Origin of the sequence: Streptomyces sp. NPDC059002, from assembly GCF_042740435.1 — a bacterium.
Lineage (GTDB): Bacteria > Actinomycetota > Actinomycetes > Streptomycetales > Streptomycetaceae > Streptomyces.
Genome location: NZ_JBHYJI010000013.1, coordinates 1 through 111858, shown reverse-complemented (window position 1 = coordinate 111858; position 111858 = coordinate 1). Strand labels below are relative to the sequence as shown.

The 111858-nt window shown below is 72.0% G+C and carries 106 protein-coding genes (1 of these 106 only partly in view); 56 read left to right on the top strand and 50 right to left on the bottom strand.

The window, feature by feature from the left end; genetic code table 11:
- Positions 1–1550, bottom strand: partial view of a serine hydrolase domain-containing protein gene (locus tag ACFWZ2_RS15025; protein WP_384545584.1) — the 5' portion only. The gene continues 73 nt to the left of window position 1, outside the view; only the first 1550 of its 1623 coding nucleotides appear in the window; its start codon is at positions 1548–1550; the stop codon falls past the left edge of the window.
- 65 nt (positions 1551–1615) lie between these two features.
- Here ACFWZ2_RS15025 and ACFWZ2_RS15020 point away from each other — a divergent pair, with 65 nt between their 5' ends.
- A complete protein-coding gene (locus tag ACFWZ2_RS15020) occupies positions 1616–2272 on the top strand; it encodes a TetR/AcrR family transcriptional regulator (protein ID WP_384545582.1) in 657 nt (218 codons plus the stop codon).
- A gap of 40 nt (positions 2273–2312) precedes the next feature.
- Here ACFWZ2_RS15020 and ACFWZ2_RS15015 read toward each other — a convergent pair whose 3' ends face one another.
- Positions 2313–3353: a LacI family DNA-binding transcriptional regulator gene (locus ACFWZ2_RS15015; RefSeq protein WP_384545580.1), complete on the bottom strand. Its 1041-nt coding sequence runs from the start codon at positions 3351–3353 to the stop codon at positions 2313–2315.
- A gap of 418 nt (positions 3354–3771) precedes the next feature.
- Here ACFWZ2_RS15015 and ACFWZ2_RS15010 point away from each other — a divergent pair, with 418 nt between their 5' ends.
- From ACFWZ2_RS15010 to ACFWZ2_RS15000, 3 genes are all read left to right on the top strand, one after another.
- Positions 3772–5073 (top strand): ABC transporter substrate-binding protein, encoded by a 1302-nt coding sequence (locus tag ACFWZ2_RS15010; RefSeq protein WP_384545578.1) that lies wholly within the window; start codon positions 3772–3774, stop codon positions 5071–5073.
- A 164-nt stretch (positions 5074–5237) separates the two neighbouring features.
- Complete coding sequence (locus ACFWZ2_RS15005) at positions 5238–6200, top strand: carbohydrate ABC transporter permease (RefSeq protein WP_384545576.1); 963 nt, start codon at positions 5238–5240, stop codon at positions 6198–6200.
- A complete protein-coding gene (locus ACFWZ2_RS15000) occupies positions 6197–7078 on the top strand; it encodes a carbohydrate ABC transporter permease (protein WP_384545574.1) in 882 nt (293 codons plus the stop codon). The genes ACFWZ2_RS15005 and ACFWZ2_RS15000 overlap by 4 nt, the downstream gene beginning before the upstream one ends.
- A 48-nt stretch (positions 7079–7126) precedes the next feature.
- Here ACFWZ2_RS15000 and ACFWZ2_RS14995 read toward each other — a convergent pair whose 3' ends face one another.
- Complete coding sequence (locus ACFWZ2_RS14995) at positions 7127–7963, bottom strand: ketose-bisphosphate aldolase (protein ID WP_384545572.1); 837 nt, start codon at positions 7961–7963, stop codon at positions 7127–7129.
- A gap of 48 nt (positions 7964–8011) precedes the next feature.
- Positions 8012–8959 carry an SIS domain-containing protein gene (locus ACFWZ2_RS14990; RefSeq protein WP_384545570.1) on the bottom strand — a complete coding sequence of 316 codons (948 nt, stop codon included), beginning with the start codon at positions 8957–8959 and terminating at the stop codon, positions 8012–8014.
- 295 nt (positions 8960–9254) lie between these two features.
- Here ACFWZ2_RS14990 and ACFWZ2_RS14985 point away from each other — a divergent pair, with 295 nt between their 5' ends.
- The 3 genes from ACFWZ2_RS14985 to ACFWZ2_RS14975 all read left to right on the top strand — a co-directional run bounded on the left by ACFWZ2_RS14985 (position 9255) and on the right by ACFWZ2_RS14975 (position 11749).
- On the top strand, positions 9255–10058 hold the full coding sequence (locus ACFWZ2_RS14985) for a DeoR/GlpR family DNA-binding transcription regulator (protein WP_384545568.1): 804 nt from the start codon (positions 9255–9257) through the stop codon (positions 10056–10058).
- A gap of 165 nt (positions 10059–10223) precedes the next feature.
- Entirely contained in the window at positions 10224–11141 is a 918-nt protein-coding gene (locus ACFWZ2_RS14980; protein WP_384545566.1) for a GNAT family N-acetyltransferase, read from the top strand.
- A gap of 74 nt (positions 11142–11215) precedes the next feature.
- Entirely contained in the window at positions 11216–11749 is a 534-nt protein-coding gene (locus ACFWZ2_RS14975) for a GNAT family N-acetyltransferase (protein WP_384545564.1), read from the top strand.
- A gap of 24 nt (positions 11750–11773) precedes the next feature.
- On the opposite strand, the gene ACFWZ2_RS14970 is transcribed toward ACFWZ2_RS14975, so the two are convergent.
- From ACFWZ2_RS14970 to ACFWZ2_RS14950, 5 genes are all read right to left on the bottom strand, one after another.
- The gene (locus ACFWZ2_RS14970; RefSeq protein ID WP_384545563.1) at positions 11774–12685 is read right to left on the bottom strand and encodes a LysR family transcriptional regulator; all 912 of its coding nucleotides are present in this window, start codon (positions 12683–12685) and stop codon (positions 11774–11776) included.
- A 37-nt stretch (positions 12686–12722) separates the two neighbouring features.
- Positions 12723–13937: an MFS transporter gene (locus ACFWZ2_RS14965; RefSeq protein ID WP_384545561.1), complete on the bottom strand. Its 1215-nt coding sequence runs from the start codon at positions 13935–13937 to the stop codon at positions 12723–12725.
- A 386-nt stretch (positions 13938–14323) separates the two neighbouring features.
- Entirely contained in the window at positions 14324–15286 is a 963-nt protein-coding gene (locus tag ACFWZ2_RS14960) for a hypothetical protein (protein ID WP_384545559.1), read from the bottom strand.
- Positions 15287–15513: 227 nt separating this feature from the next.
- A complete protein-coding gene (locus ACFWZ2_RS14955; protein WP_384545557.1) occupies positions 15514–16029 on the bottom strand; it encodes a putative immunity protein in 516 nt (171 codons plus the stop codon).
- 103 nt (positions 16030–16132) lie between these two features.
- Complete coding sequence (locus ACFWZ2_RS14950; RefSeq protein ID WP_384545555.1) at positions 16133–16657, bottom strand: AAA family ATPase; 525 nt, start codon at positions 16655–16657, stop codon at positions 16133–16135.
- Between the two features lie 188 nt (positions 16658–16845).
- On the opposite strand from ACFWZ2_RS14950, the gene ACFWZ2_RS14945 reads away from it, so the two are divergent.
- On the top strand, positions 16846–17220 hold the full coding sequence (locus tag ACFWZ2_RS14945; protein WP_384545554.1) for a DUF6191 domain-containing protein: 375 nt from the start codon (positions 16846–16848) through the stop codon (positions 17218–17220).
- Positions 17221–17497: 277 nt separating this feature from the next.
- Here the strand turns inward: ACFWZ2_RS14945 and ACFWZ2_RS14940 are convergent, their stop codons facing one another.
- Both ACFWZ2_RS14940 and ACFWZ2_RS14935 read right to left on the bottom strand, forming a co-directional pair.
- Entirely contained in the window at positions 17498–19795 is a 2298-nt protein-coding gene (locus ACFWZ2_RS14940) for a glycosyl hydrolase family 18 protein (RefSeq protein WP_384545552.1), read from the bottom strand.
- Between the two features lie 436 nt (positions 19796–20231).
- Entirely contained in the window at positions 20232–20615 is a 384-nt protein-coding gene (locus tag ACFWZ2_RS14935; RefSeq protein ID WP_384545550.1) for a winged helix-turn-helix transcriptional regulator, read from the bottom strand.
- 233 nt (positions 20616–20848) lie between these two features.
- Between ACFWZ2_RS14935 and ACFWZ2_RS14930 the strand changes: the two genes are divergently transcribed.
- On the top strand, positions 20849–21775 hold the full coding sequence (locus ACFWZ2_RS14930; RefSeq protein ID WP_384545548.1) for an LLM class F420-dependent oxidoreductase: 927 nt from the start codon (positions 20849–20851) through the stop codon (positions 21773–21775).
- 38 nt (positions 21776–21813) lie between these two features.
- Here the strand turns inward: ACFWZ2_RS14930 and ACFWZ2_RS14925 are convergent, their stop codons facing one another.
- Positions 21814–23013 carry a hypothetical protein gene (locus ACFWZ2_RS14925; RefSeq protein ID WP_384545546.1) on the bottom strand — a complete coding sequence of 400 codons (1200 nt, stop codon included), beginning with the start codon at positions 23011–23013 and terminating at the stop codon, positions 21814–21816.
- A gap of 178 nt (positions 23014–23191) precedes the next feature.
- On the opposite strand from ACFWZ2_RS14925, the gene ACFWZ2_RS14920 reads away from it, so the two are divergent.
- A complete protein-coding gene (locus tag ACFWZ2_RS14920; RefSeq protein WP_384545544.1) occupies positions 23192–23944 on the top strand; it encodes a helix-turn-helix domain-containing protein in 753 nt (250 codons plus the stop codon).
- Positions 23945–24057: 113 nt separating this feature from the next.
- Positions 24058–25440 (top strand): bifunctional folylpolyglutamate synthase/dihydrofolate synthase, encoded by a 1383-nt coding sequence (locus tag ACFWZ2_RS14915; RefSeq protein ID WP_384545542.1) that lies wholly within the window; start codon positions 24058–24060, stop codon positions 25438–25440.
- 29 nt (positions 25441–25469) lie between these two features.
- Here the strand turns inward: ACFWZ2_RS14915 and ACFWZ2_RS14910 are convergent, their stop codons facing one another.
- Positions 25470–25670 carry a hypothetical protein gene (locus ACFWZ2_RS14910; protein ID WP_384545540.1) on the bottom strand — a complete coding sequence of 67 codons (201 nt, stop codon included), beginning with the start codon at positions 25668–25670 and terminating at the stop codon, positions 25470–25472.
- 283 nt (positions 25671–25953) lie between these two features.
- On the opposite strand from ACFWZ2_RS14910, the gene ACFWZ2_RS14905 reads away from it, so the two are divergent.
- Positions 25954–27459 carry an FUSC family protein gene (locus ACFWZ2_RS14905; RefSeq protein ID WP_384545538.1) on the top strand — a complete coding sequence of 502 codons (1506 nt, stop codon included), beginning with the start codon at positions 25954–25956 and terminating at the stop codon, positions 27457–27459.
- Between the two features lie 139 nt (positions 27460–27598).
- Positions 27599–28645, top strand: coding sequence for a lactonase family protein (locus ACFWZ2_RS14900; RefSeq protein WP_384545536.1), 1047 nt, complete (start codon positions 27599–27601; stop codon positions 28643–28645).
- 92 nt (positions 28646–28737) lie between these two features.
- On the opposite strand, the gene ACFWZ2_RS14895 is transcribed toward ACFWZ2_RS14900, so the two are convergent.
- From ACFWZ2_RS14895 to ACFWZ2_RS14855, 9 genes are all read right to left on the bottom strand, one after another.
- The gene (locus ACFWZ2_RS14895) at positions 28738–29682 is read right to left on the bottom strand and encodes a sirohydrochlorin chelatase (protein WP_384545534.1); all 945 of its coding nucleotides are present in this window, start codon (positions 29680–29682) and stop codon (positions 28738–28740) included.
- A gap of 95 nt (positions 29683–29777) precedes the next feature.
- Complete coding sequence (locus ACFWZ2_RS14890) at positions 29778–30806, bottom strand: N-acetylglucosamine kinase (RefSeq protein ID WP_384545532.1); 1029 nt, start codon at positions 30804–30806, stop codon at positions 29778–29780.
- Positions 30803–31480 (bottom strand): uracil-DNA glycosylase, encoded by a 678-nt coding sequence (locus ACFWZ2_RS14885; RefSeq protein ID WP_384545530.1) that lies wholly within the window; start codon positions 31478–31480, stop codon positions 30803–30805. Before ACFWZ2_RS14885 ends, ACFWZ2_RS14890 begins: the two co-directional genes overlap by 4 nt.
- A gap of 33 nt (positions 31481–31513) precedes the next feature.
- The gene (locus tag ACFWZ2_RS14880; RefSeq protein WP_384545529.1) at positions 31514–32599 is read right to left on the bottom strand and encodes a WD40/YVTN/BNR-like repeat-containing protein; all 1086 of its coding nucleotides are present in this window, start codon (positions 32597–32599) and stop codon (positions 31514–31516) included.
- Between the two features lie 63 nt (positions 32600–32662).
- Positions 32663–33646 (bottom strand): homocysteine S-methyltransferase, encoded by a 984-nt coding sequence (mmuM, locus tag ACFWZ2_RS14875; RefSeq protein ID WP_384545527.1) that lies wholly within the window; start codon positions 33644–33646, stop codon positions 32663–32665.
- A complete protein-coding gene (locus ACFWZ2_RS14870; protein ID WP_384545525.1) occupies positions 33643–35697 on the bottom strand; it encodes a dipeptide ABC transporter ATP-binding protein in 2055 nt (684 codons plus the stop codon). The genes mmuM and ACFWZ2_RS14870 overlap by 4 nt, the downstream gene beginning before the upstream one ends.
- Positions 35698–35713: 16 nt before the next feature.
- Positions 35714–36619, bottom strand: a complete 906-nt coding sequence (locus tag ACFWZ2_RS14865; protein ID WP_384545523.1) for an ABC transporter permease — start codon at positions 36617–36619, stop codon at positions 35714–35716.
- A complete protein-coding gene (locus tag ACFWZ2_RS14860) occupies positions 36616–37575 on the bottom strand; it encodes an ABC transporter permease (RefSeq protein ID WP_384545522.1) in 960 nt (319 codons plus the stop codon). Before ACFWZ2_RS14860 ends, ACFWZ2_RS14865 begins: the two co-directional genes overlap by 4 nt.
- Positions 37572–39413, bottom strand: coding sequence for a peptide ABC transporter substrate-binding protein (locus ACFWZ2_RS14855; protein WP_384545520.1), 1842 nt, complete (start codon positions 39411–39413; stop codon positions 37572–37574). Before ACFWZ2_RS14855 ends, ACFWZ2_RS14860 begins: the two co-directional genes overlap by 4 nt.
- A gap of 216 nt (positions 39414–39629) precedes the next feature.
- On the opposite strand from ACFWZ2_RS14855, the gene ACFWZ2_RS14850 reads away from it, so the two are divergent.
- The 3 genes from ACFWZ2_RS14850 to ACFWZ2_RS14840 are packed head-to-tail and all read left to right on the top strand — an operon-like array spanning position 39630 to position 43317.
- Positions 39630–40841, top strand: coding sequence for an ROK family protein (locus ACFWZ2_RS14850; RefSeq protein ID WP_384545518.1), 1212 nt, complete (start codon positions 39630–39632; stop codon positions 40839–40841).
- The gene (locus tag ACFWZ2_RS14845) at positions 40838–42412 is read left to right on the top strand and encodes a M81 family metallopeptidase (RefSeq protein ID WP_384545516.1); all 1575 of its coding nucleotides are present in this window, start codon (positions 40838–40840) and stop codon (positions 42410–42412) included. The genes ACFWZ2_RS14850 and ACFWZ2_RS14845 overlap by 4 nt, the downstream gene beginning before the upstream one ends.
- A gap of 35 nt (positions 42413–42447) precedes the next feature.
- Positions 42448–43317, top strand: coding sequence for a transporter substrate-binding domain-containing protein (locus ACFWZ2_RS14840; protein WP_384545515.1), 870 nt, complete (start codon positions 42448–42450; stop codon positions 43315–43317).
- Between the two features lie 22 nt (positions 43318–43339).
- On the opposite strand, the gene ACFWZ2_RS14835 is transcribed toward ACFWZ2_RS14840, so the two are convergent.
- A complete protein-coding gene (locus tag ACFWZ2_RS14835) occupies positions 43340–44395 on the bottom strand; it encodes a DUF4132 domain-containing protein (protein WP_384545695.1) in 1056 nt (351 codons plus the stop codon).
- 148 nt (positions 44396–44543) lie between these two features.
- Here ACFWZ2_RS14835 and ACFWZ2_RS14830 point away from each other — a divergent pair, with 148 nt between their 5' ends.
- Together ACFWZ2_RS14830 and ACFWZ2_RS14825 are read left to right on the top strand one after the other, a co-directional pair.
- Positions 44544–44792, top strand: coding sequence for a hypothetical protein (locus ACFWZ2_RS14830; protein ID WP_384545513.1), 249 nt, complete (start codon positions 44544–44546; stop codon positions 44790–44792).
- A gap of 53 nt (positions 44793–44845) precedes the next feature.
- Positions 44846–45229: a VOC family protein gene (locus tag ACFWZ2_RS14825; protein WP_384545511.1), complete on the top strand. Its 384-nt coding sequence runs from the start codon at positions 44846–44848 to the stop codon at positions 45227–45229.
- A 36-nt stretch (positions 45230–45265) separates the two neighbouring features.
- On the opposite strand, the gene ACFWZ2_RS14820 is transcribed toward ACFWZ2_RS14825, so the two are convergent.
- Entirely contained in the window at positions 45266–46345 is a 1080-nt protein-coding gene (locus tag ACFWZ2_RS14820) for an NADH:flavin oxidoreductase/NADH oxidase (RefSeq protein WP_384545510.1), read from the bottom strand.
- Between the two features lie 237 nt (positions 46346–46582).
- Between ACFWZ2_RS14820 and ACFWZ2_RS14815 the strand changes: the two genes are divergently transcribed.
- Complete coding sequence (locus tag ACFWZ2_RS14815; RefSeq protein ID WP_384545508.1) at positions 46583–46945, top strand: ArsR/SmtB family transcription factor; 363 nt, start codon at positions 46583–46585, stop codon at positions 46943–46945.
- Between the two features lie 102 nt (positions 46946–47047).
- Here the strand turns inward: ACFWZ2_RS14815 and ACFWZ2_RS14810 are convergent, their stop codons facing one another.
- Positions 47048–48412 (bottom strand): FAD-dependent oxidoreductase, encoded by a 1365-nt coding sequence (locus tag ACFWZ2_RS14810; RefSeq protein WP_384545506.1) that lies wholly within the window; start codon positions 48410–48412, stop codon positions 47048–47050.
- Positions 48413–48784: 372 nt separating this feature from the next.
- Here ACFWZ2_RS14810 and ACFWZ2_RS14805 point away from each other — a divergent pair, with 372 nt between their 5' ends.
- A complete protein-coding gene (locus ACFWZ2_RS14805) occupies positions 48785–49255 on the top strand; it encodes a DUF6214 family protein (protein ID WP_384545693.1) in 471 nt (156 codons plus the stop codon).
- 100 nt (positions 49256–49355) lie between these two features.
- Here the strand turns inward: ACFWZ2_RS14805 and ACFWZ2_RS14800 are convergent, their stop codons facing one another.
- Positions 49356–50015: a TetR/AcrR family transcriptional regulator gene (locus tag ACFWZ2_RS14800; RefSeq protein ID WP_384545504.1), complete on the bottom strand. Its 660-nt coding sequence runs from the start codon at positions 50013–50015 to the stop codon at positions 49356–49358.
- 224 nt (positions 50016–50239) lie between these two features.
- Between ACFWZ2_RS14800 and ACFWZ2_RS14795 the strand changes: the two genes are divergently transcribed.
- A complete protein-coding gene (locus ACFWZ2_RS14795; RefSeq protein ID WP_384545502.1) occupies positions 50240–50485 on the top strand; it encodes a DUF2630 family protein in 246 nt (81 codons plus the stop codon).
- Positions 50482–50922 carry a (4Fe-4S)-binding protein gene (locus ACFWZ2_RS14790; RefSeq protein ID WP_384545500.1) on the top strand — a complete coding sequence of 147 codons (441 nt, stop codon included), beginning with the start codon at positions 50482–50484 and terminating at the stop codon, positions 50920–50922. Before ACFWZ2_RS14795 ends, ACFWZ2_RS14790 begins: the two co-directional genes overlap by 4 nt.
- A 4-nt stretch (positions 50923–50926) precedes the next feature.
- On the opposite strand, the gene ACFWZ2_RS14785 is transcribed toward ACFWZ2_RS14790, so the two are convergent.
- From ACFWZ2_RS14785 to ACFWZ2_RS14775, 3 genes are all read right to left on the bottom strand, one after another.
- Complete coding sequence (locus tag ACFWZ2_RS14785; protein WP_384545499.1) at positions 50927–51616, bottom strand: HAD family hydrolase; 690 nt, start codon at positions 51614–51616, stop codon at positions 50927–50929.
- A gap of 10 nt (positions 51617–51626) precedes the next feature.
- Positions 51627–52331 carry a phosphatase PAP2 family protein gene (locus ACFWZ2_RS14780; RefSeq protein WP_384545497.1) on the bottom strand — a complete coding sequence of 235 codons (705 nt, stop codon included), beginning with the start codon at positions 52329–52331 and terminating at the stop codon, positions 51627–51629.
- 265 nt (positions 52332–52596) lie between these two features.
- Entirely contained in the window at positions 52597–53532 is a 936-nt protein-coding gene (locus ACFWZ2_RS14775) for a M56 family metallopeptidase (RefSeq protein ID WP_384545495.1), read from the bottom strand.
- Positions 53533–53778: 246 nt separating this feature from the next.
- Here ACFWZ2_RS14775 and ACFWZ2_RS14770 point away from each other — a divergent pair, with 246 nt between their 5' ends.
- Positions 53779–54420, top strand: coding sequence for an HAD family hydrolase (locus ACFWZ2_RS14770; protein WP_384545494.1), 642 nt, complete (start codon positions 53779–53781; stop codon positions 54418–54420).
- Between the two features lie 31 nt (positions 54421–54451).
- Here the strand turns inward: ACFWZ2_RS14770 and ACFWZ2_RS14765 are convergent, their stop codons facing one another.
- Positions 54452–55012 (bottom strand): DUF5134 domain-containing protein, encoded by a 561-nt coding sequence (locus tag ACFWZ2_RS14765; RefSeq protein WP_384545493.1) that lies wholly within the window; start codon positions 55010–55012, stop codon positions 54452–54454.
- A gap of 191 nt (positions 55013–55203) precedes the next feature.
- On the opposite strand from ACFWZ2_RS14765, the gene ACFWZ2_RS14760 reads away from it, so the two are divergent.
- A complete protein-coding gene (locus ACFWZ2_RS14760; protein ID WP_384545491.1) occupies positions 55204–56913 on the top strand; it encodes an FUSC family protein in 1710 nt (569 codons plus the stop codon).
- On the top strand, positions 56910–57446 hold the full coding sequence (locus ACFWZ2_RS14755; RefSeq protein ID WP_384545489.1) for a MarR family winged helix-turn-helix transcriptional regulator: 537 nt from the start codon (positions 56910–56912) through the stop codon (positions 57444–57446). Before ACFWZ2_RS14760 ends, ACFWZ2_RS14755 begins: the two co-directional genes overlap by 4 nt.
- Positions 57447–57473: 27 nt before the next feature.
- Here the strand turns inward: ACFWZ2_RS14755 and ACFWZ2_RS14750 are convergent, their stop codons facing one another.
- Positions 57474–58103: a FadR/GntR family transcriptional regulator gene (locus ACFWZ2_RS14750; protein ID WP_384545488.1), complete on the bottom strand. Its 630-nt coding sequence runs from the start codon at positions 58101–58103 to the stop codon at positions 57474–57476.
- 174 nt (positions 58104–58277) lie between these two features.
- On the opposite strand from ACFWZ2_RS14750, the gene ACFWZ2_RS14745 reads away from it, so the two are divergent.
- Genes ACFWZ2_RS14745 through ACFWZ2_RS14730 form a run of 4 tightly spaced genes read left to right on the top strand, consistent with a single transcriptional unit; the run spans position 58278 to position 64182 of the window.
- Positions 58278–59492, top strand: coding sequence for a M20 family metallopeptidase (locus ACFWZ2_RS14745; RefSeq protein ID WP_384545486.1), 1215 nt, complete (start codon positions 58278–58280; stop codon positions 59490–59492).
- Positions 59489–60922 carry an aldehyde dehydrogenase family protein gene (locus ACFWZ2_RS14740; RefSeq protein ID WP_384545484.1) on the top strand — a complete coding sequence of 478 codons (1434 nt, stop codon included), beginning with the start codon at positions 59489–59491 and terminating at the stop codon, positions 60920–60922. Before ACFWZ2_RS14745 ends, ACFWZ2_RS14740 begins: the two co-directional genes overlap by 4 nt.
- A gap of 41 nt (positions 60923–60963) precedes the next feature.
- Complete coding sequence (locus ACFWZ2_RS14735) at positions 60964–61794, top strand: SDR family NAD(P)-dependent oxidoreductase (RefSeq protein WP_384545482.1); 831 nt, start codon at positions 60964–60966, stop codon at positions 61792–61794.
- Positions 61795–61833: 39 nt separating this feature from the next.
- Positions 61834–64182, top strand: a complete 2349-nt coding sequence (locus ACFWZ2_RS14730) for a penicillin acylase family protein (RefSeq protein WP_384545480.1) — start codon at positions 61834–61836, stop codon at positions 64180–64182.
- Here the strand turns inward: ACFWZ2_RS14730 and ACFWZ2_RS14725 are convergent.
- The 3 genes from ACFWZ2_RS14725 to ACFWZ2_RS14715 all read right to left on the bottom strand — a co-directional run bounded on the left by ACFWZ2_RS14725 (position 64157) and on the right by ACFWZ2_RS14715 (position 66785).
- Positions 64157–65503: an NAD(P)/FAD-dependent oxidoreductase gene (locus ACFWZ2_RS14725; RefSeq protein WP_384545478.1), complete on the bottom strand. Its 1347-nt coding sequence runs from the start codon at positions 65501–65503 to the stop codon at positions 64157–64159. The two genes, ACFWZ2_RS14730 and ACFWZ2_RS14725, sit on opposite strands and share 26 nt — an antisense overlap.
- Before the next feature lie 134 nt (positions 65504–65637).
- Positions 65638–66288 (bottom strand): class I SAM-dependent methyltransferase, encoded by a 651-nt coding sequence (locus ACFWZ2_RS14720; RefSeq protein ID WP_384545476.1) that lies wholly within the window; start codon positions 66286–66288, stop codon positions 65638–65640.
- 104 nt (positions 66289–66392) lie between these two features.
- Complete coding sequence (locus tag ACFWZ2_RS14715; RefSeq protein ID WP_384545474.1) at positions 66393–66785, bottom strand: VOC family protein; 393 nt, start codon at positions 66783–66785, stop codon at positions 66393–66395.
- 92 nt (positions 66786–66877) lie between these two features.
- Between ACFWZ2_RS14715 and ACFWZ2_RS14710 the strand changes: the two genes are divergently transcribed.
- A complete protein-coding gene (locus tag ACFWZ2_RS14710; RefSeq protein WP_384545472.1) occupies positions 66878–67426 on the top strand; it encodes a GNAT family N-acetyltransferase in 549 nt (182 codons plus the stop codon).
- 18 nt (positions 67427–67444) lie between these two features.
- On the opposite strand, the gene ACFWZ2_RS14705 is transcribed toward ACFWZ2_RS14710, so the two are convergent.
- The 6 genes from ACFWZ2_RS14705 to ACFWZ2_RS14680 all read right to left on the bottom strand — a co-directional run bounded on the left by ACFWZ2_RS14705 (position 67445) and on the right by ACFWZ2_RS14680 (position 74193).
- Entirely contained in the window at positions 67445–68128 is a 684-nt protein-coding gene (locus ACFWZ2_RS14705) for a glycerophosphodiester phosphodiesterase (protein WP_384545470.1), read from the bottom strand.
- 73 nt (positions 68129–68201) lie between these two features.
- Entirely contained in the window at positions 68202–68327 is a 126-nt protein-coding gene (locus ACFWZ2_RS14700; RefSeq protein ID WP_384545469.1) for a hypothetical protein, read from the bottom strand.
- 77 nt (positions 68328–68404) lie between these two features.
- Positions 68405–69034 (bottom strand): PadR family transcriptional regulator, encoded by a 630-nt coding sequence (locus ACFWZ2_RS14695; protein ID WP_384545467.1) that lies wholly within the window; start codon positions 69032–69034, stop codon positions 68405–68407.
- A gap of 56 nt (positions 69035–69090) precedes the next feature.
- A complete protein-coding gene (gene aceE, locus ACFWZ2_RS14690) occupies positions 69091–71772 on the bottom strand; it encodes a pyruvate dehydrogenase (acetyl-transferring), homodimeric type (RefSeq protein ID WP_384545465.1) in 2682 nt (893 codons plus the stop codon).
- 123 nt (positions 71773–71895) lie between these two features.
- Positions 71896–72573, bottom strand: coding sequence for a GntR family transcriptional regulator (locus ACFWZ2_RS14685; RefSeq protein WP_384545463.1), 678 nt, complete (start codon positions 72571–72573; stop codon positions 71896–71898).
- Between the two features lie 69 nt (positions 72574–72642).
- The gene (locus tag ACFWZ2_RS14680) at positions 72643–74193 is read right to left on the bottom strand and encodes a bifunctional phosphatase PAP2/diacylglycerol kinase family protein (RefSeq protein WP_384545462.1); all 1551 of its coding nucleotides are present in this window, start codon (positions 74191–74193) and stop codon (positions 72643–72645) included.
- A 164-nt stretch (positions 74194–74357) separates the two neighbouring features.
- On the opposite strand from ACFWZ2_RS14680, the gene ACFWZ2_RS14675 reads away from it, so the two are divergent.
- From ACFWZ2_RS14675 to ACFWZ2_RS14665, 3 genes are all read left to right on the top strand, one after another.
- Positions 74358–74735, top strand: a complete 378-nt coding sequence (locus ACFWZ2_RS14675; RefSeq protein WP_384545460.1) for a DUF488 domain-containing protein — start codon at positions 74358–74360, stop codon at positions 74733–74735.
- Between the two features lie 60 nt (positions 74736–74795).
- Positions 74796–75590, top strand: coding sequence for an SDR family NAD(P)-dependent oxidoreductase (locus ACFWZ2_RS14670; RefSeq protein ID WP_384545458.1), 795 nt, complete (start codon positions 74796–74798; stop codon positions 75588–75590).
- Between the two features lie 155 nt (positions 75591–75745).
- Positions 75746–76738, top strand: coding sequence for an alpha/beta fold hydrolase (locus ACFWZ2_RS14665; RefSeq protein ID WP_384545457.1), 993 nt, complete (start codon positions 75746–75748; stop codon positions 76736–76738).
- A gap of 67 nt (positions 76739–76805) precedes the next feature.
- On the opposite strand, the gene ACFWZ2_RS14660 is transcribed toward ACFWZ2_RS14665, so the two are convergent.
- Positions 76806–77537, bottom strand: a complete 732-nt coding sequence (locus ACFWZ2_RS14660) for an ANTAR domain-containing protein (protein WP_384545456.1) — start codon at positions 77535–77537, stop codon at positions 76806–76808.
- Between the two features lie 273 nt (positions 77538–77810).
- On the opposite strand from ACFWZ2_RS14660, the gene ACFWZ2_RS14655 reads away from it, so the two are divergent.
- Entirely contained in the window at positions 77811–78371 is a 561-nt protein-coding gene (locus ACFWZ2_RS14655) for a GNAT family N-acetyltransferase (RefSeq protein WP_384545455.1), read from the top strand.
- A gap of 4 nt (positions 78372–78375) precedes the next feature.
- Here ACFWZ2_RS14655 and ACFWZ2_RS14650 read toward each other — a convergent pair whose 3' ends face one another.
- Positions 78376–79833, bottom strand: coding sequence for an MFS transporter (locus tag ACFWZ2_RS14650; protein ID WP_384545454.1), 1458 nt, complete (start codon positions 79831–79833; stop codon positions 78376–78378).
- A 152-nt stretch (positions 79834–79985) separates the two neighbouring features.
- On the opposite strand from ACFWZ2_RS14650, the gene ACFWZ2_RS14645 reads away from it, so the two are divergent.
- Positions 79986–80732, top strand: a complete 747-nt coding sequence (locus ACFWZ2_RS14645) for a TetR/AcrR family transcriptional regulator (protein ID WP_384545453.1) — start codon at positions 79986–79988, stop codon at positions 80730–80732.
- Positions 80725–83004, top strand: a complete 2280-nt coding sequence (locus ACFWZ2_RS14640) for a sulfatase-like hydrolase/transferase (protein ID WP_384545452.1) — start codon at positions 80725–80727, stop codon at positions 83002–83004. Before ACFWZ2_RS14645 ends, ACFWZ2_RS14640 begins: the two co-directional genes overlap by 8 nt.
- A 16-nt stretch (positions 83005–83020) precedes the next feature.
- Here the strand turns inward: ACFWZ2_RS14640 and ACFWZ2_RS14635 are convergent, their stop codons facing one another.
- Together ACFWZ2_RS14635 and ACFWZ2_RS14630 are read right to left on the bottom strand one after the other, a co-directional pair.
- Complete coding sequence (locus ACFWZ2_RS14635) at positions 83021–84376, bottom strand: uracil-xanthine permease family protein (RefSeq protein WP_384545451.1); 1356 nt, start codon at positions 84374–84376, stop codon at positions 83021–83023.
- Positions 84373–85506, bottom strand: a complete 1134-nt coding sequence (locus ACFWZ2_RS14630; protein WP_384545450.1) for an aryl-sulfate sulfotransferase — start codon at positions 85504–85506, stop codon at positions 84373–84375. Before ACFWZ2_RS14630 ends, ACFWZ2_RS14635 begins: the two co-directional genes overlap by 4 nt.
- 182 nt (positions 85507–85688) lie before the next feature.
- Here ACFWZ2_RS14630 and ACFWZ2_RS14625 point away from each other — a divergent pair, with 182 nt between their 5' ends.
- The 4 genes from ACFWZ2_RS14625 to ACFWZ2_RS14610 all read left to right on the top strand — a co-directional run bounded on the left by ACFWZ2_RS14625 (position 85689) and on the right by ACFWZ2_RS14610 (position 89315).
- A complete protein-coding gene (locus ACFWZ2_RS14625) occupies positions 85689–86285 on the top strand; it encodes a helix-turn-helix domain-containing protein (protein WP_384545692.1) in 597 nt (198 codons plus the stop codon).
- Positions 86286–86747: 462 nt separating this feature from the next.
- Positions 86748–87368, top strand: coding sequence for a TetR family transcriptional regulator (locus ACFWZ2_RS14620; RefSeq protein ID WP_384545449.1), 621 nt, complete (start codon positions 86748–86750; stop codon positions 87366–87368).
- Positions 87369–87388: 20 nt separating this feature from the next.
- Entirely contained in the window at positions 87389–88186 is a 798-nt protein-coding gene (locus ACFWZ2_RS14615) for an SDR family NAD(P)-dependent oxidoreductase (RefSeq protein ID WP_384545448.1), read from the top strand.
- Positions 88187–88274: 88 nt separating this feature from the next.
- Positions 88275–89315: an NAD(P)-dependent alcohol dehydrogenase gene (locus ACFWZ2_RS14610; RefSeq protein ID WP_384545690.1), complete on the top strand. Its 1041-nt coding sequence runs from the start codon at positions 88275–88277 to the stop codon at positions 89313–89315.
- 16 nt (positions 89316–89331) lie between these two features.
- Here the strand turns inward: ACFWZ2_RS14610 and ACFWZ2_RS14605 are convergent, their stop codons facing one another.
- Positions 89332–90063, bottom strand: a complete 732-nt coding sequence (locus ACFWZ2_RS14605; protein WP_384545447.1) for a chitinase — start codon at positions 90061–90063, stop codon at positions 89332–89334.
- A gap of 251 nt (positions 90064–90314) precedes the next feature.
- Positions 90315–90833: a lytic polysaccharide monooxygenase auxiliary activity family 9 protein gene (locus ACFWZ2_RS14600; RefSeq protein ID WP_384545446.1), complete on the bottom strand. Its 519-nt coding sequence runs from the start codon at positions 90831–90833 to the stop codon at positions 90315–90317.
- 446 nt (positions 90834–91279) lie between these two features.
- On the opposite strand from ACFWZ2_RS14600, the gene ACFWZ2_RS14595 reads away from it, so the two are divergent.
- The 4 genes from ACFWZ2_RS14595 (at position 91280) to dctA (ending at position 96327) form a co-directional block, all read left to right on the top strand.
- Entirely contained in the window at positions 91280–92707 is a 1428-nt protein-coding gene (locus ACFWZ2_RS14595; RefSeq protein WP_384545445.1) for a hypothetical protein, read from the top strand.
- A 120-nt stretch (positions 92708–92827) separates the two neighbouring features.
- Complete coding sequence (locus ACFWZ2_RS14590; protein WP_384545444.1) at positions 92828–93715, top strand: LysR family transcriptional regulator; 888 nt, start codon at positions 92828–92830, stop codon at positions 93713–93715.
- Between the two features lie 69 nt (positions 93716–93784).
- Positions 93785–94840 (top strand): tartrate dehydrogenase, encoded by a 1056-nt coding sequence (locus ACFWZ2_RS14585; protein WP_384545443.1) that lies wholly within the window; start codon positions 93785–93787, stop codon positions 94838–94840.
- A gap of 71 nt (positions 94841–94911) precedes the next feature.
- Positions 94912–96327 carry a C4-dicarboxylate transporter DctA gene (gene dctA / locus ACFWZ2_RS14580; RefSeq protein ID WP_384545442.1) on the top strand — a complete coding sequence of 472 codons (1416 nt, stop codon included), beginning with the start codon at positions 94912–94914 and terminating at the stop codon, positions 96325–96327.
- Positions 96328–96355: 28 nt separating this feature from the next.
- Here dctA and ACFWZ2_RS14575 read toward each other — a convergent pair whose 3' ends face one another.
- The 3 genes from ACFWZ2_RS14575 to ACFWZ2_RS14565 form a co-directional block, all read right to left on the bottom strand.
- Positions 96356–96655, bottom strand: coding sequence for a hypothetical protein (locus tag ACFWZ2_RS14575; RefSeq protein ID WP_384545441.1), 300 nt, complete (start codon positions 96653–96655; stop codon positions 96356–96358).
- Positions 96652–97119, bottom strand: a complete 468-nt coding sequence (locus ACFWZ2_RS14570; RefSeq protein WP_384545440.1) for a hypothetical protein — start codon at positions 97117–97119, stop codon at positions 96652–96654. Before ACFWZ2_RS14570 ends, ACFWZ2_RS14575 begins: the two co-directional genes overlap by 4 nt.
- A 120-nt stretch (positions 97120–97239) precedes the next feature.
- Positions 97240–99672 carry an NB-ARC domain-containing protein gene (locus ACFWZ2_RS14565; RefSeq protein ID WP_384545439.1) on the bottom strand — a complete coding sequence of 811 codons (2433 nt, stop codon included), beginning with the start codon at positions 99670–99672 and terminating at the stop codon, positions 97240–97242.
- 236 nt (positions 99673–99908) lie between these two features.
- On the opposite strand from ACFWZ2_RS14565, the gene ACFWZ2_RS14560 reads away from it, so the two are divergent.
- The 8 genes from ACFWZ2_RS14560 to ACFWZ2_RS14525 all read left to right on the top strand — a co-directional run bounded on the left by ACFWZ2_RS14560 (position 99909) and on the right by ACFWZ2_RS14525 (position 107664).
- On the top strand, positions 99909–100445 hold the full coding sequence (locus ACFWZ2_RS14560) for an AAA family ATPase (protein ID WP_384545438.1): 537 nt from the start codon (positions 99909–99911) through the stop codon (positions 100443–100445).
- 217 nt (positions 100446–100662) lie between these two features.
- Positions 100663–101844, top strand: coding sequence for an LLM class flavin-dependent oxidoreductase (locus tag ACFWZ2_RS14555; RefSeq protein ID WP_384545437.1), 1182 nt, complete (start codon positions 100663–100665; stop codon positions 101842–101844).
- A complete protein-coding gene (locus tag ACFWZ2_RS14550) occupies positions 101844–102905 on the top strand; it encodes an alpha/beta hydrolase (protein ID WP_384545436.1) in 1062 nt (353 codons plus the stop codon). The genes ACFWZ2_RS14555 and ACFWZ2_RS14550 overlap by 1 nt, the downstream gene beginning before the upstream one ends.
- Positions 102906–102986: 81 nt before the next feature.
- Positions 102987–104390, top strand: coding sequence for a DUF6421 family protein (locus ACFWZ2_RS14545; protein ID WP_384545435.1), 1404 nt, complete (start codon positions 102987–102989; stop codon positions 104388–104390).
- A 26-nt stretch (positions 104391–104416) separates the two neighbouring features.
- Positions 104417–105157 (top strand): SDR family NAD(P)-dependent oxidoreductase, encoded by a 741-nt coding sequence (locus tag ACFWZ2_RS14540; RefSeq protein WP_384545434.1) that lies wholly within the window; start codon positions 104417–104419, stop codon positions 105155–105157.
- A gap of 20 nt (positions 105158–105177) precedes the next feature.
- On the top strand, positions 105178–106248 hold the full coding sequence (locus ACFWZ2_RS14535; protein ID WP_384545433.1) for a threonine aldolase family protein: 1071 nt from the start codon (positions 105178–105180) through the stop codon (positions 106246–106248).
- A gap of 90 nt (positions 106249–106338) precedes the next feature.
- Positions 106339–106932: a transglutaminase domain-containing protein gene (locus ACFWZ2_RS14530; RefSeq protein WP_384545432.1), complete on the top strand. Its 594-nt coding sequence runs from the start codon at positions 106339–106341 to the stop codon at positions 106930–106932.
- Positions 106933–106959: 27 nt separating this feature from the next.
- Positions 106960–107664, top strand: coding sequence for a B3/4 domain-containing protein (locus ACFWZ2_RS14525; protein ID WP_384545431.1), 705 nt, complete (start codon positions 106960–106962; stop codon positions 107662–107664).
- A gap of 13 nt (positions 107665–107677) precedes the next feature.
- Here ACFWZ2_RS14525 and ACFWZ2_RS14520 read toward each other — a convergent pair whose 3' ends face one another.
- Positions 107678–108406: a lysophospholipid acyltransferase family protein gene (locus tag ACFWZ2_RS14520; RefSeq protein ID WP_384545430.1), complete on the bottom strand. Its 729-nt coding sequence runs from the start codon at positions 108404–108406 to the stop codon at positions 107678–107680.
- 200 nt (positions 108407–108606) lie between these two features.
- On the opposite strand from ACFWZ2_RS14520, the gene ACFWZ2_RS14515 reads away from it, so the two are divergent.
- The 4 genes from ACFWZ2_RS14515 (at position 108607) to ACFWZ2_RS14500 (ending at position 111747) form a co-directional block, all read left to right on the top strand.
- Positions 108607–108966, top strand: a complete 360-nt coding sequence (locus ACFWZ2_RS14515; protein ID WP_384545688.1) for a thioredoxin family protein — start codon at positions 108607–108609, stop codon at positions 108964–108966.
- Between the two features lie 234 nt (positions 108967–109200).
- The gene (locus ACFWZ2_RS14510) at positions 109201–109710 is read left to right on the top strand and encodes a flavin reductase family protein (protein WP_384545429.1); all 510 of its coding nucleotides are present in this window, start codon (positions 109201–109203) and stop codon (positions 109708–109710) included.
- A 231-nt stretch (positions 109711–109941) separates the two neighbouring features.
- On the top strand, positions 109942–110727 hold the full coding sequence (locus tag ACFWZ2_RS14505) for an electron transfer flavoprotein subunit beta/FixA family protein (RefSeq protein ID WP_384545428.1): 786 nt from the start codon (positions 109942–109944) through the stop codon (positions 110725–110727).
- A gap of 57 nt (positions 110728–110784) precedes the next feature.
- Entirely contained in the window at positions 110785–111747 is a 963-nt protein-coding gene (locus ACFWZ2_RS14500) for an electron transfer flavoprotein subunit alpha/FixB family protein (RefSeq protein ID WP_384545427.1), read from the top strand.
- Positions 111748–111858 lie beyond the last annotated feature (111 nt).

Below are 111858 nucleotides of genomic sequence, written 5' to 3'. Positions count from 1 at the left end.
GCCCGCAGCGCCCGCACGGTCAGGGCGCAGCGCACCGCGGCGAGCGCCGTGGCGAGCGCGCCGACCGCGATGAGGAGCCGCCCCGAATCGGGCACGAACAGCAGGATCTCGGACAGGTCCACCGTCACCTGCCGCGGCAGGATGTAGACGGCCGTGGCCGCGAGGGCCAGCAGACCCACGACCGCGACGACACCGCCGACGACGATCCTGCGCCTGCCGCGCGCACGCCTCCGCGACGGCCGGAAGAGCCGGAACAGCGACCAGAGCAGCCCGAGCGCGAGGACGGCCGTCGTGGCGGTCACCGTGATCAGCAGGGCGTCGAGCATCGGGTCGGTGGACGCGGCAGGCGGGCGGCCGCCGAGCAGGATGTGCATCGCGCCGAGGGCGGTGGCGTTGAGGAGTTCGTCGCGCTGCGGACTGTAGGCGTTGTCCTGGACGACGACCGCGAGTCCCCGTTCGGGGGCGAGGACGACGGTGCCGTGGTAGCCGGGGGTCGCGCCGCCGTGCCACACGACGCGCTCGCCCTCGAAGGAGTCGTCGCGCCAGCCCAGGCCGTAGCGATGGGACGTGCCCACCGGAATGGTGCCCTTGTGCATCTCCCGCAGCCCTGCCGGAGAGACCACGGCGCGCGCGGCCGCGTCCCCGCCGCCGAGATGGGCGACGGCGAACTTGCTCAAGTCGTCGATGTCGGCGCCGACATAGCCGTAGGGCACCCCCGATGCGTCGTACGGCGGGTCGAAGGACTCCGGGTGGCCGAAGAAGTAGCGGTGACCCGGGGCGAGTTGACGCCGCTCGGCGTCGCGCTCGGTCACGAGGGCGCCGTCCATGCCCAGCGGGCGCAGGACCGTGCGCTTGAGGTAGGTGCCGAACGGCTGCCCGGTGACCTTCTCCACCACGGCGCCGAGGAGCATGTAGTTGGCGTTGCTGTACTCGTGGCGCTTGCCGGGCGGTGCGCTCGTGCGGGCGTCGGCGAGGGCGCGGGCCGTCCGCTCGACGCCTCCCGGCGCGTTGTCGAACCGGTCCGCGTGCGCGATGCCGTCCTGCTCCGAGAGGCCGCTGGTCTGGTTGAGCAGATTGCGGAGGGTGATGCGCCCGGCCGAAGGGCCCGACGGGTGGAACCACGGCAGATAGCGGCGCACCGGCGCGTCGAGGGACAGGGTCCCCGCCTCGGCCAGGTGCAGCACCGCGGTAGCCGTGATCGGCTTGGCCAACGAGCCCACCAGGAACGGGGTATGACGGGTGATCGGTTTCCCGTCGCCGTCCTTCCCCCAGGTCCGCCGGTGCACGACCTCATCGTCCCTGACGACCGCGAGAGCCATGCCCGGCACGCGCAGACGGTCGCGCTGTTCCTCGGCGTAGGCGTCAATGCGCTTGAGCTGTGCGGGAGTCGGCCCTTCGGACGCGTCTTTCGATGCCGGTGTCGACGTGGGCGTAGACGTAGACGCTGATGTCGATGCCCATGCGCCGGGAGTCGCCGTCCCCACCGCGGCCGCCGCCGCTAACCACGCCGCGCCAAGCCGCCGGGCCCACGCATGCCGTCTTCTGTCCATGACGCCTCCTCATAACCATATGCTCGTACGGTTTTGACGTTACCGTACGCCTGTATGGTTAAGCCATGCCTCGTGTTTCCGATCACCAAGAGCGCCGTCAGCAAGTAGCCGCCGCGGTGGAACGGATCATCACCGCCGACGGCCTGAACGCCGTGACGGTCGCCAAGACCGCGGCGGAGGCCGGGATTTCGGTGGGTCTCGTCCAGCACTACTTCCGCAGCAAGGACGAGATGCTCCTGTTCGCCTACGGGCACACGCTGGAGCGGTTCGAGCAGCGGGTGACCGCTCTCGTCGGCCGCGCCGAGGCCGTCGGCACCCGGATCGAGCACATCGTCCTCGACGCCCTCGCCGAGAGCATGCCGCTGGACGCCGACCGCAGACGGGAGTGGCGCATCGCCCTCGCCTTCACGGGACGCGCGGCCGACGACCCGCGCCTCGGCGAGCTGAAGGTCGCCGCGCTCAACCGCACCCGCGCCCTGATCGCCCAGGCACTCATCAACGCCAAGGAGTGCGGCGAAGTCGCCCCCGAGGTCGACGAGCACGTCGCGGCGGCCCGTATCGCCGCGTACGCCGAGGGGTTGACGTCCCACCTCTACGCCGACCCGGCAGGCCTGACGCCCGACGCCGCGCTCGCCGCGCTCGGCGACCATCTGGCCGGGGTGTTCACCGGACCCTGCGAACTGCGCCACCGGAGGCCGGGTGAGCGCCCCGCGGGCGGGTAGGGGTGGCGGCGGCCTGCGCGGCCGTGCCGCTCGGCGTGAGCTAGGGCATCGCGTCCGGAGCCGTGCTGGTGCTGGTCCGTACGATCAACTCCGGCTGTACGGACGCCGGTTCGGGCTCCGCGTCCGGATGCTCGATGAGGCGCAGCAGATGACCGAACGCCAGCGCGCCCATCTCGGTGAACGGCTGGGCCACGGTCGTCAGCGACGGCGAGCAGTACTCGGCGAGTTCGATGTTGTCGACGCCCACCACGGAGATGTCCTGCGGCACGCGGCGGCCCAGTTCGTGCAGGGCGCGGATCACGCCGAACGCCATCTCGTCGCTCGCGGCGAATACCGCGGTGACCTCCGGGATGCGGCCGAGCAGCAGGCCGTTGCGGTAGCCGGACGAGGGGGACCAGTCGCCTTCGAGCACCGGCGGGACCATGCGCCCCTCGGACTCCAGGGTCTGCCGCCAGCCCTGCAGCCGGCTCGCCGCGTCGAGCCACTCGCCGGGCCCCGACACGTGCCAGACTGTCCGGTGGCCGAGGTCGAGCAGATGGCGGGTCGCCAGCTCGGCGGCCCGCACCTGGTCCACCGCGACGACCTCGGAGGCCGCCGTGCGCGAACCGTCGACGGTCACCGTGGGCAGGGAACCCGTCAACTGCTCGATGCGGGGGCTCACATGGATGAGCGGAATGGCGAGGATGATCCCCTCGACGCGCTGGTCCGCGAGCCGGGACAGGGCCGCCTCGACCGCGGAGGTGTCGAGTGAGGCGGTCGACGCGGTGGAGACCGAGTAGCCCGCCTCGTACGCGGCGCTCTCCACACCGAAGGTGAAGGTCAGCCGGGAGTAGAACGTCGTCTGCAGCGTGACCACGCCGATCGTCCTGCTGCGGCCCGACGACAGGATCCTGGCCGCGCTGTTCTTCCGGTAGCCGAGCCGGTCCACGGCGGCGAGCACCTTGGCCCGGGTCTCCTCGCGGACGTTCGGATGGTCGGAGAGGACGCGCGAGACCGTCTGTGCGGAGACTCCCGCGACCCGGGCCACATCGGCCATGCCGGGCAGGCGTCCGCCGCCTTCGTCACCGTTCGCTGTCTGCATGCGCCCTCTCTCGGACCTTTCTCCGTGGATCGCCCGCCTGGCCGGATCGCCCGCGCCGACCTGCAGGACGCGCAGCCCCGCAAGCCGACCTGCCGGACGTGCCGCCCCGCAAGCCGATCCGGCGGACGCGCCGCCCCGCAGGCAGCCCCGTCCCGTAGGCCGACCCATCCCGCAGGCGGACCCGCCCCGCGGCCCTGCCACCCAGTCTTCCCGCCGGATGATACCGGCCTCATCCCCGTCTCGGCGGGCCGGACGAGGCATTCGAGAGAGGTATTGGCATCGATAACATTCTCTGCCATAGTTCCGGCCATCGGTGCGGCGGGCGACGCCCCACGCGGCTCACCGCGCACCGGTCCCACAGCAGGCCCCGCCCTTCGTGTCCGGGTCTGATCCCTGCCCACGTACACAAGGAGGGGCCGTGCAGAAGACTCGTCTGCGTACGGCGGGAGTCGTCGGAGCGCTCGCGCTGACGTTGGTGCTCGGCGGATGCGCGTCGTCCGACTCGGACTCCGAAGGGGGCGGCGGCGGATCCGCCACCATGAAGTTCTGGGGCTGGTCACCGGGGTACGCGGACGCGGTCAAGGCGTTCAACCAGTCGCACCCCGACATCAAGGTCGAGTACCAGGAAGTGCAGCCCGGCGCCAAGGGCGGCTACCAGAAGATGCTCAACGCCGTGCAGGCCGACAACGCGCCGTGCCTGGCCCAGGTCGGCTACGAGACGCTGCCGAGCTTCGCCGCGCAAGGGGCGCTCGAAGACGTCGCCAAGTATGCGGAAGGTGACAAGGGCGACTTCCAGAAGGCCGCATGGAGCTCGGTCTCGCTGGGCGGCGCCGTCTACGGGGCGCCCGTCGACACCGGGCCGATGGCGCTCTTCTACAACAAGAAGGTCTACGACGAACTGGGCCTCAAGCCCCCGAAGACCTGGGACGAATACGCGCAGCAGGCGAAGAAGATCCACGCCTCCGACTCCAAGCGCTACATCTCGTCGCCCTACCTGAACTACGACTACGCGGGCCTGTCCTGGCAGGCCGGTGCCAGCTGGTTCGGCATCAAGGGCGACGCCTGGCGGGTCGACCTCGCGTCCGCCGCCAACAAGAAGGTCGCCGACTACTGGCAGGGCCTGGCCGACGACGGCCTGATCAGCAAGGCGCCGATGTACGACCAGGCGTGGTACAGCGGTCTTGGCAGCGGTAACATCGCCACCGTCGTGGGCGCCGTCTGGCAGGCCGGAGTGATCAAGGGCGGGGCGAAGGACGGCTCGGGCGACTGGGCCGTGGCGCCCATGCCGCAGTGGTCGGCGGGCGACACCCCCGTCGGCAACGCGGGCGGCTCCGCCACCGCCGTACTCAAGGGCTGCGATTCCACCGAGGCCGCCTGGACCTTCGCCCACTGGCTGAGCACCGACCGCAAGGCCTATGGCGACCTGGTCAGCAAGGCGTCGCTCTACCCGGCCGCCCCCGCCCTGCTCGACCTGCCCCAACTCAAGGCCAAGGACCCGTACTTCGGCGGCCAGAAGATCTACGACGTCTTCGCGGCCGCGGCACCGAAGGTCAGCTCCGACTGGACCTGGGGCCCCGTCATGACCAAGACCTCAGCGGATCTGGACGACGCGCTGAGCAAGGCCTGGGCGGGCAAGGGAACCATCGGCGACGCGCTGCGCGGCACCCAGGACAAGACGGTGCGTGAACTCAAGAACCAGGGCCTCGCGGTGGCGGACTAAGCGCTCCGCTGGAAGTGCGGTTCACATCTGCGGGTGCGTCGTGGCTGGTCGCGCAGTTCCCCGCGCCCCTTCGGGGCGCACCCGAACCGTACCGGACTTGCGCAAGGCCGCTTGGGGCGCACACCCCCCGCCCGTCCGCCCGGCGTCGAACCGGAAGTGAGCTCGTGACGACAACACTCAGCGCGGCGGAGCCCGCCGCGCCACCGAGTCAGCACCCCAGGCCGGCGCGGCGCGGACGGCGGCAGAGCGCGGTCAGCAAGCGCACCCTGCTGCTGTTCGGCGGGCCGTTCGTGGTCCTGTTCGCGGCGATGTACATCGCGCCCATCGTGTACGCGACGGTGAGCAGCCTCTACGTCGTCAAGCGCTCCGGGCTCGGACTCACCGCGCCGACCAAGGAGTTCGACCCGCTGCACAACTTCGCGCAGGCCTTCGGCGACCACGACTTCCTCGCCGCGCTCGGCCGGGTCGGGCTCTTCGCCGTCGTGCAGGTGCCCCTGATGCTGGGCGCCGCCCTGGGGCTCGCGCTCCTCATCGACGCCAAGTCCGCGCGCGGCAAAGGACTTTTCCGCCTCGGCGCCTTCCTGCCCTATGCGATCCCCGGCGTCAGCGCGGCGCTGGTGTGGTCGTTCATGTACTCCGCCGACTCCAGCCCCATCAACCATCTGCTCGAACCGCTGGGCATCCAGATCCCGTTCTTCTCCAGCGGCTCGGTCCTGTGGTCCGTGGCGAACATCGTCACGTGGAGCTGGACCGGCTACAACATGATCATTATCTACAGTGCGCTGCAGACGATCCCCGGTGAGGTCCTGGAGGCCGCCCGGATGGACGGCGCGTCCGCCCTGCGGATCGCGTGGAGCATCAAGATCCCGGCCGTGCGCAGCTCGTTGGTGCTCACGACGGTGTTCTCCATCATCGGCTCCGCCCAGCTGTTCAACGAGCCCTCGGTGCTCCAGCCCATCTCCAGCGGCTCCATCTCCTCGACGTTCACGCCGATCATGTCCGCCCAGGCCGCGGTCGCCGCGGGCAACTACCACTACGCCGCGGCCCAGTCGGTGATCCTCGCGCTCGCCGTCGGCGCGCTGTCCTTCGTCTTCTTCAAGCTGATCAACCGGAGTGAGAACGCATGAGTGCCGCCGTGACGCGAGCGAACTCCACGGCCGGGGCGAAGCGCGAGACGACCGCCGCGAGCCGCGTCGTCGTCCTGTCCCTCCTGCTGATCTCCACCGTCTACTTCCTGTTCCCGCTGTGGTGGCTCCTGGTGTCCGTCACCAAGCCGTTCGGGCGGCAGTTCAGCGGCAACGGCCTCTGGTTCGACGGGTTCGGGCTCTTCGACAACCTCAGCAGGCTGACCGCCCAGAACGACGGCATCTTCTGGCGCTGGATGCTCAACAGCGTGCTCTACTGCGGAGTCGGCGCGCTCGCGGGCACCCTGCTCTCCGCGATGGCGGGCTATCTGCTCGCGAAGTACGAATTCCGGGGCAAGGGCGCCCTGTTCGGCGCGGTGCTCGCGGCCGTACTCGTACCGAAGATCCTCTTCACGCTCCCGCTGTACCTGATGTTCTCCGGCGTCGGACTGATCAACAATCCGCTGGCCGTGCTGCTCCCGAGCATCGTCAGCCCGTTCGGCGTCTATCTGGCGAGGATCTTCGCGGCCCAGTCGGTGCCCGACGAGGTGATCGAGGCCGGACGGCTCGACGGGGCGGGGGAGTTCAGGATCTTCCGGACCATCGCGGTGCCGATGATGCTGCCCGCGCTCGTGACGATCTTCCTCTTCCAGTTCGTCGACATCTGGAACAACTACCTGCTGCCCGCCATGGTGCTCGGCGACGACGAGCTGCAGCCGGTGACCGTAGGACTCGTCGGCTGGAACGCCAGCCACGGCGTCGCCGTGCCCGCGCCGCTCGTCGTCATCGGCTCGCTGGTCTCCGTGATCCCCCTGATCATCGCCTTCGTCGCGCTGCAGCGCTTCTGGCGGGCGGGGATGACCGCGGGAGCGGTCAAGTAGGGCGCGAAAGGCGGTTGTTGAGACCGGCGCCCCACGGGGCCACCGGTCTCAGTCGCGGTGCAGCACACCGATGAGGCGCGCCACCTCGGCCTCGACCGCGGCACGCGCGGGACCCAGGTACTTGCGCGGGTCCGCGACCTCCGGCGCCGCCGCGAGCTGCTCGCGCACCGTCCGCGTGAAGAGCTTGTTCAGATGGGTGGATATGTTCACCTTCGTCATCCCGGCCGCGACCGCCTTCGCCAGGTCGGTGTCGCCCACGCCCGACGAGCCGTGCAGTACGAGCGGGACGTCGACCGCCGCCCGCAGGCGCTCGATGAGCGCGAAGTCGAGGACGGCGTCCCGGGTGAGCATGGCGTGCGAACTGCCCACGGCGACGGCCAGCGCGTCCACCCCGGTGGCCGCGGTGAACGCGCGCGCCTCGGCCGGGTCCGTGCGCACCCCCGGGGCGTGCGCCCCGTCCTTGCCGCCGACCTCGCCGAGTTCGGCCTCGACCCAGACGCCCGCCCGGTGGCAGTACTCCGTGACGGCCCGGGTGGCGGCCACGTTCTCCTCGTACGGCAGCTTCGAGGCGTCGAACATCACGGAGGTGAAGCCGAGTTCGACCGCCTCGTGGACGAGGTCCGCCTCCTCGGCGTGATCGAGGTGGACCGCCACGGGCACGCGCGCCGCCCGGGCGAGCGCGAGCGACGCGAGCCCGACGGGCGCGAGCCCCCCGTGATAGCGCGCGGTGTTCTCGCTGATCTGGAGGACGACCGGCAGTCCCGCGCGGTCCGCGCCCGCGACGATCGCTTCGGCGTGCTCGATCTGTACGACGTTGAAGGCGCCGACGCCGGACCGCCGCGCGCGGGCGGCGCCGGTGATGTCGCCGGTGGGGGACAGGGGCATGGCTGCTCTCCAGGGAGTGGTGGGTGACCTGGTGGAACGGGGTGCCCGTCAGCCCTGGCCGTGGTCGAGGATCACGGACCGGGTGAGGTTGCGCGGGCGGTCCGGGTCGTAGCCGCGGCCCTGCGCGATCACCACCGCGAGGCGCTGGGCGAGGATCAGGTCGGCCAGCGGGTCGAGCCCTGCCGCGTCCCCGGAACCGGCGACGAACGTGCCGCCGACCCGGGCGACATCGTCGGCGAGGCCCTGCGGCGCGGCGCCGAACAGCCACGCGACCCGGCCGGGCCCGGTGATGCTGATGGGCCCGTGCCGGTACTCCATCGCCGGGTACGACTCGGTCCAGGCGCCCGCCGCCTCGCGCATCTTGAGCCCGGCCTCCAGGGCGAGGCCGTAGGTCCAGCCGGTGCCGAGGAAGGTGAACTGCTCGGCGGCGCACACCTCGGGGGCCGGCTGAGCGGCGATCGCGCGCTCGGCGTCCTCGATGGCCCTGGCCATCGGAAGGACCCCGTCCGGCAGGGCGCCCTCCGCCTCCAGATGGGCGCGCAGCAGGGCGAGGACGGTGGTCGCGAAGCGCGTCTGGACCACCGAATCCTCGTCGGCGAAGTCCAGGACGGCGACCGCGTCGGCGAGGTCCATCACCGCGGTGGCCGGGTCCGCGGTGATCGCGGAGGTCGGCACGGTGCCCTTCACCGCGGCGAGCAGGTCGAGCACCTCCGTCGTCGTCCCTGACCGGGTGATCGCGAGGACCCGGTCGTACGTACGCCCGGCGGGGAACTCGGAGGCGGCGAACGCGTCCGTCTCGCCGTGCCCGCCGCTCTCGCGGAGCTGGGCGTAGGCGAGGGCCATGAACCAGGAGGTGCCGCAGCCGACGACGGCGACGCGCTCGCCGCGCCGGGGCAGCGCGGCGGCGAACCCGCCGACGGATGCGGCGGCCCTGCGCCAGGTGTCCGGTTGGGAGTCGATCTCCAGCGTCGTACGGCAGGCGTCAGGGGCGGGCATGGCGGAGCTCCTCGGTGCGGGGGCGGGTGGGGCGTCTCGTGCGCTGCGCGCGCTTCATGCGCTGAGAACGCTGTCGTACCGACACTCTGGATGTCAAGATGTGCTTGTAACCGCGATCAATATTGCAGAATCACGCATTCACCGTGCAGTCGCGATGCATTCGCTGCGCGTGCACCGCACCGAAAGGGAGTCACGGGAGCGGCCCCGCGGGAGGCAAAGCCCCTGGTGGTGGCCGACTACGATCGGTGAGTGGCCGGTCCGGAGGGGCGCGGCCCGAGACGAGGAGAGCCCGACGATGTCCAAACGCGAGCGCTGGAGCGCGCTGCTCGAACTGCTTGCGGCCGAGGGGCGCATCGACGTGGAGGAGGCCGCGGGCACCCTGGAGGTCTCCAGCGCCACCATCCGCAGGGACCTCGACGAACTGGCCGAACAGCAGATGCTGGTCCGCACGCGCGGCGGCGCGATCGCCCACGGCGTCTCCTACGAACTCCCCTTGCGCTACAAGTCGTCCCGGCGCGCCCCCGAGAAGCAGCGCATCGCCGCCGCCGTCGCCGACCTCGTCGGGGACCGTGAGGTCGTGGGCCTCAACGGCGGTACGACGACGACCGAGGTCGCCCGGGTCCTCGCGCTGCGCTTCGGCGGCGGCCCCCGCGAGGACGGCGAGGCGGCCGCCGCCGCGCCCACGCTCACCGTCGTCACCAATGCCCTGAACATCGCGGCCGAGCTCGCGGTCCGCCCGCAGATCAAGACCGTGTCCACCGGAGGCGTGGCGCGCCCGACGACGTACGAACTGGTCGGCCCGCTGACCAGCGGCGTCCTCAATGAAGTCGTGCTCGATGCCGCGGTCCTCGGCGTGGACGGCGTGGACGCGCAGCTCGGCGTCATGGCGCACCACGAGGACGAGGCCGGGGTCAGCAGGCGCCTCGCCGAGCGGGCGAACCGCGTCATCGTGGCGACGGACTCCAGCAAGCTGGGCAGGCGCGCCTTCGCCAGGATCTGCGGCCTCGACCGCGTCGACATCCTGGTGACCGACGTCAACATCTCCGCGGAGACCTCGGCCGAGCTGGCCGACGCGGGGGTCAAGGTGATCGCGGTCTGACCGCACCGGCCGCCCCCGCCCGGGCCCGGGAAAAGTCCGTTGCGGGCCGGGCGTGCGGCAGCGGACAGTGGGGCCATGACCCCGCTCCCGGACCGTGGCCCAGCGACGTCAACTCCCTTCGGAAGCCCCGTAGTTGGGTGCAGCCTGCTGCCGCGGGGCCGGACCGTGCGCCCGGCGACCATCGGTGACGCCGCGGCGATCTGCGCCCTGCTCAACGAGGTCGACCTGCTGGAGATCGGCCGCGCCGGCACCGAACTCGCCGAGATCCAGACGGACTTGAAGCATCACGAGGTCGACCTGGAGCGCGACTCCTGGCTGCTCTTCGACGGCGAACGGCTCGTCGGGTACGCCCTGCTGTGGGACGAGTCCGGCGGCGAGCGCATCGACGCCGACCACTACGTCCTGCCCGGCCAACTCCCGGGCGCCCTGCACCTGTTCGACCTCCTGGAGGCCCGGGCGGCAGAGCGCGCCGCGGCCAACGGTGCGACGCGCGCCGTGCTCCACCTGCACCTCAACACCACCCCCACCCTCGACCTGGACGCACTGCGCGAGCGCGGCTGGCGCCAGGTGCGCCGCTACCACGTCCTGGCCCGCGCCCTCTCCGCCACCGCCGACCCGCCGCCGCAGCCCCCGCCCGGCGTCACCCTGCGCCCCTGCCTCGCGGAAGAGGACCGCCGCATCGCCCACGCGCTGCTCCAGGAAGCCATGACCGACCACTTCGACTTCCAGCCCCGTACGTACGAGCAGTGGGTCGACGACATCGGCGCCGCGGCCGTCGACTGGTCGCTGATCTGGGTCGCGTACGTCGAGGGCCTCGGCGACGCGGCGGTCCTGCGCACCCACAATGACCGCGCATCGATGGCCTGGATCAGCACCGTCGCCGTGCTGCGCAAGGCCCGCCGCCGCGGCCTCGGCGGCCACCTGCTGCACCACGCCTTCGGGCACTACGCGGCGCTGGGCCGCGACAGGATCGGCCTCGGCGTGGACACCGACAACAGCAGCGGGGCGCTCGGCCTGTACGAGCGGCACGGGATGAGCCTCGACTACGCGGTCGACACCTGGGAACTGGTCCGCCCGGTCTGAACCGGGCCCCGGCGCGGTACGGCGCGACGGGGCCCGATTACCGGTCCGGCCGCCGCCTTCGGCAGGATGAGGGCATGACCGAGATCCGCACCCCCCGCCTCCTCCTGCGCCGCTGGCACGACGACGACCTCGCACCCATGGCGGACATCAACGCGGACCCGAGGGTCATGCGCTGGGCCGACGAAGGCCCGGTGCACGACCTGGACAGGACCGCGGAGGCCATCGAGCGGTGGGAGGAGGAGTGGGACGACGAGGGCTTCGGGCTCTTCGCCGTCGAACTCCTCGCCTCGGGCGAGCTGGCCGGATTCACCGGTCTCTCCGTGCCCGAGTTCCTGCCGGAGGTGCTGCCCGCCGTGGCGATCAGCTGGCGGCTCGGCGCACAGTTCTGGGGCCAGGGATACGCCTCCGAAGCCGCCCAGGCCACGCTGGAGTTCGCCCTCCAGGACCGCGGCCTCGACCGTGTGATCAGCATCGACCGGGTGGGCAACGAGGCCTCCGCGAACGTCATTCGCAAACTCGGCATGGTGCCGGAACGCGAGACGGTGCACCCGGTCTCCGGCCACCCGCTGCACGTACACAGCATCGACCTCACCGAATACCAGGCCTGAACCGGCCGGGGCCCCCGGCTCTCCTTACGCCTCCGCCGCCGCCCTCGGCTTCGGACCCCGCTGCGCGCCCTGCCGGAGGGCGGACCGTTCACCGGCGCCGCCCTGCCGCAGGGCGCGGCCGAACGTCGCGGCACACGGGTGCGGGTTGGAGCGGGGGAAGGCGTAGGTGAGGACCGCGGGCGGGGCGCCCGTGAGCGGCACGTACAGGATGTCCGGGTCCGGATGCTGCGCGGCCACCGACACCGGCAGGACACCCACCCCGCGCCGGGCCGCGACGGCGTGCAGATACTCCTCGATGTTGGAGGTTTCCGCGCCGATCTCGGGGGTCGCGTCGGCCGGCCAGTCCTGCGGGGTGAGCGTGCAGCTGACGGTGTTGACGACGAGACAGCGCCGCCCGAGATCGCGCCAGGTCACACGCTCGCGCCCGGCCAGGGTGGAGCTCCGCGCGATCGCCGCGATCCGCGGCTCCCGCAGGACCTCCAGGGCCACGAGCCGCGGATCGCGGACGGTCCCCCAGAGCAGCGCCGCGTCGACGGAGCCGTCCTGCAGCCCGGCGGTGCGGTCGTCCCTGCGCATGATCTGTACGAGGACGTGGTGCTGCTCCTCCAGCGTGGCCTGCGCCTGACGGCCACGCTGGAGAGGGAAGCCCCACGCGTAACCGAGCCGCAGCGAAGGCTGCGGCTCGGTGGGCTGGAGCGCCATTTCCAGCTTGGGCAGCAGCACTTGGAGATCGGCCTGCAGTCGGTGCCCCTCCGCGGTGAGGCGGGGGTGGCGGGTGCTGCGGTCCAGCAGCGGCTGGCCCAGCACGCCCTCCAGCCGCTGGATGTGCCGGCTGAGCGTGGGCTGCGAGATGCCGAGACGGTCGGCGGCCCAGGTGAAGTGCTCTTCCTCGGCCAGGGTGAGAAAGCATCTCAAGTGCTGCAAACCGATGTCCATGTCGTCAATGCTAGTCAGCTGCTGCTGTCTTCCCAGCTCAGGGGGTTGCGGCGGCGTTCTCGCCGCGCCGGACGGCGCCGCGGACCACGGTCAGATGCAGGATGAGCGCGACCATGGTGAGCGCCCCCGTGCAGTACGGCAGCGCGGACGGGGAGACGCCGAGGCCCAGCACGAGGCCGCCGAGTGCGGACCCGAGACCGCTGCCCAGGTAGACGGCCGAGCTGTTGAGCGAGACGGCGACCGTGGGCTGTTCGGGCTGGGCCGCGATGAGCTGGTGCTGCTGCGGCACCTGCACGGCCCAGCCGGCCGCGCCCCAGATCACCAGCGGGACGATCGCGAGGGCCGCGGCGGTGCGGGCGGCGGCGGGCAGGACGAACTGGGCGGCCACGATGAGGGCCAGGATGCAGGTGACCGCGGCGAACGGCCGCCGGGTCCGGTCCACGATCGGACCGATGAGGAGGCTGCCGATGATGCCGCCCGCGCCCCAGGCCCACATGGCCCAGACCGTGTTGTCGGTGTGGGCGGCGTCGACGAGGAACTCGGCGAGATAGGTGTACAGGCCAAGGCTGGCGATGCCGCCGAGCAGCGAGACGGAGACGATGCCCGCGACCCGGCCACCGGCGAGGGCACGCACCCGTCGGCCCAGCGGCGGCGGGGGACTGACCTCGATCTTCGGCAGCCGCACGATGCCGATCAGGGCGACCGCACCGAGCGCGGTGATCAGCCACAGCGTGCCGCGCCACCCCACGTGGTCCGCGAGGAGCATGCCGACCGGGACACCGATGACGGTGCCGATGCTCAGTCCGCCCATGACGGTGGCGAGGGCGCGGCCACGCCGTTCCGGAGTGGTCAGGCCCGCCGCCGTCGCGGCGGCTATCGGCGAGTACACGCCCGCGCCGACGCCTGCCACCGCGCGGGCGACGAGCAGGACCGCGAGGGTGGGGGCGAGGGCGGTCAGCGCGTTGCCGACGGTGAAGACCACCAGCGCCACGCCGAGCACCACCTTCGCCGACCGCTTGGCCAGCAGGGTGGCGAAGACCGGCCCGCCCAGCGCGTAGCAGAGCGTGAAGACGGTGACCATCTGCCCGGCCGACGACGCCGAGACGTGCAGGTCCTTCGACACGTGGGGCAGCAGCCCCGCCATCACGTAGGCGTCCACGCCGAGCGCGAACGTGCCCAGTGCGAGGAGCGGGATGAACTTGCCACGACCGTCCTGGGTCTTGGGCGGGGCTGTTGTCTGTGTGGCGCTCATCCGAGGCGCTCCAAGTCTGTCTTTTCCGTGCTGATGTGGCGACCGCGGGCGGCCGTTCCCGCGCATTGCCGACCGCTGGGCGGCGAGTGCCTCTTCCAGATGGGCCACGTTGTCGTGGCGGAATATCGCGCGGTCCGCTGTGGTGTCACGAATGCCCGGTGCATTCCATCCCCCCCGTAACTGACATGCGCTTAAGCGCACTTGAGCTGCAATCGAGGGAATGAATTACATACAGCGGGCTCCGCGGCGGCAAACCGGTTGCCTGCATCTCTGATGCATTTTCTGTATGGCAGCAGGTCTTCGCGGCGGGCGGCGGCCTTTGAGATGCCGGTCACACGACGGTCGTCGGCTCGTGCTCGGCACCGGGGACGCGGCCGAGGGTGCTCTCAGGCGGTGCAGTGCTTCTGCGAGTCCAGGCGCACCTTGCGGCCGGTGAATTCCTCCAGGACGGCGATGTTCTCCGGCGCGTAGTTGGTCGCGGTGATCTTGTCGGCGTCCTTGCTGCCCAGTTTGCCGGTGTAGGGCGCGGACTTCTCCAACCAGTAGGCCGTGCGCAGGAATTGGGTCAGGACCAGGTCGCGCAGCTTGGGCTCGGCCTTGATCTGGGCCCAGTAGGTGGGGTGCTTGTCCTTGGCGACGCGCAGATAGAGCAGCAGGTAGCGCAGGTTGGTGGCGGCGATGTCACGCGCGTTGCTGGCGCCGACCCCCTTGATGTACTCCTGGAGCACCGTCACCGCGGGCAGTCCGGTCAGCCCGGCGTTCTGCTCCGCCACCACTCCCTGGAGGCGGTACGACCCCTGGGTGCTGTCCCGCAGGTAGATGTCGTCCATGGAGGAGCTGAGGCTGTCCTTGATCAGCGGCAGGATCTCCTTGCGCGGGAAGCCGCCGTGCAGGGGCACCTCCAGTGCCTGCTGACCGGCGTTGATCCATGACGCCGTGTGGACGTCCCACTCCGTCCGGGACGCGTCGAGGTCCCACATGTGGGTCTCCTCGTGGATGGCCACCATCATCGACTCGGCGAACCCGTCGAAGCTCCGCTTGTCCACGAACTGGTCCCAGTACTGGTCGTTGGCCTGGGCGATCGCCAGTGCCTCCCCGCTGGGCCAGCGCCGTTTGTACATGGCCTGGAGGGTCCGCATCCAGTTCGAGGAGTTGAAGGCGGCCTTCAGATCGCTCAGATCGGCGTTCGGCTGCCACGGTTCGTCGTAGCAGTAGGGGTCGGGGACACGGTGCTGTCCGGTGACCCCGGAGGGGCTGGCCGACGCGGGACCGGTGGCGAGTGCGGTGCCCGCGCCCAGGGCCATGACGAGGCAGGCGGTCAGTAGCCGGGCGGAACGTCTGCGGTTCACCAGGACCTCATCTCGAAGGCATCGCGTGGAGGCACGGCGGCGGTACGCGACGGGAGGTGCACCCATCCGTCGCCCGCCAAGCACCGTACGGCCGCGCACGCCCCACGCCTACCTGTCATGTACCCATAACATCCACGTGTGGGTCGGCCGCCCGTGCCATCCCCGTGTGGGTCGGCCGCCCACGACATCCGCCTGCGGGTCGGCCGCCCACGACATCCGCCTGCGGGTCAGCAGTCGAACACCGACCAGCAGATGTCGTTGCGCAACCGCTGGTCGTCGAGGACGAGTTCACGGATCGCCTCCGGGAGCTGATCGCGCTGCCACCGGCACTCGATCCGCCCCGCGGCCCCGCCCTCGCCGTCCGGCGCCGCCGCACGTACGGCCTTGATCGCGTAGGCGGCCGCGCCGAGCTCGTGCGCGGCGACATGGGCGACGGCCCCGGCCTGGCCCGCGGCATACGCGGCATGCCGCGCCGCCCCGCGCAGCTCCCTGGCCGCCCCCATCGCGTGGCCGCCCGCCGCGCGCGCCTGCATCATCCCGACCTCGCCGCGCACCCAGGCCCGGGCATGCTCGATCGCCTGTCGCGGTCGCGGGTCGTCGGGCTCGGCCGACTCGAAGAGGCCGAGGACGTGCTCCGCGCACGAGGCGGCCCACAGGGCGAGGAGGTGGTGGTCCGCGTCCGTGAGGGTCCCGCCCCGCCGGATCGTCACGAACCGGGGGTCCCGGACCTTCGGAAGGATCATGATGGAGCCTCCGGAAGGGGCATGATCCGCACTCCGTCCTGCGCACACGCGCATAGATGCCACTGGAAGCCGGTCAAGTAGCGGCCGGTCACGCAACAGCCGGTCACGCGAACGACGGCCACCGCCCGGCGGCCCACTCCCGCCAGCCGGCCCAGCCGGGCGGCGGCCCCGCGATCCCGTGGCCACCCAGCTCCGCGGCGTCGGGCTCCTCGAAGTGTGCCCGCCCGTGCAGGATGTCGGCCTCGGTCATCGGGAACGTCTCCTCGGGGGCGTTCGCCAGGCGGCGGGCGATCCGGGCGCGCTGGGTCTCGTCGTCCACCGGCAGGTAGACCATGCGAAAGCACGCGTCCTCGCCCTCGGTCAACGAACGGATCGCGGAGCGTTCGTCCCGTGACCAGCAGCCGTAGTCCACCACGACGTTGGTGCCCAGCCTGACCGCCTCCAGGGCGAGCCAGAGCAGGCGCCCCTCCAGCACGTCGCGCTTGCCGTCCGCCTCCGCCATGCCGAACAGGGGGATCATCCAGTCGTCGGGCGTCAGGCGCAGCGCACCGTACTCCGCGGCGAGCTGCCGGGCCTTCGTGGTCTTCCCGGCCCCCGGCAGGCCGACCATCAGGAACAACGTGGTCACCCCCGGATCGTGTCAGGAAGGTCGACCAGACAACCACCGCTTTATCCGCTCGCCCGCCCGCAGCCCCAGCCATGGGCCGGCACTCCGCCGTGCGGCGGAGTGCCACGGGGGGTGCCTCCGCCGCGCGGGGGAGACGGATCATGCGCCGGTCCGATCCCTGCGCGCGGCGGATCCACGACGCTGATCCCATGTCGATCTGGCTCCTGTCGTTCCCGGCGTTCGTCTGCCAACTGGTCCTGTTCGCCCTGGTGGAGAGCGTGTGGCGCTGGTTCACGGGCCTCGGCCTGATCCCCTGGCTGCGCAGGCGCACGGGGCGGTCGCTTTCGAGCACGGCCTTCGACGAATTCACGGCCGTCGTGAACGGAAACAAGACGGCGGAAATGGAGCAGCGCCGGGTGGAACTGCTGCGGCGCGACGACGAGGGCGACGGTGCCCCGCCCCGCTCCAGCGTCGACCTGACCCAGGGCACCGCGTTCATCGCGCTGCCGAAGGACCTCGCGCTGCCGAGGGAAGCGGATGGTGCCTCCACAGGGAGCGCCGCGGAGTCGCGGATCAACGGGTGAATGACGATTCTGTAAATGAATCGAAGGTCATTGGTCGAATCGACCTTTACTTACTCTTGACGTGAGCTCCGTGGGGCGATAGCGTCACCGACGTCCACGCCAATGGTCCAGACCATCTCGGCGCGCCCGGCCTTCGTGCGGGGCGCCCGTAGTCGCCCTGGGGTGGAAGCGCCGGGGACCGACTGGGGGCCCGGGCGCCGCTGTGGCCCCGTCCTCTGCTTTAAGGGGGGAGGGGACGGGGCCACAGGTCGTACGCGCGGGGATGGGCGGGCGATGGTTACTTCAGGCCGCGGTCCAGCGCGTTGAACAGGCGGTTGTCGGAGGTGTCGCCGGACATCTCCCAGATCATGCCGCCGAGGAGGCCCTTGGACTTGATGTACTGGGTCTTCTTCTCGATGGACCAGGGGTCGTCGAAGGACCACCACTGGCCGTTCGCCCCGGTGTAGCCGTACGTCGAGACGGACTGCTCGTCGTGGTAGACGGTGAGGTTCGGGAAGGCGGCGACGAGGTTGTCGTAGCCGCGGGTGCCCGCCTCCTCCTGGAACTGGCCCGGCGCCGCGCCGTTCGCGCTCTGCCACTCGCCGTGCGCGCCGCCGTCGACGACCTGCTGCCAGCCGCGCCCGTAGAACGGGAAGCCGATGGTCAGCTTGCGCGGCTTGACGCCCTGATCGGTGTACGCCTTCACGGCGTCGTCGATGCTGAAGTCGGTGGGGTACGGGCTCTGCGCGTCCTTGTACAGATTGGCCTGGTGTCCTGTGCGGTTGGGTTCCCAGGAGTTGTCGCTGCCCGCGCCGTGGAAGTCGTAGCCCTGGACATTGCCGAAGTCCAGGTACTTGAAGACCTCCTTGAGATCCCAGCCTGCGTCGATCTTCTTGGGGTCGGCCGGGGTGAAGGCGGTGAGCAGCCGATGGCTGCCGCCGAGCGCGTCGAGCTGCTTGCGGAACTCGGAGATCAGGGCGGTGTTGTTGGCCTTGTCGTCCGTGCTCCAGTGGTTGCCCGGGTGGCCGTCAGGGGATCCCGGCCACTCCCAGTCGAGGTCGAAGCCGTCGAAGATGCCCGCGGCGACACCGTCCCCGCCCGCGCCGTTGTACGCGGGCAGGTTGCCCTTGATGTACATGTCGATGCAGGACTTGACGAACTTCTTCCGCGACTCGTCCGTCTTGGCGACGTCGGAGAAGTACTTGGAGTAGGTCCAGCCACCGAGCGAGACGACCACCTTGAGGTTCGGGTGCTTGGCCTTGAGCTTCTTCAGCTGGTTGAAGTTGCCGCGCAGCTTGCCCCAGCCGTCGTCGGCGACGCCGTCCACGGACTGCCCCGCGGGGAAGGCCCGGCCGTAGTCGGCCTCGGCGTCCCCTGCCCCGTCGCCCTGGTTGGGGTCCTGGGGGTTCGGCGTGGTGCCCTTGGTGACGCCGTTGAGGCAGGTGAGGTTCTTGGGGTCGATGTTGGCGAAGGCGTAGTTGATGACGTCGAGCTTGCCCGCGGCGCCGGACGTCTCGAGGTCGCGTACGAAGTACTGCCGGCCGTAGATGCCCCACTGCACGAAGTAGCCGACCTTGGCGTAACCGCCTTGTCCGACGGGCTCCTTGGTGGTGACGGACAGAGTGTTGCTCGCGGGCGACGCGTTGTCTGCGGCGTCCCGCGCCTTGACGGTGAAGGAGTACTCCGTGTCGGGCGTCAGCCCGGTCACGGTGCTGGTGAGGGTGTCGGCGGGCAGGCTCTCCACGAGGGTCGTGCCGCGGTAGACGTCGTACGCGGCGACGCGCTGGTTGTCGGTGGCCGCGTCCCAGGCGAGCTTCACGCTGCTCGAAGTGATGTCACTGGAGCGGAGGTTGCGGGGCGCGGTGGGCGGCACGGTGTCGGTCGCCGGGTCCACGGTGGTCGCGCTGACGGGGGCGCTGGCCTCGCCGGTGTTGCCGCGCGAGTCCTTGGCCCGGACGCTGAACTGGTAGGTGGTCGCCGGTTCCAGATCGCGCACCGTGGCCTGGGTGGTGGCGCTGGCCGCCACGACCGTGGTGCCGCGCAGCACCTCGTACGAGGCGACGGGGAAGTCGCCCTGCGCGGCCGCCGTCCACTTCAGGCTGACCGTACGGGCGGTGGCGTCGGCGACGCCCACGCCGGTGGGGGCCTTCGGGGGCACGGCCGCGGTGCCGTCGCACTTGTCGCCGTTGATGAGGCAGCCGGTCGGCGGCTTGAGCTGGCCGCTGCCGCGGAAGCTGTAGCTGTACGGCTCGGTGTCGCGGCCCGCGGGGATGCGGGCGTTGTAGTACGCGGGCGTCACGACCACGTGCTTGCCCTTGATCTCCGCGGTGCCGTGGGTGTGGTCGCTGATGGTGACGCCGTCGGGCAGGTCGAATTCCAGGGACCAGGTGTCGACGGCGGTGTCGCCGCTGTTCTTCACGACGAACTTGCCGGTCCAGGACGAGCCGCTGCCCTCGCTGACGAAGGTGGCGGTCAGCTTGGCGGCCGCGTGGGCGGGGGCCGCGAGTGAGGTGAGTCCGGCCAGCGCCAGTGCGAGGACGGCGAGGACGGCGATGAGGCGTCGGGGCGGGGCCAGGACCTCCTGGGGTCTGGCCAAGGATCTGAGTGAGGACACGGCTCTCCTTGGGGGAGGTGAGGCGTCCGTCCGTGCCGGGCCTGCCGGGGCCGGGGTGCTCGGGCTTGTCGGGAGGCTCTCCTTCGGTTCGCGTCCGTGTGTCCGTCGCTGCCGGCGGCGCACGAGGGCAGCGGCGGATGCGGGAACGGGTCCGATGGGGCGGGGGTCGGACGCGCTTCCTGCGGTACAGACCTCTCAGGGAACCACCCCTCGTGGGCATGTCAACGCGGGCGGGAGGGCTACGGGCCGTACCAATTCGGGGCGCCGGGCCCCTCTGCGGCGCTTCCGTACCCGTAAAGGACTGGACCAATTCGGCGAGATTTTACTTCGACTTGGCTCGAAGCCCGGGTGATTCCGCCCTCAAGTGGCGTGCGGCCGACGGGAGTCGAGGCGCCGCGGCCGGTGGTCCGGCGGCCCGTCACGCGTCGAAGCGGCCGCGCGCGTCCTCGATGTGGCCGAGATACCGGTGGGTCCAGCCGCACATGGCGTCGACCGTGGCGCGCAGGGCCCGGCCCGGCTCGGTGAGGGTGTACTCGACCCGCGGCGGCACGGTGGGGTGCACCTTCCGGTCGACGAGGCCGTTGCGCTCCAGCATGCGCAGGTTCTGGGTGAGCATCTTGTGGCTGACGCCCTCGACCTCGTTGCGCAGTTCGCTGAAGCGCAGGGTGCGCTCGCCGAGCGCCTCGATGATCAGGAGCGCCCACTTGTTGGCGACGTCCGAGAAGATCTCCCGCGCCAGGGAGTCCGCGCGCCTCAGGTCGGCGTCCTCGGGCAGGCCCTTGAGCAGTTGCTTGGTCACCATCGGGTTCCCCCAGTCACCAAAAAGTGCGTTCTTCCAGGTCGGCTGTCACTCTCCTACGGTTTCCGAGTAACCACAAGAGACCACTGCAGGGTCACCCGGACCGAACTGACCTTCCCCGGCCGGTCCGGCACGGCGGCCCCTGGCGCGGTGGGCCGCCGATTCACCCAAGGGCGACACGAGTTCGCAACACACGACACGGAATGCCCGCCCAACTCCCGTTGGTTTCCTCTGACATGACCATTGGAATAGCCCTGCACGCGGTCGGCGGTACGAACGAGATCGACGCGACGGTGGACTGGGCCAGAGAGGCCGCCTCCGCCGGAGTCCGCTCGGCCTGGTTCGGGCAGACCCTCGGCGCCGATGCCCTCACGCTCGCGACCGTCGTCGGGCGCGAAGTGCCCCAACTGCACGTCGGAACCGCGGCGATCCCCGTCTTCGCCCGCCACCCCCTGCTCACCTGGAGCCAGGCCCAGACCGCGCAGGCCGCCACGCGCGGCCGGTTCCACCTGGGCCTGGCGCTCGGCACGAAACGCATCACGGAGTCGGCGTACGGCGTTCCCTACGAGCGCCCCGTCGCGCGACTGCGTGAATTCCTCACGGTCCTCCGGGAGGTGAGGGAGACCGGACACACGGAGTTCCGGGGCGAGCTGGTGACCGCCGCGTCCGCGCTGCCCACCACCGTGCCCGGGGCCGACGCACCCATCCCTCTGCTGGTCGCCGCCATGGGCCCGCAGGCGCTCAGGGCCAGCGGCGAACTGGCCGACGGCATCCTGCCGTTCCTGGCGGGTCCGCGCGCCTTGGGCGAGCACATCGTCCCGGCCGTGACCGCCGCGGCCGAACGGGCGGGACGTCCGGCACCCCGCATCGCCGCGTTCGTGCCGGGCATCGTCACCTCCGACGTGGCACGCGTGCGCGCCGCGGCCGTCGAGCAGTTGGCCTTCTACGACCCCATCCCGTCCTACGCCCGCATCATCGAGCTGTCCGGGGCGGAGCGCGCCGCCGACATCGCCGTGATCGGCGACGAGGAGCACCTGGCCGCCCAGATCCAGCGCTACCGCGACGCGGGCGCCACCGAAGTGGTCGTCTCCAACGGCCAGCTGAGCCATGCGGAGGACCGCACGCGTACGTGGAAACTCCTGGGCGAACTCGCGGCGGCATAGCCGCGCCCCGGTGCGGGGCCCGCACGCGGGCCCCGTGGTCACCACTGGCCGTCGTGGCTCAGCATGTACTCCATCTCCTCCGAGATGGACTCCAGGCACGCGGTGATCGCCTCGGCCGGCAGTTCCTCGGCGTCGATGATGCCCCCGTCCCCTTCCTCGTCGAGGAACTGACGGCCGACGAAGAAGCCCGTGAACGACTGGCGGTACTCCTCCTCGACCAGGCAGGAGGCGCTCCACCGGAGCTGGTCCTCCTCCAGGGCGCGGATGGCATCGCCGCCCGGTTCGAACCGGCCGTCGGGGGCGATGTCGCCGATGGCGGCCATGGTCGCGGCGTCCCACACCCAGGGGCGGGGGTCGCCCGGTTCCCACGCCTCCACCGGATCGCTCCCGGCGACCACGGCGACGAAGAGGTGTTCGGCGGGCCAGGGATGTCCGCGCCGCTCCTCCCGCAGCAGGGTGAGCAGATCGGCGTAGAAGAGGCTCGCCGGGTCGTCGATGGCGGGCACCCCGTCGGGCGGCCCGAGCGGCGACCGCATCGGTGAGGCCGCGCTCCGGAGCGCCGGAACGAGGACGGCGTCGATCTCGCCGAGGCCGATGAGGAAGAGCACCACGATCGCTTCCCCCACGATCATCTTCACGAACACCTCGGAGAAATACTTCTCCCCGGAGTCCATGCAGAATTCGTAGAGGATCAGTCCGTCCGTCTCCAGCCACCAGTGGATGTACAACTTGACCGGATAGCCCTGCCAGGTGGCGTCCCAGAACAAAAGGAACCTGTCGGGGCGGTACTTCCGGCCGGCCGCGTACGGCAGACCATGCCTGGCGACGGCGTCGTTGAAGGCGTCGATCTTCTCGCGGCCCTTGCGGCGGCCGGGGACCGAGGCGGGTTTGATCTCGTAGAACTCGCCGGTGCCCGCCGCGGTGTGGCTGACGAGGTCGGGGACGGCGAACTGGGGTCCTTCGGGTTCCTTCGGGGCCCGGCACTCCTCGCCGATGGCCACCTCGTCGAGCCACCAGTTGTGCTTCGCCAGGTATTCGGCGAAGTCGTTGCAGGGGTGCGGGCCCCGGTAGACGTCCTGGTAGTCGAGGCCGGGCCCGCCCTTCTTCGGATCGAAGAGCTTGCAGCCGCCCTTGGCGGCGCAGTAGGCGACGGATATGCGCCATTCCACCACCTTGCCGATGGCCGAGCGCAGTCGATTGTTCGTGATGTATTCGCTGGGTGCGAAGCATTTCTGCACGATGCCGCTCCTTCGTCCTGAACCACTTCCGGCTTCGACTGCCGCTGGGGCAAAGAAGTTGATGCTCACGCCGCGGGGAGGTTTGCCTAGCATGGAAGCGAGGTGGCGACCACGCACGTCACGGTCCGCTGGGTGGAACCCATGACCCCTGGGTTCGCGGAACGGCGAGGAGTCCGCAGTGGAGAACAGCCCTACGGCAGGGAAGGCCGACGCGGCAGGAGCCCCCTCGGGGAGGGGTGTGCTGGAAGGGGCGTTCGCGCTCCTGGAGGAACTCGCCCGGGTCGGCGAGGCGGGGCTGACCGACCTCGCCACGGGCGCCGGGCTGCCGAAGGCCACCGCACACCGCCTCCTGCACCAACTCGCCGCTGTCGGCGCGGTGGAGCGGCGGGCCCACCGCTATCGCATGGGCCCGGCGATCGCGCGCCTGGACCGCTCCGGCCGCCTCCATCGCCTCCTGGACCGAGCCTCCGCCGTTCCCCTGCGGCACTTGGCGCAGGCGACCGGGTCGACCGTCTGCGTCGTCGCCCCTTCCGCCGGCGACATGACCGTCATCGCCGGGATTCCCGGAGCGGCCCGCGAGGTATTTCCCCATCTGCCCGGGCAGACCCTGCCGCCCGACAGCGCGGCGGACGTCGTCCTCGCGGCTTCCCGGCGCGCCGCGGGCCCGCCGCCGGGGCTCTCATCGGCCCAGTGGACGCGCCGCCTGAACAGGGCGCGCGAGTACGGGGCGGACATCCACCAGTACGAATGGGACGGCGAGCGGATCTGCCTCGCCGCACCGGTGCACGCCCCCTCGGGCCTGGTCGTCGCCGCCGTCGGGGTGGCCGTCCCCGACCCTCGCGACCTCCCGGCCACCGTCGAATCCACGCAGCGCGCGGCCCGCATGCTCAGCACGCACATGCACAGGCTGGCCAAGGCCCAGTGCCGCTGAGTCCGGGACACTCCGGTGTCCAAAAAGGGCTGCTGGGGGCGGAGTTGCTCACTGAGCGCTTCTGATCCGTCGTGCTCAGTGACATGATCCGGCGGGTGGATTACCAAAGGTGCGTGGACATCCTCGCGAAGGTGCACGAGAACCCCTCCGGGCTTCCTCGGCAGGTGCGACAGGCGAACGTCTCCAAGCTGCTGGACGCGCTGGGCCGTCCCGAGCGGGAACTGCGCGGGATGCTGGTGGTCGGGACGAACGGCAAGGGGTCGACGTGCGCGTTCGCGGTCGCGGCGGTCGCCGCGACCGGCGCACGGGTGGGCAGCATGCCCAGCCCGCATCTGCAGGAGCCCAGGGAACGCATACGGATCGACGGGGTTCCCGTCACGCGCGCCGAGTACACCGCGGCGTTCGCCGAGGTCTGGGGTGCGATCGAGCGGCACGGTCTGCCCGTCCTGGCCCAGGGCATCTTCGCGACCACCGCGGCCGTGCACTTCCGGAACGCGGGCGTCGACCTGGCGGTGGCCGAGGCGAGCATCGGCGGGAGCAGGGCCGCGGCCGCGGAACTCGGCCTGGACGTCAAGGTCGTCACCGGCATCGGGCTCGACCACACCCGGCTGCTCGGCGGTTCCCTCGCCGAGATCGCCCGGGCCAAGATCGAAGCCGTACGGGACGGGGACCATGTCGTACTCGGGCGGCTGGCCCCCGAAGCGGCCACCAGCGCGGAGCAGGTCCTCAAGGAGCGGACGGGACTGTCGGTGTGGCGCATGGACCACGAGATCCACTACACCGCCCGTACGGACGGCCGCGACGGCGACGGCCGCCCGGTGACGCTGGTGGACGTGACCACTCCACGAGCCGTGCACCGCGACCTGCCCTGCCCCCTGTCGGGCGCGCACCAGCACCACAACCTCGCGGTCGCCATCGCCGCCGTGGACGCGACGGCCGCACGCGGCCACATCCGCGAGCCGGACGGCGAACGGCTCCGGACACGACTGGCGGCCACCCGCTGGCCCGGCCGCCTCGAACTCGTTCCCCACGCCCGGCTGGACGGCTGGACGGGGCGCGTACTCCTGGAAGGCGCCACCAATCCGCAGGGTGTCGCGGCCGTCGCCCCGGAGATCCTGCGTCATGCGGGTGCGGGTGCGGGTGCGGGTGCGGGTGCCGGTGCTGACGGCGATGGCGAGGGCGACGGCGGCTCGGGCTCGCCCGTGCTGGTCTTCGCCGCGATGGACGACAAGGACGTCTCCGGCATGCTCGCCCCGCTGCCCGTCCACTGGCCCCTGGTCCTCACCCGCTCCGACTCGCACCAGGCCGCGGACCCCGCCACCTTGCACAGCCGGCTCTCTCCCGGCCGCCAGGGACCGTGCCTGACGGCCGATGACGCTCCCTCGGCACTGCGCAAGGCCGCTGAACTCGCCGGACCCGGCGGCCTGATCGTCGTCTTCGGCTCGCTGCGCCTCGTGGGCGAAAGCCGCACCGCGCTCGCTCTGCGGCCCGCCTGAGACAGGCAGGTGCGTGACGGGCTACGCCCTCACGCCGACTGCTGATGCTTGTGCAGGGTCGTCCCGGCCCGGAAGCGGAGCCGTCCGCAGCGGTCCTTGTCCTCGTCCGACGCGGTCTCGTCGCAGCAGCAGTGCCGTGCCAGCCAGCGCAGGTCCTCGGGGTCGAGCCAGAGAGGGAGCCGGCCTTGCGCGGCCTCGGCCTGCGGGTCTGTGGGCTGTGGTGACTTCATGGGTTGTGACTGTATGCCCAGGTCTGGGCGTGGGCGGGCCGGGTGGAGGGCCGGAGGCCCAAGGGGTTCGGGCGGGGTGGCTCTGCTGAAGGGGTCCCGTGACGTCGTGGTCCGTTGGCCTGCTCGCGGTCGGGAACGGTGCGGTTGAGTGGACCAATGGCCCAGCTTCACGAGGCTCGGTTGAGCCAGGTGGTGATTGGATGGTGTGATGGGCCTGTCGATGGCGCTGCGGATCTCCGTGGCGCCTTCTTTGTGTCCGGAATGCCGAGAGGGGCGGGAAGCTGTGCTGAAGAGGGTGTTCGTGGCGCCGGATCCGGGGCGGATGCGGTTGCGGTTCGCGTCGCGGGCGGTCGTCGGCATCGCCCTGGCGGTGGCCGTGTGCGGTGTCGCCGGGCATTCGCTCGTCGCGGCGATCACCGGTGGGCTCGCCGCGCTGCTCGCCCTCTTCACCGTGGGGGACGCGACCGTGCGGGGGCAGGCGGTCACCACCGCGCTGCTGCCCGTCGTCGGGTTTCCCGTGCTCGCGCTCGCCGCGGTGCTGCACGACGTGCCCGTGGCCAGGGATGTCGCCTTCCTGACCGTGATGGGCGTCGGCGTGTACGCACGCCGGTGGGGGCCGCGCGGGCACTCGCTCGGGGTGTTCGCGTTCATGATGTTCTTCGCGACGCAGTTCCTGCACACCGTGCCGGGGCAGCTGCCCGAGCTGTTCGCCGCCGTGCTGATGTCGCTGTGTGCCTCGTCGGCCGTCCGATTCGGGGTGTGGTGCTACGAGCGGGGGCGGCCCGCCGCCGCGGTGCCCGCCGCGCCGGGGGGCCGGGGGCTTGCCCGGACGACCACGCGGCAGGCCGTGCAGGCCTTCGCGGGCGGTGCCTTCGCGCTGGCCGTGGGGCAGGTGCTGTCCGGTGAGCGGTGGTACTGGGCCGTGGGTGCCACCTGGTGGGTGTTTGTGAACACCGCGTCGAGCGGCGAGACGCTGGTGCGCAGTTTCCGGCGGGTGCTCGGCACTGTGATCGGCATCGGTGTCGGCTTCGTCGTCGCGGTGCCGCTGCACGGAGCGCCCGTGCCCTCCGCGCTGATCGTCGCGGTCAGCGTCTTCGGGATCTTCTACACGGCCGCCGTCTCGTACACCTGGATGATGCTCGCGGTGACGGTGATGGCCGGGGTGCTCTACGGCCTGCTCGGCGTGCTGAACCCGGCGCTGCTCGCGCTGCGGGTCGCCGAGACCGGGGTCGGTGCGCTCGGCGCCGCCATCGCCGTACTCCTCGTGCTGCCCGTCACCACGCATGCCACCACCAACGCCTGGATCGAGCGCGCCCTGCGCTGCGTGCATGCCTGCACCGCCGAGGCCGCCGCGCGCCTCGCGGGGTCCGTCACGGCGGATCCCGCGCCCCGCGTCGCCGAGCTGGAACAGCTCCTGGGCAGGGTGCGGCTCTCGCTCGCCCCGCTGGTGCATCCGCTCAGCCCGCTGCGCGGCCGCAAGGAGCGGGCCCGCCGGGTGCTCGCGCTGCTCGACGCGTGCGCCCGCGAGGTGCGGGGGCTCGCCTCGATCGCCGCGGACCCCGAGGCCTCGCACGACGACCGGCTCGCCGCGGCGTGCTGGCGGGTGGAGGCCGCGGTCGAGGCGCTCACCACGTCCAAGGCGGCGGACGGCCGGGCCGCCGATGCACTCGCCGCGCCGCAGCACTCCGCAGTCGAGCCCGCGCTGGCGCATCTGCACGGCCTGGAGAGGGCGCTCGCCGATCTCGCCGAGCCCCTGCGCAGCTCGACGCGCGCGCCGCTGAGCGCCTGACCGGCTGCCCGGACGGCCGTGCGGCGCGGGGCGCCGACGGCACCGCGGCCTCCGGCGCCGACTTGGTCTAGACCGGCTGCTAGCGTCGGCCGCACGAGCGGCACCACGGACGTGCCGCTCAGGTCGAGAGGGGACAGCAGTGGTCGTCGGCAGGCACGCCGCGCGGGCGTACATCGGATCCTTCACCGCGGCCGGGGGGCGCGGTGTCACGACGGCGGCCTTCGACGCGGACACCGGCGCACTGACCGTCCTGAGCAGCACGGACGAGGTCGCCGACCCGTCGTACCTCGTGCTCTCGCCCGCCGGGGACACGTTGTACGCGGTCAGCGAGACGGCCGAGGGCGCGGTCGCCGCGTACCGCGTCGGGGACGACGGGCCGCGGCTCGCGGGAGCCCCCGTCCCGGTCGGCTCCGCGCCCACCCATCTCGCGCTGCACGCGGGCCATGTGCTCGCCGCCAACTACGGCTCGGGCAGCGTCGCCGCCGTGCCCCTGCGCGCCGACGGAACCCTGGCCGCCGCCCCGTCGAGCGTGCTGCGGCACACCGGCACGGGACCGCACCCGCAGCGCCAGCAGGGGCCGCACGCCCACCAGGTGCTCGCGGACCCGAGCGGCCGCTGGGCGGTCGGCGTCGACCTCGGCACGGACTCGGTGCTGGTCTGCGCGTTGGACGCGGCGAAGGGGGACCTGACCCTGCACCGCGAGGTCGCGCTGCGCCCGGGGTCGGGACCGAGGCATCTCGCCTTCTCTCCGCGGGGCGACCGTGCGTACGTCCTGAACGAGCTCACGCCCACCGTCACCGTCTGCGCCTGGGGCGCCGCCGACGGCACGGTCGAGCCGCTCGCCGAGGTGCCCGTGCTCGCGGAGGTCCCGGACGGCGACGCCTACCCCTCGGGGGTCGTCGTCGCCCCCGACGGGCGCTTCCTGTGGACCGCCACGCGTGGAGCGGACGTCATCTCCGTGTTCGCGCTCGACGGGGAGAACGGGCTGCCGCGGCTGACGGCGACCGTGCCGTGCGGCGGCCACTGGCCCCGTGACCTGGCCGTCGACCCGTCGGGCCGGTACCTCTACGCGGCCAATGAGCGCTCCGGGAACGTCACCTGGTTCGCGGTCGACCCGGCGACGGGCATCCCGAGCAGGGCGGGCTCCGTCGAGGCGCCCGCGGCCTCCTGCGTGATCTTCGGCTGAGCGGTCCGCGGGGACCCGGTGGTCCGCCGCACGTACGACGCAGGGCCCGCCCCGATGTGGGGGCGGGCCCTGCGTCGTACATGCGCGGGGCCTCAGTGCACCGACGCGCCCGAGTGCTGCTGGGGGGTGATGCCGAGCGTCGTCGTGTACTTGGCGAGCGCGAGCTTGCCGATCGCCGGGTACGGGCCGAGCGGCTCGGCGACGGAGCAGCCCGCCTCCTTCGCCGCGGCGTCGAGCAGGCCCGGGTCGAGCTCGGGGCCGATCAGGTACGGGGCGAGCGCCAGCTGGGCCGAGCCCGAGCCGCGCAGCTGCTCGGCGGTCGCCGCGATGGCGCCCTCCTGGTCGAGCGCGGCGGCCATCACCGGCACCGCGAGGCGCGCGGCGAGCAGCATGCCGGTGATCCCGGCGGCCTGCACGGCCTCCTCGCCGCCGACCGTGGCGAGCACGATGCCGTCCGCGGCCGTCGCCACGGTGAACAGGCGGGCGCGGTCGGCGCGGGCCAGACCGGCCTCCGACAGGCGCACGTGCAGGGCCTCGGCGAGCAGCGGGTGCGGGCCGAGGACGTCGGTCAGCTCGGCGGCGACACGGCTGTCCATGACGGCCTGCCGGATGCGGCGCATCAGCGCGCTGTCGGGGCCCGCGAGCAGCGGCACGACGACGGCGGCGGGGCCGTCGGGCGCGGCGACGTCGTCGCCGGCGGCGCGCGCCTGCTCGAAGCGGGCGGTGCGCTCCGCGGCCGCGTGCGCGAGCACGGACTGGAGCGAGGGGAACTCGGGGAAGGACGTGACGGTGGCGTCCTCCTCACCGTCGACGTAGCCGATCCTGGCGTCGAGGCCGGGCAGCTCGGAGCGGGCGATGCTCACGACTTCCTCGGCGAGGCTGCGCGTGGTGGTGCTGGGGGCGCCCGGCACGGCGAGGACGAGTGCGGGCGCGCCCTCGGGAGCCGCGACGGGCTCCGGGCGGCGGTGCCGGCCCGGCTGGCGGGGTCGCGGCATTCGTACGGGCAGGCCGGATGCGGGCCCAGTGGGGGAGCTCATGCGGCCGCATGCTACTGGCTTGCGGGTCCTCGCTGTTCGGGGAGGGTGCAGGTGGGCGGTATAAGTCCGTTTTTGTCTGATGAATTACGTAGAGGTCAACTGTCGTCTTCACCGTGGACGGTGAGCATGCGCGGATCGTGCGGAAGTCGCAGCCGGTACGCGGCGATATCGGCGGCTATGCGCAGGGCGCCGTCCAGGGGGTCGCCCGCCGCCGGCACCTGCCGTGCGTGCGGCAGTTGACCGGCGAGTTCCTCGCGCAGCGGTGCGAGGAGCGGCTCGCCCATCGTGAACAGGCCACCCGTGAGAGCGACTTCGCAGTCCTCCGTCACCGGGCAGACGGCGGCCGCGGCCTCCGCGATGTGCCGTGCGGCATCGCGCAGGATGGCCCGCGCCACCGGGTCGTCCGCCGCGCAACCGGCCACTTCGGGGGCGAAGGAGGCGAGGACGGCGGGCCGGTCGGTGCGCGGATAGAGCAGCCCTGGCAGGTCCGCCACGGGGCCGAACATGCCTTCCGCGCGCGTGAGCAGCGCCTGTGAGCCGCCGCGTCTGCCGTCGTGCGCCCGCATCGCGGCTTCGAGCCCGGCGCGGCCGATCCAGGCGCCGCCGCCGCAGTCGCCGAGAAGATGCCCCCAGCCGTCGGCACGCCGCCAGGAGGTGAGGTCCGTGCCGAGCGCGATCAGGCCGGTGCCCGCGGCGACGACGGCGCCGGGGCGGTCTCCGAGCGCGCCCGCGTAGGCGGTCACGGCGTCCGCGGCGAGCGCCACGCGGCGTACGCCCAGGGCCTGTTCGAGCGCGGACGGCAGCTGGGCGCGCAGGTCGTCGCCGAGGGTGGCGAGGCCCGCGGCGCCGATCGCGACGGCGGTGATCCGGGCGCCGCCCGCCTGTGCGAGCAACTCCCGTGCCATCGGCAGGAGTTGCTCCAGGAAGTGCCCGGCGTCGATGCCCCGGGCGCCTGTGCGCACCGGCTCCGCGGAGCGCACCGGGGCGGGACGGGGCACCCCGGCGGGCACACCGAGGCCCGCCCGCAGCCCGGAGCCTCCCGAGTCGACGCCGAGGACCAGGGCGCCGGACGGCACCCCGGCGGACGGCTCACCGGGGGACGGCACCCCCGCGGACGGCGTCACGGAAGCCGCCAGTCCACCGGTTGCGCGCCCTGGCGGACGAGCAGGTCGTTGGCCCGGCTGAAGGGGCGCGAGCCGAAGAAGCCGCGGTCGGCCGACATCGGCGAGGGGTGCGCGGACTCGACGGACGGCAACTGCCCGAGAAGCGGCCGCAGATTGCGGGCGTCGCGGCCCCACAGGATCGACACCAGCGGTTTGCCGCGCGCCGCGAGCGCCCGTATCGCCTGCTCGGTGACCTCTTCCCAGCCCTTGCCGCGGTGTGCGGCGGGCTTGCGCGGGGCCGTGGTGAGCGCCCTGTTCAGGAGCAGGACGCCCTGCTGGGTCCAGGGCGTGAGGTCGCCGTTCGACGGCGGGGGCAGGCCCAGGTCGTGGGTCATCTCGCGGTAGATGTTGATGAGGCTGCCGGGCAGCGGCCGCACTTCGGGCGCGACCGAGAACGAGAGGCCCACCGCGTGACCGGGTGTGGGGTAGGGGTCCTGGCCGACGATCAGGACGCGGACGTCGTCGAAGGGCTGCTGGAAGGCGCGCAGGACGTTCGGGCCCGCCGGGAGATAGGTGCGTCCCGCGCCGATCTCCGCGCGCAGGAAGTCGCCCATCGCGGCGATCCGTTCGGCCACCGGCTCCAGGGCCTTGGCCCAGCCTGGTTCGACGATTTCATGCAAGGGTCGTGGTGCCACGGCGTCACCCTACTGCCGTAACGGGGCCGTCGATCAACCGATGGCCGCCGCCCGCACACAGAGCACGTCCGGCAGGTGCGAGGCGAGTTGCCGCCAGCTGTCGCCGTCGTCCGCCGACGCGTACACCTCGCCGTTGCGATTGCCGAAGTAGATGCCCGCCGGGTCGCTGTCGTCGCTGCACATGGCGTCGCGGAGCACGGTGCCGTAGTGATCCTCCTGGGGCAGGCCCGCGCTGAGCGGCTCCCAGGTCGTGCCCGCGTCGTCCGTGCGGTAGACCCGGCACCGGTGGTCGGCGGGGACCCGGTCGCTGTCCGCGGTGATCGGGAAGACGTACGCCGTGCCGCCGCGATGCGGGTGGGCGACCGCCGCGAAGCCGAAGTCGGAGGGCAGCCCGTCACCGATGTCGGTCCAGCGCGCGCCCGCGTCGTCGCTCCGGTACACACCCCAGTGGTTCTGCAGGTACAGCCGGTCGGGGTCGGCCGCGTCGCGGGCGACCTTGTGCACGCACTGGCCGAACTCCGGGTTGGGCTCCGGCAGGAACACCGCGGAGACGCCGTGGTTCGACGGGGTCCAGCTCTCGCCGCCGTCGAGGGTGCGGAACACCCCGGCGGTGGACACCGCGACCGTCACGGCGCGGGCGTCGCGCTCGTCCGTGAGCACGGTGTGCAGGCCCTCGCCGCCGCCTCCCGGTACCCACTTGGAGCGGGTGGGGTGCTCCCAGAGGGGGCGTACGAGTGCGAAGCTCTCGCCCCGGTCCGTCGAGCGGTAGAGAGCGGCCGGTTCCGTGCCCGCGTACACCACGTCGGGTTCGGCGGCCGCGGGGTGCAGCTGCCAGACCCGCTCCAGGGACGCGCCGGTGTCCTTGGGGAATTTGACGGCGGGCTTGGCCGGTTCCGTCCAGGTCGCGCCGAGGTCGTCCGAGTGGAAGACGGACGGGCCCCAGTGCGCGCTGTCGCCGCCGACGAGCAGGCGTGGGGTGGGGCCCCGGGTGTCGATGGCCACGGAGTAGACGGCCTGCGCGTTGAAGTACGGGCTGTCGTCGAACTCCCAGGCGCCGCCGCGCCTGCGGCCGATGAAGAGGCCTTTGCGGGTACCTACGGTCAGGATGATGTCGGACATGCCGACCACCTCCGGGACGTCGTTGTCTCAGGTACCGGCCAGTCTGCACCCCGGCACTGACAGTCACCCCTGGAGACGGCGTCCTCGCAGGTCAACGCCGTGTTCCGGCCTGGCGTCGGCGATCTGGCCCGGCCCCTCGGGACCGCCGCGCCCGGCCTCCCGCGCCAGCTCCGCCGCCACCTCCGCGATCGCCGTCGGCCCCACCCGGCAGCAGCCGCCGATCAGCCGGGCCCCGGCCGCCCGCCACCCGGCGACCCGTCCGGCCGTGAAGCGCGCGGGCCCCCGCCAGGCGCGGGCCTCCGCGTCCCACTGCTCCCCGCTGTTCGGGTAGACGACCACGGGCTTGCCGGTGATCCGCGCGGCGAGCGCCACGGCCGTGTCCGCGTCGCGCGGGTCGCAGCAGTTCACGCCGACGGCGATGACCTCGTCGGCGTCGGCGGCGAGCGCGAAGGCCTCCGCGAGGGGCTGGCCCGCGCGCGTGTACCCGCCCGCGACGCTGTACGACAGCCAGGCGGGCACCCCGAGGCCGCGCACCGCCCGCAGCAGGGCCCGCGCCTCGTCGGTGTCGGGGGCCGTCTCCAGGGCGAGGACGTCCGGCGCCGCCGCCGCGAGGGTCTCCAGGCGCGGCCGGTGGAAGCGTTCGAGCTCGTCCACGGTGCGGCCGTACCGCCCCCGGTACTCGGAGCCGTCGGCGAGCATCGCGCCATAGGGGCCCGCCGACGCGGCGACCCACACGTCCCGGCCTGCCCCGGCTCCGGCACGACGCGCCAACTCCACGCTCAGGCGCAGTAGTTCGGTCGTGCGTGCCGCGTCGATGCCGTGCCGCGCGAACCCCTCGTACGTCGCCTGATAGCTCGCGGTGATCGCGACGTCGGCGCCCGCCTCGTAGTACGCGCGATGAGCCGCCTCGACGGCCCCGGGTGCGTCGGCGAGCAGCCGCGCGGACCACAGCGCGTCGCCCAGGTCGTGCCCGGCGGCCTCCAGCTGGTTGGAGAGGCCGCCGTCGAGCACGACGGGGCGGCGCGCGAGGGCGTCGGTGAGTCTCACACCGTCGACGCTAGCCGAGGCGCGGCGAGCGGGAAGTGGCAGGCGACCTGGTGTCCCGCGCCGTTCGGGGTGCTGACCTGCGGTTCCGTCGTGGCGCAGAGGTCCTGGGCGACGGGGCAGCGGGTGCGGAAGCGGCAGCCGGACGGGGGTCTGGCCGCGGACGGGGTCTCGCCCGCCAGCGGGGTGCGCTCCGTGCCCGACGCCGCCTCGGGGTCGGGCAGGCTGACCGTGTCGAGCAGCCCTCGCGTGTAGGGGTGCAGCGGCTGTGCGTACACCTGCGCTGCGGGCCCCGACTCGACCAGCTTGCCCAGGTACATCACGCCGACCGTGTCCGCCAGGTGGCGTACCACCGCCAGGTCGTGCGAGATGAACAGATAGGTCAGGCCGCGCTCGCGCTGCAGCTCCCGCATCAGGTTCAGGATCTGTGCCTGCACGGACACGTCGAGCGCGGAGACCGGCTCGTCGGCCACCACCAGATCGGGCGACAGGGTCAACGCCCGTGCCAGGCCGAGGCGTTGGCGCTGCCCGCCGGAGAACTCGTGCGGGTAGCGGTGCACGGCGCCGCGCGGCAGGCCGACGGCGTCGAGGAGTCCGTCGACCAGCTTCTCCTGTTCGGCGCGGGTGCCGACGCGCTGGATGACGAGCGGCTCGCGCAGGATCTCGCCGACCCGCATGCGCGGGTCCATCGCGGCGGTGGAGTCCTGGAACATCAGCTGCACGCGGCGGCGGTGCGCGCGGCGCTCGGCCCGCGACAGGTGGGCGGGGTCGCGCCCCTCGAAGCGCACGGCGCCGCCGGTCGGTTCGTCGAGGCCCGCGACGATGCGCCCCAGCGTGGTCTTGCCGCAGCCGGACTCGCCGACCATCCCGAACGTCTCGCCCCTCCGGATGGCGAGGGACACCCCGCCGACCGCGCTGACCGTGCCCCGGCTGCGGGAGAAGGCGCCGCCCTTGAGCGGGAACTCCTTGACCAGCGCGTCGAGTTCGACGAGTACGTCACCGGGAGCGGCGGGCGCGGGCGCGGACGCGGGGCCCACCACCTCGTCCTGCGACGCGACCTCGTCGGGCACCGGGTGGAAGCAGGCGAAGCGGTGTTCGGCGCCGCGCACCTCGTCGTCCGCGAGCAAGGGCTCCTCGGTGCGGCAGGTGTCCGTGGCGGAGGAGCAGCGCGGCGCGAAGCGGCAGCCGGTGGGGCGGACCGTGAGGTTCGGCGGCAGGCCGGGGATGGTGTGCAGTTCCGTGCCGCTGCCGGCCGCACGCTCGGGCAGCGCGGCGAACAGCGCTTCGGTGTAGCGGTGCTTCGGGCGCGCGAACAGGTCGCGTACGTCGGACTGTTCGGCGACCCTGCCCGCGTACATCACCGCGACCCGGTCCACCCGGTTCGCGATGACGCCCAGGTCGTGGGTGACCAGGACCATCGCCATGCCGAGGCGTTCGCGCAGTTCGTCGATCAGTTCCAGGATCTGGTGCTGCGTCGTCACGTCGAGCGCCGTGGTCGGCTCGTCCGCGATCAGCAGCTTCGGCTCGCACACCAGGGCCATGGCGATCGCGACGCGCTGGCGCATGCCGCCGGACAGCTGGTGCGGGTACGCCTTCATGCGTTCCGCGGGCTGCGGCATGCCGACCAGGCGCAGCATCTCCTGGGCGCGCGCCCAGGCCTCCTTCCGCGTGCTGCCCGCGCGGTGCAGGAGCAGCGGCTCCGCCACCTGCGCGCCGATCGTCATCGTCGGGTTGAGGGAGGTCAGCGGGTCCTGGAAGACCATGCCGATGGTGTTGCCGCGGACGTCCTGGAGGACGGGCGCGGGGGCGGCGGCCAGGTCCTGCCCGTCGAACTGGACGCGCCCGCCGGTGACTTCGCCGCCGGGCGGAAGGAGGCCGAGGACGCTGAGCGCCGTCATCGTCTTGCCGCATCCCGACTCGCCGACGATGCCGAGGGCCTCGCCGGGGGCGAGGGTGAGGGAGACGCCGTCGAGGGCGTGGACGGTGCGTTCGCGCGAGGTGATGTCGACGCGCAGGTTGTCGATGGTGAGCAGGGGCTCGGTCGTCACGGTCATGTCTATGGTGCTCCCTTTACTTCCGCAGCCGTACTTCGAAGGCGTCCCGCAGCCCGTCACCGATGAAGTTGAACGCGGCGACGACCAGGACGATCGCGATGCCCGGCGGGAAGATCAGCCACCAGTAGCCGTTCTGGGTGTAGGTGATCCCGGCCGACAGCATCGAGCCCCAGTCGGCCGAAGGGGGCGGGATGCTGAGCCCGAGGAAGGCGAGATAGCTGACGTAGAGGATCGCGTCGGCGATCTGGAACGTGCAGTTGACGATCACCGTGCCGATCGCGTTCGGCACGATGTGCTTGACGACGGCCCGCGCACCGCCACCGCCCATCATCCGCATGGCCTGCACGTACTCGCGGTTGCGCAGCGACAGCGCCTCGCCGCGCACCAGGCGGGCGGGGGACAGCCAGGCCACCGAGGCGATGATGACGACCAGGACGCCCTTGCTCGGCGTGATGATCGCGGCGACCACGACGAGCAGGAACATCGCGGGGATGGCGAGCGCCGCGTCCGTGACGCGCATCATCGTGGCATCGACCCAGCCGCCGAAGTATCCGGCGACAGCGCCGTACACGGTGCCGAACAGCGTGGCCAACAGCCCTGCTGCCAGGCCGATTTCGAGCGACGTCCGCCCGGCGACCATCAGACGGCCGATCATGTCGTAGCCGAGGTCGGTGGTGCCGAGGAGATGGCCGGGGCTGCCGGGCGGCAGGTTGGCCTGGGAGAGGTCGGTGTGCACCTGCTCGGTGTCGTACAGAAGGGGCCCGAGACAGCTGAACGCGAGGAGCAGGACCAGGACGACCACGCCCGTCAGGGCGAGCTTGTTGCCGGTGAAGACCCGCAGCGTGCGGCGGGCCAGCGAGGGTGTGGCCTGCGCGGCCTCTTCCTGACCGGGCGCGACGACAGGGGCGACCGTGGAACTCATGCCACGCTCCGTATCCGGGGGTCGAGGACGGCGTACAGAATGTCGGTGAGCAGCGAGCCGACGACGGTGGCGACGCCGACGACGAGCGTCACGCCGAGCAGTACGGGGAAGTCGGAGCCCTGCGCCGCGTTCCAGAACAGCAGCCCCATGCCCGGGTAGTTGAACATCGACTCGACGACAAGAGCGCCGCTGAACAGCGTCGGCAGATAGAGGCCGAGCAGGGTCGCCAGCGGGATCAGCGCGTTGCGCAGGACGTGTCTGACCATGATCCGGCGGCTCGACTGGCCCTTCGCCATCGCCGTGCGGACGTACTCCTCGGTGAGGTTGTCGAGCACCGCGGAGCGCATGTAGCGGCTGAACATCGCGATGATGCCGAAGGCCATGGTGACCACGGGAAGCACCAACCCGGTGACGTCGCCGAGGAGTTCGCCGATCGTCTCGCCCTGCGGGGCCTCCGCCGGGAAGACCGGCATGACCTGCGCGAACAGGATGATCATGATGAGGCCGAGGAAGAACACCGGCGTCGCGTACATCAGGAAGGCGAGCCCGGTGAGGGCGTAGTCCGACGCCTTGCCGCGCCGCACGGCCTGCAGCAGACCCAGCGGGACGGCGATGACCACGGCGAGCGCGGTGGACAGGACCGTGAGGAGCAACGTCTTCGGCAGGCGCTGCTTGAGCAGTTCGAAGACCGGCGAGTTGAGCTTGAAGGACTCGCCGAGGTCGCCGGTGAGCAGCCGCTTCAGATACATCGCGTACTGCATCGGGAGCGAACGGTCGTATCCCTGCTGGTGGTTGAAGTGCTCGATCTGCTGCGGTGTGCCCTTGGGGCCGAGGATGGCGCGCGCGGGGCCGCCGGGCAGCAGATGCAGGAGCACGAAGACGATGACCGACACCAGGAAGAGGACGACGATCGCCTGGAGGAAGCGCTTGACCAGAAAGCCGGTGAAGCCGGTCACTTCTCGGCCCCCTTCTTCTTGACGTAGTACCAGTGCTGGGGCGCGAAGGTGACCGTCGGGTTCTGGTCGACGCCCCGCAAGTCGTTGCGGATCACGGAGACTTGGTATGCCGGGTTGGGCATCCACATCACGGGCAGCTGCTCGGCGAGGTACTCGCCGTACTCGTGCACGGCCTTCATGTCGGGGGAGTACTGCACGCCCCGGATGATCCGGTCGGCCTTCTTGTCGCTGTAGTTCCCGAAGTTGGCTGAGGCGCCCGTGGAGAAGAGCTGCTCACCGCTGGGGTTGAGCGGGTAGTACCAGCTGCCCGCGGTGCCGAAGAAGGACATGTCCCAGTCGCAGCCCGGGTCCTTCGCCTTGCAGGGCACGGAGTTGCCGAGGACGGAGTTCAACGGCTGCTGGCGCACGGTCAGTTGGATTCCGGCCCTGGACAGCGACGACTTCAGCTCCTGCATCATGTTCGTCGTCTCGGTCGAGCCCGACTGGGAGAGCAGGGTCAGCTCCAGCGGGTCGTTCTCCTCGATGCCCGCGCCGCACTGGTCGTCGCCCGTTCCCGGACGTGCGCAGCGTGCGGTGCCGCCGTCCGTCCGCCAGCCGTGCCCGGCCAGCAGCCGCTTGGCCTTCGGTACGTCGAAGGGGTACTGGTTCCGCTCCATCGCCTTGGAGAGGTACTGGCTCTTCGGCGTGACCGGCACGGGGCCGAGCGTCGGCGTCGCGCTGCCCTGCCAGATGACGTCGCTCATCGCCTTCTGGTCGACGAGGTGCTGCATGGCCCTGCGGATGTAGAGCTGGCTCATCAGGGGGCCCGCATGGGTGGAGTTGAAGTTGTAGACGATGTACGTCGCCGCCCAGCCCTCCCACGGATCGACGCGGTACCCCTTCTCCTCGAACTTCTCCTTCTGCGCCATCACCGACGGCGGGATGTAGCCGTAGTCGACACCGCCCGAACGCAGCACGTTGTACTCGGAGTCGGCCGTCGTGAAGGGCTTGAAGACGACCTTGTCGAGGTGCGGCCGCTCCGACTCCGGGCCGGTGAACTTCTCGTTCGGCACGATCGTGACCTGGCCGCTGTCCCGCCAACCCGCCAGCTTCCACGGCCCGTTGACCGTCTGCCAGAGCGGGTCGGAGCCGTACGAGCCGAGGCTCTTGGCGTGCTGCGTCAGCCGCGCGAAGACCGCCTTGGCGCCCGCGGGGGTGCGGTCCCAGTCGCCGATCCTCCCGCCGTCGGTCTTGGCGTCCCAGGCGTGCTGGGGCAGCGCCCGCATCAGGGTGAGCTGGTTGGCGGTGAACCAGTCGGGGTTGTACGCGCGGCTCAGGTGCAGCCGTACGGTGTGGTCGTCGAGCGTCTCGAACCGCTTGACGTTGTCGGGCATCGTGCCGACCGAATAGTTGCCCCACTCCGCCTTGTTGGCCTTGACCAGATGGAACCAGAACTCCAGGTCGCGGGCCGTGACGGGCTTGCCGTCGGACCATGTCACGCCCTCGCGCAGCGGCACGGTCACGGTCTTGTTGCCGTCGCTGTACGTCGGCTTCAGGCCGAGCGTGCTGGGGCCGTGCGTGGTCAACTCGCCCTTCGCTTCGTCCTGCACGGCGTCGTACACCGGCATGAACAGCAGGGACTGGATCCCGTAGTTGTACGAGGCGCCGTAGCCGGGGGCGCCGATCGGGAAGATCCAGTTGGGCGTCGCGGCCGGGGGGAGCGCCATCGTCGCCGTGCCGCCCTCGACGGGAGTGCCGCCGGTGGGCCCCATGTCGATGCGGCCGCCCTCGCGGGTGCAGCCGGTGAGGGCCGCCGCGAGGACGAGCAGCGCGGCCGTCGCGGACCTGAGTGAGCGCATGGCGATGGGCCTCCAAGGGGGACGGGACCTGCCCTGCGCCGGAGAGCGACGGGGCGGCGCCCGAACGCTAGGCCTCAGCCAAAAAACAAGTCAATAGCTTCATTCGGCAAGAAGTGGAAAGTTGAAGACACTGGCCAGCTTGCTTCGTTCGGATCTAGAGTTCATCCCGCTGTCGAACGAACACATCGAAGCAACAGGGAAGTTACTGGGGGCGACATGGCCGGAACACCACTCGGCGAACCAGGCTCGGCGCAGCACATCGTGCACCTGGTCTCCTCGGGGGCGGCCACGTCCCGGACCGATCTCGTACGGGAGTTGGGCCTCGCCCCCTCGACGGTCTCCCTGCGCGTGCAGGAACTCGTCGACGCGGGCCTGCTCACCGAGTCCGGCGAGGGCGCCTCGCGCGGCGGCCGCAGGCCCCGGCTCCTCCGGGTCGCCGCACAGGGCGGCGTCGCCGTCGCCGCGGACATCGGCAGCCACCACGCGCGGCTCGGCGTGGTCGGCCTCGGCGGCACCGTCGTCGACGCCGTCGACCTGCCGCACGACATCACCGCGGGCCCCGAGTCCGCCGTCGAATGGCTCTGCGGGCAGGTCGGCGCACTCGTGGACCGCCAGCGCGAAGAAGGCCGCACGGTGCGCGCGTTCGGCGTCGCCTTCCCCGGCCCCGTGCAGCCCGCGACCGGCCGGGTCCTGAGCCCGTCCCGCATGCCGGGCTGGCACCGCTACCCGCTGCGCGACGTCCTCGCCGAACGCCTGGGCATCCCCGTCACCGTCGACAACGACGCCACGATGATGGCCGTCGGCGAACACCGCGTCGCCCGGCCCGAGTTGGACCACCTCGTCGTCGTCAAGGCCGGACGCGGCATCGGCAGCGGGGTCATCACGGCGGGCCGCCCGCACGACGGGGCCAACGGCAGCGCGGGCGACATCAGCCACGTCCGCGTCGACGCCGCGGGCGAGAGGCCGTGCAGCTGCGGCAACATCGGCTGCCTGGAGACCGTCGCGAGCGGCGCCGCCCTGATCCGTGAACTCGCCCGCGAGGGCGTCGAGGTGGCGGACACGGGCGAACTCCTGAGCCTCGTCGCGGACGGCGACCCGCAGGCCACCACCCTGGTGCGCACCGCGGGCCGCCACATCGGCACCGTCCTCTCCGTCGTCGTCAACTTCTTCAACCCGCAGGCCGTGGCACTCGGCGGCGTACTCGCCACCGCCGAACCGCTGGTCGCCGCCGTGCGCGGCGTCCTCTACGAACGCTGCCTGCCGCTCGCCACCGCCGACCTGGAGATCACCACCACCGTCACGGGGCCCGACGCGGGACTGCTCGGCGCGGGACTCACCGCGCTGAACCGGCACCTGCCGACCGCGCCCGCCGCCCCGGCCGTCCCCGCCCCCGCCCCCGCACCCCAGGAAGAGAGCGCACCCGCATGACCCCCTCCGTGACCCACCGCCGCCTGCGCATCGGCATCGGCGGCATCGGCATCGAGTCGTCCACGTTCTGCCCGCACCGCTCCACCGTCGACGACTTCCGGCAGACCAGGGGCCAGGACCTCCTCGACCGCTACACGTGGACGCGGGCCGACTCCGACCTCGCCGACACCGTGGAATGGGTGCCCCTGCTGCACGCGACCTCGCTGCCCGGCGGCCCGGTGGAAGCGGAGTCGTACCTCACCCTCAAGGACGAACTCGTCACGCGCATCCGGGAAGCGGGCCCCCTGGACGGGCTCCTCTACGACATCCACGGCGCGATGAGCGTCATCGGCCTCACCGACGCCGAGGCCGATCTGACGGAGGCCGTGCGCGCCGCGCTCGACTTCGTCGGCACCCCGGACGGCACGGGCCGCCCCATGATCTCCACCGCGATGGACCTGCACGGCAACGTCTCGCGCCGGTTCGCCGAGCCCATCGACCTGCTCACCGCCCACCGCCTCGCCCCGCACGAGGACGCCTGGGAGACCCGCGAGCGCGCCGCCCGCAACCTCGTGCGCTGCCTGCGCGACGGCATCCGGCCGCACCGGGCCTGGGTGCAGGTGCCCGTGCTGCTGCCCGGCGAGAAGACCAGCACCCGCCTGGAGCCCGCCAAGTCCCTCTACGCCTCGCTCGCCGGGACCGAGCGGCTGCCGGGCATCCTCGACGCCGCGATGTGGGTCGGCTACGCCTGGGCCGACGAGCCGCGCTGCAAGGCCGCGATCGTCGTCACCGGCGAGGACGCCGAACGCGCCGCCGCCGAGGCCGAGAAGCTCGCCGTGCGCTACTGGGAGGCGCGCCGCGACTTCGTCTTCGTCGGCCCGACGGGCAGCGCCGAGGAGTGCATCGAGCAGGCGGTCGCGTCGGACCGGCGCCCCTTCCTGATCAGCGACTCGGGCGACAACCCGACGGCGGGCGGCGCGGGCGACCTCGCGTACATGCTCGGCAAGCTCCTGGAGAACGACGCGCTCCGCACCGGCCGGGTCACCGCGGTCCACCCCGGCATCACCGACCCGGTCGCCGTCGCCCGCTGCTTCGAGGTCGGGGTGGGCGCCGAGGTCACCCTGAGCGTCGGCGGCAAGGTCGACGCGCACCACGGCGGCCCCTACGAACTCACCGGCACCGTCGTGGCGTTGCAGCGCGCCACCGACCAGAAGGACCGCGCGGAGGGCGGCGCGTACGACCGCGGCGTCGACATGGCGGCCGTACGCAGCGGCGGCGTCACCGTGATCCTCGTCGAACGCCGCAAGCCGTTCCACACCCTCGCCGACTTCATGGGCCCCGAGGAGGGCGGCCTCGGCATCGACCCCCGCACGTACGACCTGGTCGTCGTGAAGATCGGCTACCTGGAGCCGGAACTGCACGACATGGCCGCCGACTGGCTGCTCGCCCTCACGCCGGGCGGCGTCGACCAGGATCTGCCGCGCCTCGGCCACCACCGTGTGGAGCGGCCGCTGTACCCGTTCGACGAGGACGCCTACGAGGGTGGCGCACCGGACCTCACTCCCGTGCGGCTGCCGTCGCTCGCCAGGTGAGAAGGGGGTTCATCCGCGCGAACGGATCTGGCAGGTTGATCCCCTCGAGCCGTACCCGTCACCGCGGAGGAGCCCCCGCGAAGCGTGCCGCCACCCTGTCAGCCCTGGTCTGCCTGCTGGCCGTCACCGCCGCAGCGCCCGCGTCGCCCGACGCGGGCCGACGGCCGGACAGCAGGCCCGACCGGCACCACGGCACCCTCCTCGACTCCGTCCCGAACAAGGGCGTACTGAAGGTCTGCACGACCGGCGACTACGCGCCCTTCACCAAGCTCGACCCCGCCGACGGAACGTACAGCGGCGTGGACATCACGATGGCGCGCGACCTCGCCAAGAGCCTCGACGCCAAGCCGAAGTTCGTGGCGACGACCTGGGCGAACCTCACCAAGGACGTGGCGGCCGGGCGCTGCGACATCGGCGTCGGCGGCGTCTCGATCACGCTGCCGCGCGCCCGCCAGGTGTACTTCAGCGAGCCCACGCGCGAGGACGGCAAGACGCCGATCGTGCGCTGCGCGGACAAGGAGAAGTTCGGGAAGGGCGCGCTCGCAGACATCGACAAGGTGGGCACGACCGTCGTCGTCAACCCCGGTGGCACGAACGAGCAGTTCGCCCGCGCCCACATCAAGCAGGCCACGATCAAACTGCACCCGGAGAACACCACGATCTTCCGGGAGATCATCGACGGGCGCGCCGACGTGATGATGACCGACGCCAGCGAGACGCTCTACCAGTCGAAGATCCACCCCGAACTGTGCTCGCTCCACCCCGACAAGCCCTTCACCTTCTCCGAGAAGGCCTATGCGACGCCGCGCGGGGACGAGCAGTTCAAGGAGTACGTCGACCAGTTCGTGCACCTGGCCACTCACGACGGCACGTATGCGCGGTACGAGGACGAGTGGATGAAGTGAGGGGCGGCGTGGGGCCCGTGGCTCATGCCTGCGGCAGCTCCTCCCCGGGCAGCGGGGTCTGCGGCGTCCACGCGGCCGTGACCAGGGACGCGGACGCGGCCCGCGTGTAACGGGCGGCCGCGAGCCACGCCCGGGCGTACGCGTCCGGGGCGGCGGGGCGCAGGCGGCCGAGCGCGTCGTGACTGCGGTCGGCCGCGGCGAGCGCGTGCCGGCCGTTCGCCGGGTCGTTGACCAGCGCCCAGGCGGGGAAGCCGAGCGAGCGGCGCCGCACCCGGCCGACCGTCGTCGTCGCGCCGCCGTCGAATCCCAGGTACTCCAGGGCGAGGTCCTCGGCGGGACCGATCGCCTCGGGCACCAGGCGGATCACCGTGCGCCCTTCGAGCACCGGGTGTGCATAGGCCCGCGCGGTCAGCGCGTCCCCGTCCTCCGGCGCCGCGCCCGCCGACGCCGTGTCCCCGGCCCACGGCAGGACCGCTCCCGCGTCCAGCAGCTGCTGTTCCGTGCTCACAGCTCCCCCTCCTCGTCCTCGCTGTTCACCACGCGGCCCGCGTGGACGAGTGAGGCCATGCGGACCCCCTTCGGGGTAGTCGTCACCGAGCCAGTACGCAGCTTCCAGGGCGCGGCCGTCCTCCGTGAGCGGGGCGATCGCATAGCCTCCGCGGACGCGGTAGCCGTACGACACCGCGCGGGCCGTCGCGTGCCGCAGCTCGTCGAACTTCCCGTCGGCGTACGCCCCCCACTCCTGTGCCGTGTCGTCGGCGTCCTCCGGGCGCGGCCAGACCTCGCGGAACAGCTGCTCGAGGCCCTGTTCGACGCCGATGCCCCGCTCGGGGTCGGCGTCCCGCAGGAATCCGGCGCGGTCCGTGTCGGCGCCGCCGTCCGCCCCCACCGGCGCGACGACGAGGTCGCGCAGCGCGCCCTGCCAGGCCTCGTCGGGCCACACCCGCGCGAGCAGCTCCACGGGCACGGGCAGTGAGCGCACCAGCCAGCTGTCGACCTGGGAGCGGCATTCACGCTCATGCCGCTGGAGCCACTCAGCGAGCTGGCGCAGCCGCACCACCTCGGCGTCGTCGCGCAGCCAGACCTCCTGCTTGCCATGTCGATCACAGTAGGTGGAGGGTCTGACAATCCCTCATGGCAGGCGAACGGATGGGCTGCCACCGGGTTGGCGGATTCGCCGCGCGTCCCCACACGTCCGGGCGGGCGAAACCCTCATATTGCCATGCATGGTGAGAAAACGATCTGTACGGAATCAGGTGACGGCGGCGGCCGTGACGGTGGCGGGTGCCGCCGTGGCCGTGGGCGGGCTCGCCGTACCCGGCCATGCGGAGCCGCCGTCCGGCGACGGCGGTCACCTGGCGAAGGCGGAGCCCCGGTCCGACGCGATCCTGCTGGCCAGCGCCGTGGCGACGGCCGTCACCGCCACCGGTGCGGGGGTGCTCGCGGTGGCGAGGAAGCGCCGCGGCGCGGTGTAGTGGCCCGGCCCCCCGGCTGTTTGGGGCATCGGGCCGGGGGGGACCCGCACGCCATGACGGTCCACAAGAACACCGTGCTCGTACTCGACTGTTCGGAGCCCGAGCGGCTCGCCGAGTTCTACGCGGGACTGCTGGGCGCGGAGGTCCGGTTGAGCAAGGACCCCGACTACGTCGAGATCACCCAGGAAAACGGCGTCTGTCTGGCCGTGCACAGGGAACGCGACTACATCCCGCCGAGTTGGCCGCGGCCCGAGGACTCGCAGCAGGCGCATCTGCGGATCATGGTGGCGCGCGGCGAGATGGACGAGGCGGAGCGTGAGGCGGTCGTGCTCGGCGCGCGCCCCATCGACACGAAGGACAACAGCGGCCCCCGCGACACCCGCATCTACGCCGACCCGGCGGGCCACTCGTTCTCGCTGGTGGTGATCCCCGAGTGAGTCCCTGCCGGGCGGCGCGGACGGCGGACGGGCGGGTCAGACGGACCGGAGGTACTGCTCGGGCACCCGCACGTCGGCCCCGAGTTCACGCGCGGCGCGCCGTGCCCAGGACGGGTCGCGCAGCAGCTCACGGCCCAGGAGCACGGCGTCGGCCTCTCCGTTGGCGAGGATCTTCTCGGCCTGCTCGATGTCGGTGATCAGGCCGACGGCCGCGACCGGCAGCTCCGCCTCGGCCTTCACCCGCGCGGCGAACGGGACTTGGTAGCCGGGGCCGACGGGGATGCGGACGCCCGCCGCGTTGCCGCCCGTGGACACGTCGAGCAGGTCGACGCCGTGCTCCTTGAGCGTGGCGGCGAAGCGCACGGTGTCGTCCGGCGTCCAGCCGTCCTCCGCCAGCCAGTCGGTGGCGGAGATGCGGAAGAACAGCGGCTTGTCCTCGGGCCACACCGCCCGTACGGCGTCGACGACTTCGAGGGCGAAGCGGGTGCGGTTCTCGTACGAACCGCCGTACGCGTCGGTGCGCTTGTTGCTGTGCGGGGAGAGGAACTCCCCGATGAGGTAGCCGTGCGCGCCGTGCAGTTCGGCGACCTCGAACCCGGCGGCCAGCGAGCGCCGGGCGGCGTCCGCGAACAGGGTCACGATGTCCTGGATCTGCTCGACGGTGAGCTCCGTCGGTACGGGGTGGCGCTCGTCGAAGGCGACCGGGCTCGGCCCGACGGGCTGCCAGCCGTGCGCGTCGGCGCCGACCGGGGCGCCGCCCGTCCAGGGCCGGTCGGTGGACGCCTTGCGGCCCGCGTGCGCGATCTGCACACCGGGCACGGTGCCCTGGCTCTTGAGGAAGTCCGTGATGCGGCGGAACGCCTCGACCTGCGTGTCGTTCCAGATCCCCAGGTCGTACGGGCTGATGCGGCCCTCGGGGCTGATCGCGGTGGCCTCGACGATGATCAGGCCCGTGCCGCCGGTGGCGCGCGCCCCGTAGTGCGCGAAGTGCCAGTCGCGCGGGACGCCGGCCTCGGGGCCGTCGGGCAGCGCCGAGTACTGGCACATCGGGGGCATCCAGACCCGGTTGGGGATCGTCAGCGATCGCAGGGTGTAGGGCTCGAACAGTGCGCTCACTGCGGACTCCATTCATCACGGCCGATGTGCCGCTCGTACGGTAACCATCGTAGTACGGTATCTGTCAAACTACGGTGGATCTCGTACAATGGCTGGAAGGTGTCTGCCGGGCGTGTGGGGCGCGCCAGGAGCCGGAAACCTGGTGGGTGACGCGCTCCGGTGCTGTTCGATGTACGCCAGCACGGACGTACGGACGGGAAGCGCGCGCAGCCGCCGAGCGCATGACGAGGAGCCGCCATGACCATCGCCGCCACCACCAGCAGCAGAACGCTGATCCATCCCGCGCCCAAGGACATCAGCCTTGAAGGCGTGCTGCATGCCCTGGCCGATCCCATGCGGATGCGGGTGGTGCGAGATCTGGCCAGAGAAGAGGGCGCCGAGCTCTCCTGCTCCTATTTCGACCTGCCCGTCACCAAATCCACCAGCACGCACCACTTCCGGGTGCTGCGCGAGAGCGGCGTGATCCGGCAGATATACCGCGGTACGGCGAAGCTGAGCGTGCTGCGCCGCGACACCCTGGACTCCCTCTTCCCCGGGCTCCTCGACAGCGTCCTGGCCGCGGCCGCCAGGGAGGCGGACCGCAGCGGCGCCACAGGCTGACCGGCCGGGTCCCGAACCGTCCGACGGGGCCCGTCAGTTGAGCATCCGCAGGGCCGGTCCCGGAGTCTGGGCCCGCCCTGCGGGGTATGGCCCGGGCGGGTCCTAGCCCGCCGTCCCCCGTGCCGCTGCCCGCAGTCCGGCCCAGTCCGGGATCTTCACCACGCCGCGCCCGAGCGAGTGGCCGAGCTCCTCCTCCGCGCGTTCGATGGCCAGCCACCCCGACCATTCGACGGGCCGCAGACCGGCGGCCCGGAGCGCCGCGAGCGGGTCCTCGGGCACCTCCTTGCGCAGCAGGCCGGGCGCGTCGGCGAGCAGGGAGAGGACCGTCTCCTTGGCGCACGGCCGGTTGGTGCCGATGACGCCGGTGGGGCCGCGCTTGATCCAGCCCGCCACGTACTCACCGGGCGACGGGGCGCCGTCGCGCAGCACGCGCCCCGCCGTGTGCGGCACCGTGCCGAGGCCCGGGTCGAACGGCAGCCCTTCGAGCGGCACTCCGCGGTAGCCGACCGAGCGCAGCACCAGTTGGGCGTCGATCTCCTCGTGACGGCCCGTGCCCGTCACGCCGCCCCGGCCGTCGGGCAGCGTGCGTTCGAAGCGGACGGAGGCCACCCGGCCGTCGGGCCCCGCGGACAGGGCGACCGGGCGCAGGAAGAAGCGCAGCCGGATCCGCCGGGCGCGGCCCGGTGTCGGGTGCTGCGCCCAGCCGCGCATCACCTCCACGTTGCGGCGGGCCGGGGCGGGCAGGCCCGACGGGTCGGCGTACGCCGGATCGAGCGCCAACTCTTCGGGATCCACCACGATTTCGGTGTCCGGGAGCGCGCCGAGCTCCCGCAGTTCCTTGGTGGTGAACCGGGCCTGGGAGGGGCCGCGCCGCCCGATCATGTGGACCTCGCGCACCCGGCTGTCCGCGAGGACGCCGAGCGCCGCGTCCGGCATGTCGGTGGGGCGCAGTTCGGCGGCGCCGCGGGCCAGCATCCGGGCGACGTCGACCGCCACGTTCCCCACGCCGATGACGACGGCGGACTCCACCCCCCGTACGAATCCGTCCTGTTGGAAGCCGTCGGTCAGGACGTCCGGATGCGCGCTGTACCAGGAGACGAACTCGGTCGCCGAATGGCTGCCCGGCAGATCCTCGCCCGGCACGCCGAGCCTGCGGTCCGTCGCGGCGCCCACGCAGTAGACGACCGCGTGGTAGAGGTCCAGCAGCCGGGCAGGGGGCAGGCTTTCGGGGCCGACCTCCACGCCGCCGAGGAAGCGGACGTGCTCGTGTTCGAGGACTGTACGCAGGTTGTTCTGCAGGGACTTGATCTTCTCGTGGTCCGGCGCGACGCCGTATCTGACGAGGCCGTACGGGCAGGGGAGCCGGTCGAGCACATCGACCCGCACCGCCACCCCGTCCTGCTGGACGAGGGTCTGTGCGGCATACACCCCGCTGGGACCCGAACCGACGACGGCGACCTGCAGCACGGTGGTGCTCCTTCCGCGAGGTGACCTCGGGACGGTCTCAGGATCGCACCCCGGTCCGTCCGGGGGGAGGTGCCGGGCGGGCGGCGGGCCGGGGTCGGCTGTCAGGGTGCCCCGCCCTGTGTCCACGTGCGTGCCGTTCCTGATCAAATGCGATCGCACGGATAGCGTGCTTCTGTGCTGGATAGCCCATTTATTGACGTTTCTGAACACTATCGACCGGATGCCGCTGTCTCCGTGTGGCCGACGTGGGAGTTGCAGGGGCACGGCACGGCAGCGGCGGCGCAGGAAGGACCGGGGCGGGGGCCCGGACCGGGAACGGCGGGGCGGTGGGGCGCGGCCGGGTGGGGCGGCGGCGGATACGGCGACGGCTTTCTGCCGCCCTGGTTCCAGGTGCGGCTGACCTTCGGGGACGGGGCGGCCATCGACGTGCTCGCGGTGGTGTCCGACGGCCGGATCGCCATCGAGGACCTGCGCGCCCAGCCGCCGCTCTCCCTCGACGAGTTCGCCGCGCTCGCCGACTGGATCGAGCGCCCGCTCGCGGACGCCTGCCGGGTCGTCACGGAACAGCACGTGACGGGCGCGGGCGGCGGACGGCCCTGGTACGACGACGGCGCAGGCTGCCCGCAGGAACCGCCCGCGCCGAACCGCGCCCGCCCCTCCTGGCCGCGCGGCAGCGAGGGGCGGCGCGTCGTCGCCGAGGCGTACCGCGCCGCACAGGACGAGGGCAGGGACCCCGTGCTCGCGGTGATGTGCGCGACGGGCCGCAGCCGCCGCAAGTCCCTCAAGCTCATCGCGGCGTCCCGGGACGAGGGCTTCCTGCCGCCGCGCCACAACCGCCGCTGACTCCCGCCGCGCCACAACCGCCGCTGACCCCTGCCGCTCCAGGCCCAGCCCTCCCGTGCGGCCCAACGCCGGGCGCGGCCCTGCTACTTCGGCGGCCCTGCTACTTCGACCGGGTCTCGACCACATACGCGAACGGCTGAGGCGGATGCGTCCCGCCGGGCGGTGCGGCGCACGGCGGGACCCCGAGGCCCCAGTCGAGGCCGTACCGCTGGAAGAGCTCCGCGCGCAGCGCCGTGAGCGGCATCGGCGCCCCCGGGATGAGCAGCGCGAAGACCGCGCCCATCAGCAGGGCGCGCAGCAGCGGGTACTCCCGGTCGACGTCGTCCGAGCCATAGCGTTCGACGGTGTCGCGCAGCAGCTCGGCCAGGCGCTGCTGCTCCGGGCACTGCACGAAGCCCTCCGCCTGGAGGATCCCCGCCATGTGCGTGCGCATCAGCAGCGGCCGGTCGACCGCCAGACCGAGGATCGCGTCGACGGCCCGCGCGAGCCGCTCCCGGCCGTCCTCGGTGGGCGGCTCCCGCTCCAGGGCCGCCTCCAGGGTGAGGTGCATCAGCCGGTGCACCGCCGACTGCAGGAGCTGGCGCTTGCCGGGGAAGTAGTACGACACCAGGCCGCGGGCCGCACCGGCCCGGTCCGCGATGTCGCCGAGCTTGGTGGCCTCGTACCCCCGCTCGCCCACGAGATCCACCGTGGCCTGCAGCAGCCGCTCCCGGGAACGCCTGCGCAACTCTTCATTGACCGATGGGCTACGCGGGGACATCCTGTAACTCCTACGTTGACTGGCCCTGAGCCAATATACTCAGACCGCCCGGCGACGGGACCCCTCACGGGATCCCGCACGGGCCGGACCGGCCTGGGGGCAGGCAGCACCGCGGGGGAGTGTTGCCTGCCCACGGGTTGTTCCGTGCCGGTTCTCCGCGCTCTTCTCGCCGATCCGGCCCGGCCTCCTTACAGTGGGCCGGGGGGCCGAGGAGGCTGACCGACATGGACCAACAGCAGATCCTGTCCCGGATCACGGCGATGGTCGAGGACGAGAAGAAGTTGCGCGACTCCCTCGCCGCGGGAGAGATCTACGGCCCCACCGAACGCGAACGGCTCGGCGCCCTGGAGCGCGAACTCGACCAGTGCTGGGACCTGCTGCGCCAGCGCCGCGCGAAGACCGAGTTCGGCGCGGACCCCGACGAGGCGAGGGTGCGCCCCGCGGCGGAGGTCGAGGGGTACCGGTCGTGACCGCCGGGGATGCCGGACGCGGCAAGCCGTACCCGGGCCACGTCATCACCGTCACCTTCGACCCGGCGCGCTGCATCCACGCCGCCGAGTGCGTGCACGGCCTGCCGCAGGTCTTCGACACCGCGCGGCGCCCCTGGATCAAGCCCGACGCGGCGCCGGCCGACGAGGTCGCCGAGGTGGTCAGGCGCTGCCCGTCCGGCGCGCTGCAGTACACGCTGGTCGACGGGACCACCGAGGCCCCGCCCGCCGAGACCACCGTGCGGCGGTTCGCCGACGGCCGGATCGTGCTCCGAGGCGATCTGCGGATCAGCGCGGAGGACGGGCCGCCGAGGCACGAGACGCGGGTGACGCTGTGCGGCTGCGGCCGCAGCGGCAACCAGCCGTACTGCGATCACGCGGGGCCGTGCCGTCCGGCCGACCCCGCCGACGGGACCTGACGGATCACCCGACGAGATCGAGCACCGGCCGCAGGGCGTCCGGGCGCCGGGCCGCCGGCAGGTGATCGACGAAGTGCACCGCGCACCCGAGCCCGGCCGCCCCGCCGTCGGCCCGCCGGTCGTCGCCGACCATGAGGGCCTCCCGCGGATCGGCCCCGAGCGCGTCGCAGGCCACCGCGAACAGGCGGGCGTCCGGCTTCTGGATGCCGTGTTCGTACGAGAGGACGTACGCGTCGACGTACGGATCGAGCCCATGGGCGCGGAAGACCGGCCGCAGATCCCAGCCGATGTTGCTGACCACCGCGACACCGATGCCCCGCTCGCGCAGCCCGGCGAGCACCTCGGCGGCGTCGGCGTACGGCTGCCAGGCCGCGGGCTCCATGTGGCGCTCGTACAGCGCGTCGTACAGACCGGGATCGGGGAGCGGCACCTCCCGGGCCAGGCCGGTGTACGCGGCGCGGTGCAGTGCGGCGGTCCGGTCGCGGGTGGCCCACAGCTCGGCGAGATGCGCGGGCACCACCTCCGGCGACGCCCCGCCCGGCAGCGCCCCCGCACGCTCCAGCGCATCGGCCGTCCGCCTCAACTCGCCGTCCGGCAGCGTCAGTCCGGCGCGGTCGAGCACCGCGCCGAGCCATGACCCGGCCGGTTCGATGCGGAACAGCGTGCCCGAGAAATCAAACATCACAGCCTTCATCCGAGCGACCCTAGCGGGGCGTCATCGAGGCCGGGTCGGCGGTGCCGCGCCTGTCCGGCCCGTACGCGTACGCCGCGATGGCGAGCGCCACCGTCAGCGCGCCGAGCAGCCAGCCGCCCAGGACGTCCGAAGGCCAGTGCACGCCGAGCCAGATGCGGGTCAGGCCGACGCCCGCGACGGAGACCACGGCGAGGACCAGCGCCGTGCGCCACAGGGCGGGACGGACGGCGTACCGGCGGAGCAGCCACAGGAGCAGGCCGCAGACGACCGCCGCCGTCATCGCGTGACCCGAGGGGAAGGCGGCGTAGTGCGCGGAGTCCACGGGGTCGGGCCACACCGGCCGCGGCCGGTCGACCGCGGCCTTCAGGGACTGCTGCACGACCGAGCCCACCGCGCAGGTCCCGGCCAGCCACAGGGCGAGCCACCACGCCCCGCGCACCGCGAGCCACCCGGCCACCACCGCGCACAGCGCCCGCATCGTCCACGGATCCCACACCCAGTCGGTGAGGATCCGCCCCGCCTGGGTGGCGTCCGGATCCGCCACCGCCCAACGGTGGGTGGTGCGGGCGATGTCCTCGTCGAGGCCGATCAGCGGGCGCCACTCCAGTACGACGAGGAGCAGCAGCACGGCCGAAGGGACGCACAGCAGCGCGGCGACGAGGGCGGCCCGGGAGCCGGGCGGACGGGTGGGGGCGGCGGGGGGCGCGGAGTGCATGGAGTGATCCTCGCCGACGGGGCGGGACCGGGCCAGGGCCCGTCCGGCGGACAGGGCCTTGGCGGACGCTAGGGCCTGTCCGGCGGATCAGGTCGCGTGCGGGTGGCGCCCACCTTTCGGTGCTGGTGAGCGGGGTCTGGTGCGTGCGGCTGCAAGGCGGAGGAGGGCGGCAACGCAGTGGGGTCTCCCCTGCTCGAGGGGAGCCGAGAGCTTGGGGAGTGCGTGCCAGGGCCCGCGTCCCGCGGCCTGATCCGGCGGACAGGCCCTAGCCCAGGGCCCGCAGCCCCGGTACGAACGTCACCAGGAGGGGGATCACCGGCACGAGGGCCGCGGTGGCTGTCAGGCGGAGTCTGCGGCCCGCGGTGAGGCGGGGGCGGGCGGTGAGGAGGCGGTGCACGCGCTGCGGGACGTGTGCCTGGGGGGTCGGGCAGGGGCCGAACACGCCGCGGTCCTCGTTGAGTTCGACCAGGGCGAGGGCGATCGTCAGGCGGCCGAAGCGGCGCGACGCCACGTCGTCGGCGGCCAGTTCGACCAGGCGGTGCATCTCGTCGCGGAACGCCGCGAACACCCGTACCTGCGGGAACCCTGCGGCGAGCGCGCCCGAGCAGTGCAGCAGCCAGTCGTGCCTGGCCTGCGCGTGGCCCTGCTCGTGCGCGAGCACCGCGTCCAGCTGGCGCCCCTTCAGGCGGCGCAACGCGGCGGTGGTGATGACCAGTTGGGGCGCCTGGCCGGGCAGCCACCAGGCGTCGGGGCGCTCGCCCTCAAGGACGACCAGACGGTCGGCGCCGGGCTCCTCGCCGGGCAACAGCGGGGCGCGTTCGAGGAGTTCGGTCCGCCGTGCGCCGCGCCGGGTGCGGGCGAGCGCGATCTCGCGGGTCAGCATCGCCGCGGTCCAGATGCCGCCGCAGGCGAGCACCACCGCGGTGGCCGCGGCCCAGGGGCCCGGCGCCTGGAGGGCGTACGCCTCGACGACGGCGTGCGGCGCGGGGGCGAAGACATGGCCGCGCACGGCCTGCCACGCGGCGGCGGCGCTCAGGGTCATCGAGAGCGCGCAGCAGAGCAGGACGCCCGCCACCACGCACTGCCAAGCCCACAGCGCGACCACGGGTTCGCGCTCCGGCCAGTCGGCCCGTGCGAGCATCCGCGGGGCGACGACGGCGGTCAGGGCGCCCAGCAGCAACAGCGCGACGGGGACCATCATGCCGCCCAGCCTATGAGGGCCGGGCGGTCGGAGGGTATGGGCTGCCTCGGCAAGTGACGGACGCCACGGCCGAAACGGGTGTGAAACGTGCGGCTGGCGGGGCAGGGGGTGCTTCAAGCGCGGGGCGCTTCAACCACGGAGGGCTTCAAACACCTGCGCGAGGCCGGTGATCCTTCGGGGCCTCGTCGCCGATAGGGCCGAGTCGCGACGGTCGCCGGGGCCCGGCGACGCCGTAATGTCCCTTTGATGATCGAGACCATCGTGTTCGACGTGGACGAGACCCTCACCAAAGACGACCGCCACTGGGCCTCCTGGGCGGACTGGCTCCAGGTTCCGTGCCACACCGTCTCCGCACTCGTCGGCGCCGTGGTCGCGCGCGGCGGGCACGGCGCCGACGCCCTGCGCCTGATCAGCCCGGACATGGATGTCGCCGCGGCCTACCACGCCCGTGAGGCGGCGGGCAGGGGCGAGCACCTCGACGAGACCGACCTCTATCCGGACGTGCGGCCCGCCCTCGGCGGCCTCCAGAAGCTCGGCGTCCGCGTCATCGTCGCGGGCAACCAGACCTCGCGCGCCGCCGAACTGCTCCGCGACCTCGACCTGCCCGCCGACCTCGTCGTCACCTCGGGCGACTGGGGTGTGGCCAAGCCGGATCCGGCCTTCTTCACGCGGGTGCTGGAGGTGGCCCAGGCGGGTCCGCGCGAAACGCTCTACGTGGGCGACCACCCGGCCGACGACATCTTCCCCGCGCGGCAGGCGGGCCTGCGCGTGGCCCACATCCGCAGGGGTCCGTGGGGTCACTTGTGGGCGGACGACGAGGCCGTGCGCGAGGCCGTGGACTGGCAGGTCGACGGGCTCACGGCGCTCGCGTCACTGATCGCGCACTGACCTTCCGCCCGCCCGGTCCTGTGTCGCCCGCCTACAGGGTGAGCAGCATCGCCAGCATCCCCATTCCCATCGACAACCGGCAGGCCAGCGCCAGTTCGGGGCGGTCGGCCCAGCCGAGCGGGACGGCGGGCGGGCCCGTCGGGGCCGGGGCGGTGCGGGCCGGGGCCAGCCGGACGCCGGAGTGGAGCACATACGCGGCGAAGTAGACGAGGAGCGCGCCGGTCAGCGCGGGGGCGCCCGAACTGCCGTGGCCCGTATGGGCCGTTGGTGTCGTGGTCATCGCCAGGGACATGTAGATCATGGCGAACGCGCCGATCAGATGGTGGAGATGGTGGCGGCTCGTGCGGGCCGCCCACAGGGCGCGCAGGGCCGCGGCGCCGAACACCACGGCATAGGCGAACCAGGCCCAGCGGGGTGGTGAGAGGACCGCGGCGGGCACGGCCATCACCGCCATGCCGAATCCCATGAGCGCCTCGCCGCCCGCCGTGCGGCGCTGTTCCTCGATCCGGCTGCGCATCCGCAGCAGACAGTAGGCCCCGGTCGCCGCGCACAGTGCGACGAGCAGCCAGCCGGCCTGCGCCGGTCCGTGCACCGCGCACCTCCCCCTGTCGACGGTGTCGTCGGGTCGATGCCCAGGCATCCGGAGCCGTACGCGAGCGCACGGGGGTGCACGGGGAGCACGGGGGGAGCGGGCGGGGGCGGGGTGATGCGGGCGGGCGCAGGCGGTCGGGGGTCGGACACCTCAAATGTTTTTCGAGTAAAACACTTGCTAAGGTTTTGGGTATGAGCAGCACACCGCCCTCCCCGCTCCGCCCCGTACGCGCCCGCCGCCTCCCGCTCGCCGGTGTGCTGCGCCCCGGCAAGCCGTCCGACATCTGGTTCAAGCCGGCGTGCAGCGTGGTGGTGGCCACCGCGATACCGAACCTGACGCTGCTCGCGCTCGGCCGCCTCGACCTCGTGATGTACACGATGGCCGGATCGTTCTGCGCGCTGTACGCCCACAACCTCCCGTACGCCGCCCGCGCGAGGGCGCTCGCCTGGGTCGTGCTCGGCATGGCGGCCAGCATCGCCGTCGCCCTCGTCACCGCGTCCCTGACCGGATCCGCCGTCGTCCTCGTCGCGGTCGGCGCGGTGCTCGCCGCGCTGCAGAAGACGCTGTGCGACGCCACCCGCATCGGGCCGCCCGGGCATCTGATCTTCACCTTCATCAGCTCGGCGACCCTCTTCGCGCCGCAGAGCATCGGGCAGGTCCCCGGGCACCTCGCGCTGACCTTCGCCGGGGGCGCCGTGGCCTGGCTCGTCGGCATGGCGCCCGCCCTGCTGCGCCCGCACGGTCCCGAGCGCCGGGCCACCGCCCGCGCCCTGCACGCCGCGGCCGCCTACGCGGACACCGCACGCACCGACGCCACCGGAGCCGCGGCCGAGCGGGCCCGCTCCGCCGCCGCCGGAGCCGTGCACGCCGCCTGGCAGTCGCTGCTCGCCGCCGGTTCCCGCACCGCGGCCCGGCGCGCCCTGGCCCGTCTCGTCGTCCGCGCCGAGGAGGCCCTCGCGATGCCCGGTGCCGCGGACACCACGGCCCTGCGCGGCTGGGCCGCCGGGCTGCGCGGCACCGGCGCCGTCCCGCGCCCCCATGACGTACGCCCCGGCGAGGAGGACGAACTCCTCGGCGTCGACGCCGAACTCGCCGGGCCGAAGGTGCCGCTGTGGCGGCGGCTCGCGCCCGGCTCGCCGCTGCTGCCCATCGCGCTGCGCACCGCGGTCGGCTGCGCGCTCGCCGGGTACGGCTCGCTCGCCCTCGGCATCGGCCGCCCCTACTGGGCACTGGTCACCGCCGCGTCCCTCTATCAGGCGAACGTCACGCTCACCTGGAACCGCGGTGTGCAGCGCGTGGTCGGCAACCTCGTGGGTGTCCTCGCCTTCGCCGCCATCGCGCCGTTCGCGCACCTCGGCCACGCCGAGCTCATCGTCAGTTGTCTGCTGCTCGCCTTCGGCGCGGAGGCGCTGATGAGCCGCAACTACTGGATGGGCAGCGTCTGTGTGACGCCGATGGCGCTGCTCGTCACCGAGTTCGCGCGGTTCCAGCAGCCCGGCGAGCTGATCCTCGACCGCGTCGTGGACACCCTGGTGGGCGCGCTGCTCGGCATCGTGGCCGCCGTCGCCGTCACCAACCGGCGCGCCGGCGACCAGATCGAACGGGCCATCGGCAGCGCGGAGCTGGCCAGGGAACGCGCCGAGGCCGGTCTCGCGGGGGCCGGCGCCGTCGAACCCGCGCGACGCCACCTCACCGCCGCCCTCGTCGACCTGCGTGCCGCCGCCGACGCGGCCGCCGGTGAATGGTGGCAGCGGGCCCTGCCCGAGCAGCGGGTGGTCGACGCCGAGCGCGCCGGACACCGTACGCTCGCGGCGACGGTCCGACGACAGAGCGGTGAGAACGGACAGGGGACGCGGCCCCGGGAAAGGGTCGCCGACGCCTGGGAGGGCGCACGAGCATGAGCGAAGAGAACGGTCAGGTGGCGGGCCTCGGTGGGGACACCGTGGCCGCGGTGGTGCGGCAGTGGCAGACGGTGCGCCCCGACATCGACACCGGACCGATGGAGGTGATCGGCCGCATCAACCGCTGCGCCGCCCTCCTCCAGCAGGCCGAGGACGCCCCGCTGCGCAGGGCCGGTCTGACCCGCCCCGAGTTCGACCTGCTCGGCGCGCTGCGCCGCACCGGCCATGAGCTGACCCCCGGCGAGCTGGCCCGCGAGACCTTCTCCTCCGGGGCCGCGGTCACCAAACGGCTCAAGCAGCTGCAGGAGCGCGCACTCGTCGACCGCAGGACCGACGCGCGCGACCGGCGCGTCGCCCACGTCCGGCTGACCGACGCCGGACGTGACCTCGTCGACGCGCTCCTGCCGGAGCAGCTCGCGTACGAGACGGTGGTGCTCTCCGTGCTCGACGCGGGCGGGCAGGGTCAACTGAGCGGGCTTCTGGGGGAGTTGCTGGGCCAGCTCGAAGGGCGGCTGGGGGTGCGGCGGGGCTGAGGGGGCGAGGCGCCGGTGCGGGGTGCGTCAGTGGTCCGTCGCCGTCGCCGTCGCCGTCGCGGTCGCGGTCGCCGCGAGCAACTCCCTCGTATCCGGCTCGACATGCTCTGCGTAGTACTCGTGCAGCGCCGTCCTGCCGAGCCGCGCATCCAGGCGGCCGGGTCCGTGACGCCCGCGATCCTCTTCTCGATCGGCGATCGCCCGGTGGAAGGGCACGTCGGCCTCGCTGAACGGGTGCAGGCCGTCGGGCGCAGGGACGAGCGACTCCATGCGGGAGATCTGCTCCCGCATCCGCGCGAGGTCGTCCCCGGTGTGCAGGCGCGCCGCGAGCCGGTTGCTCTCCGCGCCCAACAGCATCCGGAACTGCACCAGTTCGCCGAGGCTTGTGACGTGGGCGCGGGTGAGGCGGCCGAGCACCTCGGCGCCGAGCGGGTCGCCGGGGCGGAAGTGGATCAGGCCCGCCGACTGCAGTACGCGCAGTGCCTCGCGGACCGTGGAGCGGCCGACGCCGAACCGCAGGACCAGCTCGCGCTCGGCGGGAGGCCGGGCGCCCGGCGGCAGTTCACCGCTGAGGATGCGCTCCTCGATCTGCTCCGCGACGCGCTGATAGGCGCGCACGGGCCGCACGGGCGTGAAGAGAACCTCGTCGGCGGTCATGGCCCCGCCGCGGTGGCTCGTCGAGGCGGGCCGACCAAGATCTGATGGTTGACCCGAGGTTGAACGTGGCGGCAGAGTACGGGAGTTCACCTGGTCTGACCAGCTGACCAGTCGGTGGACCTGCCCGGGGCTCCGGCCGACCGGGCGGTCGGCCGGACGACTTGGAGGTTCTCCATGGCCACCGCACCCCCGACCCTCCCCGACGTGGACACCGGCGCCGCGATCGCCTTCACCCAGGAACTGGTGCGGCTGCGCACCGTGAACGCCGCGGGAGCCACCGAGGTCGAGCGGCCCGCCGCCCTCCTCGTGCAGCGGCTCTTCGACACGTTCGGATGGACGTACGACGTCGTGGAGGTCGCCCCTGGACGACCCAACACCGTCGCCGTGGTCGAGGGCGGCGGGGGCGCCGGGCCCACCCTCATGTTCGAGGGCCACATCGACGTCGTCACCGAGGGGGACGCGGACGACTGGAGCGTCGACCCGTACGGCGCCGAGATCCGCGACGGAAAGCTGTGGGGGCGCGGCTCGGCCGACATGAAGTCGGGCGTCGCCGCCATGATCTACGCCGTACGCGCCCTGCAGCTCGCGGGCCCCTTCCCCGGCCGGATCGTCGTCGGTGTGCTCTGCGACGAGGAAGGGCTGATGCTCGGCGCGAAGGCGTTCGCCGCATCGCCGTCGGCACGCGGCGTCGACGGTGTCATCGTGTGCGAGCCCGAGGGGTACGAGGTGTGCACATCGGCCCGCGGCGGCATCAGGCTGCGCCTCGACCTGCACGGCGTGATGGCGCACGGCGCGATGCCGCAGGAGGCAAGGAGCCCGATCGTGGCAGGGGCCCGCGTCGTCGACGCGCTCGCCGGGGTCCAGGAGTGGGCCGAGGAGCGCTACGGCACGCATCCGCACGCGGGGCGCGTCACGGTCACGCCGACCGTGCTGCTCGGCGGCGACCCCGACCAGCTCAACGTCATTCCCGCGCACGGCGTCGTCGGCGTCGACGTGCGCACCGTTCCCGGCACGGACCACGCCGAACTCATCGACCGCGTACGGAAGTCGGCGGAGGCGGCGGCCGCGGAGGTCGGCGTCGACGTCGGCCTCACCGTCGTCGACGACCGGCCCGCCATCGAGCTCGCCGAGGACCATCCCGTGGTGACCGCGCTCGTCGAGGGACACCGCCAAGTCCACGGCGGGACACCGCTGTTCGGCGCCGTGCCGGGAACCACGGACGGCACGATCCTCACCCGCGACGCGGGCCTGCCCACCGTTGTGTACGGCCCCGGCGGCAAGTGGATCGCCCATCAGAAGGACGAGTACGTCGAGGTGCGCGAGATCGCCGAGTACGCGCGCGTGTACGCCGCGGCGGCCCGCGCGTTCCTCACCGGAGGCGCCAAGTGACGTACCCCGAAGGGCTCCCCGTCGGCGACGGCTGGGTCCCGGCGCCCGGCACGGGGGCCGTCACCTTCCCGTACGACGGCAGCGAGATCGGGCGGGCGCCCGTCGGCGACGCGGCCCTCGCGCGACGCGCCGTCGAGCACGCCGACGCACTGCGCAAGCGCGTCGGCGCACTGCCCGCCCACACGCGGCGCCAGGTCCTCGCCGGGGTCGCGGCGGAGCTCGCGGACGCGCTGCCCGAACTCGTCGACCTGCTGGTCCTGGAGACCGGCAAGCCGCGCGTCGACTGCGACGTCGAGATGCGCAGGGCCGTGGCCACCTGGCAGGCGGCCGCCGACGAGGTGGCCCATCTGCACGGCGAGACCGTGCCGTTGGACGTCCAGCCGTCGGGGGAGGGGCTCTTCGGGTTCTGGACCCGGCGGCCCGTCGGGGTCGTCGTCGGCATCGCGGGCTTCAACTACCCCGTCCTGCTCGCCTCCCACAAGATCGCGCCCGCGCTCGCCGCGGGCTGCCCCGTGATCGTCAAGCCGGCGCCCGCGACCCCGCTCGCCACGCTGCGGCTCGTGCACCTGGTCCGGGAGCGGCTCGCCGCCGCGGGCGCGCCCGCAGGGGCCGTCCAACTGGTCACCGGGGACGCGGAGGTGGGCCGGACCCTGACCACGCACCCCCGTGTCGCCGCGGTCTCCTTCACCGGCTCCGCGGCCGTCGGCCACCGCATCGCGCGCGACGCCGCGCCCCGCAAGGTCGTCCTGGAACTGGGCTCGAACGCCGCGCTCGTCGTCGCCGACGACGCCGACCTGGACGCGGCGGCCGACGCCGTGGTGCGCGGCGGCTACTACGCGTCGGGGCAGGCGTGCATCTCCGTGCAGCGCGTCGTCGCCGTCGAAGCGGTGGCGGCCGAGCTGGAGAAGAAGATCGCGGAACGGCTGCCGGACGTGACCGTGGGCGACCCGCGGAACGGGGACACGCGGGTCTCCGCGCTCATCGACGAGGCGGCCACCGAGCGGGTCCTCGACCGGATCGCGCGGGCCAGGGCCGCGGGCGCCCGCCTCGTGCACGGCGGGAGCCGCGCGGGCCGGTGCGTCGTGCCGACGCTGCTCGCCGACGTGCCCGAGGGCGAACCGGCCTGGGCCGAGGAGATCTTCGGCCCGGTCGTCTGCCTGCGCACGGTGGCGGACCTGCCCGCCGCGTACGACCTGGTGAACGCCGGCCGCTACGGCCTGCACGCCGCGGTCTTCACGCGTGCCCTGGGCACCGCGTTCCGCGCCGTGGACGAGCTGGAGGCGGGCGGCGTCGTGATCAACGAAGTGCCCGGATACCGCTCCGACATCGCGCCGTACGGCGGCGTCAAGGACTCGGGCATCGGCCGCGAGGGCCCGCGCTTCGCGATCGAGGAACTGACGGTGACGCGGATGGCGGTCGTCCGGCCGTGAGTCCGGGCGGCGGCACGAGCAGCGAGGGAGGCGGCAAGACGATGGAGAACCACACCTACACGCAGCTGTTCCGGCTCGACGGGCGGCGTGTCGTGGTCGTCGGCGGCGCGGGCGGCATCGGCCGCGAGGCCGCCAGGGCACTGGTCGCCCAGGGCGCCGAGGTCGTCGTGGCCGACCGTGACGCGGCGGGCGCGGCGGAGACGGTGCGCCTGGCGACCGGGCGCGGCGGGACGGCCGAAGCGGCGCAGGAGGGCGCCGGGGCGCGTCGCGGCAGCGCCGTCGCGCAGGTCCTTGACGTGCTCGAACCCGCCGCCGTGCGGGCCGCGGCCGCCGGGTGGGGGCCGGTCGACGGGCTCGTCGTCACCGTGGGCGTCAATGTCCGCAAGCGCATCGCCGACTACGGCCTCGACGAGTTCGACCGTGTCGTCGGGCTCAATCTGCGCTCCTACCTCACGCTCCTCCAGGCGGTCGCCCCCGGCATGGCCGAGCGCGGGCGCGGCAGCGTCGTCGGGTTCGCCTCGATGCGCGCCTTCCAGGTCGAGCCGGGCCAGGGCGCCTACGCGGCGGCCAAGGCGGGGCTCATCCAGCTGCTCAGGACCGCCGCGGCCGAGTGGGGGCCGCGCGGGGTGCGGTTCAACGCGATCGCGCCCGGCGTCGTGCGGACCCCGCTCACCGACCAGATCGCCGCCGACCCCGCCTGGTTCGACGCGTACGCCCAGGCGTCCGCACTCAAGCGGTGGGCGCGGCCCGACGAGATCGCCGGGGCCGTCGTCTACCTCGTGTCCGACGCGGCCACCTTCGTCACCGGCAGCGTGCTGACCGTCGACGGCGGCTGGACCGCGGTCGACGGACGCTACGACCCGTCGCTGTGACCGCGTCCCCTCCTCCCGTAGGACCCGAGAAGGAGCCCCATGCCCCGCCCGGAGAACCCGGAACCGGTCCCGCCGCCCGATGGCGCGGAGCCCGCCGTCCACTTCGAGGTGCCCGGGCTCGCCGAGCCTGTGGAGATCCTCGTCGACGAGTGGGGCGTCCCGCATCTGTACGCCGCCTCGCAGGACGACCTGTTCCTCGCCCAGGGCTTCAACGCGGCCCGCGACCGCCTCTTCCAGCTCGACCTGTGGCGGCGGCGCGGACTCGGCCTGCTCAGCGAGGTGTTGGGCGAGGGGTACGCCGAACACGACCGTGCCGCACGCCTCTTCCTGTACCGCGGGGACATGGCGCAGGAGTGGCGGGCGTACGGCGAGGACACCGAGCGCGTCACGGCGGCGTTCGTGAACGGTCTCAACGCCTATGTCGCGCTGTGCCACCGCGACCCGGCCCAAAGACCCCCGGAATTCGGCCTGTTGGGCTACGAGCCCGCCTACTGGGAGCCCTCCGACGTGGCCCGCGTCCGCAGCCACGGACTGCAGTACAACCTCCACGACGAGGTCGCCCGCGCCCTCACCCTGCGCGACCACGGCACGGAGGCGGAGGAGCTGCGCCGCCGCCGCGACCCCGCCCCGCACCGGCTGCGCGTCCCCGAAGGGCTCGACCTGAGCGTCATCCCGGACGATGTGCTGCACGTCTACACGCTGGCGACCACCCCGCCCTGGGAGGCGGGCGCGGCACCCCGGCAGGGCCTCGACGGCTCCAACAACTGGGTCGTCGCCCCCTCCCGCACCGCCACCGGACGCCCCCTGCTCGCCAACGACCCGCACCGCGCCGTCAGCCTGCCCGCGCTGCGCTATCTCGCGCACCTCTCGGCGCCCGGCATCGACGTCATCGGGGCGGGCGAGCCCGCGCTGCCCGGCATCTCCATCGGCCACAACGGCCACATCGCGTTCGGCCTGACCATCTTCCCCATCGACCAGGAGGACCTGTACGTCTACCGCACCAACCCGGCGAATCCGCACGAGTACTGGTACCAGGACCGGTGGGAGTCCATGACGCTCGTCACCGAACGGATCCCGGTGCGCGACGGCGCACCGGTCACCGCCGAGCTGTGGTTCACCCGGCACGGCCCGGTGATCCGCGAACGCCCCGAGCGGCACGCGGCGTTCGCGGTCCGCGCCGCCTGGCTCGGCCCCGGCATGGCCCCCTACCTCGGCAGCATGGACTACATGCGGGCGCACGACCCGGACGCCTTCGTGGCCGCGCTGCGCCGCTGGGGAGCGCCCGGCGAGAACCAGGTGTACGCGGCCCCCGACGGCACCATCGGCTGGCACCCCGCGGGCCGGGTCCCGGTGCGCAGGGGCTGGGACGGCACGCTCCCGGTGCCGGGCGACGGGCGGTACGAGTGGGACGGCTTCCTCGGCGCCGACGAACTGCCCGCCGTGCGCGACCCCGAACAGGGCTGGTTCGCCACGGCCAACGAGATGAACCTGCCGCCCGGCCATCCCAACGACACCAGGACGGTGACGTACGACTGGTACGCCCCGACCCGGCACGACCGCATCGGCGAGGAACTCTCCGCGCGCGACGACTGGACGGTCGACGACTGCGTACGGCTGCAGACGGACTATGTGAGCCTGCCCGCACGGCACATCCAGAAGTTGCTGTCCGGCATGCAGGTCCCGGCCCCCGCGCCGGTCGCCGCCGCTCTCGACCTGCTCCGCGACTGGGACGCACGCCTGGAGACGGACTCCGCGGCGGCCGCGCTCTTCGAGGTCTGGTACCGGCACCATCTCCGTCCCGCCCTGCTGCGCAGGGCACTTGAGGGCACGGCACCCGAGGACCGGGCGGCGCGGGCCCTCGCGCGGATCCTGCCCGTCGGCGACGCCTCCGCCGACCCCCGCATCGACCTGGACCTGCTCACCGCCGACCCCGACCCCGAACTGCTGCACGCCACCCTCGCCACCGCCTTCGCCCAGGTCTCCGCGCTGCTCGGCCCCGACACGGCGCACTGGTCCTGGGGCGCGCTGCACCACGCGCACCCGCACCACCCCGTCGCCGCCCTGCTCGACGGGCGCCCGGTGCCGCAGTGGGCGGCCGTGGGGCCCGCGCCGCGCGGCGGCAGCGGCGACACGGTCGGCGCCGCCGCCTACGGAACGGACTTCCGCCAGACAGGGGGCGCCACCTTCCGTATCGTCGTCGACGTCGGCGCCTGGGACCGCTCGGTGGCGATGAACTCCCCGGGCCAGTCCGGGGATCCGCGCAGCCCGCACTACGCCGACCTGTTCGCCGCCTGGGCCGCCGACGGCGCCTTCCCGCTGCTCTACTCCCGGCAGGAGGTGGCCGAGCACACGGTGGCCACCCTCACGCTGCGGCCACCCGCGCGCTGATCTCGTCCGGCGACAGATACGCGTCCGTCATCTCGAAGTCCTTGAGCGTGGCCGGGCGTCGGGACTGGAAGCCGGTGCGCACATAGTCGTCGCCCGCGACCGCGTTGAGCCCCCAGTTGGCGGCCGTGCGGAAGCGGGCGGTCAGGGTGCGCAGGGCCCCCAAGTGGTAGCCGCGCGCCACCACTTGGGCGGGAAGCCCGGTCAACTGCACGCCCAGCGGCTTGGAGACGGCCTGGATGCCGCCCAGGTCGACGACGAGCCCCATGTCCTTGTGCCGGTAGTCGGCGAGCGGGAAGCCGCGCAGCGCCGACGTGATGTTCTTGGCGGCCGCCCAGCCCTGGCGCATCGCGTGCTGCGCGGTCGGCGGGCAGATCGCGTCGCCGCCCTTGACGACGTCCGGCACGGCCGCCGCGTCACCGAGCGCGAACACCCCGTCGAGGCCGGGCACGGTCAGATCGGCCTTGACGACGAGCCGCCCCCGGTTGGTCTCGGCGCCCAGCGTCGCGATCAGCGGACTGGGCGCGACGCCCGCGGTCCAGATCAGGGTGCGGCACGGCAGGACGCGGCCGTCGGTGAGGGTCACGGTGTCCTCGGTGGCCTTCGCCACGGACACGCCGAGGGAGACCTGCACGCCCCGGCGCCGCATGATGGCCAGCGCCTTGTCGCCGAGCCGCTCGCCCAGCTCGGGCATCAGCTTCGGCGCGACGTCCACGAGGTGCCACTTGATCAGGTCCGGGTCCAGGCCCGGGTAGCGCTTGACGGCGGCGCTGGTGAGCCGCTGCAGATACGCGGCCGTCTCCGTGCCCGCGTAACCGCCGCCGACCACGACGAACTGCAGCCGCTGCTCCCGCTCCTCGCGGTGGGAGCTCGCCGCGGCCAGATCGAGCTGGGAGATGACGTGGTCGCGGATCCAGGCGGCCTCGGCGAGCGTCTTGACGCCCACCGCGTACCGGTCGACACCGGGGATGTCGAACTGCCGCGTGACGCTGCCGGGCGTCAGGACCAGATAGTCGTAGCGCTCGACGACCTCCTCGCCGTTGATCTTCCGTACGACGACGGCCTTGGCCTTCGGGTCGATGCCGACGGCGCCGCCGGGCACGATCGCCGTGCGGCGCAGCATCCGGCGCAGCGGCACGGCCACCGACTGCGGGGTGAGCACCCCGGAGGCGACGTGCGGGAGCAGCGGCAGATAGAGCTGGTGGTCGAGCGGGCTGATCAGCCGCAGCTCCGCCTCGTGGGGCGAGAGTTTCCGCTCCAGCTTGTGGGCGCACTCCATGCCGGCGAATCCGCCGCCGACGACGATGATCCGAGGGGCTGCCATGTGATGTCTCTCCAGGGGCTGTGGGAGATCGACTTCAGGGCTGGGGGAGATCTTCTGTGGACCGTACCCGGGGCCTTGTACCCCTGCATCCCGGATGGATTAGCCGTGTGACGTGCTTCACATCGCCCGTCGCGTCACGGGGACGGCTTGCGGGCCAGGAGCTGCGCGCCCGTCGCCCCGTTCCCGTTCATTGTCGATACAGCGATTCGGCGGCTTTCGACCGCGTCGAACCCGTCGAGCAGGGAGCGCAGCCGCTCTTCGGTGTGATGGCGGCAGACCGCGCCGTCGCTGGTCTCGAACACCCCGTACTCGCCGTAGCGTTCGGCGAAGCGCGCGTACCGTCCGCGATTGCGCTCGTCGTCCTGGAGCAGCAGATCGCTGACGTACAGCACACCGCCGGGCCTGAGCACGCGCTCCAGTTCGCCGATCAGCGCCCGCTGCGCGGCATCCCTGGGCACGCACGTCAGGACCGCGAAGAGCACGACCAGGTCGACGCTCGCGTCGGGGCGGTTCAGGACCGGGGGCGCGTCGAGCACGGCGAAACGCATGGCCGGGTGCAGGGCGCGGGCCCGGGAGACCATCCCCGGCGACGTGTCGACGCCGGAGAGATCCCCGAAGCCCCGCTCGGCGAGTGCCTCCATGGTCCGGCCGTAGCCGCAGCCGTAGTCCAGCACCGCGGCGTCCCGGCGCACGGCGTCCAGCCACGGCGGATGCAGCGGATGCGTGAACGTCTTGGACGCCGCGACGGCGTCCCAGTAGGCGGTCTGGCTGTCGAGATCGGACATGGAGGATGCCTCCAACGGCGGCTCGGCGACGGCCCCATGCTGCCACGGCGGGGCCGGGCGGCCGAGGCGTACGCGGGAACGCCGAGCAGCCGACCCGCCGGGGGTCAGACCCCCGGGCGGTAACGGATCGGATGCTCCTCGGGCACCTCGACGAGCACGATCCGGCAGCCGTCCGGATCCGCGATCCACATCTCGATCAGGCCCCATGGCTCCTTCACCGGCGGCCGCAGCACGTCGACACCGCGCCCGGCCAGCTCCTCGTGCGCGGCCCGGACGTCCGCCACCTGCAGCCACAGCTGGAGGGCGGGGGACGGCGGGGAGTCGGAGCGCCCCGAGACCTCCAGGAAGCCGCCGCCGAGGAAGTAGACCGTGCCGCGTTCGGGGCCGGTGCCGAACTCGCGGTACACGGCGAGGCCCAGGGCATCGCCGTAGAACGCACGGGAGCGCTCCGGGTCGGTGGGTCGCAGAAGGGTCCTGCTGCTCAGTACATGCACCATGCGGCCGCAGCCTAGGGGCTGTCGGGGCGGTGCGGGGCGCGCGTTAGGCTCGGCGCAGCCGTACGACGCGTCACGATCGGAGACCCAGGTCCATGGACACCGCCCCGCGCCCCACCCCCGGTGAGCTCACCTTCCGTGATGCCACCGCCGCCGACGTCGACGCGCTCGTCGTGCTGATCGAGTCGGCGTACCGCGGGGACTCGAGCCGCACGGGCTGGACCACGGAGGCGGACATCCTGGAAGGGCAGCGCACCGACCCGCAGGGCGTCGTGGACGTCATCAACGCGCCGGCGAGCAGGCTCCTCACCGTCGAGCGGGACGGCGCGATCGTCGCCTGCTGCCAGCTCGAACACCGGGACGATCACGTCTACTTCGGCATGTTCGCGGTGAGTCCCGCCCTGCAGGGCGCGGGCCTGGGCAAGGTGATCATCGCCGAGGCGGAGCGCACCGCGCGCGGCACGTGGGGCGCCCGCGAGATGCACATGACCGTGATCTCCGTACGCGAGGACCTCATCGCCTGGTACGAGCGGCGCGGCTACCGCCGTACGGGAAAGATGACGCCCTTCCCGTACGGCGACGAGCGCTTCGGCATCCCGCAGCGCGACGACCTGCAGTTCGAGCTGCTGGTCAAGGACCTCTAGCCGCTGGTTCAAGAACCTCTAAGCCGTGAAGCGGCCCGTCCGCTTGATCTCCGGGTAGTCGGTGGTCGCCCCGTCCAGCTGCAGCGCGCGCACCAGGCGCAGATCGTCCTGGGTGTTCACGACCCAGCCGATGATCCGCAGGTCGGCCTTCTTGGCGTGCTCGACGATCTCCAGTGTCAGGCGCCGGATGTTGAGGACCAGCGTGGTGGCGCCGACGGCGGTGGCGCGCTGCACGACGTCGGTGCCGTAGCGGCTGGCGACGAGCGCGGTGCGCACACCGGGCACCAGACGGGCGATCTCGGCGATCGCCTCGTCGTGGAAGGAGATCACCTCCACCCGGGAGACCAGGTCGCGGCTGTGCATGACCTCGGCGAGGGCCCGCGCGGCCGCGACGTCCTTGATCTCGGCCTGCAGCGGCGCCTTCACCGCGTCCAGGACCTCTTCGAAGACGGGGATGCGCTCGCCGCGGCCCGCGTCGAGTTCCCGCAGTTCGGAGAGGGTCTTCTCGGCGATCGGTCCCTTGCCGTCGGTCGTACGGGCCACGTCGGCGTCGTGCATGACGACGAGGGCGCCGTCCTTGCTCAGATGCAGATCGAGCTCGATGAGATCGAGGCCCGCGGCTTGCGCGGCGATGAAGGAACGGAGGGTGTTCTCGGGTTCGACACCCATGACCCCGCGATGACCGATGGTGAGGAAGTTCAAGGTTCACTCGCTTCCGTCGACGGCGGCTCGGCGGCCGCACGGCGAGGACGGAAGAACCGGCGGCTGTCGCAGCCTAACGGCCCGCCTCGGTGAAGGAACCTGCCGGACGCGGGTGGGCGGAGTCGTCCGCCCGGCTTCCCGCGATGCCGAGGATGAGTCCGGTGATCAGGGCGGCGACAAGAACGGCGCGGGTGCTCACGGCGGCGTTGCTCCGTACGGCGGGGACGGCTGACCCCGTCCGTCCTACCGCCGGAGGCACCGCCGGGGCGAGCTGCTTCACCCTGGGGTGGGCGAGTCCTCCGCGGGTTGACCGGTACCCGCCGCATCGAGATCGCCCAGCATCGCCTCCGCCAGCTCCACTTCGGTCTCCAGGCGCCGCACGCTCCAGCGCAGCGCGATCTGCGGATGGGACCACGCCTCCGTGCCGTCCGCGCGGTCGAGGGCGTCGCGGGCCTCCTTGAGGTCGCCCCTCGTCTGCGCGATGTGTTCGCCGATCAGTGCGCGCAGGTGTTCCGGGTCCGTGAGGTGGCCGAGCCAGACCCGCAGCAGCAGCGGGTGCTTGAGGACGGGCGGGCCCGCGTCACCGGCCCCGCGGGCCCAGTCGGCGAGCGCCGTGCGGCCCGCGTCCGTGATGGCGTACGAGCGCTTCGCGCGGGGTTCCTCGGGGCCCGAGCGGCGCGATGTGGCGTAGCCGCGTGCTTCGAGGCGGCGCAGCTCGGCGTAGATCTGGCTGATGGCGGGGGACCAGTAGAAGAAGCGGAGCGAGGCGTCGGCCCACTTCTTGAGTTCGTAGCCGGTCCGCTCCCCGGGGAAGGAGAGCAGACCGAGTACGGCCCAGGCGGTCGGCGGCAGCCCGTCGCCGGAAGGGACTTCATGCCGCTGCGATGTCGTTCGACGGGCTGTCATACGCCGCATTGAAGTGAACGGCGCGCTCCGGGCGCAAGGGGTGCCGGGGCCCCGGGCTACCGGCCGTAGCGAGCGGCGGCCTCCCGCACCGTCTCCGGCTTGACCTCGCCGCGGCGTGCGAGGGCGGCGAGGGCGGCGACCACGACCGAGGGCGCGTCGACGCCGAAGTGACGCCGTGCGTTCTCGCGGCTGTCGGAGAGGCCGTAGCCGTCCGTGCCGATGGAGGTCCAGTCCTGCTCGACCCAGGGACTGATCTGGTCGGGCACGGCCCGCATCCAGTCGCTGACCGCGACGACGGGTCCTGGCGCGCCCGCGAGGGCCCGGGTGACGTACGGGACCCGGTCGCTCGACTCGGTGTCGTGGGACGCGGCGGAGAGGTTCGCCGCGTCGCACGCCAGCGCGTCGCGGCGCAGCTCGGTCCAGGACGGCGCGGACCACACGTCGGCGGCAACTCCCCAGTCGGAGTGGAGGAGTTGCTGCGCCTCCAGGGCCCAGTGGATGGCCGTGCCGGACGCGAGGAGCTGCAGACGCGGGGCGTCGGCGGCCGCGGCTTCCTTGTAGCGGTACAGGCCGCGCAGGATGCCCTCCGTCACGTCCTCGCCGGGCGGCATCGGGGGCTGGATCTTCGTCTCGTTGTAGACGGTGAGGTAGTAGAAGACGTCCTCGGCGTCGGGCCCGAACATCCGGCGCAGGCCGTCCTCGACGATCACCGCGACCTCGTAGGCGAACGCGGGGTCGTAGCTGATCGCGGCCGGGTTGGTGGAGGCGATCAGATGCGAGTGCCCGTCGGCGTGCTGGAGGCCCTCGCCCGTCATCGTGGTGCGCCCCGCCGTCGCGCCGATGACGAATCCGCGGCCCAACTGGTCGCCGAGCGCCCAGAACTGATCGGCCGTCCGCTGCCAGCCGAACATCGAGTAGAAGATGTAGAACGGGATCATCGGCTCGGCGTGTGTCGCGTACGACGTCGCCGCGGCCGTCAGCGAGGCGAGCGAACCGGCCTCCGTGATGCCCTCGTTGAGGATCTGGCCGTCGCGCGCCTCCTTGTAGTAGAGGAGCTGGTCGCGGTCGACCGGGTCGTACGTCTGGCCGAGCGGCGAGTAGATCCCGGCGGACGGGAACAGCGACTCCATGCCGAACGTGCGCGCCTCGTCGGGCACGATGGGCACCCAGCGCCTGCCGGTCTCCTTGTCCCGCATCAGGTCCTTGACCAGGCGCACGAACGCCATGGTGGTGGCGATCTCCTGGCTGCCGGAGCCCTTCTTGAGTGCGGCGAACGCCTTGTCGGCGACGGCGGAACCGGTGACCGCGAGCGGCTTGGCGACGACCTTGCGGGCGGGGGCGGGACCGCCGAGCGCCGCGCGCCGCTCGCGCAGATAGGCCAGCTCGGGGGAGTCCTCGCCCGGGTGCGCGTACGGCACCAGGTCGTCGTTCAACGCGCTGTCGGGAATGGGGAGTTCGAGCAGGTCGCGCATGGCGCGGAACTCCTTGCCCGAGAGCTTCTTCATCTGATGGTTGGCGTTGCGCGACTCGAAACCGGGGCCGAGCGTCCAGCCCTTGACCGTCTGGACGAGGACGACGGTCGGCGCGCCCTTGTGCTCGACGGCGGCGCGGTAGGCGGCGTACACCTTGCGCGGCTCGTGGCCGCCGCGTGAGGTGCCCACGATCTCTTCCAGCCGGGCGTCGGTGAGCCGTTCGGCCAGCGGGCGGAGGGCGGGTTCCGCGCCGAGGAAGCGCTCCCGGATGTACGCGCCGTCGCGCGCGGCGAACGTCTGGAACTGTCCGTCGGGGATGCGGCCCAGATGCCGCACGAGCGCCCCGTCGGTGTCCTGGGCGAGCAGCTGGTCCCAGGCCGAACCCCACAGCGACTTCACGACGTTCCACCCGGCGGCGCGGAACTGCCGTTCAAGCTCCTGCACGATCTTGAAGTTGCCGCGCACGGGCCCGTCGAGGCGCTGGAGGTTGCAGTTGACGACGAAGGTGAGGTTGTCGAGCCTCTCGCGCGAGGCGAGCGCCAGGGCGGCGGTGGCCTCGGGCTCGTCCATCTCGCCGTCGCCGAGGAACGCCCAGACGTGCGAGCCGGAGGTGTCCTTGATGCCGCGGTGCTCCAGATAGCGGTTGAACCGTGCCTGGTAGATGGCGGAGAGCGGGCCGAGGCCCATCGACACGGTCGGGAACTCCCACAGCCAGGGCAGCCGCCGCGGGTGCGGATAGGAGGGCAGTCCCGCGCCGCCCGCCTCCTGCCGGAAGCGGTCCAACTGGCCCTCGGTCAGGCGTCCTTCGAGAAATGCGCGAGCGTAGATGCCGGGTGAGGCATGGCCCTGCACATAGAGCTGGTCGCCGGAGTGGTCGGCCTCCTTGCCGCGGAAGAAGTGCTGGAAGCCCACTTCGTAGAGCCAGGCCGCCGAGGCGAAGGTGGCCATGTGCCCGCCCAGACCGCCGCGTTGGTTGCCGCGTGTGACCATCGCGGCCGCGTTCCAGCGGTTCCAGGCGGTGATGCGGGCCTCCATCGCCTCGTCGCCGGGGAAGTCCGGTTCGGCGGCGGTGGGGATCGTGTTGATGTACGGCGTCTCGAGCAGGGGCGGGAGTTCGATCCCGGTCTGCCGGGCGTGCTCGGTGATGCGGCGCAGCAGGTGTGCCGCGCGGTCGGCACCCCCGAACCGGACGGCCGCGTCCAGCGATTCGCGCCATTCGGCGACCTCGGTCGGGTCCTGGTCGGGCAGTTGGTCGAGCTGGGACACGGGTGATCCCCTTTCGCGTACGACACGAGTTCCGTGATGTGGAACATCGATTCCGTATGACGAATCTAGGAGCCGAGATGCATGTGGTCAACACTTACTTGGCAGTAGATGAGTGATGATCGATCATTTCTGCTCACGGGCGGCCGCCGGTGCCGCGTAGTTCAGGACGTGCAGCTGCACCATTCGCCCCACGTACGGATCCTGCCGCCGGAACGCCTCGACGATGGCCTCGTGGTCGCAGGCGTTCTCGTGCGGCTCGGTGCGCAGCCACTTCAGCGAGAGCCGGGTCCACAACTCGATGGCCAGGGACTCCCAGTTGCGCAGCAGCACCTGGTTCCCCGAGGCCCGGACGATCTCGCGGTGGAACTCCACGCCGTGCTGGATCTGCCCGTCGATGTCGTCGGCCTCGGCCAACTCCCGCAGCCTGCCCAGGTGATGTTCGAGGACCGTCACGTCGCCGCCCATCCGGTGCACCGCGAGATCGGCCGCGAGCCTCTCCAGGGCGGCCCGCACCGGATAGACCTCGGTGAGCTGGCCCGGCGTCAGCTCCTTGACCCGCATGCCCTTGTTGGGGATCGATTCGACCAGCTGCATGGCCTGCAGATCGCGCAGCGCCTCCCTGATCGGCGTCTGGCTGACGCCGAGCTCCAGGCCGATCCGCCGCTCCACGATCCGGTCGCCGGGCTGCCAGCGGCCGTCGAGCAGCCCTTCGAGGACGAAGTTCCTGACCTGGTCGCTGAGCGGGACGCGTGCCACGGGGGCGGGCACGGAGGGGATGCGGGGCGGTACGTCGGCGGTCATCTGCGCTCTCCCGGGCCGTAATGAGTGATGATCGATCATCTCGTACCACCACGGTACCCGGTCGGGGAATCAGGCCGGGTCGCGGCGCGGCCTGCGGTTCGCCGCCAGCGTCGCGGTGCGGGCCCGCTGGGCGATCTCGTCGAGGGGCACGGCGGGGCTGTACACCGTCAGCGCGGCGTGCCGCTTGTCGAGGAGCAGGGCGTCGGGCGCCGGTGCGGTCTCGCCGTCGTACGCGAGGGTGGTCACGTCCTCCAGGCCGCTGAGCCCGAGCCGTTCCACGCGCTCGGCACGGAAGACCCGGGAGCGCCGCAGCGCGCCGCCCAGCGCGGAGAGTGCGACGCGGGTGCGGGCCAGCGGGGCCCGTGCGTCGACCGTGCGGATGTCGAGCAGGCCGTCGTCCATGCGGGGCCGGTGCGTGGGCGCGAGTCCGTCGGGCGCGTACTGGCCGTTGCCCGCGAACAGCAGCCACAGGACGCGTTCGTGGCCGTCGATCCTGATCCGCAGCGGCGCCGCCGTCCGCAGCACCGCCACGAACGACACGGCCGCGGCGGGCCACTTGCCGATGCGCCCCTCCAACGCCTCGCGCCTGCGCACCAGTTCCGGATACATCCCGATGCTGAAGGTGTTCACGAAGCCCGTGACCTCCTCGCCCCCGCCGTCGCGCACCCGCGCCAGATCGACCCGGACGGCCTCGCCGCGCCGCACCGCGTACGCGGTGTCCTCGAAGGTGGGTGCGCCCGCGTCCAGGGCGAAGTGGTTGAGGGTGCCGCCGGGGAACACGGCGAGGGGGAGCCCGGCGGCCGCGGCCCGCAGCGCGGCGGCGTTCACCGTTCCGTCGCCGCCGCAGACCCCGAGCACACCGGCCGCACCGGACGCCCGCGCCACGGCCTTGTCCAGGACGTCGCCGAGCTCGTCCCCCGGGCCGTGCTCCAGGATCTCGGTCCGGGGCAGCAGCAGCTCCAGGTGCTCACGCGCGGGCAGCCGGCCCGGAACGCCCTTGCCCGAACCGGAGTTGACGACCACGACCAGACCTTCGCCGTCGTCCAGCGCGGGCGCCGCCACCCGGGTCCGCAGGTGCTGCGCGGGCGAGGGACGCGGCGGCCACCAGTAGCAGGTGACCGCCGCGGCCGCCGCGCCGAGCGCACAGCCCGCGAGCACGTCGCCGGGGTAGTGGACCCCCACGTACACCCGGGAGAAGGCCACGGCCGCGGCGACCGGCGCGACCAGCGCGCCGTACCGGGGCGTTTCGAGAGCCACCCCTGCGGCGAACGCCGCCGCCGATGCCGCATGGCCGGAGGGGAACGACGACGTCCACGGCGCCCGCGCCAGGCGCCGCACCACCGGAACCGCGTCCAGGACGGGACGGCGGCGACGCACGGCGTACTTGGCCACGGCGTTCGTGGTGAGCGAGGCGAGCGCGAGGGCGCCCACCCCGCGCCGCGCCGCACGCCGGGCCGCGGGGCCGCCCGCGGCCGCGAGCACCGCGGCGGTGCCCAGCCACAGCCGTCCGTGGTCGGCCGCCGAGCTGAGCGGCGGCAGCAGCTGCTCCGCGCCCGGCAGCCGCGCCGCCGCCACCCGTTCGAACCACCGCCGGTCGACCCTGCCGATCCGTCCCGTCATGGCCTCACTGGAACAGGGCGGCGCCGCGGCGGCCCGGGATGCTCGCCCGAACGGGTCACCCGCCGCCGAGCCGCGCGGCGGCGGCCCCGCGGCTGGCGGGCGGGCGGTGCCACCCGCAGCCTTGAGAGGCACCCCGACACCCCCGACGGACGGAGAACGCCGCCATGACGCCGAGCCGCCCCCTGGACGTACAGGTCAAGCGCGTCTACGACGAGGCGTCGCCCGGCGACGGCACCCGCGTCCTGATCGACAGGCTCTGGCCGCGCGGGGTGTCCAAGGAGCGGTCCTGCCTCGACGCGTGGGACAAGGAACTGGCGCCTTCGAACGAACTGCGCCGCTGGTACGACCACGATCCCGAGCGCTACGAGGAATTCGCCGAGCGGTACCGGCACGAACTGGCGGACCCGGCGCGGACCACGGAACTCGACCGGCTGCGCACCGTCGCCCGCGCGGGCCGCCTGACCCTCCTCACGGCCACGAAGGACCTGCCGCACGGGCATGTGCGCGTACTGGTCGAGGTGCTGGAGCGGGGCAAGGGATAGGGGGTGAGGATGGGGGGAACTCACGTTCCAGGATGCCAAGAACCCCAGGAGGTACGCACCGTGCTCGTCGATCTCTCCGGCAAGACCGCGCTCGTGACCGGATCGACCCAGGGAATCGGCGCGGCGATCGCCCTCGGCCTGGCCCGGGCGGGTGCCCGGGTCGCCGTCAACGGGCGCTCCCGGGACTCCGTGGACGCCGCCGTCGACCGGCTCAAGGGCGAGTGCGGCGGCGCCGAGTTCCTCGCGGCGCCCGGCGACATCTCCACCGACGAGGGCGCGGCGCAGGTCTTCGACGTGCTGCCGCGGGCGGACATCCTCGTCAACAACCTCGGCGTGTTCGGCACCGAGCCCGCCCTGGACATCAGCGACGCCGAGTGGCGCCGCTACTTCGAGGTCAACGTCCTGACCGCGGTGCGGATGATCCGCCACTACCTGCCGGGCATGAAGGACCGCTGCTGGGGCCGGATCCAGAACATCGCCAGCGACTCGGCGCTCGCCACGCCCGCCGAGATGATCCACTACGGCATGTCGAAGACCGCGCTGCTCGCGGTGAGCCGGGGCTTCGCGAAGGAGGCGGCGGGCACGGGCGTCACCGTCAACTCCGTGATCGCGGGCCCCACGCACACCGGCGGCGTGGAGGACTTCGTCTACGAACTGGTCGACCGCGCGCTGCCCTGGGAGGAGGCGCAGCGGGAGTTCATGGTCAAGCACCGGCCCCAGTCGCTGATCCAGCGGCTCATCGAGCCCGAGGAGATCGCGCACATGGTGGTCTACCTCAGCTCGCCGCTGGCGTCCGCGACGACGGGCGGGGCGGTGCGGGTCGACGGCGGGTACGTGGACTCGATCGTGCCGTAGTCGTACGCGGTCGTTCCGTCTTCGTACGCGTACGTCGCCTCTTGATCGGGGCCCCCGTTGCAGTGATTTGCCGAAGTGGCAACGGCCTTCGCGTCGTTCACCGGTGTCGTCGCATGCTCGGGACATCGACTGCGCCGAGCACTCCAGGAGGGCCCATGTCCCCGTCCCTGTCCTCAGCCGAGGCGGACCGCACGCACCGTCTGGTCCCCTCGCCCGCGGGCCGCATCCATCTGGTGGAGCAGGGGACGGGGCCGCTCGTCCTCCTGGTGCACGGCTTCCCGGAGTCCTGGTACTCGTGGCGCCACCAACTGCCGGTCGTCGCCGCGGCCGGGTACCGCGCGGTCGCCGTCGACGTACGCGGCTACGGCCGGTCGTCGAGGCCCGCGGACACCGCCGCGTACCGGATGCTCGACCTCGTCGACGACGCCGTCGCCGTGGTGCACGCGCTCGGCGAGGAGACCGCGGTGATCGTGGGGCACGACTGGGGTGCGAACATCGCCGCGCACTCCGCGCTCGTCAGGCCGGACGTCTTCCGCGCGGTCGGACTGCTGAGCGTGCCCTACACGCCGCCGGGCGGGCCCCGCCCCAGTGAGGTGTTCGCGGGCATGGGCGGCGACGAGGAGTTCTACGTCTCGTACTTCCAGGAGCCGGGCCGCGCGGAGGCCGAGATCGAACCCGACGTGCGGGGCTGGCTCGCGGGCTTCTACGCCGCGTTCTCCGGCGACACCATGCCCGGACCCGGCGCGCCCGACCCGCACTTCGCGAGCCGCGGCGGTCTGTTGCGGGACCGGTTCCCGAAGGGGCGGTTGCCCGGCTGGCTGGGCGAGCGTGAACTCGACGTCTACGCCGGGGAGTTCGAGCGGACCGGCCTGACCGGGGCGCTCGACCGCTACCGGAACATGGACAGGGACTGGGCGGACTTCGCCGGTTTCGCGGGGGCCCCGCTGACCCAGCCGTCGCTGTTCGTCGGCGGCGCCCGCGACGCCTCCACCATGTGGCTCGCCGACGCGATCAAGGCCTTCCCCGAGACGCTGCCCGGCCTGCGCGCCTCGCACGTCCTCGACGGCTGCGGCCACTGGATCCAGCAGGAACGCCCCGCCGAGGTCAGCCGGATCCTGTCGGGCTGGCTCGCGGAGCTTCCCGTCTGACGTCCTGCCGGGGCCCGCGGCGGGCCGCCGGGATTGCGCCGGGTGTGCCGTCGCGCCGGGTCCGGTGTCAGCGGCGGGCGAACGGGGTGGCCGAATGCGGGTTGGTGATGATGTCGCGCGACAGGTCGACGAGCTTCATCTGGTGACTGCGGGCGTGGCCGCGCAGCCGGTCGAAGGCGGCGTCCGTGGTGCAGTCGAGGCGTTCGGCGAGGATGCCCTTGGCCTGTTCGATCAGGATGCGGCTGGTCAGCGCGGTCTCCAGCTGATCGTGCCGGACCCGTGCGGTGCGCAGTTCGGTGCGGTGCGCCAGGCCGATGGCCGCGGCGTCGGCGAGCATCTGCCCCCACTGGGCGCCGGCGGGGTGCAGCGAGCGGTGCTGGTGGTAGAGGTCGAGGGAACCGGTGAGGTGCCCGCGGTGGCTGATGGGCAGGGCGGTGACCGCGGTGATCCCGGCGTCCAGGGCGCGCCGGGTGAACGTCGGCCAGCGGACACGGCTCTGCGGATGGGTCATGGGCACGTCGTTGAGGGCTCTGCGGGTGCGCGCGGCGTCACGGCACGGCCCCTCCTTCAACTCCAGCTGCACGCGCTCCAGTTGCTCCGCGACATCGTCCGACGCCGCGGAGTGCGGAGCGTGGCCCGGCCGCGTGGTGATGGCGCAACTGGCCGCGTCGACACCCGGGACGGCGGCAGCGCTGCGGGCCAGCCGCGCCAGGATGTCCTCGTCCTCGTCGCCTTCCGTGGCGTCGACCAGGAGGAGCAGGGTCGCCGCGGCCGGGGGGTTCTGCAGGGGCACAGACATGTCCTCTTTCCTCACGTGAGCGGTCGGGCGGTGGCCATGGCGCGACGGAACGGCCACACCTGCCCGGTCGGTGCTGGGTACACCTCCCGGGGGACGCCTGCCCACTCCTTTTCTGACGCACACCGGCAATGCCGCGGTCGGCGGAGCGTATACGTGGAGGGGGTGTGAAGTCGTCACGTCCGCAACGAAATTCGAGCCACATCGGGACGCGGCAGGACACCCGTGCGAAGATCCCTTGGCAGTGCACACCGGGCCCGACGCTGGAAGGTGACGATGTACGCGGTATCCCTGGGGGACGACGGCGCGGAGCTCCACCCGCTCGAACCGTGGCAGGCCGAGGAGTTCCTGGCCCACATCGACCGGGGCAGGGAGTTCATCGGGCGGCACAACGGCCTGCCCGACGTCGTCACCGACCTGGAGTCCAGCCGCGCCTACCTCCAGGCGTACGCCGAGAAGACCGCGGCCGACACCGGGCGGCTCTTCGGCATCAGGACGGACGGCACGCTGGTCGGCGCGGTCCTCCTGCGGACGTTCGACGTCGCGCAGGGCACCGCGGAGGCGGGGTGCTGGCTGGAGCCCGCCGCGGTCGGCAGGGGCCTGGTCACCCGCGCCGTGCGCGCGGTCATCGACTGGGCCGTCGAGGAACGGGGCATCCACCGCGTGGACTGGTGGGTGTCCTCGGGCAACGCGCCGAGCATCGCGGTGGCCCGCAGGCTGGGGATGACGAAGGAAGGGGTGCTGCGGGAGTCCTATCTGTACCGGGGCGAGCGGCATGACGAGGAGATCTGGTCCGTGCTCGCGCCGGAGTGGCGCAGGGCCCGCGCGGCGCGCTGAGCGCTCACTCCGTCCCCGACGTCGCCTCCGTCCCCGATGTCGCCTCCGTTCCCGATGTCGCCTCCGTTCCCGACGTCGCCTCCGTTCCCGACGTCGCCTCCGCGCCCGCGAGTCGCAGCATCCCGCCCGTCGCGGGCTGCCGCCCGTGCCGCATGGCCGCCGCCACCACGAGGCCCGCGCCGAGGACCGTGACGCCCGTCGCCTGGCCGAGGTTGTTGGCGACGCCCATCAGGCCCGCGCCGACCGCGGTGCGGTCGGCGGGGACGGCCTCCACGACGAGGTTGGAGACCCCGACGAAGAAGCAGCCGAAGCCCACGCCCATGAACAGCGCGGCCAGCAGGAGTTGCCACAGCGCGGTGTGCAGCAGCGCCAGGGTGAGCGTCGCGGCGGAGAGTCCGGTCAGGGCGGCAAGGAGCGTGTGCCGGGAGCCGCGGCGCCGCGCGAGCAGGCCGCCGAGGGGGCCGCAGGCCGCGCCGATGAGGCCCTGCGGCACGAGGAACACGGCGGCGCCGAGCACGCTCATGCCGAATCCGTAGCCGAGCGCGGTGGGTGTCTGCACCAGCATCGGCATCGCGAAGGCCGTCCCGCCGATCGCGAACGCCCCCGAGAAGGCCGCGAGCAGCGTCCAGCGCAGCGCGGGCCCGGTCAGCAGGCGCAGGTCGATCAGCGGCCGGGGCGTGCGCAGTTCACGGCGTACGAAACCGAGGAGCAGCAGCAGCGAACCGCCGAGGGCGGCGAGCGTGGCCGCCGATGCCCAGCCCCAGGCGGCGCCCTGCCCGATGAACAGCAGCAGACCGCCCGCGCCCGCCCCGAGCAGCAGGCCGCCCGCCACGTCGATGCCGCGCCGTTCCTCGCGCGGCCGCACCACCGGTGACTCGGGCAGGGTGCGGGCGAACCACGGCGTGAGCGCGGCGACATAGCAGAGCCCGAACCAGAACACCGCCCGGTACCCGAGGACTTGGCCCAGTGCGCCGCCGATCAGCGGGCCGATGATCGCGCTCAGGCCGATGCCGGTGGTCACCGCGCCGAGCGCCACCGGGACGACACGGGCCGGGAAGACGTCCCGGATCAGTCCGTACGCGGCCGGGGCCATCACCAGGCAGGTGCCCTGGACGGCCCGCCCCGCGAGGAACAGGGGGTAGGAGGGTGCGAGCGCGCAGATCAGCGAGCCCGCGGCGAAGGCCCCCGCGGCGTACAGGATCATCCGCTTCTTCCCGATGACGTCGGCGGCCCGGCCGAGCAGCGGCTGCGCCACCACGCCCGTCAGGCTCACCACGGTCAGCGTCCAGCCGATCGACGCCGTGTCGAAGGCGTCGGACAGGAGGGGCAACACGGGGTAGATCAGCGTGAGTTCGAGCGCCGCGACCTCGGTGAGGAGGATGAGCGGGGCGAGGAGCAGGGCGTACGAGGCGGGGGAGAGGCCGTCGGGCAGCGGGGCGGGGTGCGCGGGATCGGAGGGCATGGCTGGTGTCGCACCACCGCTCGGTCGGTCGCCCGGAACCCCGTGCCGTGATCGGGGCATGGCGGTGGGCGAGGTCAACTGACGTGCGCCTGGGCCGAGTTCACTGTTTAACGCAGTTGCGTTGAAGGGGCAAGGGCCGCACACTGACCGACGTGGACGAACCCCGCCCGAACCCCGCAGGCACCCGGATCCGGCTGATCGAGACCGCCGAGCGGCTCTTCGCCGAGCGGGGCATCCACGCGGTGTCGCTGCGCGAGATCGCCGCGGCCGCCGGACAGCGCAACACCTCGGCCGTCGCCTACCACTTCGGCGACAAGCGGGGCCTGGTCACCGCCGTGTACGCGTACCGGCTCGAACCGACCAACGAAGGGCAGCTGCGCCGCATCGCGGCCCTCGACGAACAGGGCCGCGGCAAGGAACTGCGGGCGCTGGCCGAGGTGTTCGTGCACCCCATGGCCGAGCGGATCACCCGCGCGACGGCCGGCGCGGACGCGCCGCCCAGCCACTTCCTGCGCTTCGTCGCGCAGGCGCTGTACGTCGAGGGCATCGCCCCCTACGACCTGGCCGCCGCGCCCTGGACGCGCGCCCTGCACCAGCTCCGGCTGCGCATCGACGCCTGCCTCGCCGAACTCCCCGCCCCGGTCCGCGCCGACCGGTGGCGCGTCTTCATCGGCCTCACGCTGCACACCCTCGCCGACCACGAACGGGCCCTGCAGTCCGGCGCGGCCACCCCCGGGCGCCGTACGGACCTGCTCGTGGCGAACCTCGTCGACGCCGCGGTCGCCGTCCTCACCGCACCCGTCTCGCCCGCGACGCACGCACTCCTGCCACCGCAGACGCCCACCGGCCTCGCGCACCACTCCCGTCCCCCGGACCCAGGAGGCACCGCGGATGACTGACCCCCGCCACCCGGAAGGGCCGCGCCCCGCGCCCGGCGCCCCGGACGTCGTCGTCATCGTCCTCGACGACCTCGGCTTCGCCCAACTCGGCTGCTACGGCTCCGACATGGCGACACCCCACCTGGACCGGCTCGCCGCCGACGGGCTGCGCTTCAACCGCTTCCACGTCACCGCGATGTGCTCCCCGACCCGCGCCAGTCTGCTCACGGGCCGCAACCACCACGCGGTCGGCATGGGCTTCCTCGTCGACCTGCCGATCGCCCACCCCGGCTACACCGCCCGCCTGCCCACGTCCGCGGCGCCGCTGCCCCGGCTCCTGCGCGACGCGGGCCACTCCACGCTCGCCGTCGGCAAATGGCATCTCACGCCCCGCTGGGAACGCACCGCGTCGGGCCCCTTCGACCGCTGGCCGCTCGGCTACGGCTTCGAGCGCTTCTACGGCTTCCTGCAGGGCGACACCAACCACTACGCCCCGCACCTCGTGCGCGACAACCACTACACCGAGCCGCCGGGCCGCCCCGAGGACGGCTACCACCTCAGCGAGGACCTCGCCGACTCCGCGATCCGCATGATCCTCGACCAGAAACAGGCCACCCCGGACAAGCCGTACTTCCTCTACTTCCCGCTCGGCGCGACGCACGCTCCGCACCACGTGCCCCGTGCCTGGAGCGACGCCTACCGGGGCCGCTTCGACCAGGGCTGGGAGCGGGTGCGCGAGGAGGCCTTCGCCCGGCAGACCGCCATCGGCGTCGTCCCCGGCGGCACCACGCTCTCCGCACGCCCGCCCTGGATCCAGGACTGGCGGGAACTCGACGGCGACGAACGGCGCGTCTTCGCGCGCATGCAGGAGGTGTTCGCGGGATTCCTCACCCACACCGACGCCCAGATCGGGCGCCTGCTCGACTTCCTGCGCCGCACCGGACGCCTCGACGACACCCTCGTCCTCGTCCTCTCCGACAACGGCGCGAGCGCCGAGGGCGGCAGGCTCGGCACGCTCAACGAACATCGCTTCACGGCCCGTTCGCAGGACAGCGCGGCCCGCAACCTCGCCGCGCTCGACGACTGGGGCGGCCCCGCGACCTATCCGCACTACGCCTGGGGCTGGGCCTGGGCGGGCAACACCCCGCTGCGGCTGTGGAAGCGCTACACCTGGCTCGGCGGCACCCGCGCCCCGCTCATCGCCCACTGGCCGCGCCGCATCCGCGACGCGGGCGCCGTCCGCACCGGCTTCACGCACGTCGTCGACCTCATGCCGACCATCCTCGACGCCTGCGGAGTCCGGGCGCCGGACGAGGTCGACGGGGTGCCCCAACAGCCCGTCGACGGCCGCAGCCTGCTGCCCGTCATCGACGACGCCGACGCCGAACGCCCCTTCCCCACCCAGTACTTCGAGATGCTGGGCTCCCGCTCGATCGTGCACGGCGACTGGAAGGCCACCACGGACCACGTGTCGCGGGGCGTCGCCGACGAGGAACAACTGCTCCCGGGCAGCCGCGACTTCACCGCCGACCGCTGGTCCCTGTTCCGCCTCTCGGACGACTTCGCGGAGGCCCATGACGTGGCCGAGCGGCATCCGGACGTCGTACGGAAACTGGCGGAGCTGTGGGACGCGGAGGCGGTACGCAATGACGTACTGCCCCTGGACGACCGCATGCAGGAGCGCCTCGGTGCGATGATCCCGCCCGCCTGGCCGCCGCCCGCCCGCGCCCGCTATCTGCCGGGCGGCTCACCCGTGCACGACGAGGCGCTGCCGCTGCTCTTCGGCGGATTCACCCTGACCGCCGACGCCGAGGTGCCGGGAGACGGCGCGGCGGCCGGGGTGCTGTGCGCGCTCGGCGACCTCAACGGCGGATTCGTCCTGTACGCCCACGAGGGCCGGCCCGCCTTCGCCTGCTCGCGGGCCGGGGACCTGGACCGGGTCGCGGCGGACGCACCGCTGACGCCTGGCAGGCACCGGATCGGGGTGCGGTTCGACCCGGCGCAGGGTCAACAGCCGCCGGGGCACGGGCGGTTCACCCTCGTCGTGGACGGTGCGGACGTCGCCGCCGTGCCGCTCGGCGGTGCGTTCCCGTACACCTTCCAGCACGGCGGCACGGGCCTGTGCGTGGGGTACGACCGGGGCCTCGCGGTGGACCCCGGTGCCTACCGGCCGCCGTACCCCTGGCGCGGCACCCTCCACGACGTGGTCATCGACACGACGGCCGCCCGGGAGTCGGGCGCCGCGCGGCGGACCGCCGAGGACGAGGCGCGCGACGCCCTGCACAGCGACTGACCCGCCCCGCCGGCCCTCACCCGGGACCGTCGGATGTGCCACGGCTGCCAGGACCGTCGGGCCCGCCGCGGCCGCGCAGCAGTGCCGAGAGCAGCACCGCCGTCAGCGTGCCCGCCACCACCCCGCTGCCGAGCACCGTGCGCACCCAGGCGGGGAAACCGTCGTACAGACCGGGGGAGAGCAGCGGAAGCAGCCCCGCCGCGAGGGCGAGCGCCGCGACCATCGAGCCCGTGCCCTCCGCGGGGCCGCCGCCCAGATCGGCGCGGCGCAGCATCTCCACGCCGAGCACCGCGATGACCGCGTACACGACGAGCGAGGAGCCGCCGACGACCGCGGCGGGGATGCCCGCGACCGCCCGTGAGACGGGCGCGAGCAGCCCGGTCGCCACGAGCAGGACGCCCGCGCCCGCCGTCACGAACCGGCTGCGCACCCCGGTCAGCCTGCCGATGCCGATGTTCTCCGCGCTGGTCACCATCAGCGACGTGCCGAAGAGGCCGCCGACCAGCGAGACGAGCGCGTCGGCCCTGGCCACCCGCGGCACATCGCGGCCCGGATCGGGCACGCGGCCCGCCGACTCGCTGTTGAGGACGGTCTGCCCGGTGATCTCCGCGAGCGTGGTGAGGCTGAAGAGCAGCAGCGGAAGGGCGGCGAGCAGGTCGAAGTGCGGGGCGCCGTAAGGGAGAAGGGCGGGAAGGGAGAACCCGGAGCCTTCGGCGGGACGGAACTCTCCGAGACCCGTGACCACCGCGAGCAGCGTCCCCGCCGCCATCCCGATGAGCACCGCGGTCTGCCGCCACACGCCCCGCAGCAGCAGATACGCCCCCACGGTCGCGGCCACGGTGAGCCCGGCGAGCACCACCGCCCGCGGCTGGGCGGGCTGTGCGCCGTTCCCCGCGATCAGCTGCGCCGCCACCCGCACCATCGCGATGCCGATGAGCAGCACCGTCACCCCCATCACCAGGGGCGGGAAGAGCCGTACGACGCGTGCGTACAGCGGCAGTACGGCGAGCAGGAGCGCCGCGGCGAGCAGCACGGACCCGGTGGCCGTGGCCGCCCCGTGGTCCTCGGCGATCTGCAGGAACAGCGCGGTGGCCGCGCCGCCCGGCAGCATCACGAACGGCAGCTTCGCCCCGATCCGCCACACCCCGAGGGACTGGAGCAGCGCGCCCGCGCCGCACAGCACGAGCACCGCGCTCAGCAGCGACGCGGTGTCCCCGGGCGACAGGCGCAGGGCGCCCGCCGTGAGGAAGACGGTCGACACGGGCGCCGCGACCATCGCGAGCACATGCTGCGCCGACAGCGGCAACAGGCGCCGCAGCGGCACGCGTTCGTCCACCGGCGCCACCGCGCCGGTCCCCGTCGGCGCGCTCATGAGGCACCACCGGCACGGTCCAGCCAGGGCAGTTCGGACGCCGCGTAGCGGTAGGAGCGGAAGACGGCGTTGGGCTCGGCGGGGAACAGGCCGCGCACCTCCGACTCCTGGTACCCGGCGAAGTACGGCACGACGTACTCCCAACACAGCTGCCCCTCGGCCGTCACCTCGAAGATCCGGCCCGAAGGGGAGTCGGTGACCAGCGTGTTGCCGTTCGCGAGGCGCTGCGCGCTGCCCATGAACGGCGCGAAGAAGAACTCCCGCGCCGGGTCGTGGTACTCCCACACCACCGCGCCGCTCGCCCGCTCGATCTCCACGACCCGCGAGTACGGGACGTCGTGGTGGGGCCGGAACACGCCGTTGTCGAAGACGAGGAAGTTGCCGTCGGCCAGCTCGGTCGGCGCGTGCTGCTGCGAGACCGTGCCGGGCTCGGTGCGCCACAGGATCTCGCCGGTCGCCCTGCTGATGACGACCACGGCGGAGACGCTGCGCAGGCTCGCGAGGATGTTCCCGTCGGCGAGCGGCGTGACGCTGTTGATCAGCGGCCAGTGCTCGCGGGCGTACGCGGGGTGCAGCGCGTAGGCGTCCCGGTCGAGGTGCTCCGACGCGCGCCACGACCACACCGTCCGCCCCTCGGCGTCGACTTCGCGGATCGTGTCGGCCCAGACGGTGCCGTCCGCTGCCTCGGACCCGGGCACACCGCCGACGACCCCGGCCGCGTCCGCGCCCGTCAGGGGTTCGAGCCCGGTGTAGAGGATGCGGCCGTCGGCCAGGTGGTGCGCGTCGTGGTGCTGGAGCGGATCGCGGTGCTCGCGCAGGACGGTCCCGTCGGGGGCGGCCCGGAGCATCACGCCGCCCCGGTACTTGTGCCACATGGGGAACAGCGCGTCCTCGCCGGGCAGGACGCCGTTGTACGCGAGGTCGCCGCCCGGCAGCACGCGCGCGTGCCGCCCCGGCCGGTAGGGGAACGTCCACTGGTGCGCGGTGCGCCCCTCCATGTCGACGAGGTACACCTCGCCGGAACCGGTGAGCGGCGCGAAGATCGTGTAGCCCGCGAAGGCGGTGTCCGGGTCGTGCGCGATGAGTCCGGTGGCGTGGCGGCGGCGGGAGTTCTGGTCGACGGCGGGCATGGCGGGGTCCCCTACGGCATCGAAGCGACGTCATCAAACTTTCTTTGACGACAGCGAACGACTTTGAAGCTAGAGGGGGAGTGTGTCGTGCGTGTGACAGCCGTACGAAAGTGCGTCCGGAGCGGGTGCCGCGGCGAATTAGGGTGCAGGGCATGGGCACGGACATGGGGGCGGAAACGGGCATGGGGACGGGTGCGGGCACGGCCGGGGGAGACGGCGGCCGGGGCGACGGCGACGGCACGCCGCGCGTGGGCGGGGCCGTCCGGCGGCGGCGCAGAAGCCTCGACCTCACGCTCGCGGCGGTGGCCGCGCGCAGCGGACTCTCCGTCCCGTTCCTCAGCCAGATCGAGAACGACCGCGCCCGCCCCAGCATGCGCTCGCTCCAGCGCATCGCCGACGCCCTGGACACCACGGCCGTCCAGCTCCTCGCCGCGTCCGACGAACGCCGGGTCGTCGACGTCGTGCGCGCGGGCGACGCGGGCGGACTCACGCCGGGCACGGGGGTACGGCCGCTGACGCGGGGTCAGCACCAGGTCCACGCCCTGGAGTTCACCGGGGAATCGGACGCGGGCCGCGAATTCCTGCACCGCAACGACGAGTTGATGTATGTCGCCGACGGCGCCGTCGAGGTGGTGGCCGAGGGACGCGTCCACCGCCTCGGGCGCGGCGACAGCATCCTCCTGTCCGGCGGCGTACGACACAGCTGGCGGGCCACGGAGGAGGACTCACGCGTCCTGGTCGTGGCGGTGTCCGATCAGGTCGAGGTGACGGAGGGGTGAGCGTTCTGGCGGGGCGCCCTTGAGGCGTTCCGGTGGGGCGTACCCGAGGTGTTCCGGCGGGCCGTTCCTGAAGTGTCCTGGTGGGGCGTCCTCGAGGTGTCCCGGTGGGGCGTCCCTGAGGTGTTCCGGTGGGCCGTCCCTGAGGTGTTCCGGTGGGGCGTACCCGAGGTGTCTCGGCGGGCTGTCCCCGGGGTGTTCCGGTGGGGCGTCCTCGAAGTGTCTCGGCGGGCCGTTCCCGGGGTGTTCCGGTGGGGCGTCCTCGAAGTGTCCCGACGGGCCGTCCCCGAGGTGTTCCGGTGGGTAGCCCCCGAAGTGTCCCCGCGGGTAGCCCTCGAAGTACCCGGCAGGCCGTCCCCGAAGTGCCCCGGCGAGCCGCCCCCGGCGGTGCCCGACACGCCGTCCTCAAAGTGTCCCGACGGGCCATGTGTCCCATTGGGACACTTCGAGGAGTACAGTCGAAGCATGAGCACCACGGAGAGCCGCAGGACCCGCAAGGTTCAGGAGAGCCGGGACGCGATGGCGGGCGCCGCCGTGGACCTCGTCCTCGCCCACGGCCTCGACCAGGTCACCGTCGAGACGATCAGCGAACGCGCCGACGTCTCCCGCCGCACCTTCTCCCGGTACTTCACCGGCAAGGAGGACGCCGTGGTCGACGCGCTGCGCGCCGACTACGCCCGGATCAACGCGGCACTGGAGGCGCGCCCCGCGGACGAGGGCCCGCTCACGGCCTACTACCGGGCCCTGCGGAGCTGGCTCGACGACGACCCCGCCGCCTGGCACCGCGCTCCCCGCACCGGCGACCTGCTGCGCCTGCTCCATCGCGAGCCCTCGCTGCTGCCCGCCTATCTGCGGGTGCGGGACGAGGCCGAGAACGAGTCCGTGGCGATCGTCGCGCGGCGCCTCGGCCTGGACGCGGGGCGCGAGCTGCGCCCCGCGCTCGCCGTCTCCCTCGCGGTCGGCGCGTTCGGCACCGCCGTGCGGTTCTGGATCGCGCCCGGCGCGGCCACACCTCTCCCGCAGCTCATCGACGCGGCGTTCGCGGCCCTCGCGGACGAGCCCGCACCCCGCACCACCGGCAAGTGAAACCAGGTACCACCATGTCCATGCCCGCAGGGACCAGCACCAGCACGAACACCACCACCACCCCGAGCGCCGAGGGCGAGTTCACCGGAAAGACCGCCCTGGTCACCGGTGCCGCCTCCGGCATCGGCCTTGAAGTGGCCCGCCGCCTCGCCGCGGCGGGCGCGTCCGTCGTCGTCGCGGACCACAACGAAGCGGGCGCGAAGGACGTCGCCGACGCCCTCACCGAAGCGGGCGGCCGCGCCGTGGCCGTGCGCGTCGACGTCACCGACCCGGAGTCCGTGCGGCGCGCCGTCGAGTCCGGCGCCGAGACGTTCGGCGGACTGCACCTCGCGGTCAACAACGCGGGGATCGCCGGCGCCTCCGCGCCGACCGGGGAGTACGCGGTGGCGGACTGGCAGCGGGTGATCGACACCAACCTCAACGGCGTCTTCTACTCCCTGCGGTACGAGCTGCCGCGGATCCTCGCCTCCGGCGGCGGCGCGGTCGTCAACATGTCCTCCATCCTCGGCACCAACGGCTTCGCGGGCTCGCCCGCCTACTCCGCCGCCAAGCACGCGGTCGTGGGCCTGACCAAGACCGCCGCCGTCGAGTACGCGGCCCAGGGCGTCCGCGTGAACGCCGTCGCCCCCGGCTTCATCGACACGCCCCTGCTCCAGGGCGCCGAGGCCCAGCGCGAGCACCTGATCTCGCTGCACCCGCAGGGCCGCCTCGGCACCGCGGAGGAGGTCGCCGAACTCACCCTGTTCCTGCTCTCCGACCGCGCCTCGTTCGTCAACGGCAGCTACCACCTGGTCGACGGCGGCTACGCGGCACGCTGAGCCGGGACGATGAGCACAACAAGGGACGAGCACAAGAAGAGAGGCGCAAGAGATGTCAGGGCAAGAACTTCCCGGCCTGCCCGCCGAGATGAAGGCCGTCCAGTACCGCAGCGTCGGCGCCCACCCCGAGGTGGTCACCGTCCCGCGCCCCGAACCGGGCCCCGGCCAGGTCCTGCTGAAGGTCACCGCCGCCGGTGTCTGCCACTCGGACATCGCCGTGATGAGCATGCCCGCGGAGGCGCTGTCCTTCCCGCTGCCGCTCACCCTCGGCCATGAGGGCGCGGGCACCGTCGCGGCGCTCGGCGACGGCGTCACCGGGTTCGCGCTCGGCGACTCCGTGGCCGTGTACGGGCCGTGGGGCTGCGGAACCTGCGCGATGTGCGCGCAGGGCAAGGAGAACTACTGCACCCGCGCCGCGGACCTCGGCATCCGCCCGCCCGGGCTCGGGGCGCCCGGCGCCATCGCCGAGTACCTGCTCGTGGACGACCCGCGCCACCTGGTCCCGCTCGGCGACCTCGACCCGGTCACCGCCGTGCCGCTCACCGATGCGGGCCTGACCCCGTACCACGCGATCAAGACCTCGCTGCCCAAGCTGACGCCGGGCAGCACCGCCGTGGTCATCGGCACGGGCGGCCTGGGGCACGTCGCCATCCAGCTCCTGCGCGCGCTGACCCCGGCCCGGGTGATCGCCCTGGACGTCACCGAGGAGAAGCTGGCCCTGGCCCGCGAGGTCGGCGCCCACGACGCGGTCATCTCGGACGAGCGCGCGGCGTCGAAGGTCCGCGAACTGACCGGCGGTCTCGGCGCCCAGGCGGTGTTCGACTTCGTCGGTGCCCCGCCCACCGCCGCCACGGCGACGGCCTGCGCGGCCGTCGAGGCGGACGTCCAGATCGTCGGGATCGGCGGCGGCGCCGCGTCCGTCGGCTTCGGCACCACGGCCTACGACGTCGCGGTCCGCTCCCCGTACTGGGGCAGCCGCACCGAGCTGATCGAGGTCCTCGACCTCGCCAGGTCCGGCGCGGTCGACGTCCATGTGGAGACGTACGCCCTGGATGACGCACCCAGGGCGTACGAGCACCTGCACGCGGGCCGCGTCAACGGCAGGGCCGTGATCCTGCCGAACGGCTGACGGGCGCGGCGCGGCGTCAGCAGCTGAGATTGCCGCCCGGGTCCACGCCGAGTATCTGCGCGTAATGCTTGTAGCTGTCGATCCGGCTCTGCACCTGGGAGGGATTTCCTCCGTTGCATTCGAGGGAGCCGTTGATGCTGCGAATGGTCTCGCCGAATCCCGCGCTGTTCACCATGGCGTCGTGCGGGGTCATGGTGCCGGGACCGGTCTGGGTGTTCCAGTACCAGAGTCCGGTCTTCCAGGCGACGGCCGCGTCATTCTGCACGAGGTCGGGGTTGTTGAGCAGATCGATGCCCAACGCGTCGCCCGCGGCCTTGTAGTTGAAGTTCCAGCTGAGCTGGATCGGGCCGCGGCCGTAGTACTTGTCGTTCCCGGCGGGACATCCGTACGGCTGGCTGGTGTCGCAGTAGTGCGGGTAGTTGGCCTCGTTCTGCTCGACGACGTAGACGAGGCCGCCCGTCTCATGGCTCACATTGGCGAGGAAGGCCGCGGCTTCCTGCTTGCGCACGGTGTCGCTGCCGGTCTGGGTGAATCCGGGATAGGCACTGAGCGCGTCGGTGAGGCCGTTGTACGTGTAGAAGGCATTCCGATTCGGGAACATCTGGTCGAACTGGGCCTCGCTGACGATGAATTCGGCCGCCGCGCCCTTCGGCGCCTTCTCGGCGGAGGCGGGGGAGGCGAGCGTCAGCAGGGCGAGGGAGGCGGCCGCCGCGGTGGCGGTCAGCAGCCCGAGGATGCGGGAGCGCATGGTGGACTCCTTGGCCGGCCGCCGGGCATCGGCGGCCGATGGGGGGCGGGGGAGTTCGGCCGGTGGGGGAACAGCCATGGTGCGGACGGGGAACAGCCATGGTGCGGATGGGGAACAGCCATGGTGCGGATGGGGAACAGCCATGGTGCGGACGGGGAACTGCCATGGTGCGGAGGGGCGATGCGCCTGCGGGGAAGTGTCACGGGGCGGGCGGCGGTCGCACCGCCCCGTGACAGCGTTGTCACCCTGCCTCAGCCACCGACGTTCACATCGATGCAGGCGTAGAAGGCATTCGCGGTGTCCGCGATGTTCCACACGGCGAGAACCTTCTGCTTTCCGCTGAGACTGCCGAAGTCGACGTCGTGCGTGACGGTGGAGCCGGGCTGTGCGCCGCCGTCGTCGAATTCCGCGATCTTCTGGCCGCCCGCGAAGTACTGCCACGTGCTGGTGGAATGGCGGGCCGTCAGCGTCCACTGGAACTGCTGGGTGCGATTGACCGGGGTGACCGCCCAGCCCTTCGAGTCGTCGTCGAGCTCGGCGAACCTGCTGTTTCCGCCGCTACAGCTGCTGAGCCCCTTGGGCCCTTCCACGCTCTGCGGCTCGTACTTGATCTCGCCGCAACTGACGGTTCCGGCCGCGCATTGCGCCTGCCTGCTGGGCGGGTTGGAGATGTATCCGTGGGCGCTCGCCGAACTCGCGGGCAGGCTCACGGCGATGACCGGCGCGAGAGCGGCGCCGACTATCGCGGCGACTTTCCGATGGGAACGCATATGTGCTCCTTCACATCAGGTCTTCCTGCGCGTACGGGGCAGTGGGGCACCCCACACGTGACAGGGCGTCCTCTCGAGGGTGGGGCCAAGAGGCGCGAAGGGAGGCGGAGTTCCCACTCCGGTACCGCAGGAGAAGTCCAGGCAACCGGAAGGGGAATTCCTAGTTGGCCTAGACCATACAGGTCGTCGTGTTCGCGTCAAGTGCGCACAGGGAAGGGCCTGTTGATGATCTGAAGCGTTGCGCCGATCGAGGCCATGCGCGGAGAGGCCGAGTCGCGGGTCCGCGCGGACGTGAGAGAAGTGGAAGGCATTCCAAGATCGTTTAGCCGGAATACCCATCCGCATGCCCCGCATGCCCCGCATGCCCCGCACTTCTCGCACTGGAGGTACCCGCCATGCGCCTGGTCGACAGGCCGGTCGTGGTCGCGTCAACGACCCTCAGTTTGATGGCTCTTCCGCTGTTCCCCTCGGCAAGCGCCGCCCCGTCGGTGCCGAGCGGCTCCCCGTCGGCCGTGACGGCGCTGCCCGCGTCCTGCACCGGCGACTCCACCCCGGGCGCCGACACGATCGTCTGCTCCGGAAACCTCAAGCCGGGCGACACCATCGACGCCGGGGACGGCGCCGACACCATCACCGTGAAGGGTGACATCCCGTACGGCGCCAAGGTGCTCGGTGGCCGGGGCGCCGACACCGTCTCCGCGTACGACGTCGGCGAACTCGCCTGCGGCGACGCGGCGTTCGACGCGAAGGGCGGCCTGCTCGACGCAGGGGAGGGGGACGACAAGGTCACCATCGGCGAGGGCGCGCCGCCGCCCAAGGGCTGTGCCGACGACTTCCCGCGCGGCAACGTGGGCGCGAAGGCCGTGGTCCGGGGCGGTGCGGGCAAGGACACGATCACCGCCGGCACCGTGGGCCACGTCAGGAGCAACGCCGACGACCCCGCGCAGGGCACCGAGGGCCTCGGCGGCCGGATCGACGGAGGTGCGGGCGAGGACACCATCAAGGCCGAGGGTGTCGCCATCCCCCAGAACCTCGAAGGACCCGACAAGGGCGGCGTCTACGGCGGCGATGCCAACGACCGCATCGTCATCGGCGACGCCAGCGGCCTGGTCACCATCGACGGTGAGGGCGGCGACGACACCCTCACTGTCCGTACCGCCCGCTACGCGGAGATCCGCGGCGGCGCGGGAAACGACACCCTCACCGCCACTCAGCAGCCGCTGGACCACCTCTCCGGTCTGTACGGTGACGACGGCGACGACACCCTCACCGTCACCAGCCTGCACCACACCGCCAAGGCGGTCGGCGGCAAGGGCAACGACCGGATCAAGGTCACGCGGATGAACGGCCCCGACGACACCGACGTCAACATCAACGCCGCCTACGTCGCAGGTGGCGGGGGCGACGACAGCATCGAGGTCGGCATGGCCGGCCGCATGAGCTACGTCCTGGGCGGCCCCGGCAAGGACACGCTCAAGCTCGGCAGCGTCAACGGTCCCGCCGACAAGATCCTGCCCGAGGAGAAGGGCTACGACCCGGAGATCCTGCACTCAGCGACCGTCATGGGCGGTCCCGGCCCCGACTCCCTCGACATCGGCGTACTCGGCAAGTGGGGCAAGGTGCGCGGTGGCGCGGGCACGGACACGATCCGGCTCGGCCGGATCAACGCGTCCGGATACGTCGATGCAGGTGAGCACCGGGACACCGTCACCGTGAACGGCCCGGTCGCCGCCGACGGAGAGGTGCTCGGCGCGGAGGGCCCCGACGTGCTGAAGGTGACGGGGCGCAACGACGGCCTCGCCAACGGCGGTCCGGGCCGCGACCTGTGCCGTGTGGGCTCCGGCAACCCGCCGCTGAACTGCGAGCTGCGGTAGGCGGACGGGCACGAGGGGGGCCGGTGTCGCGAGCGACGCGGCTCCCGGCTCCCGGCCCCCGGCCCCCCGGCCCCCGGCCCTGAAGCCCTGCCGCGCCCGCACCGGAGCGAGGATGTGCGCATGGATGTTCGTCAGCTGGAGTACTTCCTCGCGATCGTGGACCACGGGGGTTTCAACCGGGCGGCGTCGGCGCTCTATCTCTCGCAGCCCTCGCTGTCCCAGGCCGTGCGGGCGCTGGAACGGGACCTGGGGAGCAGCCTGTTCCACCGGATCGGCCGCAGGGCCGTGCTCACCGAGGCCGGGACCGCGCTGATCGAACCGGCGAGGGCGGCCGTGCGCAGTCTGGCGACGGCCCGCGCCAGCGTCGCCGCGGTGCACGAACTGCGCGAGGGGAGCCTGGACATCGCCGCCATGCCGTCCCAGGCGGTGGAGCCGCTGACCACGATGATCCGTGCGTTCAGCGGCCGCTACCCGGGCGTGACCGTGAACATCCGGGCGGCCTTCACCGCGCGCGACGTCATCGACATGGTGCGCACCGGCGCCACCGAACTGGGCCTCCTCGCGACGTCGGAGCCGCTGACCGACAAGGAGGTGATCGCGCACGCCGCGGGCGAGCAGCGGTTCGTCCTGGTCACCCCGCCCGACGGGCCGTTCGCGGCGGGCCGCCCCGTGGCGTGCGAGGAGCTGGCGGGGCAGCGGCTGATCGTCGGCCAGCGGGGCACCGGGATGCGCGCGTACGTGGACGGGCTGCGCGAGCGGGGGATCGGCTTCACGATCGCCGCGGAGACCGAACACCGGGTGGCGATCCTGCCGTTGGTGCTCGCGGGGGTCGGGCTCGCGGTGGTCACCGAGTCCTGGCGCACGACGGCCGAGCGGGCCGGTGCGCTGGTCGTCGAGATCGAGCCGCGGACGACGTTGCGGATCGCCCTGGTGAGCCGCAGGACCGGTCGGTCCCCGGCCGCCCGCACCTTTGTGACCTGCGGACTCTCCGCCCTCGGAGACACATAGGAACGCCTTATAAGGCAGATCGGCAGAGTGTCTTGGACGGCCCCGTGGCCTGATTGCTGCAATCGGGACATGACCCACCACCACATCGCACTCATCCCCGGTGACGGCATCGGAACCGAGGTGCTGCCGCCCGCCCGGCGCGTTCTCGACGCCGTCGGCGCCCGCCACGGCTTCGGCTTCTCGTACACGTCGTACGACTGGTCGTGCGAGCGCCATGCCCGCGAGGGCGCGATGATGCCCGACGACGGCATCGACCAGCTGCGGGACAAGGACGCCATCCTGCTCGGCGCGGTCGGCTACCCGGGAGTGCCCGACCACGTCTCGCTGTGGGGGCTGCTCATCCCGATCCGGCGGAGCTTTCGCCAGTACGTCAACCTGCGCCCGATCCGCGTCTTCGAGGGCGTCGAGAGCCCGCTGCGCGCCGCCGCGCCCGGAGAGGTCGACTTCGTCGTCGTCCGGGAGAACGTCGAGGGCGAGTACAGCGAGATCGGCGGCCGCCTCAACCGGGGCTTCGCGGAGGAAATGGCCGTGCAGGAGGCCGTGTTCACCCGCGCCGGGGTGACCCGCGTCCTCGACCACGCCTTCGCGCTCGCCGAGCGGCGCGGCGGCAGGCTCACCTCGGCCACCAAGTCGAACGGCATCGTGCACACCCTGCCGTTCTGGGACGAGCTGGTCGCCGAGCGGGGCGCCGCCCATCCGCGGGTGACCTGGGACCAGGAGCACATCGACGCGCTGGCCGCCAAGTTCGTCCTCGACCCGGCCCGCTTCGACGTGGTCGTCGCATCGAACCTCTTCGGCGACATCCTCAGCGACCTGGCCGCCGCCGTGGCGGGCTCCATCGGGATCGCCCCCGCCGCCAACCTCAACCCGGAGCGCGAGTTCCCCTCGATGTTCGAGCCGGTGCACGGCTCCGCCCCCGACATCGCGGGCCGCGGCATCGCCAATCCGCTCGGCGCGATCTGGTCGGCGGCCATGATGCTCGACCACCTCGGCCACGCCGCGGCCGCCGCCGAGGTCACCGACGCCATCGCCGCGGTGCTCGCCAAGACCGACGTACGCACCCCCGACCTCGGCGGCAGCGCCACGACCACGCAGTTCACGGAGAAGCTCCTCGAACTGCTCTGACACCGCGCGAGGCCGGGGGCGAGCGCACCGCGTCCCGGCTGCGTCCACGTTCCTCGACGAGGAGAAACGCCATGGCAGCAACCGCGTCCCCCGCCCCCGGCACGCCCTCTGCCGCGCCACCGCCGGGGCCCCGGCCCAGGTCCTGGTACCAGCAGTTGTACTTCTGGGTGCTCGCCGCGATCGTCGCGGGCATCCTCACCGGCTGGCTCAGCCCCTCCGTGGGGGTCGCCCTGGAGCCGGTCGGCACCACCTTCGTCTCCGCCATCAAGATGCTGATCACCCCGATCGTCTTCCTGACGATCGTGGCCGGCATCGGCGGGGTCGACAGCCTGCGCCGGGTCGGCAGGGTCGGCCTCAAGTCCCTCGTCTACTTCCAGGCCGGCACCCTGGCCGCGCTCGCCGTCGGACTGCTCGCGGTCAACCTCTTCCGGCCCGGCGAGGGGGTCCACGCCCACCCCGGCGACCTCCAGCTCTCCGGCGACGCCGCCCAGTACGTCAAGGACGGCGAGAACCAGAGCTGGTGGCACTTCCTCACCGACCTGGTGCCCTCCAGCGCGGTCGGCGCGTTCGCCGAGGGCAACATCCTCCAAGTCATCTTCTTCGCCGTCCTGTTCGGCGTCGCGCTGAAGTCCGTGGGGCCCGTGGGCGCGCCGCTCGTCGACGGCGTCAACCGGCTCAGCGCGGTCGTCTTCAAGATCCTGCACTACGTCATGCTCGCCGCCCCCGTCGGTGCGTTCGGCGCCATGGCGTACACCATCGGCAAGTACGGCGTCTCCACCCTCACCAGCCTCGGACGGCTGATCGGCCTGTTCTACGGCACGTCGCTGTTCTTCGTCGTGGTCGTCCTCGGCGGTGTGCTCGCCCTGCTGAGGATCAATATCTTCCGGCTGCTGCGCCATCTGCGCGAGGAGTTCCTCGTCGTGCTCGGCACCTCGTCGTCCGAGAGCGTGCTGCCACGCCTGATGACCAAGCTCGAAGGGCTCGGAGTGCGCCGCGACATCGTCGGCCTGACCGTGCCGACCGGCTACTCGTTCAATCTCGACGGCAGCTCCATCTATCTCTCCCTGGCCGCCGTCTACATCGCCCAGGCCACCGACACCCCCCTCACCATCGGCCAGCAACTCGGCCTGCTCGCCGTCATGATCCTCACCTCCAAGGGTTCCGGAGGCATCACGGGGGCCGGTTTCATCGCGCTCGCCGCCACCCTCTCCACCGTCGGCACCGTGCCCGCCGCCGGCATCATGCTGATCTTCGGCATCGACAAGTTCATGTCCGAGTGCCGTGCCCTGACCAACCTCGCGGGCAACAGCGTCGCCACCCTCGTGGTCGCCCGCTGGGAACGCGTGCTCGACACGGAACGCGTCAACAGGGTGCTGCGCACCGGCAATCCGGAACCCGAACCCGAACCCGAGCGCGCGGCACAGGCACGCCTTGCGCCTCAGCCGCTCGACGCGAAACGCCTGGTGACGTCGCGGTCTGACGACTAGTCAGAGAGTGGGAGGAGGCACCCCGCGGTCAGCCGGTGCCGCGCCCCGACCGGCCGGCCGCCGCACGGATGGCCTCCGCATAGGGCGTGTCGAAGGCCTGCGTCTTCGGGTCGAGGTCGTGGAAGGGGACGAGCGCCTCATGACTGTTGTCCACCGACTGCATCCAGGCGGACCAGGCGTTGTGCACGTCCTCGTCGGTGACCTGCTCACCCTTGGCCAGCAAGAGCACGGCGTAGATGCGGAACAGATCGTCGGAGTCCGCGGGGGGCTCGGCCGTGGGGGGCAGGCAGGAGCGGATCAGGTCGGCGAGGGGATCGAGGTAGGTCACTGGGCCAGTGTGCCCACAAAGAGGATCAAGTGCGCCACGGCGAACACCAGGGGGACGACGCGTTCCGACGTGCCCAACTCCGCGTAGCGCTTGCGCCAGCCGGGAACCGGATCGCTGCGCAGGGACGCCCATTCGTCGGAGAAGATCCTGACGGGGAGGCGTCGCTCCAGGTTGTTGATGACCTTGAACTTCGCGGTGTTGAGGTCCCGGTAGCTGCGCAGTTGCAGCCACCAGGCGGCGGACAGCGTGACACCGGCCAGGGCCACGGGCAGCGCGACCCACCAGGGGGAGGCGGAGAGCTTCGGGAAGCCGAAGCCGACCAGGGTGACGACCGCTGTCTGCACGGACAGGAAGAAGGCGTTCGCGGAGCCCCGGCGCGACGAGACCCGATCGGCCATCTCCACGGCCAGTTGGTAGAGCTCGAGTATCTCCGCCCGGTTGTCCGGCTCAGGAGCGTCCGTCAACGGGCCCCTCCGGCCGACTGGTTCGTCAGGGTCATGTCGCGCATCGTAGGAGGCACGACCGTGAGCCGCCCCCGGAAGGAAGAAATCCGCCGCTCCCGGCACCGCGGCGTCCGCGGCACCTCAGCCATGCGCGGAGAACCCCAGATCGCTGCTCACCCGCGTCACCTCGTGATCGATGAGATTGAGCGTCGCGGCGTCCTTGGCGAAGGCCTTCCGCATCTGCTGCAGCCACTCCGAGTATTCGAGGGTGCATTCACCGGTCCGCGAGCAGATCGACACCGATTCGCGGACGAGTCGCCGCACCTCATGTCCCGTCCTGCCCTGGCGGATCAGCACCTCCGCAAGGCTTCGCGAGGCCCATGCGCAACCGCGGCGGTCTCCCACCGAGCGGAACTTGGCCATCGCGAGCCGGAACCTTCTCTCGGCGTCCTGGGGGTTGTTGGCGGCGTCCAGCCGTCCCAGATGCATGACTATGACGGCCAGGCTGCGCTCGTCCCACGTGCTGCGGGCCAGCTCCCCGGCAAGATTTCTCGCCTCGGCAAGGGAGCCGTCGTCCGTCAGGAGCCGTACCAGCATCGCCTTGGCCTGCTGGCAGCTCGCCACAGCACCCTTGTGCGATCCAGGGCTGTGCTTCAGCGCATCCCGCAACCCCGAGATCGCGGCACTCGGATCGCCGAGCTGGGACTGGGCGTCGGCGAGGATCCGCGCCGACGCGAAGCCCAGTGCCGCGTCCCGGTCGGACCATGGGCGCCCCGACAGCACCGCCACCGTATGGCGGGGCTTTCCCAGGATCAGCTCACAGTGCGCGAAGTGGTACTTCACCCAGGGATCGCAGCCGTCCTGTGCCATCTGCCACTGACACAGCTCCCGCAATGAGCGGTAGTAGCCAAGGCGTTTGGCCGCGCTCGCGATGCTTGTGATGATCTTGTGCGACTCGCGGGCGTCCTTGGCCCGCTGGGCGTATCGCGCCGCCCGGATTCCGGCGACGAGCGACTGATGCGTCATCTGATTCGGGCGTAGGTTCCGGATGCCGTCGCGGCTGAATTTGCAGAGATCGCGCAGCATGCTGCTCTTGGCCACGTCGTCCGTGTCGTTGAGCGTGTGTTCGGCGACGAACGGATGTACGGCCCATCGGGAGGACCCGCGCGATTCGACGAGCAGCAGGGTCTGCAGGCGCATGAATGCCCGCACCCGCTGTGCCCGGGGCAGTCGTGCCTGGGCGCGTTTCAGGACCGGCTCCGTGACGTACGGCTCCGCGAGCGAAACGTAGCGCAGCAGGGCTTGTTCCTCCGGGGAGAGTTCCGCCGTGATGTCGCCGTACCAGCTCTCGGTGAGGGGGGTCTGGCTGAGCTCACCCTCCAGAAGAGTTTTCGGGTCGCGGCCGAATTCCTTCACGAGGACCCAGAAGAACCTCACCGCCAGGGGCAATCCGCCCGTCTTCGCCGTGAGTTTGAGCAGCAGCTCGTCGCTGAGCGCGGGCATGCCGAGCTGTTCCAGAAGCCCTCTCACCTCGGCCACGGTCCATGCCCGTACGGCGATCTCCGTCGTGTCGGGAACATAGAGAGCCACACGGCTGAGCAGCAATATGACGGCGGGGCTCGACTGTATTCCGGCAACTCTGAGCAGCGGCGAGAAACTTGTTCTGTCCGCCTCGTGGAAGTCGTCCAAGACCAGCAGCTGACGGCGGAGCCGGAGGGTGGTCAGCAGGTTCTTCGACCGGGTCAAGGGGCTCAGATCGGCCGGACCCACCAGCTCTTGGGGCAGCATGGCGAGTACTTCCTCCAGCGTGCCGCCGGGGGAGACCTCGTACCACAGCAGGTCCCGCGCATGCTCGGCCAGGCGCAGCGGTGACACCCCGTACTGGGCTGCGAGCCTGGTCTTTCCACTGCCTGAAATCCCGTGCAGACATACGATCGGTGCCTCGCGGAGAGACGCGGCCACCCGCTCGATCTCCCGCGGCCGCTGGACCATCCTTGCCGCATCGGGGGGTGCGAGAACGCCGTTCAGTATGGCCGGTTCCTCTGTCTGCCCCGGATCCTTGTCGTCCAGCCAGACGCCGAGATGCTTCGTGAAATCGCGCTGGAGTTCTTCGATCGATTCGAACTCGGAGAAGCTCTGCTCTTTCGGCAGCGACTTCCTGAAGTGCCTGAGCCTCGGGAACTGGTGCTCGTCGTCACATGCGGACTGGGGTATCGCACGCGTACAGAAATAGATCCACACCGTCGGCTTCCCGGTGGACTTCCAGGACCGCCAGGCGAGGTTGAGTTCATGGGCGGTGCCGGAGAGTTCGTCCTTCACCGGAGTCCCGAGGCGTGACCAGAAGACGGCGACCACCAGGTCGGATTCGGAAATCCGCATCTGTTCGTCCGTGAGTCCCTGCGGGCCGTCGAGATGCATTCCGGGTGTCGCATCCGTACGCCAATTCCATACGGTCAGCCGTTCCCTGAGCCGGAGTTGGTTCGCCTGTTCGACCACAGTGCGTATGGCCTCCAGCTCATTCTCAACATCATCCGGCGCGATGAGAATGACCTTCTTCTCCGACAGGGATGCCATGACTCCCCCTGGGTTGGCGGCGGCTGACGGGTGCTTTGTGTCGGTTCGCCCAGGTATCGCGGGTGACTGTGCTTCGGAGGTGACTGCCGCGCTGGATCTGGACGGGTACCATCAGAGCCGCAACGCTCACCGTGGCAAGAGCGTAACGCACTGTATGCCCGGATGTAAGAAGCTGGCAGGGGAGAAGGAAAAGGCGCATGCCGATCCCGAAATGCCAAGGTTCAAGGTGGTCTTGAATGAGTGCCTCGCAGACCACCCGAAGTGGGTCTCTGACGATTCCGGGCAGATCGCTCGTGCTTCTCGTGGGGCCCTCGGGTTCGGGTAAGTCCACTTTCGCCCGGAAAAACTTTTCGCCGCTGCAGATCATCGAGAGCGACCACTGCAGGGCTCTCGTCTGCGACGACGAGAAAGATCAGAGCGCCACGCGGGCCGCATTCGACCTCCTGCACTTCCTCGCCGACAAGCGCCTCGGGTTCGGCAGGCTCACGGTCATCGACGCCACCAACGTCGAGGCGCAGGCGCGGAGAAGCCTGCTCGCATTGGCGCGGGACCACCATTTCCCCTCCATTGCCATTGTGTTCGACGTGGGCGAGGAAGCCGCCCTCGAACAGAATTCCCGGCGCCGCAACCGCCAAGTGGATGCCGGAGTCATCCGCCGGCAATGCCAGGACCTGCAGTCGTCCAGGAAGGCGCTGTCGCGCGAGGGCTTCAGCCGTATCCACGTCCTGAAGAGCCCGGAGCAGGCTGCCGCCGCGACGGTGGTCTTCGGCTGAGACGGAAGGCCCTCGGGGCGGCCCTGAAGTCCTCGGAGCAGCGCTGCCGGTGACGGCCGAGTCGACGCTGCGGCGACCCCGCCGTTGTGCCTCGCCTCGTGATGCCCCCTGCGAAATCCCTGCGCGGACTCCCTTGCGGCTTTGCGATCTGACGACTAGTCATATGGCTAATAGATACATGAGCCATGCCGCAGAGGCACAACCCCCTGGAGGGCACGTGAAGTTCTCCGTCATCTTCGAGGCGCAGCTCGCCGACCCCACCGTCGAACGCGAGCACCAGCTCATCCACGACAGCGTCGAACAGGCCGTGCTCGCCGAGGAGATGGGCTTCGACCGCATCTGGGCGGTCGAGCACCACTCCCTCAAGTGGTACGCGCACATGAGCGCCCCGGAAATCTTCCTGACCTGGGTCGCCGCGCGCACAAGCACCATCAGGATCGGGCACGGCGTCGTCTGCATGCCGTTCCGCTTCAACCACCCGGCGCGGGTCGCCGAACGGGCCGCGATGCTGGACCTGCTCTCAGGCGGACGCCTCGACCTGGGCGCGGGCCGGGGCGGCACGGCGCAGGAGACCTCGCTGTGCGGAGTCGACAAGGAACGGACCACCCAGGAGGTAGAAGAGGCCCTCCAGATCATCGGAAAGGCCTGGGAGAAGGAGGAGTTGGAGCACCACGGCGCACTCCTCGACATCGACCCGCACCCGATCCTGCCGCGCCCGAAGCAGACCCCGCACCCGCCCCTCTTCCTCGCCTGCAGCAGGACGGAGACGCTGACCCAGGCGGCCGAACTCGGCATCGGCGCCCTGGTGATGGGCTTCGCGGGACCCGATTCGATCGCCGAGATGCGCCGCGCGTACGACGCCGCGATCGCGGCCCGCACCGACGCGCGCTTCGTGTCCGGGGTCGTCAACGACCACTTCTCCGTGCTCTGTCCGACGATCGTCCTCGACGACCGGGAGGCGGCGCGGCGCGTCGGCATCCGGGGGCAGCGGTTCTTCGCCCAGTCCATCGGGCACTGGTACGGCGGCGCGGGCATCCCCGACGAGGCGGTCGTCGAGGGCAGCGACGAGGCGGCCGAGATGCGCAAGGCCGCCGAGCAGGTCGTCGCGCGGCTGCACGAACACCACATTCCGGTGCGCCCGACGTCGACCGCCACGTTCAACGCCGACCACGCGTACGGCACCGCCGACGACGCCATCGCGTACGTGGAACGCCTCAGGGACGCGGGCGCCGACGAGATCATGTGCCTCATCCAGATGGGCACGGTCCCTCAGGAGGCCTGCCTGGAGACCCTGCGCCAGTGGGGCGAGAAGGTCATCCCGCACTTCCGCTCGCAGGACTCCGGGGAGGCGCGGCACTCCCGGGACGCCCGGCGCTCCCAGAAGGCGACCTCCGCCTGATGCCCGCGGACCAGCCCACGGAACGGCCCGCGCGCCAGCCCACGCACCAGCCCACGAAATCCGCCCCTGACCGCCTCACCCCCGCGGCCCGCCCCCTCGTGGACGCCCTCGCCGCCGCCTTCCCCGATCTCGGCGGCGCCGTCACCGATGCCGCCGAGGCCCGGCGGATGCTGGACGCCGGGACCCGCGGGCAGCAGCCGCCCAAGCGGTCCCGCACCGTCGGTTCCGTCGTGGACCGCACCATTCCTGGTCCGGACGGCGCGCCCGACCTGCCCGTACGCATCTATCTGCCGGACCCTGCAAGTTTTCCGGGGCCGCGCCCCACGGTCGTCTTCTTCCACGGCGGCGGTTACACCCTGTGCGGGCTCGACTCCCACGACGCGACGGCGCGCGGCCTGTGCGCGCGAGCCGGTGCGGCCGTGGTGTCCGTCGCGTACCGGCTCGCCCCCGAGCACCGCTTCCCGGCGGCCCCCGACGACGCGTACGCGGCGCTGTGCTGGGCCGCGGGGGAGATCGGCTCCCTCGGCGGCGACCCGGGCGCGCTCGTCACCGCGGGGGACAGCAGCGGCGGCGGGCTCGCCACGGTCGCGGCGCTCCGGGCGCGTGACCTGGACGGGCCCGCCGTGGCGCTCCAGGTGCTGATCTATCCGGTCCTCGACGCGGGCCAGGACACCGCGTCGTACCGGGAGAACGCCGAGGGGTACTTCCTGACCGCCGCGCACATGCGGTGGTTCTGGCGGCAGTACCTCGGCCCGGACGGCGACGGCACCCACCCGGACGCCTCGCCGCTCGGCGCGCGGCTCACGGGGCTGCCTCCCGCGCACCTGGTCACCGCGGGCTGCGACCCGCTGCGCGACGAGGGCCTGGCCTACGCGTACCGGCTGCGCGCCGCCGGTGTCCCGGTCACGCTCGGTCACTACCCGGGGATGTTCCACGGCTTCCTGGGGTTCCCCGGGCTGCTGGACGACGCCGAGACCGCGGTGGCCGCCGTGGCGGAAGCAATCGCATCGACGGCGGAGGGCAGGAAAAACGGCGGTGAAGGAGGGGGTTGCACAGGATAATTTCCGGAGAACCCTCTTGTCGCGGAGAACCTTGCATGCATACGGTGTTCATACGCGAGGTTCTCCCGTGGAGGATGGGTCATGACGGAAATGCTTGTGCGTTCGGGTACGGAGGGTGCGGCTCCGTCCGCTGTCGGGCGGGTGGTGGACCATCCTGCGTGGCCGGTGCTCAAGGACGCCGTCGAGGAGATCAGGCCCTGGCAGTCCGCGGACGGGTCGATCGACTTCGCGGCGGAGGGCGCCCCGGCGAGGTCTCTCGCCGAGCTCACCGTGGACCGCGTGATATCCGCGGTCGACCAGCTCGCCCCGCTGCTCCCGCACGACGCCGCGTACCACCAGGCGCTCGTCGGGGACCTGCGCCGCTGGGCCGACGACGGCTTCCAGGTGCCGGACTTCCTGGACTCGCTGCTCGCCTTCCAGCCCGCTGCCCACCGCGAGGACGGCCTGCAGCACCTGGTCGTCTTCCCCATGTACACGCAGAACGGCAACCCCGACCGCAACCTCGAAGCGGTCGTGCTGCGCATGGTCTGGCCCGACTGGCTGGCCGAGCTGGAGCGCACGCGCTACGACAACCCGCTGTTCTGCGGCATCACCTTCGAGGACTTCACCGCCGGGTACGACACGAACTCGGCCGTCCTGTTCCCCGAGACCATCGCCGTGCGCGAGGCGCCCGAGCGCTTCTCCTGGGGCGGCATCTTCTGCGACCGCGAGGCGGCCCGCTTCCGCCGCGTCACCGAGGCCGCCGTGGACCTCCTCGGGCTCGAACTGCCCGATGACATCCGCGAGATGGTCGGCGACCAGGACCGCTGCCAGCAGGCGTTCGTCCTGTGGGACATGGTCCACGACCGCACCCACAGCCACGGCGACCTGCCCTTCGACCCCTTCATGATCAAGCAGCGCCAGCCGTTCTGGATGTACGGCCTCGAAGAGCTGCGCTGCGACCTCACCGCCTTCAAGGAGGCCGTGAAGCTGGAGGCCGACGGCTTCCCGCAGGGCCGCGACGTGCAGTACGCCGTGCTCTTCGACCGGATGTTCCGCTTCCCGGTCACCGGCGAGCGCGTCCGCAACTACGACGGCCTCGGCGGCCAGCTCCTCTTCGCCTACCTCCACAAGCACGACGTGGTCCGCTGGACCGACAACAAGCTCCGCATCGACTGGGAGCGCGCCCCGCAGGTCACCAACCAGCTGTGCGCCGAGATCGAGGACCTCTACCGGGCCGGCATCGACCGCCCGAAGCTGGTCCACTGGTTCGCCGCGTACGACCTGGTGTCCCGGTACCTCGCCCCGCACCCGGGATCGCGCTGGGCCAAGGGCCCGGACGCCCTGGACACCTCGCTGCCGCCGCGCAAACTGGTGGACGAGGTGCTTCCGGACGAGTTTCCGCTCAGCATGTTCTATGAGGCGCTCTCCAAGAAGCTGAAGCACGTGATCGCCTCCACCAAGGGGATCACCGCTTCCGCGGGCGCCGAGCAGGTCGCCGCGTGAGCGGCCGCCAGGAGGAGGCGAGGACCATGTCCGCACTGGATGGAGCCGTGGTCGCGGTGGCCGGGGCAGCAGGACCCGCGGGGCGGGCCACGCTGCTGAGGCTGGCCGAGGCGGGCGCGACGGTCGTCGCGTCGGACGCCGACGCCGCGCGCCTCGCGGAGGCCGTGGACGCCGCGCGGTACGCGCACGGCGGAGCGACCGTCGTCGGTGACACCGTCGACCTGCTCGACCTGGACGCGGCCCGCGAGTGGGCGACGCGCACGGAGAAGGAGTTCGGGCGGATCGACGGCCTGGTGCACCTCGTCGGCGGCTGGCGCGGCAGCAAGAGCTTCGCCGAGACCGACCTCGCCGACTGGGACTTCCTGGAGAAGCTCCTGATCCGCACCGTGCAGCACACCTCCCTCGCCTTCGAGGACGGCCTGCGCCGCAGCGACCGCGGCCGCTATCTCCTCATCAGCGCCGCGGGCGCCACCAAGCCGACCGCGGGCAACGCGGCGTACGCGGCCTCCAAGGCGGCGGCCGAGGCCTGGACGCTCGCCCTCGCGGACGCCTTCCGCAAGGCGGGGGGCGATCAGGGCCCGCGCGCGGCGGCTGCCATCCTGGTGGTCAAGGCGTTGGTGCACGACGCGATGCGCGCGGAGCGGCCCAACGCGAAGTTCGCGGGCTTCACGGACGTCAACGAGCTGGCCGAGGCCATCGCCGGCGTCTGGGAGCGGCCCGCTGCGGAAGTGAACGGAAACCGCCTGTGGCTGACCGAGAAGCCGTGACCGCTCGCGACGGAGACCTGGTGAACCCTCCGAAGACCGACGCCCGGCGTCATCACGACCCGGACGTCCGCGGTTTCGCGAGCGACAACTACGCAGGGGCGCACCCCGAGGTCATGGCCGCCCTGGCCCTGGCCAACGGCGGTCACCAGATCGCGTACGGCGAGGACGACTACACGGCCGGTCTCCAGCGGGTGATCCGAGGTCACTTCGGCGCCACCGCCGAGGCGTTCCCGGTGTTCAACGGCACGGGCGCCAACGTCGTCGCGCTCCAGGCGATCACCGACCGCTGGGGCGCGGTGATCTGCGCCGAGACCGCGCACATCAACGTCGACGAGGGCGGCGCCCCCGAGCGCATGGCGGGCATCAAGCTGCTCACGGTGCCCACGCCGGACGGCAAGCTCACCCCCGAGCTGATCGACAAGCAGGCGTTCGGCTGGGACGACGAGCACCGCGCGATGCCGCAGGCCGTCTCGATCGCGCAGAACACCGAACTGGGCACGCTCTACACGCCCGACGAGATCCGTGCGATCTGCGACCACGCGCACCAGCTCGGCATGAAGGTGCACCTCGACGGGTCCCGGATAGCCAACGCCGCCGCGGCGCTCGACGTCCCCATGCGGACGTTCACGAACGCGGTCGGCGTCGACATCCTCTCGCTCGGCGGCACCAAGAACGGCGCGATGTTCGGCGAGGCCGTCGTGGTCATCAACCAGGACGCCGTGCGGCAGATGAAGCACCTGCGCAAGATGTCCATGCAGCTCGCCTCGAAGATGCGCTTCGTCTCGGTGCAGTTGGAGGCCCTGCTCGCCAAGGACCTGTGGCTGCGCAACGCCCGGCACGCCAACGACATGGCGCAGCGCCTGGCGGAGGGCGTCCGTTCCGTGCACGGCGTGGAGATCATCCACCCCGTGCAGGCCAACGCCGTCTTCGCCCGCCTGCCGCACGATGCGAGCGAGCGCCTGCAGAAGCGTTACCGCTTCTACTTCTGGGACGAGGCGGCGGGCGACGTCCGCTGGATGTGCGCGTTCGACACCCGGGAAGAGGACGTCGACGGGTTCCTCGCGGCGCTCAAGGAGGAGATGGCGCGCTGAGCCGCGCTCCCTCCCGGCTGCTTGCATAGGTATACGGCTGATCGCAAAGTCATTGACGCGCGGTCGGTCGTATTCCTATGCTCCCGTGCCATGCAGCTGATCCAGGAAACCCCTGACCTGTCCGCGTACTTGGCCGCCGACGAGGTCATCGACCATCACCACCCCGTCGTACGGGAAACGGCCGCGCGCCTCGCCGGGAAGTCCGCCGATTCATACGTATACGCACAGGCGGCCTATGAGTTCGTGCGCGACACCATTCCCCACTCCGCCGACAGCGGCGACCTGCGCGTCACGTGGCGGGCCTCGGACGTCCTGGCGCAGGGCACCGGCATCTGTCACGCCAAGGCCCACGCCCTTGCCGCGCTGCTGCGGGCCGAGGACATCCCGACCGCGTTCTGCTATCAGCGCCTGACGCATGACGCGGGGACCGGCCACTGCGTGCACGGGCTCGTCGCCGTGCGGTTCCAGGGGGAGTGGCACCGGCAGGACTGCCGTGGCAACAAGCCGGGGGTCGACGCGCGATTCTCACTGACCGGTGAGCGGCTGGCCTTCGTGCCCGAGGGGAAGTCCAGTGAGGTGGACTATCCAGTACTCTATGCTGCACCGCATCCGGTGGTTCTGCGCGTCCTGAAGGGCGCACCGGACCGGCCGTATCTGTGGGAGACCCTTCCCGACGCGCTCTGAACAGCCCCGACGCAGCAAGGCGACCTGATGGCAATCGAGCCCCGCACGCCCCTCACCCTCACCGTCTCCGACGAGGTGCGCACCCTCGCGCCCGGCTTCAGCCATGTCGTCATCGAGGCATACGACCTGGTCAATGGCCCGAGCAGCGACGCCACTTCGGCCCTGCTCGACGATGCCGCGCGACGGCTCGCCGTACGCCTGGACGGGCGCGCCCCGCACGAGGACCCGCACATGGCCGCCTGGCGCGCCGCCTACACGGCCTTCGGCGCCAAGCCCTCACGCACGCGCAACTCGGCCGAGGCGCTCGCCAAGAGGGCGCTCGCGGACGGCGGCCTGCCGCGGATCAACACCCTCGTCGACCTCTACAACGTGATCAGCGTGGCCCATCTGATCCCGGTCGGCGGCGAGGACCTGGACCACATCCAGGGCGGCATGCGCCTCGTGCGGGCCACCGGCGACGAGGAGTTCGTCACCGCGGCGGCGGGGGAGCGGGTCGTCGAGCACCCCGACGCGGGCGAGGTCGTGTGGTGCGACGACGAGGGCGTCACCTGCCGCCGCTGGAACTGGCGCCAGGGGCCGCGCACCCGCCTCACCGAGGAGTCGGTGAACGCGGTCTTCCTGCTCGAAGGCATGGGTCCGGACGCGGGGCTCGAGGCCGCGGGCGCCGAACTGGCCGAGCTGCTGGAGAAGTTCAGCCCCGGCGCGCGGATCACCGTCCGCGCGCCGGTATGAGCGAAGGGCCCGGTCAGGTGGCCTCGGCGGCCTTCACCTCGGCGGGGGTGGGCGCCGTGCCGCCGAGGTGCGCGGGCATCCACCACGTGTCGTCCGGACCCTTGGGGCGCACGGGGTAGGCCCGCTGTGCGGCCTCGAGGAGCTCCTGGCAGCGCTCGCGAAGGCGGCGTGTGATCGCGCCCGCGTACTGGTCCCTGGGCGCCTCGACCGGCTCGCCGACACGGATCGTGATCGGCAGGTGGCTGCGCTTGAAATTGCGCGGGTGCCCCTTCGTCCACAGCCGCTGCGTGCCCCACAGGGCCATCGGGATGAGCGGCACCCCGGCCTCCTGGGCCAGGCGTGCCGCGCCCGACTTGAAGGTCTTGAGCGTGAAGGACTGCGAGATCGTCGCCTCGGGGAAGACGCCGATGATCTCCCCGGAGCGCAGCGAGTCGAGCGCGTGCGCGTAGGCGGCCTCACCCTGTGTGCGGTCGACGGGGATGTGCTTCATCCCGCGCATCAGCGGCCCGGAGATCTTGTGCCGGAACACCGACTCCTTGGCCATGAAGCGCACCAGACGCTTCTGCGGCAGGGCGGCGAGCCCGTCGAAGATGAAGTCGAGATAGCTGATGTGGTTGCTGACGAGGACCGCGCCGCCGGAGCGTGGGATGTTCTCCGACCCCTTGCAGTCGATCTTCAGGTCCCATGCCTTGAACAGCGTTTTCGCTGCACCGATGACCGGACGGTAGACAAGCTCTGCCATGGGTGGGGAGGGCCCTTCGTTTCTGCCTGGGGAGGGGGCTCCCGGCGGGAAGTTACGCAGCCGTAGGTTTTCGGCGTTGCGCAGATCGTGCCCCAAGAACGGACGAGTGGCCAGCCTTGGTGCCGCCATTGCGGGAGATTCTCGTCACGTCGGAATCTTTGCGGGTGCGTGTGCGCTGAACTGGGGAGCGATCCCCACCGATCGCGGAACGGAACACGGGGCGGGAGGCTGGAGTGCAGGGACGCGACACCGGGCGGCGGCTCGGCGCGGCGGACATCGGGGAGCGGCTGGGGGAGCGGGCGACGCTCGTGCAATTCTCCAGCGCCTTCTGTCAGCCCTGCCGTGCGACCCGCAGAGTCCTGGCCGAGGTGGCCGGCATGGTCCCCGGCGTGGCCCATGTGGAGATCGACGCGGAGGCCAGTCTCGAGCTCGTACGCGCACTGGAGATCGCCGGGACGCCGACGGTGCTCGTCCTGGACGCGGCCGGACGCGAGGTGCGCCGCGCGGGCGGGCAGCCCCGCAAGGCCGATGTGATCGCCGCGCTCGGGGAGGCCGTGTGACCTGGCGTTCAGCCGTTCACGAGGCGCCGCGCGCGGCCGCTTCAGTGACGCATCTTTCATATCCCGGAAAGGACTTGACTGCACAGGGCACCTGTCGCCAGCCTGCTTCCATGCCCCGGGACCTCCTGCTGTACGAGCGCGTCCATGTGGACCTCGCGCGCCATGCCAGTGCGCGCTGTCCGCACTGCTGAGCACCCACGGATCCGCTCGTACCTCCGGCAGAAGGACAACTCCATGACGGCATCACCTCTTCTCGGCACTCCCCGGCTCACCAACCCCGATCTGCTGCGCTCCGTCTTCCGGCGGCATGCGGCGGGCGTCGCCGTGATCACCGCGACGGACGGCTCGCGCCCCGTCGGCTTCACCGCCACCTCGCTCAGCTCGGTCTCCGCCGAACCCCCGATGGTCTCGTTCGGCATCGGCACCGGCGCCTCCAGCTGGCCCGCGATATCCGAGGCCACGCATGTCGGCGTCCACATACTGGGCGAGCACCAGCAGGACCTCGCCGCCACGTTCGCGCGCAGCGGCGCCGACCGTTTCGGCGCGCCGACGAGCTGGCGCGAGGGGCCCGAGGGCGTTCCGGTGCTCGACGGCGCGCTCGCCTGGCTGGTCTGCCGGATCGTGGCGCGCGTGCCCGCGGGCGACCACCGCGTCGTGCTCGCGGAGGTCGTCGCGGGGGACCCCGCGGGAGAGGGCCGCCCGCTCCTGTACCACCAGGGGCGCTTCAACGCTCTGCGCGACTGAGAGTTCCCGGGGCAGGGGTCCACGGTCCGATTACGGAGCGTTGGGAAGGTCACAGTTCAAAGCGCTTGCTTAGTGGGAATGAACTGGGTGTACTCATGAGTAATATTTCGATCGGAGCGCGGGCCGCCCCGACCGGGATCCGCCGCTTCAGGCGCCTATGCTGCCTGCAAGAAGGCAGTAGCCATAGCCAAGGCAGCAGCCCAGTAAAGACGATGCAGTAGGAGAGCCGGCGTGAGCTTGAGGATCGTTGTCTGTGTGAAGTACGTGCCCGACGCCACCGGCGACCGGCACTTCGCCGATGACCTGACCGTCGACCGCGACGACGTCGACGGCCTCCTTTCGGAGCTCGACGAGTACGCCGTCGAGCAGGCACTGCAGATCGCCGACGAGGCGGACGACGCGGAGATCACCGTGCTGACCGTCGGCCCCGAGGACGCCAAGGACGCGCTGCGCAAGGCGCTCTCCATGGGCGCCGACAAGGCCGTCCACGTCGAGGACGACGACCTGCACGGCACCGACGTGATGGGCACCTCGCTGGTGCTCGCCAAGGCCATCGAGAAGACCGGTTACGACCTGGTCATCGCCGGTATGGCCTCCACCGACGGCACCATGGGCGTGCTGCCGGCGATCCTCGCGGAGCGCCTCGGCGTCCCGCAGGTCACGCTGCTTTCCGAGGTCTCCGTCGAAGACGGCGTCGTGAAGGGCCGCCGTGACGGCGACACCGCCAGCGAGCAGCTGGAGGCGTCCCTGCCGGCCGTCGTGTCCGTGACGGACCAGTCGGGCGAGGCCCGCTACCCGTCCTTCAAGGGCATCATGGCCGCCAAGAAGAAGCCGGTGGAGTCCCTCGACCTGGACGACCTGGACATCGACGCCGAAGAGGTCGGCCTCGAAGGCGCCTGGACCAAGGTCGACTCCGCGGACGAGCGTCCGGCCCGCACGGCCGGCACGATCGTCAAGGACGAGGGCGAGGGCGGCAAGCAGCTCGCCGAGTTCCTCGCGGGCCAGAAGTTCATCTGAGCTTCAGTCACCCCTCAACCGCCCCACTTCTTCGTACTTGCAGGAGATTGAAGTCCCATGGCTGAAGTTCTCGTCTACGTCGACCACGTGGACGGCGCCGTCCGCAAGCCCACCCTGGAGCTGCTGACCCTGGCCCGCCGCGTCGGCGAGCCCGTCGCCGTCGCCCTCGGTGCCGGTGCCGAGGCCACCGCCGCCACGCTCGCCGAGCACGGCGCGGTGAAGGTCCTGACCGCCGACGCCCCCGAGTTCGCCGACTACCTCGTCGTACCGAAGGTGGACGCGCTCCAGGCCGCGTACGACGCCGTGTCCCCGGCCGCCGTGCTCGTCCCGTCCTCCGCCGAGGGCAAGGAGATCGCGGCCCGCCTCGCGGTCCGCATCAAGTCCGGCATCATCACGGACGCCGTCGACCTGGAGGCCGGCGACGAGGGCCCGGTGGCCACGCAGTCCGCGTTCGCCGCCTCGTACACCACCAAGTCCCGTGTCTCCAGCGGCACCCCGGTCATCACGGTCAAGCCGAACTCGGCCGCCGTGGAGGCCGCCCCGGCCGCGGGCGCCGTCGAGGCGCTCGCCGTCACCTTCTCCGAGAAGGCCACCGGCACCAAGGTCGTCGCGCGCACCCCGCGCGAGTCGACCGGCCGCCCCGAGCTGACCGAGGCTGCGATCGTGGTCTCCGGCGGCCGCGGCGTGAACGGCGCCGAGAACTTCTCGATCATCGAGAACCTCGCCGACTCGCTCGGTGCCGCCGTGGGCGCCTCGCGTGCCGCGGTCGACGCCGGCTGGTACCCGCACTCCAACCAGGTGGGCCAGACCGGCAAGTCCGTCTCCCCGCAGCTGTACATCGCGTCCGGCATCTCCGGCGCGATCCAGCACCGCGCCGGCATGCAGACCTCGAAGACGATCGTCGCCATCAACAAGGACGCCGAGGCCCCGATCTTCGACCTGGTCGACTACGGCGTGGTCGGCGACCTGTTCGACGTCGTCCCGCAGCTGACCGAAGAGGTCAAGTCCCGCAAGGGCTGAGCTCGTTGACCGCCCGAGGCCCTCGCCCCGCACCGCGGGGGGGGGGCCAAGGCGCGTGTGGGGGGGGGGGTGGCCAGCACCGGGCGGGGGTCGCGGGGGCACAGGGCGGTC

Bases quoted from the DNA above. Each gene is read 5' to 3' on its own strand.
- ACFWZ2_RS14595 (WP_384545445.1), top strand. From the start codon at position 91,280: ATGGCTCTTCCGCTGTTCCCCTCGGCAAGCGCCGCCCCGTCGGTGCCG.
- ACFWZ2_RS14545 (WP_384545435.1), top strand. From the start codon at position 102,987: ATGACGGAAATGCTTGTGCGTTCGGGTACGGAGGGTGCGGCTCCGTCC.
- ACFWZ2_RS14520 (WP_384545430.1), bottom strand. From the start codon at position 108,406: ATGGCAGAGCTTGTCTACCGTCCGGTCATCGGTGCAGCGAAAACGCTG.
- ACFWZ2_RS14910 (WP_384545540.1), bottom strand. From the start codon at position 25,670: ATGAAGTCACCACAGCCCACAGACCCGCAGGCCGAGGCCGCGCAAGGC.
- ACFWZ2_RS14870 (WP_384545525.1), bottom strand. From the start codon at position 35,697: ATGACCGTGACGACCGAGCCCCTGCTCACCATCGACAACCTGCGCGTC.
- ACFWZ2_RS14590 (WP_384545444.1), top strand. From the start codon at position 92,828: ATGGATGTTCGTCAGCTGGAGTACTTCCTCGCGATCGTGGACCACGGG.
- ACFWZ2_RS14710 (WP_384545472.1), top strand. From the start codon at position 66,878: ATGGACACCGCCCCGCGCCCCACCCCCGGTGAGCTCACCTTCCGTGAT.
- ACFWZ2_RS14970 (WP_384545563.1), bottom strand. From the start codon at position 12,685: ATGGACATCGGTTTGCAGCACTTGAGATGCTTTCTCACCCTGGCCGAG.
- ACFWZ2_RS14735 (WP_384545482.1), top strand. From the start codon at position 60,964: ATGGAGAACCACACCTACACGCAGCTGTTCCGGCTCGACGGGCGGCGT.
- ACFWZ2_RS14610 (WP_384545690.1), top strand. From the start codon at position 88,275: ATGAAGGCCGTCCAGTACCGCAGCGTCGGCGCCCACCCCGAGGTGGTC.
- ACFWZ2_RS14760 (WP_384545491.1), top strand. From the start codon at position 55,204: ATGAGCAGCACACCGCCCTCCCCGCTCCGCCCCGTACGCGCCCGCCGC.
- ACFWZ2_RS14565 (WP_384545439.1), bottom strand. From the start codon at position 99,672: ATGGCATCCCTGTCGGAGAAGAAGGTCATTCTCATCGCGCCGGATGAT.
- ACFWZ2_RS14935 (WP_384545550.1), bottom strand. From the start codon at position 20,615: ATGGTGACCAAGCAACTGCTCAAGGGCCTGCCCGAGGACGCCGACCTG.
- ACFWZ2_RS14745 (WP_384545486.1), top strand. From the start codon at position 58,278: ATGGCCACCGCACCCCCGACCCTCCCCGACGTGGACACCGGCGCCGCG.
- ACFWZ2_RS14695 (WP_384545467.1), bottom strand. From the start codon at position 69,034: ATGACAGCCCGTCGAACGACATCGCAGCGGCATGAAGTCCCTTCCGGC.
- ACFWZ2_RS14720 (WP_384545476.1), bottom strand. From the start codon at position 66,288: ATGTCCGATCTCGACAGCCAGACCGCCTACTGGGACGCCGTCGCGGCG.
- ACFWZ2_RS14825 (WP_384545511.1), top strand. From the start codon at position 44,846: ATGACGGTCCACAAGAACACCGTGCTCGTACTCGACTGTTCGGAGCCC.
- ACFWZ2_RS14650 (WP_384545454.1), bottom strand. From the start codon at position 79,833: ATGCCCTCCGATCCCGCGCACCCCGCCCCGCTGCCCGACGGCCTCTCC.
- ACFWZ2_RS14990 (WP_384545570.1), bottom strand. From the start codon at position 8,959: ATGCCCGCCCCTGACGCCTGCCGTACGACGCTGGAGATCGACTCCCAA.
- ACFWZ2_RS14665 (WP_384545457.1), top strand. From the start codon at position 75,746: ATGTCCCCGTCCCTGTCCTCAGCCGAGGCGGACCGCACGCACCGTCTG.
- ACFWZ2_RS14660 (WP_384545456.1), bottom strand. From the start codon at position 77,537: ATGTCTGTGCCCCTGCAGAACCCCCCGGCCGCGGCGACCCTGCTCCTC.
- ACFWZ2_RS14540 (WP_384545434.1), top strand. From the start codon at position 104,417: ATGTCCGCACTGGATGGAGCCGTGGTCGCGGTGGCCGGGGCAGCAGGA.
- ACFWZ2_RS14955 (WP_384545557.1), bottom strand. From the start codon at position 16,029: ATGATCCTTCCGAAGGTCCGGGACCCCCGGTTCGTGACGATCCGGCGG.
- ACFWZ2_RS14930 (WP_384545548.1), top strand. From the start codon at position 20,849: ATGACCATTGGAATAGCCCTGCACGCGGTCGGCGGTACGAACGAGATC.
- ACFWZ2_RS14635 (WP_384545451.1), bottom strand. From the start codon at position 84,376: ATGAGCGCGCCGACGGGGACCGGCGCGGTGGCGCCGGTGGACGAACGC.
- ACFWZ2_RS14845 (WP_384545516.1), top strand. From the start codon at position 40,838: ATGACCCCCTCCGTGACCCACCGCCGCCTGCGCATCGGCATCGGCGGC.
- ACFWZ2_RS14640 (WP_384545452.1), top strand. From the start codon at position 80,725: ATGACTGACCCCCGCCACCCGGAAGGGCCGCGCCCCGCGCCCGGCGCC.
- ACFWZ2_RS14730 (WP_384545480.1), top strand. From the start codon at position 61,834: ATGCCCCGCCCGGAGAACCCGGAACCGGTCCCGCCGCCCGATGGCGCG.
- ACFWZ2_RS14550 (WP_384545436.1), top strand. From the start codon at position 101,844: ATGCCCGCGGACCAGCCCACGGAACGGCCCGCGCGCCAGCCCACGCAC.
- ACFWZ2_RS14530 (WP_384545432.1), top strand. From the start codon at position 106,339: ATGCAGCTGATCCAGGAAACCCCTGACCTGTCCGCGTACTTGGCCGCC.
- ACFWZ2_RS14630 (WP_384545450.1), bottom strand. From the start codon at position 85,506: ATGCCCGCCGTCGACCAGAACTCCCGCCGCCGCCACGCCACCGGACTC.
- ACFWZ2_RS14965 (WP_384545561.1), bottom strand. From the start codon at position 13,937: ATGAGCGCCACACAGACAACAGCCCCGCCCAAGACCCAGGACGGTCGT.
- dctA (WP_384545442.1), top strand. From the start codon at position 94,912: ATGGCAGCAACCGCGTCCCCCGCCCCCGGCACGCCCTCTGCCGCGCCA.
- ACFWZ2_RS14685 (WP_384545463.1), bottom strand. From the start codon at position 72,573: ATGACCGCCGACGTACCGCCCCGCATCCCCTCCGTGCCCGCCCCCGTG.
- ACFWZ2_RS14895 (WP_384545534.1), bottom strand. From the start codon at position 29,682: ATGAGCTCCCCCACTGGGCCCGCATCCGGCCTGCCCGTACGAATGCCG.
- ACFWZ2_RS14815 (WP_384545508.1), top strand. From the start codon at position 46,583: ATGACCATCGCCGCCACCACCAGCAGCAGAACGCTGATCCATCCCGCG.
- ACFWZ2_RS14850 (WP_384545518.1), top strand. From the start codon at position 39,630: ATGGCCGGAACACCACTCGGCGAACCAGGCTCGGCGCAGCACATCGTG.
- ACFWZ2_RS14510 (WP_384545429.1), top strand. From the start codon at position 109,201: ATGACGGCATCACCTCTTCTCGGCACTCCCCGGCTCACCAACCCCGAT.
- ACFWZ2_RS15000 (WP_384545574.1), top strand. From the start codon at position 6,197: ATGAGTGCCGCCGTGACGCGAGCGAACTCCACGGCCGGGGCGAAGCGC.
- ACFWZ2_RS14775 (WP_384545495.1), bottom strand. From the start codon at position 53,532: ATGATGGTCCCCGTCGCGCTGTTGCTGCTGGGCGCCCTGACCGCCGTC.
- ACFWZ2_RS14725 (WP_384545478.1), bottom strand. From the start codon at position 65,503: ATGGCAGCCCCTCGGATCATCGTCGTCGGCGGCGGATTCGCCGGCATG.
- ACFWZ2_RS15015 (WP_384545580.1), bottom strand. From the start codon at position 3,353: ATGCAGACAGCGAACGGTGACGAAGGCGGCGGACGCCTGCCCGGCATG.
- ACFWZ2_RS15020 (WP_384545582.1), top strand. From the start codon at position 1,616: ATGCCTCGTGTTTCCGATCACCAAGAGCGCCGTCAGCAAGTAGCCGCC.
- ACFWZ2_RS14500 (WP_384545427.1), top strand. From the start codon at position 110,785: ATGGCTGAAGTTCTCGTCTACGTCGACCACGTGGACGGCGCCGTCCGC.
- ACFWZ2_RS14770 (WP_384545494.1), top strand. From the start codon at position 53,779: ATGATCGAGACCATCGTGTTCGACGTGGACGAGACCCTCACCAAAGAC.
- ACFWZ2_RS14830 (WP_384545513.1), top strand. From the start codon at position 44,544: ATGGTGAGAAAACGATCTGTACGGAATCAGGTGACGGCGGCGGCCGTG.
- ACFWZ2_RS14975 (WP_384545564.1), top strand. From the start codon at position 11,216: ATGACCGAGATCCGCACCCCCCGCCTCCTCCTGCGCCGCTGGCACGAC.
- ACFWZ2_RS14865 (WP_384545523.1), bottom strand. From the start codon at position 36,619: ATGAGTTCCACGGTCGCCCCTGTCGTCGCGCCCGGTCAGGAAGAGGCC.
- ACFWZ2_RS14780 (WP_384545497.1), bottom strand. From the start codon at position 52,331: ATGCACTCCGCGCCCCCCGCCGCCCCCACCCGTCCGCCCGGCTCCCGG.
- ACFWZ2_RS14995 (WP_384545572.1), bottom strand. From the start codon at position 7,963: ATGCCCCTGTCCCCCACCGGCGACATCACCGGCGCCGCCCGCGCGCGG.
- ACFWZ2_RS14785 (WP_384545499.1), bottom strand. From the start codon at position 51,616: ATGAAGGCTGTGATGTTTGATTTCTCGGGCACGCTGTTCCGCATCGAA.
- ACFWZ2_RS14795 (WP_384545502.1), top strand. From the start codon at position 50,240: ATGGACCAACAGCAGATCCTGTCCCGGATCACGGCGATGGTCGAGGAC.
- ACFWZ2_RS14945 (WP_384545554.1), top strand. From the start codon at position 16,846: ATGTCGATCTGGCTCCTGTCGTTCCCGGCGTTCGTCTGCCAACTGGTC.
- ACFWZ2_RS14615 (WP_384545448.1), top strand. From the start codon at position 87,389: ATGCCCGCAGGGACCAGCACCAGCACGAACACCACCACCACCCCGAGC.
- ACFWZ2_RS14880 (WP_384545529.1), bottom strand. From the start codon at position 32,599: ATGTCCGACATCATCCTGACCGTAGGTACCCGCAAAGGCCTCTTCATC.
- ACFWZ2_RS14715 (WP_384545474.1), bottom strand. From the start codon at position 66,785: ATGGTGCATGTACTGAGCAGCAGGACCCTTCTGCGACCCACCGACCCG.
- ACFWZ2_RS14605 (WP_384545447.1), bottom strand. From the start codon at position 90,063: ATGCGCTCCCGCATCCTCGGGCTGCTGACCGCCACCGCGGCGGCCGCC.
- ACFWZ2_RS14680 (WP_384545462.1), bottom strand. From the start codon at position 74,193: ATGACGGGACGGATCGGCAGGGTCGACCGGCGGTGGTTCGAACGGGTG.
- ACFWZ2_RS14620 (WP_384545449.1), top strand. From the start codon at position 86,748: ATGAGCACCACGGAGAGCCGCAGGACCCGCAAGGTTCAGGAGAGCCGG.
- ACFWZ2_RS14600 (WP_384545446.1), bottom strand. From the start codon at position 90,833: ATGCGTTCCCATCGGAAAGTCGCCGCGATAGTCGGCGCCGCTCTCGCG.
- ACFWZ2_RS14625 (WP_384545692.1), top strand. From the start codon at position 85,689: ATGGGGACGGGTGCGGGCACGGCCGGGGGAGACGGCGGCCGGGGCGAC.
- ACFWZ2_RS14755 (WP_384545489.1), top strand. From the start codon at position 56,910: ATGAGCGAAGAGAACGGTCAGGTGGCGGGCCTCGGTGGGGACACCGTG.
- ACFWZ2_RS14560 (WP_384545438.1), top strand. From the start codon at position 99,909: ATGAGTGCCTCGCAGACCACCCGAAGTGGGTCTCTGACGATTCCGGGC.
- ACFWZ2_RS14750 (WP_384545488.1), bottom strand. From the start codon at position 58,103: ATGACCGCCGACGAGGTTCTCTTCACGCCCGTGCGGCCCGTGCGCGCC.
- ACFWZ2_RS14800 (WP_384545504.1), bottom strand. From the start codon at position 50,015: ATGTCCCCGCGTAGCCCATCGGTCAATGAAGAGTTGCGCAGGCGTTCC.
- ACFWZ2_RS14855 (WP_384545520.1), bottom strand. From the start codon at position 39,413: ATGCGCTCACTCAGGTCCGCGACGGCCGCGCTGCTCGTCCTCGCGGCG.
- ACFWZ2_RS14655 (WP_384545455.1), top strand. From the start codon at position 77,811: ATGTACGCGGTATCCCTGGGGGACGACGGCGCGGAGCTCCACCCGCTC.
- ACFWZ2_RS14585 (WP_384545443.1), top strand. From the start codon at position 93,785: ATGACCCACCACCACATCGCACTCATCCCCGGTGACGGCATCGGAACC.
- ACFWZ2_RS14525 (WP_384545431.1), top strand. From the start codon at position 106,960: ATGGCAATCGAGCCCCGCACGCCCCTCACCCTCACCGTCTCCGACGAG.
- ACFWZ2_RS14985 (WP_384545568.1), top strand. From the start codon at position 9,255: ATGTCCAAACGCGAGCGCTGGAGCGCGCTGCTCGAACTGCTTGCGGCC.
- ACFWZ2_RS14675 (WP_384545460.1), top strand. From the start codon at position 74,358: ATGACGCCGAGCCGCCCCCTGGACGTACAGGTCAAGCGCGTCTACGAC.